The organism is Brenneria alni (assembly GCF_003666245.1).
GTDB classification, from domain to species: domain Bacteria; phylum Pseudomonadota; class Gammaproteobacteria; order Enterobacterales; family Enterobacteriaceae; genus Brenneria; species Brenneria alni.
The window spans coordinates 1-87,136 of sequence record NZ_MJLZ01000012.1 but is presented as its reverse complement, the minus strand read 5'-3'; the positions used below and the strand labels follow the sequence as shown (position 1 = coordinate 87,136).

Genomic DNA, 87,136 nt, shown 5'->3' with positions numbered 1-87,136 from the left:
ATATAATAATTTGATTTTAAACGTAAAAATATTTGTTGTTAATTTGGTTAATGAGATGTTTTTATTTTGATTATTCAGGCATAATGAGTCGCAATACATTTACCCGCCAGAGAAATAAGGAATGATGATGTTAAAAAAAGAAATGATTCAAAAATTAAACGAGCAGCTTAATCTGGAGTTTTATTCCGCCAATTTATACTTACAGATGAGCGCCTGGTGCGGCGATAAAGGTTTTGAAGGCGCTTCCGCGTTTCTGAAAGTTCACTCTCAGGAAGAAATGGAGCATATGCAGCGCCTGTTCAACTATCTGGATGACACCGGCAGTATGCCAATATTGGGCGCCATTGCCGCACCGCCGATAGAGTTTGCGTCGTTGGCTGATGTCTTCAAACTGACGTATGAGCATGAGCAGCTAATTACCGCAAAAATTAATGAACTGGCCCATGCTGCAATGGCTTTGCAGGATTATTCAACCTTCAACTTCCTGCAATGGTACGTGGCAGAGCAGCATGAAGAAGAAAAACTGTTCAGATCCATCCTTGATAAGTTGGCACTGGTTAATACCAGCGAAGGTGGCCTGTTCTTTATCGATCAGGATCTGAAAAAAATGGCGTCAAATGTGGCTGGCAGCACATCTGCATGAAGCGTTGACTAAATCTGTCATGCTCATCGTTCTGACTTATATCCAAAGAAAGTGACGTTGCAGGCAATACACCTGCAATTTCAAGTAAGAAGGGTATATACGGGGGAAGTGGTGATTTTACTGCTTCATCCCGTGGAAACCCGGTAGCCTCTAAATTTGTGATACCCATTTCTCAGGTTTTTCCCTCCAGCTTTCTCTACCCAATCATCCACTCGACATGCCCGGATGCGATACTGGCTTTGCCGCTCGACTTCATCTGACACTATCGTTATGATCGCTTATAGCATCTACTTAGTAACCTTCTGTTTTATATGGTATGAAATCTATCTTTTCTGACTCAGTCAATTATGCAACCGTGACGGGGCATGAGTATCTGAATAATCATGCTTAGGAACATCATGATGAAGAAATTATTGCTATCTCTCGTTCTCGCTTCACTGTCCGTGAATGTTTTTTCCGCAGCAAAACTGGCGAATGTAAGTCGTTTACAGTACGGAGATAAGTGGGCTTTTACGCGGGAAGAGGTTCAGCTTATATGCCGCCCTGGGAATGCACTGTATGCCCTGCATACCGGCACCTTAATGCAGTATCCACTCAACGACATCGCTACCGCACAAATGAAGGCAGGTTTGATCAACGCGCAGCCGGTAGACGCCATCTGGCTGGATGATGCCAACAATCCTGGACAGAAGAAAAGTCTACAGCCTTTTGTTGAGCGTGCCGAACAACTTTGTGATCCCAACAGTAAACCGTAAAGTGATTGATTTTTAATTTAATGTTAATTAAATAATTGTTAGTGGTTACTATGAAGTGTGAAATATGTTCCATTTATGATAATCACAAGGAGATGGAAACTGGAAAATACATGGGAGTTGACTACGCTTAAGTGACAAGGCTGGTTCAGCATGTATAAATGCCAACTTTTAGCGCACGGCTCTCTCCCAAGAGCCATTTCCCTAGACCGGATACAGGAATCGTATTCGGTCTTTTTTTAATCTATTGATTTATAAAGTTTTTATTCTCAAGATCCCGAAAAATCCCGAAATTCCCCCGAAAATCGATATTCGGTCTTTTACAGATAGTTATATTCTTTTCCACATAGATAATCAAAACTAAGATAAATAACACAGAGTCTGCGAGATAATTGTGGGACTAAGCGGGGTGGGCTGGGGAGAAACAAGATGATAATTGTAATTCTCTTACAGTATGTGAAAAAAACAGGCCGGACAAAAAATTAAGAAATTTATCGTTCAGCCTGTTTGGTTTTACTCCACCGGCGCTGGCTCGTCATCAGGTTCACCATTAAATAGCTTACCCTGTATTCTGTCTTGTTCCTCCTTTCTGACACGCTTGACGACGCTGTAAATCCATTGCAGCGAGACGCCAAATTTACGTGCCAGTTCGTGATGGTTCCTGCCGTTGAACTCGTGAAATATCTCCAGATCACGTTGGCTGACTTTCCATGCCATACCCATCGGGAAATAGACGTTCTGACCGCCCCATACCTGCATCATACGGTTGGCCACTGCTTCGCCAATCTGATCGGCGATGGTGGTGTCGATCTCGACCACCTCTTTGATGATGCAGGCGGTATGCTGTGCCAGTTCGACCAGCAGTTCAGGGCCTTTGCTGCGGAAGCTATTGGTATCATTGCTCATGCTGTTATCCTCGTCCGGCGTTGCCACTGTTTCAGCTTTTCAATGATGACGCTGGCTTGTTGTGAACTCAGCCATTGCAGACTATCAATGCCGGTTTCACGCTTTGCCCAACGCGCCAGCGCCGCTTCAGAACGGTCAAGAATGATGCCTGCATCCGCCATTTCCAGCCGCAGATTGCGTTTTGCGATATGGATGAGGGTGATCCACTGAGGTTTATTCATCTTCATCCCCACATCCGTCACGTGAGTCTTCAGTTAACAGGTCAAAATCATCCGCAGGAATAAAGGCGTTGTATTTCTGCCCGCAACATGGGCAGGACAGGATCACGTCGACAAGCCAGCCGCCATCAACCGTATTCCCGGTAATGTCCGACTGTTCCGGGTTTAGATAGTCGATTTCTATTTTGCACGTCATGCAGTTCAGTGACATTTATTCCACCTCTTGTTCAAACGGAATAATGTCGAAATTTTTTTAATTTTCGGGATAGCTTTCACGATTAAACCCCTTTAACCACATCGGCATTCACCACCGGCACACCTATTTCAGCGGCCAGATTCATGGCGGCAATCACCAGATTGGAGACGGCCAGCGGGTATAGCAGGCTGACGACATTTTTACGTCCGCCGGTCTGATTGCTAAGACGGGCGCGGATGGCGTCAATGGCGCTGGCGTCCATCACGTCAGCCAGCTTCTTGCCGGTACGCTCCACTTTGAAGGTCAGGAACGCTTCCAGGCTGTTGTCCAGCGGCGGCAGTTCGACAACCTCACAGCGCTGGACGACTTCACGCACTTCCATATTGCGTTCGCTCAGTTTGACGGCCAACTCTGGCTGGCCAATCAGGACGATGGAAAGCAGCTTCTTAAACCCGCTTTCCAGCTCAAAAAATCGCTTGAGATGCTTGAGCGTGGGGATCGGCAGACTATGGGCTTCTTCAATAATAAGAACGTGGTTATACCCGGCGTTGCTGCTGTCTTTCAGTACCCGGTGCAACTGGCGGTAACGCGCTTCCTGCGAACGCTTGACGCCTTCCAGCGGGGCGATGGTGTTGACGATTGCCTCAGCAATGGATGCTGCTTTCAGCGTTTTGCCTTTTACGTCGTTATCTTCCATTGCAATGATGTAGGGTTCGATAACGATAACCGGCGCGTTTTCGCGGTTGATTCGGTCAATCAGGTCGCGGCGCAGCGTGGATTTACCCGCGCCGGACTCGCCGATGACCGCCATAAACCCGCCGTGTTTCGCCGTCTGGTACAGCGCTTCGCGCACATAGCGGATATCCGGCGTGGTGAACACGTCTTCATTGCCTTGCAGCGCATCGTCGGCAAACGGGTCGCGGAACAGCCCGAATGCCTTTTTTGCGGCGGGAAATAACACCTGCTTTTTAAGTAACATATTCTCCTCCGTATTGAGGTCTGTGGTTTTCGCCGTGCGGGGTGTGCCGTCCCGTACCGTGTCAAAACTCTTTTCTGTTTCAATGCCATGCCCCGCCAGCACGTTTTGCAGGCGCAGGCGGATTTCCCCGGCGTTGGTGCGCGGCCACTGGTTATGGTTAACAATCTGCGCCAGCGTGGCCTCTGACACCGCGATATGTCTGGCAACCGCCGCCTGCGACAGCCGCGCCTGTTTTAACTGTTGTTTCAATACCAGCATGTTCCCTCCTTAATTACCGTTGACGATGTTGATAACCTTGCCGGAAACCGGCGTCAGCAGCGCATCGGCGGCCCCCTCCAGCCCGTCAATAGGAACGCCATCCGGGTACAGCACACTTAACCGGCGGTAGTACTCTGCCGTCCATATCTGGCTACGCGCCGCAAACTGTTCACGTAACGCTTTGGCGGCTTCGACGTGGGTTAACGGACGCTGTTCAACACGTGGGCCGCGTACCTCTGATGCCTGGCCGCGACGCGGCATAAAGGTTGGCAGTGTGCTGTCGTCAATATGTTTATACGGGTCGAGTTTGCCGCCGAACGGCAGGGCTTTCGCTTTACGGGCGGCGGCGGCGTCCGTCGCGTTATCTGTACCTGTCACCAACTGCTCAATCTGTTTCGCAGCAGTTTGTGCGGGCGTGTCGGGCTGTGTTTTGTAGCGTTCTCCAATCACCGCCGCGGAATCGGCAAAGCCCAGTTCATTTTTGATGACCTCATCAACCAGGAAGAACATGTCATGCCCGTCCTCGCCGGTCAGCACTACCTGCGCGGCGTCGGTGCGCCACGGATTGCGGGTAATCAGTAACTTCTCGCCAACCATCACGCCGGGTACGGTGGACACATCGTATTCAATGCCCCGGAACGACACGCGCAGCTTCGGCGTGACCTTGCGTTCTTCCGGCGTCGCCACCGCCAGTTCGCGGCATATCTCGATAGCCGGCGCTTTAACCAACTGTTCGGCGGTAATCTTTAGCCAGACGTCGGTACGGGTTTTACCGTGGCGGCTGTGGATGGCGGTGGCGTTAAAGTGGGCGCGCCATTTCTGCGCCAGGGCATTCAGATCTTCCAGACTGTAAACCGGCTGGAACTTCAGGCCCGGCTCCAGCTTGCGTTCGATAATGTCACGCGCTTTTTCCACGCTGCCGGTAGCGCGGGCGGCATGGGCTTTATGCGCCAGTAGTTCAATACCCAGGGCACGGCATAGATTTTTCGTCATGCCAGCGGTGTTGGCGGAACCGGGATCGAGGTACAACAACTTCGGCACGCCGTGCAGCACATCCGCGCCGCCGCGCTCTTGCATGGCGTTAATCAATACCGAGCACAGGTTTTCGCCCGATTCCGCGCCCAGCACATACTCGACATAGATCCAGCCGGAAGCATGATCGGTGATCTCATAACTCCACACCCGGTCACTGGCGATGCGCGCCAGATTGGCCGGTTTGTTCTTGTAGAAACGGGCGTTGTCCATGACTTGCAGCCCCTTATGACCGTTACTCAGGTAATAAAGGGTGCAGAGCGAGGCGTCGATTTCCCACACATGGTTAGGGTGGCGGCTGGCCAGTTCGGTCACCGGCGCAGGCTGATTTAACTGGTCAGGATGCAGGCCGTAATTGCGCAGGGCGCGGCTGATGGCGGTTTCAGAAAGCGGCAGAAATTCGCCGGTTTCCTCAACCATGCGGCCTGCGGTGATCATGTCATTTGCCCGCAGGGTTTCCACTGCGTCGGCGATGGAATACAGGCGCTTGCCGTTTTTACGGGTGGCTTCCATCAGCGTGGCGGAAATCATTGCCGCCTCATCACGCGTTAAGGCGCTTTGTCCGGCATCGGTGCGTTTTTTACGTTTGTCAGTCACCGCAACCTCCTTTAACTTGCGCAGCAGCGTGGCGCGGGATAAGCCCAGTTCCATACAGGCGGCAGCATAGATAGCGCCGCGTTCACCATGCCCGGCCTGTCGTGCGGCGCGGGCCACGGTAACTAATCTTTCCGTCAGGGCGGCACTCATGGTCATCCCTTACGCGTCAGTGCGCTGAATCTGGGGTTCAGGCGCGTCCAGCCATGCCGGACGTTCGCTGCCGGTAGGCGCGGCCTCAAGGTCAAAAACTTCACGCACACGGTGTAACGCCCGCTCAATCTGGCACACTAACCCGGCCATAAAGTCGTAAGGCGGCTCGACCTCGTTTTCGGAAGTAAACGTGGTGAGTGTTGAAAAGGCAGTGTGCAGCCTGGCGGTGATCGCCGCTTCGGCGTCAAACGCGATAGCGCTGACCTCTTTACGCAGTTTTTCCGCTTCCTGATCGGGCGCGGGCGGTTGGATACGGGATTTTTTCTCCAGCCTGGTGGAGAGATCGTCAATCTTCTGATTCTTGTCGGTCAGCACACGCTGCTGGGCGGCGTTGGTTTCGCGGGCTTCACGCAGGGCGGCTTTCAGTTCGCGGCTGGTCATGCGATCGATATCGTCGAGCGTCATGCCTGCGACTGTGCCGCCTTCGGCCAGTTCGATGAGTTCGTCATCACTTTCGGTCATCAGTTCAAACAGCTTGGTTTTGCCCAAAAGCGCAAGCGCCTGCGCTTTTGGTTCCAATTTGGGTGATAGGTACTTAAGGGAAGCCTGCATCATGACTTGTGCTGTACGCTTCGATAGTGACAGTTGAGATTCAACGATTTCAATAAACTCGCCATGCGGTTCATTCTCTTTGAGAATAACCAACCGCTTACCCGCCTCCAGCATGGCTTCCGCGCTTTGCGCCATATAGAATTTAGTTTCATGCACGATGCGATCGCGCTCATACGGCAGGCCGTCGCCAAATTGATTCATCACCTGCATCCGGTGCTTGGTCAGCGCATTGAGCTTTATATTCAGATCCCCGGCTAACGGCGCATCTTCCATTAATTCAACAGATTGTGATTTTGTACGTGCCATTTTTTATCCTTAGCGACTGCCAGCCAGCAGGCGTTGGTTCATTTCGTTAATCCGGTCTTGCGCACGGGCGATCTCGTTGGCGTGCGCCTGAGCGATTTGCAGGGTTTGCATACTTAGCGCAAAGCGTCCGTTATCTAGTTTCTGCGCCAGCCCTTCTTCAATCAGCGTATTCAGCGCCCGGTTAACATTGGCCGGGGAATCGTTCAGCGCCGCCGCCAGTTCACCGTTGGAAACGCCGTTCAGGGTATGGCCGCGCAACGCCTTGAGAACGCGAAGAATGCGTGCGCCTGAGCTGGAAACATTTGCCTTACTCATGTCACATTCCTCTTTTTGCAATATGTGATAATCTGTTACGTAGGCGGATAATTATCAGGCTGCTTGCGCGGCTGATTTCAGGCCGAGTTTGACGGCGATTTCATGCGCCTGCCCGTATTTGGCTTTGGTGATGCCGTTCAGTACGCGATAGACCGCTTCGCGGGAATAACCATTTTCCCGCGCCCACTGAGTGACGGTGATACCGCGCTGCTGAAAGCGGTTTTTAACTTGCTCGGGTGTCATGTTACGGCCTCCGGTTATGCAATGATCTAAGTAGAATACGCAATGGATTATTGTCCCATTAATGGGACTTGTAAAGGGTTTTGGTGACAAAAATGTCTCTCGGTGAGCGATTAAAACAAGAACGCGAGCGATTGGGGTTCAGTCAGGCTGACTTTGCTGAAATGGTCGGCGCATCAAGAAAATCACAGATAAGATGGGAAAAGGATGAGTCTGCACCAGGCGCCGACGCGATAAGCCTGTGGGCAAAAGCCGGTCTTGATGTGTTATATCTGATCACGGGACAAGCTCCGGTACTGGCGTCTAACATTAGAAAAAACAGTGAAATAGACGAAGAATTACTGGGAAAGATCGTGCACAAGCTGGACTCGCTGGCGCGACAGGCTAATCGTCGGTGGACACCCGGCGAACTCGTTTTGCTATCCTCTAAAATATATAACTTTTTAATTAAAGAGTCAGAGGTTGATGACGATAGGATTGATAGCGTATTGAAACTGGTTGTTAATAATTAATAAAAAAGGGATCTATCATGGATAGAAGAGAAGAAGAGCTACACACATTAGCTGAACAAGTTATTGGTAGTCTTAAACAACTCCCATACGATGGGCAGGAAAGGCAGATAACGATTAGCGTTGGCGGTAATAATCCAGGGTCTATTCATGTCGGTTCCGTTGTTAACATAAACCACGCCCCTAAACGCCCTCCTGAACTTCATGAGATGGATGACCACACATTACAGCAAATTAAAAGGGAGCTTATTTCAAAAAGGAATGAATCAAAACGTCGTAGTTATTTCAACATTCCTTCAGCCTTATTTGTGGGGCTTGCCTTATTGGCGTTTGGTTTTGTTCTCTGGAACATTTTTCTTATGTATAACGGTGAGTCACACTGGCTGGTTCTCAGCGAGAACACGCTGTTCCTTTTTCTCGGTTGGGCATCGCTGGTTATGTTGGCGGGGAAATCAATGGATAAAATAAGAAAAATAGAATCCAGGATTATCAATGAAAATCAGCATACTATCGATTCCATTGATGTTATCTTTCGGCGAAGGGATATTTAGTCAGGCAGATCCGACATTTTCATATATACCCTAAATAATTCGAGTTGCAGGGCAACACGTTGTCGTTCTGAACAACGCAAAGCGCTGGCCCTTTACGAGCAAGGCCCACGGATGGGCTGAGTAACAAAGCCAACATACAAAGCCGCTCTCTTCCCCACCATACTGCCGTGACGCTGCCGCCCCCACTATTAACGCCGTTTAAAATCCCCTCTACGCTATCCTGGTGATGATGTCTCCACTTACTCTTCACAGGAGACAGTTCATGAACCTCAACATTCGTATCAAACGCCTGCTGGGCTGGCAAATTACCGCTGTTTTGCTGCTGGTGGTTATCGCGCTGGTATCGCCGCAACAGCTTCCCGTGGTTATCTACAAAATTTCATTGATCACGCTGGCCGCTGTACTGGGTTACTGGCTGGATCGCTCGTTATTTCCCAAAGCCGGACTGGCGCAGTATCTGGTACATGAGCCGGAATGGATGGAGCAAGGCGAATACCCGGTAAAATCCGGTTATCACCGGGTATTCGCCGCCGCACAGATCCGACGCGCCATCATTGTGGCGGCGGTCTGTCTGGCTGTGGCGACGGGACTGTAAAATGGCTAATCGAATTCGCAACCGCGATTCAGGCCCTGGCCAGTTGCTCTTACTATTGATTCTGTTACTGACAGGTGCGTTTGATAGTGATGCCGCCCAACCACCCGCCGCCTCCCAGCAATACCGCAACGACCTGATCCGCAACGCCCGCCTGGACTGGGGGCTGAATGCGCCGGTAGCGGATTTTGCCGCCCAACTCCATCAGGAATCCGGCTGGAATCCGCGTGCGGTGTCGCCCGTTGGCGCACAGGGGCTGGCGCAGTTTATGCCGTCTACCTCCGAATGGATAAGCCAGCTTATGCCGGAACTGCAAGCCAATCAGCCGTTTAGCCCGGCGTGGTCTATTCGGGCATTGACCAAATATAACCGCTGGATCTGGCAGCGCGTCAACGCGGCTGATGACTGCCAGCGCATGGCGATGACGCTCTCCGGCTATAACGGCGGGCTGGGCTGGGTTCAGCGCGATAAGAAGCTGGCGGCGCAGCGCGGGTTGGACAGTCAGCGCTGGTTTGGTCATGTCGCCGCCGTCAACGCCGGGCGCAGCAAGGCCAACTGGCGCGAGAATCGCCACTATCCGCAGCGCATCCTGCTGGAGTTAGCGCCGCGCTATCTGACCTGGGGAGGCCGTAGCTGTGCTGAACCTGCTTAAAAACCTGCCGTGGAAACCGCTGTTATGGATTGCCGCCGCGCTGTTTACGCTATGGCTGATTCATCAGCACGGCTATCGGCGCGGATTCTCCACGGCGGAATCCGACGGCAACGCCGCGCTGCAACAGCAGCAGGCCGAAAGTAAGGCGGCGCTGGCCTCGCTTCAGGCGGATTTTGCCCGGCAGTCGCAGCAACGCGCCGAGCAGGAAAAGGCCGCTTTGCTGGCAGGGCAGCAGCGCTATCAGCAACAGGTCAATGCCGCTAATCAGGCGGAACAGCGCTATCTCGCTAAAACAACCGACCTGCGCCGGCAGAATGAAAACCTGAAACGGAGAATGGATGATGTCACCCAACGCTGGATTGACCAACAAGGCAAATCTCACCCTGTGCAGTGCGTGTTTACTGCTGGTTTCGTGCAGCAATACAACGCCGCCTACGGATTATCAACCGACTCTGAAACCGGTTCTGCCGCCGCTGTCGGCGGGGCTGGCGCTACGTCCGCAGCCGCTGAGGCCATTAACGCCCGGCTACGCGACTCCGGCGTCACCCAGCGCGACATCCTCGCCCACAGCGCCGACGCCGGTGAGCGCAGCCAACAATTAGCCGCGCAGGTAAACGGCCTGCTGGATTACATCGAAGGATTACAACAATGAAAATGGAAGTGGAATTCTGGCAACTGGTGGGCTTGCTGCTGGGTTTTCTCGGCTTTGTCTTTACCGTCGCCAGGATGTTTTTAGCCCAGTTGGAAAAACGGCAGACCGAACTGGTGGACACGCTGGAAAACAGCCTGCGCGAGTTCAACGGCAGCCTGACCGGGCTGGAGCGTGACTTGATGGCGCTAAAGGCCGACCTGCCGCTCAACTATGTACGGCGCGAAGACTACGTGCGCGGCCAGACGGTGATCGAAGCCAAGCTGGACGCGCTCTACAACAAACTGGAGCTGGTGCAGCAGCGCGGGAGGCAATGATGGTGGATATGTTACGCGTGCGCCGCGAGTCGATGCGCTGGAATTTAATGGCGACGCTCAATAAGGCGCGGCCTTATACCTCGAACGAAGCCTTTTTGCTGGATGTGATGCGGGCGATTTACCCGGATGCCACCGCGCTGGAGCTGCGGCGCGAGCTGGATTATCTGGCCGACCGCAAGATGATTGATCTGATCAAACAGCCCAGCGGCATCTGGTTTGCCGACCTGACCCGCCTCGGCGTCGATCTGGTGGAATACACCGTGGAGTGCGGCCCCGGCATTGCCCGCCCTGAAAAATACTGGAGCGAATGATGGCCAGACGCGGCGCCGGGCCGTGGCGTTCGGAGACAGACGACAATGCCGCGCCATTTTAAGCCTACGGCGCTGTGTTGAACCACAGCGGCACAGTTCAGCCAATGTGCCGCTGGCGCGAAAAAAGCGTCAAATCATCTTTATAAAGGCTTTACAGACCACATCCTTTCCCGCCTCGACCCATGTGCTTTTCTAAACTGAATTAAAAGCCGTTTTTCCCTGTTTCCGCGACACTGTCCGCAGTTTTCAACACCAGGACAGATTGATGAACGTTAGCCCGATTATCGATGCGGTAACAGCCCGCCTGAAAGAAAAGTTTCCCACGATGCAGATTGAGTATTTTCCGGGGAAACCGGCTGATTTTCAGCTCAGAAATCCAGAGGGCGCCATCCTGGTGGGTTATCCCGGCTCCCGCTTCGGCAGGCCAAAAGATACCGGCGCGCTGATGCAGTCACACATCATCACCCTGAATGCCACGGTGGTATTCAGACAATCAAATGGAAACCAGGGCGCAGTGGCGATACTCGATTCAGTACGCCAGGCGTTGTGCGGTTATACCCCCCCGAACTGTCACCGGAAAATCTGGCTGGTGCGGGATACGTTTCTCGGCAATGTCGGCGATCTGTGGCAACACGCGCTGAACTTTGCCACCGAGTCCGTCCTGATTGAGGACATTGAACTACCTGACGGGCCATTACTGGCCGTCGCCAATTATGAGGAAAGCAAATGATGAAATACCGTTATACCGGCCCGGCCAGCGGCGTGACGCTGGCCGACGGCACTGAGGTGCTGTTGTGGCCCGATAGTGTCGTTGAGCTACCGGAGGCGCACGACTATGTCAAAACGCTGGTGGCGCTGAAGCGTTTGCACGCCGAGCCTGACGTCACGGCGGTGGTGACCGAGGATAAAGCGGAGGTGAACAGTGGCAGCTAACTACTTACACGGCGTGGAAACCACCGAGGTGGAAAACGGCGCACGCCCGGTGAAAACCGTCAAATCCGCCGTGATCGGCCTGATCGGCACCGCGCCAATCGGCCCGGTCAATGAGGTTGCCTTGTGCCTGTCTGAGAAGGACGCCGCGCAGTTCGGCAGCCAATACAGCGGCTTTACCATCCCGCAGGCGCTGGATGCGATTTATGACCACGGCGCGGGAACGGTGCTGGTGATCAACGTACTCGACCCGGAAGTACATAAAACCCATGTCGATAGCGCCAGCGTGACGTTTGACGCCGCGACCGGCAAAGCGCAGTTGGCCCATCGTGCGGTGGCTAATCTGGTATTGCGTCAGTCGGCGGAAACCACGCCTTATATTGCCGATACGGATTACCAGCTTGATGCGCAAACCGGGGTGATCACCCGCCTGAACAACAACATCCTTACGGATGAGGCGGTGCTGGCCAGCTACGATTATGCCGACCCGACCAAAGTGACGGCGGCGGATATTATCGGCGCGGTCAACGCGGCGGGCAATCGCACCGGCATGAAGCTGCTGCACGATACCTACAACCAGTTCGGCTTCTTCGCCAAAATCCTGATCGCCCCGGTGTTCTGTACCCAGAACAGCGTCAGCGTGGAACTGATTGCGCTGGCGGACAAACTGGATGCCATCACCTATGTTGATGCGCCGATTGGCACCACCTTCGCACAGGTACTGGCAGGTCGCGGGCCGGACGGCACCATCAACTTCAATACCAGTTCGGATCGCGTGCGACTGTGTTATCCGCACGTCAAGGTGTATGACGCGGAAAGCAACAGCGAACGGCTGGAGCCGCTTAGTCAGCGTGCCGCAGGATTGCGGGCGAAGGTCGACCTGGAAAAAGGCTTCTGGTGGTCGTCTTCCAATCAGGAACTGCTGGGCATCACCGGCGTGGAGCGTCAGCTATCGGCGATGATTGACGACCCGAACAGCGAGGTGAACCTGTTGAACGAGCAAGGCGTCACCACGGTGTTCAACTCCTACGGCTCCGGGTTGCGTCTGTGGGGCAACCGCTGCGCCGCGTGGCCGACCGTCACCCACATGCGCAACTTTGAAAATGTGCGCCGCACCGGTGATGTGATTAACGAATCCATCCGCTACTTCAGCCAGCAGTACATTGATATGCCAATCAGCCAGGCGCTGATTGATGCGCTGACCGAATCGGTCAACAGCTATGGCCGCAAACTGATTGGCGACGGCGCGTTGCTTGGCTTCAAATGCTGGTTTGATCCGGCGCGCAACGAAGAAACCGAGCTGGCGGCGGGCCACCTGCTGTTGAGCTACAAATACACGCCGCCACCGCCGCTGGAGCGGTTGACGTTTGAAACGGAGATCACCTCCGAATATCTGGTTACGTTGGAGGGCAATAGCTGATGGCCGGGAAAATTGAAGTGAACCGTATCACCAACGCCAATATCTATATTGACGGGGTGAGCCTGCTGGGCCGGGCGGAGGAAGTGAAGCTGCCGGACGTCAGCATGATTATGCAAGAACACAAGGCGCTGGGTATGGTGGGCAAGATCGAACTGCCCGCCGGGTTCGACAAACTGGAAGGCGAGATCAAGTGGAACTCGTTCTACCGTGACGCCATGCTGGGCGCGGCCAACCCGTATCAAACGCTGGCGTTGCAGTGCCGCTCCAGCGTTGAGCGCTACAGTTCCCAGGGCCGAATCGACGAGATCCCGCTGGTCACCTATATGACCATCATGTTCAAGAAGAACCCGCTCGGCACCTTCAAACAGCATGAAAACGCCGAGTTCTCCAGTAGCTTTAGCTGCTCCTACATCAAACAGGTGCTGGATAGCGAGGAACTGCTGGAGCTGGATTATCTGGCGAATATCTTCCGCGTCGGCGGTGTCGATCAACTGACCGATTACCGTATCAACATCGGCGGATAAACAACGCATCACCGTTTACTGTCTGAGGGAGAGGCTGTGCTTCTCCCTTTCTTTAAATCCCTTTAATAGCTGCATTCGTCCCCGCTTTTCATACTGTTCCTGAAGCCTTACTTTCCCACACTTATTTTTCCAAAAACAGGAGCACATGATGTCAGAACAATCCTTTCCGCTGTCTATTCCTTTTACCACCGCTGCCGGTGTACGCATTGACTCTCTGAACCTGCGCCGTTTGCAGGTCAAAGACCTGAAAGCGGTGCGCAAAATCAGCGATAACCCCGCCGAATGGGACGATTTACTGATTTCCCGCGCCAGCGTTCTGCCGCCGGAGGATCTGGATAACATGGATCTGGCCGACTATCTGGCATTGCAAAAACGATTTCATCAACTTACAGGCCTGGCTACACCATCCGAAAACCTTGATTCAGGCGCAGGGGCTGCTGGCGAGGTGGTTTCGGTTCCAGCCGAGTGAGTTAAACGATCTGGATCTGGAAGAGTTTGAGTGCTGGCTGGAGACGGCCAGCACGCAGATTAAGCATGAGAACGGCGATAGCGACTAACTAACAGACGCGCCGGTTCCGGCAAGTCAGGTCGCTAACAAATAAATGGCGGGGGGCAGGATAACGACAGCCAACATCAGGGCCTGCGTCAATACCACTGCTTCTCCGCCAATCATCAATGCCCAGACCAACTGCCGTCAGCGACGTTCTCATATTGGTAATCCTGTTTCGTCTGGTCTATCTGGAGTGTAAATCGTGGTCACTGAATCTTCTATCGGCGGGACTGTTTCCGGCGCCTTACGGTCTGCGTTTTCCGGCGTCCCAGGCACGCTGGAGTCAATTAGCGAAACCACCCGCCGCCTGCAACAACGGCAAAACGACCTGACGAAAGCAATGGAGCGCTACGGCCAGGTCGGCTTATACGGCAACCGGCGGTTGAACAGCGAACTGCAACGTGTGGGACGCACAATGGAACAACTGCAACGCCAGCGAAACCGCCTCTCTACCGCAGCGAACGCCGGTGATGCCTTACAGGCCCGCCGCTCGGCATTGCTCGACCAAAAAGAGCAAACCTACGCATCGGCCCAAACGGTGGCCGCGCCGGTGATAGGCGCCGTCGTGAAATATGCAGGCTTTGAAGCCGGGCTGCGGGATATTGCGGTGATGGGCAATCTGGATAGCGCCCAGGAGCAAAAAATCGAGACGTTGATTCGCCAGACCGCGCTGAAAGTCAACCAGACGCAGGAAGCCTTGCTGGGCGGCGTCGGTCAGTTGATTAACGACGGAATAAAGCCGGAAAAAGCGTTACAGCTTACCGGGCTGCTGGGAAAAACCGCGACGGCGACCCAAACCGATATGACCGATCTGGCCAAAATGACCTTCGCTTTCAGCGAGACGTTGAAAATTACGGATACCAAAGAGTTAGAGCAGGCGTTTAATGTGGCGGCGAGCGGGGCGAAGCTGGGTTCGTTTAAACTGAAGGAGATGCCCAAAGCCCTGCCGGGGCTGGCGGAAGCCTTTGCCGCGCAGGGTATTACCGGCCAGCAGGCGGTTACGCAGATAGTCGCCAGCCTGAGCGTGGCGAAAGGCGGCGGCTCAACCGACAGCGCGGTGAGCAACATGACCAGTTGGTTGTCGGTCATGAACAGCAACGATACGCGTATGAAATACGAAGCGTCGGGCATCGACTACGAAAAGTCGATGCAGAACTATATCGCCGGCGGTTTCTCCCAATATGAAGCCTCGCTGATGATCGCGGATAGATTTATCGGGGACAAAGGCGAAGCGTTCCTGCAACCCTTCCAGGCGGCGGGCGCGAAAGGCGATACCGCAGCCCAGCAGAAACTGATGGCGTCATTTGGTCTGTCCGAGGTGTTTACCGACACCCGGAGCGTGAATCATCTGCTGTCGATGCGTCAGAATTGGGGCAAATATCAAAGCAATAAACAGACGATGACTAGCCCGGATGCTCAAAACACCCTCGACACCGATTTCGCCAGTCAAAATGACACCCTGGCAGCACGCTGGCAGCGAATGCAAATCGCGCTCAATGAGGTTGAAATCGGCGTCGGCAAGTCACTGCGCCCGACGTTGATCTCGTTAAGCGACGCAATTATCCCCATTATCGATCAGGCCGGAAGATGGATCGCCGCCAACCCGGAGATCGTCAGCGGGATCGTGCTCACCGTCGTCGGGTTTAAGGCATTTAGCGACGTGGCCGTCACAACCAGGCTGGTGTTGGTCAACTTGTTATCACCGCTGGTGAAGTTGTGGGAGGGCGCGATGTTGCTGCGTTCCAAATGGCTGCTATTGCGTGCGGCGTTTGGCGCAGGAGGCCGCGCCCGCCAGTGGCTGGGGCTGTTTGCCCGGCTGGGCCGAGGTGCGCTGTCGTTGGGACGCTTACTGGGCGGCGTTCTGGTGCGCGGCATCATGCTGGTCGGTCGTGCGGCCATGATAATGGGACGCGCATTGTTGATGACGCCTATCGGCTTGTTTATCACCGCCTTTGCCGTGGGCGCATATCTGGTTTATCGCTACTGGGGGCCGATCGGCAACTGGTTCAAGGCGCGCTGGAACGATATCCGCACCGCCTTCAGCGGCGGTATCGGCGGCGTGTCTCGCTTAATCATCAACTGGTCGCCGCTGGGGCTGTTTTATAAGGTTTTTGCCGGGGTGATGAAATATTTCGGCATCGATATGCCGAACAAATTTACCGAGTTCGGCGGCAATATTATCAGCGGGCTGGTTAACGGTATCCGCAATAAATGGGAGGCGGCGAAAGCCAGCGTTTCCGAATTGGGCGATAATGTCTCCCGCTGGTTTGCCAATAAACTCAAAATTAATTCGCCCAGCCGGGTATTTATCGGCTTTGGCGACAATATCGCGCAGGGCGCCGCTATCGGTATCAGCCGCACCACGCCGCAGGCGGCGCAGGCCGGGCTGCAATTGGCGCAGGCGCTGATCCCCGCCGCGCCTAAAATCAAACCGTTATTACTTTCACTGAACGCCCGCCCGACTGCCAAAGCCTTACCGGAAATCCCGGCGTTGCCCGCTGGGGCGGAGAATACGGTTATTGGCCGTCGCGCTGGCCGTCAGGCGGCTAACGCCAGCGGCGGTATTGCGGTGACGTTTTCACCCAACATCTACATGGAGGGTAAAAAATCCCCGGCCACGCCGGACATCGCCAGCGCACTCAACCTGTCACTGCACGAATTGGAAAAAATGCTGGCGCGCATTATGACGCAACAACAACGTAGGGGGTATGCCTGATGTTTGCCGTTCTTGGCGATATTGAATTTGAGTTGATCACCTATTGGGACGGCTTCGAGTCCACCTTCGGCGTCGATTATGCCGAACATAGCCGCATCGAAGGTAAACCGGGGCTACAGTTCGTCGGCGAACGGCTGGATGAGTTCCGCATTAGCCTGGTCTTCCACAGTATGTACTGCACGCCGGATAGCGAACTGACGCGGTTACGCCGCGCCATGCGCGAACATCAGGCGCTGGCGCTGGTGTTCGGCAACGGCGACTATCGCGGCTGGTTCGTGATTACCGCGGTGACGGCCAGCAACCAGCAGACGGATGCGTCCGGCAATGTGATGGCCATGACGGCGGAAGTGACCTTGCGCGAATATACCGGCGATCCGAAAAACCCGCTGCCGCCACCCGCGATTAAAAGCGCGATCCCCGGCACCGGCGTCGTCATCGGCGCGGTAACCAAACCCAGTGGACTGGCGCAATCGGTGCGTGACGCCGTAAGTTACGCCAAAAAAGCGCAGTCGGCACTGCAAACCGCCGCCAGTACGGTGCGCATAGTGCAAAAGATGGCGTCCGACCCGGCGATAGCATTGGCCCGCGTTCCCGGCCTGTTGACGCAAATCAGCGGCGTCGCCACGCCATTAGCCGCGTCGGTTCCCACGCTGGGCGCCATCACCGAAAACTTTCCCGATGCCATTCGCGTCGCCAGAGCAACCAGTCAGGCCGCCAACGTTGTTAACGAAGCGCGTGATACTCTGGCGAACGCCGACAGCCGCAATATCGCCAGCGCATTAAACAGCGTATCCGGCCAGTTTAATGCTGCCGGCACGTTACTCGCCAACGTTTCACCGGCGTTGAGCCAGATGACGGCGGCAATTACCACGCGGAGGGTATGATGTATATCGAGCATGTGACCAAACTGGGCGAGCGTTGGGATTTACTCGCCTATCATTACTACGGCGAACCGCTGGGGTATGAGCGGATTATCGCCGCCAATCCGCAGGTCGCCATCACGCCGGTGTTGCCTTCCGGCATCGTGCTGTTGATCCCGATGATTGAAGCGGATGAGGCGGTAACCGCCGAGGAGATTGCGCCGTGGCTACGTTAATTCAGCAGGCTACTTCTTCTGGTATTTCCGAGGTGCTTCAGCCGCTCTTTACCCTGTGGTATCTGCAACAGGATATCACCAGCGATATCGCGCCCTATGTCACCCGCGTCAGCTATACCGACAATATCAAGTCGGAATCGGACACCATCGACGTCGAACTGGAGGATACCGACGGTCGCTGGCTGGATAAATGGTATCCGGGCAACGGCGATACGCTGACGCTGAAGCTGGGCTATCGCGGAGAAAAACTGCTGTCCTGCGGCACCTTTTCTATCGATGAGATCGAAGTGGGTGCGCCGCCGTCAACGGTATCGATTCGCGGCGTCGCCACATCGGTCAATACCGCGCTGCGCACCAAATCCAGCCGGGGGTTTGAAAACACCACGCTGGCCGCCATCGCCAGCCGGATAGCCAAAAAGCATGACCTGAAACTGGTCGGCGGTATCGAGCCGGTCAAGATTGATCGCGTCACACAATACGCGGAAACCGATGTCGCCTTTCTGAAGCGACTGGCCAGCGAGTATGGCTATGCGGTGAAGGTCGTCAGCGATCAACTGGTGTTCTCGCATCTGGCCACGCTGCGCCAGCTCGACCCGGTCAGGCAACTGACGCCGCAGGACGTGGCCCGCTATTCGCTGCGCGACACCATCAACCGGGTGTACAAGTCGGCAAAGGTCAAGCATCAGAAAGCCAGCGATAAAAAACTGGTGGCATATGAGGCGGACGGCAGTACGACGACAACGACAAAAAGCAGCGGCAAGCCCACCAGCGCGGATACGCTGAAGGTCACCAGCCGTTCGGCGGACGAAGACAGTGCGCAACTCAAGGCTGATGCGGCGCTGGATGCGCATAACGAGTACCAGCAGACCGGTTCGATAACCCTGATGGGTACGCCGCAACTGACCGCCGGCAACAAAATCGAACTGGTGAATTTCGGTCAATTGTCGGGCCACTGGCTGATTACCTCCGCCCGGCATTCGTTTGACCGCAGCGGCGGTTATGCCACAGAAATTGAAATATCGCGTGGGCCAGTCACCGAGGGCAAATCGACACGCAGTAAGCCGCAGAAGACATTAACGGCGTATAAACCGGATGGCGCCACCGAAATCGTCACCAGAGAAGAAAAACTATGAGCGTATCCCGGCAGATCGGCACCGTCAGTGCCGTTGACCCAAAGAGCGTCCGCGCCCGCGTTCGGTTGCCAGAGTGCGATAACCTGCGCACCAACTGGCTGGACGTGCTGCAACACAATACTCAGAACAACAAGGATTACTGGTTGCCCGACGTCGGCGAACAGGTCGTCATGCTGCTGGACGCCAACGGCGAAGACGGCGTGATCCTGGGCGCGGTCTACTCCAGCGTCGATACGCCGCCGGTCAATAACCCGGACGCACGCGGCGTTACTTATGCGGACAGCGCGGCGTTTTATTACGACCGCCAGACGCACACATTGACGATTAACGGCGGTATCGAGCATATCGTGATTACCTGCGGCGCAGACGTGACGGTGAAAACGCAAAAAGCCACCCTTGACGCGCCGGAAACCGAAATAACCGGCAATCTGCTGGTAAAAGGCAAACTGACCTATCAGGGCGGTATGGCGGGATCTGGCGGCAGCGGTACGGCAGCGGCTATTCAGGGCAACGTCAGCGTGAAAGGTAATATTGATGCCAGCGGCACAGTGATGGATGCCGGCGGCAATTCAAATCATCACTCTCACTGACCCGTCCATCCTTTTTAACTTCCTTTAATATCGGCCAATCCCGCCGGGGGCGATACTGCCCCCATGAATACTAACTCTGTTTTCTGGCAACCGGCCCTGCAACGCCCTGGCGAACTCGTCGAGGGGGTTGCCGATATCACACAGGCCATCCTCATCATTCTGCGCACACCGCGCGGCGGCGATCCCCATCGGCCCGAATTCGGTAGCAATTTGCACCACTATATTGACTACCCCATCGACCGGGCCGTTCCGCATGTGGTGCGTGAAGCGGTTGAGGCTATCAAGCGCTGGGAGCCGCGTTGCAGGCTGCTGGCGGTAAAACCGCTTATCAGCGGCGAACATATGACCCTGCGCGTGAGCTGGGAAACCACCAGCGGCGTGTTGCAGGCCACGGAGGTGTTATGGCGGTAACCGAAGAACCGATCTTTATTGAGCGCGACGCCGAGGCGATCACCGCCGAGATGATCGCCAAATATGAAGCCGACAGCGGAAAAACGCTCTATCCGGCGCAGGCGGAGCGCCTGCTGATCGACCTTATCGCCTACCGGGAAATGCTGCTGCGCAGCGGCATTCAGGAAGCGGCGAAACAGAATCTGGTGCGGTATGCCCGTGCGCCGATGCTCGATTACCTCGGCGAACTGGTCGGCACCTACCGGCTGGCGGCGCAGGCGGCGCAAACCACGCTATTGTTCAGTGTGGATGCCGCACTGCTGACGGATACGCTGATCCCGGCTGGAACGCGTGTCAGCGCGTCAGACAGCATTGTGTTTGTGACAGATAAAGACGCGGTGATGAAAGCGGGCGCGCTGAGTGTGGACGTTAGCGCCACCTGCACGCAAACCGGCACTGCCGGGAATAACTGGCAACCGGCGCAGATCAGCACCCTGCTGGATGATATTGCCGATGTCGATTTCACGGTGATCAACACCGTCGCCAGTGCCGGCGGCGCGGAAGAAGAAAGTGACGATCGGCTACGGGAACGTATTCAACTGGCGCCGGAGTCCTTCAGCACGGCGGGTTCAAAGCTGGCGTACCGTTATCACGCGCTCAGTGCCCACCCGGATATTGTCGATGTGGCGGTGGTCAGGGCCGAACCGGGCGTCGTCCATCTCTATCCGCTGTTGTCCGGCGGGCTGCCCGATGCCGCGCTGCTGGCGCAAGTGGAAAGCGTCTGTTCCGATGAGAAAGTGCGGCCGCTGACCGATACGGTCGCCGCCAAATCGCCCGTTGCGGTGGAGTACGCGCTCCATGCCCGTCTGACGCTTAGACGCAATGTTCAGGCATTGCCGGTCAAACAGGTCGCGGAACGGGTAGCCGCCGACTGGGTGGAAAACCGCCGCGCTACGCTGGGGCAGGATATCGTCCCCAGCCAGATTATCGCCGCATTATCGCTGGACGGCGTCTACAGCGTAGAACTGTTATCCCCCGCATTAACGGTGCTGGATGACTGGCAACTCGCCGTCTGTACCGGCGTCACCATCACCATTGCCGGAGCCGCCGATGAGTGACGTGCTGCTTCCACCGCCGCTGGCCGCCGACGCCAGCTTCCGTGCGCTGGCTTCGCTCATCGACCGTTTCGACGCGCTCAAGCTGGAAGCGTTGATGGTCTATCTGGTCGATATCGTCGACAGCAGCGCACTGGGGGCGTTGGCCGAACAGTTCTCGCTGACCGAAGACGGCTGGCAACTGGCGGAATCCGAAGACGCCCGGCGGGCCACGATTAAATCAGCTATTGAGATGCACCGATTTAAAGGTACGCCGTGGGCGGTGCGTGAGGTGTTCCACAGTCTGGGGTTCGGTGAGGTCGAACTGATTGAGCATATCGGACGGCTTAATTACGACGGCGTGCGCAGTTACAACGGCCATATGGTCTATGGCGATAAAACGAAATGGCCGGTCTACCGGGTGTTGCTTCAACAGCCCATCACCAACGATCAGGCGCAGATGCTGCGCAACACTTTGGAAATGATCGCCCCCGCACGCTGCCAGTTGGCCAGCCTGGAATATTGGGGCGTTCCTATTCGCTACAACGAAACCGCATCGTATGACGGTAACTACAATCACGGGAGTGCATAAGTATGGCGAACTTGCCGGAAAAACAGGAATGGATTGACGGTATCTACCAACTGGAGACGTCAGACCCGGTGGTCGGCGGCCCCGGCGGCGTATCCAACCGACAGGCGGAGCAACTGGCCGACCGCACGGCGTATCTGAAAAAAGAACTGGAAAGCACCGGAGAAGATCTGCAAGCGCATATCGACGCCGCCGATCCACACAAGCAGTACGCGCCGAAAGCCAACCCCGCCTTGACGGGAACGCCGACCGCGCCGACCGCTGCGGCGGGCGTCAATAATGCGCAGATCGCCACCACAGCCTATGTCATGGCCGCGATAGCCGCGCTGGTGAATGGTTCTCCGGGCGCGCTGGATACGCTAAAAGAGCTGGCCGGCGCGTTGGGGGATGATCCGAATTTCAGCACTACCGTGCTGAATAAGCTGGCGCAAAAGCTGGAGAAAGAACAAAACGGTGCGGATATTCCCGACAAGGCCAAATTTATGGCGAATGTCGGGTTAAAATCCGCCGCCACACGCGCCGTGGGTTCAGCGGCCAGCGATATTCCCGATATCACTGTCGGTGATGGACGCTATTTAGGGAAAACGGCCACGGCAGCGGCAGCAACCAAGCTGGCCGCCGCGAGAAAAATCGCCGGCGTAGCATTTGACGGCACCGCAGATATCGCACTCACTCCCGCCAACGTGGGCGCGTTGGCGACGACGGGTGGCACATTGACCGGCCAACTGATTTCGACGGTAGCCGATGCACTGCGCCTTATTAATGTCGGATACGGCGCTATTTTTCGTAATGACGGAAGCGGTTTTTATATCCTGCTGACTAATAAGGATGCAGCCAGCGGTGCCTTCAATAGCTTGCGGCCACTTCGAATTAACCTAGCTACAGGGGATATCGAATTCGGCCATACCGCAAATGCCTCGGTACTTCAGGAAAAAGGCCAGCGCGTCTACAGTCCCAACAACAAACCCACCGCAGCGGATATTGGAGCTTTGGCGACGACGGGCGGGACATTGACCGGCGAAGTCATTTCGTACAGCCCGCGCTCACTGCGTATGATTAACGGCGGCTACGGCGCATTTTTCCTCAATGACGGTGAAAAATTTCTGCTGATGCTGACCGATAAAGGTAACGAAAAGGGAGATTTCAACACCCTACGCCCCTTAAGGGTTTATCTGAACACCGGCAATGTCGAGATCGACCAGAACCTGAAAATAGGCGGCATACTGTATGAAAAAAACCAGAGGGTATACAGCCCGAACAACAAACCCACCGCCGCCGATGTCGGTGCTATTGGCGCAGACGAACTGACAGGCATTCCATTGCCGTATCCATCAGCCACGGCACCTGCAGGCTGGCTGAAATGCAACGGCCAGGCGTTCGACAAAGCCAAATATCCTAAGCTAGCCGCGCTTTACTCATCCGGCAAACTTCCCGACCTGCGCGGCGAGTTTATTCGTGGCTGGGATGACGAGCGAGGCGTGGATGCCAGCCGGGTGATTTTGAGCGCGCAAAGTGATGCGATGCAACCGATAACAGCAGGCTGGACAATTGATGACCAAACGACGGATACAACCTATCCACCTTCAGGCGCTCTATATTTCAATGGCATGGGTACGGTTAATTATGATGCAGGGTCAGACAGGACCAGTAGAGGTGCCAAAGCGCATTTTGATTCATCGCGTGTTACCCGTACGGCAAGTGAAACACGCCCCCGCAATATTGCATTTAACTACATCGTGAGAGCAGCATAATGAGCAACTATTCCACTGAAATTAAAACCGCAGAGTTAAACGAAAACGGTCTGAGTAAAAATGCGGGTTGGGTGACGGTATATCACGTCCACCCGGTTACCCGTGAATATCTGAGCGCCAGCTATGAATATCTGATGGTCGGAGTCGGTTTACCGGCTGATAGTTATATTGACGAGCCAGAACTGCCAGTCGCAGGACTCGCCTTACGCCGCAGCGCTGACGGTAAAGCGTGGGAGCATGTGCCGGATTATCGCGGCCAGACGGTTTATGACACGCAAACCCGACAACAACAGACGGTTGATGCTATCGGCGAATTGCCGGATAACGTCACATTGTCAGCGCCTGCCACTGAATTCGATATTTGGGACGGCGAAGCCTGGGTAACAGATGAAGAAGCCCAACAGCAAGCGGCAGCTATAGCGAAACAGCAGGATGCGCAAAAAGAGCTGAGTACGCGACAGGTAATGGCAAACGAACGTATCCAGACGTTGACTGACGCCATTGATTTAGGTATGGCAACCGAAGAAGAAACCGCCGAGCTTGAACAATGGAAAAAATACCGGGTATTACTGAGCCGCATTGATACTGCCGCATCAGAAATCGTTTGGCCGGAAGCGCCAACGGTTTCATAGCACGGCTATCCTAGCGAAATTCTCAACGAAAAGATCTCAGTTGGCAGTGAAAATATTCACTTTCTCGAACTTCCAGAGATTCCGCTGTTTGAACGTGAGCGGTTGAAACTGGCTACTATAAACCGGCTCCATTAACCGTCAGAATGTTAGTGGAGTCGGGCAGTTAATAGTAGAACGCACATTAGCAGGGCTGGAAGCCGCTCGAAAAAACGGTCGCATAGGCGGAAGACCTCAAGCACTATCATTGAACGATAGAGAAATGATTGGCAAATTATTGAGGGACGGGCATAGCAGACGTCAGTTAGCCATCATCTATGATGTCTGCATATCGACCATCTATAAATATTTCCCAGCCAGCACAACCTGATTGTGTAATTTATTATCAGTATATGAAACTGATCTGGCACTCAATTTACCGCGCAGGATGTGCCGCATTTATCGCGCGGCGCGTCACATTAGCTTTGCCAGCGCAGCGATAATTTAAACGTGCCTGCGAGTTGCACTACAAAATCCTCTGAAAGTTGAATATTACATTCATCGTTGACTGAGCCCCCTGAGCTGCTTTGAATGTGAACTCTTCAACTGACAAAGTGACGTTTGTCACAGTGTTGTCGACAATCGTTATCTTCGATGATGACACATAAATCAGACATTCTCCCCCAACACCCTCCAATTCTCCTGACACGGTCACACGCCAAACCTCCCTGGTATTTGTTACCGTCCCGTCCCCAATTTTTGAAAATGTGCGGATTGATTTTGTCGTACTTTGTACCAGAGATATATAGACCTCTGTTCCATAAATTCTATAGGTTCGCATATACAAATGGCGGTAGGGCGCCATAAATTTTTCATAAAAATCTAATACGTAATTATCTCTATATGCATCACGTAGTGAAAGCGTGGTGCCAGAATGAACCCATTGAGCGCCGTTGATTCCGTTTGTGGTCGCGAGAGTGCTATTCCCGTACTGGAAAATAGTACTATGTAGCAGACCGCCGACGAGACCACCACAATACGGAGAAGCGATGGCACATTTTCCGAATGCGCTACCAGTAAAGTCGTGAATAATGTCTGGATACCAGTTTGAGGAGGCTGGCGTTTTAACCGCGCTAATTGTTGATGACCATGACGAGTTTGAATTCGTTAATGTTGCATCTACAGAAAAATTACTGCCATCGGTAGAGACGTCATGCCCCTCAGACAGCAGCAATTTATACGTCCCAACGGGATGTTGATAAAAGGCGATGATTTCGGCGGTGTTTGTGCCGTTGGTGACTGTATCCCCTCGGGTAAGACCGCTCGTCGTATTAGACGACATTGTCAACTCTGACAGGTATCGACCGTTAAAATCAAACTGCCCGCGGACGTTCGCGTACTGTGCTCCATTGCGAAGCAGGAGTCCTCCGTTTTTAAATCCGCTCACAAAATTGACATCAATAATATAGCCCTCAACAACGGGACTGGTTCCGGTCGTCCCTTTTTGCAGCCATACCGCGACGCCAGCACCTGTATCCCAATAACCGCCAGAAATATGATTGGAAGCACTGGGCCAAGTGACTGATTTTGGGGCTAATCCGTTTATCACATTTGTCAATCTCTCAGCATGAAAATGCGACCCGCCGCACCCTTGACCAATGATATTTATCCAGTCAGCCCGATTATTTCCGTTGACATACTCACAACGAATGTCTAACCCAACCATTGAACCCGTGCCGCCAATTGAAATTAACGGTGCCGCAGTTTTCCAGTCATGATAATCCGGCCAACTATCCAGCGCACGAAGACTGCGCAAATGCATTTCAAAACCATACGCAAATCCGGAGACGCTCAGGGAACTGGATATTACATAATCCCTGTGACCGATAATTGCATATTTTGAACTATCTGTTTTCAGATATTCAATAGCTGACTGGATCGCACTGGTGTCGTCAGTAATACCATCACCTACAGCCCCAAACATTTCAGGAGTTACATAGGTGATGGATTTATCCAGGTATTCGCCGACCGTCCCATCGTAAACATCTGGACGGTGATAGCCAATCAACTCAGCTCCATCACTTAAACCAAGGTTTGCGCGAAGTGCGACGTCGGTAACACTAATCCATGCTCCAGCACCCACACCGCCACTACTCGCAGGTGTCGAGCCTGGTGGGACAATTTTGTTGAAATCACCATTCCAACGGTAGTAGTTGCCATCACTTTCGTAGAAAAGCATGTCATAACTGTAGTTTAGGGTCCCACCTTCTTCGAAACTGCCGTTTATCCCGCTCATAGTTCACCTCATTTATTGATTGCACATAGATAAAGGTAGTAAATGGCTTCCATAAGAACAGGGCGGAGCGATGGAATGTGGCGGGGCATACGGAGTCAATGATGGTCTACATGCATTTTCCTGTTTTGTCGGTTGGTAGGTGGCGGTTATCCGGTTATTGGCGCTAATCAGATATTCACTCTGGCAATCAAGACAACCTGAATAACTTCACCTATTCAGGTGCGGGGGATGCAGCAAACCAGTACGAGGTTGTGGCAGTAAAACAAAGAAAGCCCAGCGCTGGGGCTGGGCTTTGAGCTTGGCAATGGTGAGGTTAGAAACGGTATCCGACACCTACCGCCCATGTCCCCACTTCGACGTTGTCTAATTCGGTGTATTCATAAGAGGCATCGATGGCGAAGTTTGGCGTCACGTTGAATTGCAAGCCAACGCCACCTGTGACATAGGTTTTATCTTCTTCTGCCCATGCACGGATTAAACTGTCTTCATATTCAAACTCAGCCTTTCCGTAGCCAATTCCCAGCAGGGCATATGCGCTGATGTAATCGTTAAAACGATATGTCGGCCCAACTCCGAGGGAGTAGTATTTCAGATCGAGCGAAGAGCGTGAGTCTCCTGATGAATAGTTGCTATCGCTTCCTGTGTAAGTAAAAGAACCAATCACCCCCCAATTATCGTTAATTTCATAACGGTATTTCAGGTTAAATCCGCTTGGGTCATCTTTTGGACTTTCGCTTTCATATTTCACGTCGCTTTGTGCATAACCAATGGAAAGGGTGCTCTCACCTGCAGCAAAAACAGATGAACTAAAAGCCAGCCCGGAAAATACACAAGCGATGATAGATAAGTTTTTCATTCCTTGATCCTTAGATTGCTAACTAATTGATAAAAAGAAACTTAATGTTACCAATTGTTTCGGTGACAATCATCCCCTGGAATGAAAATTTTTTTCTTAATTATTCTGAAACTAGCGGCAGCTTTTTATATAGCCCCGTTACTCCATCTCAATCACTTCATTTTTCTGTTCGTCCTCTAGTTTGCGCAAGACACGGTATACCTGCGCCACGGCCTGTAGGGTTTCACGCGGGATGTAATGATCGACGGGTGTTCGGTAAAGGGTTCGGGCCAGCCAGATAAAACGGATAACCGGGATCTCGGCTTGTTTAGCCTGTTCGATAAGCTCCTGTGCTTGCTGGTTTTCGCCTTTACAGATAATTTTAGGCAGCGGCGTTATGCCGGGCCGGTAGTAGAGCGCCACAGCATAGTGGGTAGGGTTGACCAGCAGCATATCGGCCTCAGCCACGGGTTTTTTGGGCGGTGCGGCGGCTGGCTGGTTAAGTAATTCATGCGCTACCGATTTGCGGTGTCCTTTCATGTGTGGATCCCCTTCGGAATCTTTGTGTTCGTTGCGTAAATCCTGGTGACTCATACGTTGTTGCTTAAGGAAAAAATATTTTTGCAAACCGAAATCTAGCGCTGAGAGTACCAGCAGGGCGGCGAGGGTCGTGCGGGCAATATGCGTCAGTAGTCCTTTTACGCCTTGCCAGAAACCTTGCAAATCACCGTAAGCCAGTTCCACCAACGATTCCAACTCAGGAACGACAACCTTATAAAAAACCGTACCGATGACGACGGCTTTCAGAATGTTGGTTAGCATTTCCGTAAGCTTGCGCATTGAAAACATCTGTTTGAATTGATTAATAGGATTAAGGCGGTTGAAGTCTATCTTTAATGCTTCTGGAGCAAACAGCGGGCCATACTGTACCCAGCCGCCGATAACCCGGAGTAACACCGCGATGCAGACTGCCAGCAGGCAGAAGGTCAGTACCAGCGTCATGGCGTCATGAAACACTTCTTTGGCGGCTTGCCCAAACGGTTGGTTTAGCCGCATCAGGGGCAGTTGTATCAGTGTCTGTAACTTGCCCATGGTACTGTCTGCCAGTGCTAGAATAGATTCCAGCAACCCTATACAGATAAGTAGCTTAGGAACATCCTGGCTTTGCCCCACTTCACCTTTTTTACGGGCATCCCGAAGTTTTTTATCGGTGGGTTTTTCGGTTTTTTCACTCATGGCGACCCCGCGGCCGATACAGGAAAAAGCAACGGGAACAGGTGTTTTAAATCGGACAATGCCTGGAGCCTGCCGTCTCCCAGGTATTGCAACACCGGCAGATAAACGATGAAAAATGACAGACCAACCAAACATTTAGCGGGAATGGATAACACGAATATCTGTAATTGCGGGCTGTAGAGGCTGAGTAATGAAATGCTGAATTCCAACAGCAACAACAGTGCGACCAGTGGGCCTGCATAGATCACCATATGTGTAAATGTTTCAGCGAGCAGCTTCAGGTAAACCTCAAATCCCTGTTCGGTAGGGGCTGGCAGCCACTCAAGGGCAGGCCACAGGCGATAGCTGTCCCATAGGAGTTGAGTGAGCGCGTTAATCCCAATGCCAATAATCAGCAGCAAAATAATCAATTGCTTGAGCAAATGGCCGAGCGGGGTACTGTCGGGGCCGAGCGCAGGATTGAGTTGCCCACCCATCAGCGCCCCGCGCTGGTTATCGAATAATGCGCCTACCGACTCAAACAGCCAGAAAGGCATTGCCAGGATCAGGGCAATCAGCAAACCTACAATTAGCTCTTTAAACAATAGCCCTGGCAGCATCGGCCAGGAGAGCGGCGTCTGTAGCAATTGCTGCTGAATAATCGGTGCGGGCAGTAGCGTCAGCGAGATTACCACCGCATTGCGCAACATACCTTTCAGTACGTTGAGAGAAAATACCGGCACCAGAATAAAACTAGGGTAAATGCGAGCGATGCCCAGGGTGATGGCAATAATAAAGTCATAGACGTGTTGGGTGGTGGAAATCATGGCTCGGTTTCAGACCCCGGTATGTTCGATCATATTGAACGCGGTGATGGCAAGTTGAATCAGCTCGACACCAATCCAGCGGCCAGTGAGCGCCAGCGCCACGCCAACCGAAACCAGCTTGACGGCAAAAGGGAGTGTCTGATCCTGTAGTTGCATTACCGCTTGCAACAATGAGATCAGTACGCCGACGATAACCGCCACCAGCAATGGGGGAGCCGAGAGCAGGACCACCATTATCATGGCCTGCCGGAAGAGCGTGATGATTTCCATAGATCCCTCACAGATAACTGTAAAAAAGTCCGTCCAGCAGGCGTGTCCAGCCGTTGACCAATACGAACAGCAGCAGCTTAAGGGGCAGGGAGAGCGTCATGGGGGCCACCATCTGCATTCCCAGCGCCAGCAGCACGTTGGACACAATCAGATCGATAACGATAAAGGGTATATAGATTAAAAAACCGATTTTGAATCCGGCCTGTAGCTCAGACAGGACAAACGCCGGGATCACCAGCAGCAGGTTCTGGGTATTCACTTTTTCAGACAGGGATGGCGGCCACATGCGCAGGCTGTTTTCTTGCAAGTGGGTAAGAATATCGGGATCGGTATTACGGGACATAAAAGTTTGCAACGGCGCCAGCCCTTGCGTCACGCTTTCCTGTAATACGGAAATGTCGTTCATGTTCAGCGGGTTTTCCTGAAAGCGGGTGGAAATGTCCTGAAACACCGGCGCCATCACGAACAAAGTGGCGGCCAGCGCAATACCGTACAGCGCCATGTTGGGCGGCACTTGCTGTACGCCGATGGCGTTGCGGGTGATCAGCAATACGATGGCGATTTTCAAAAAACAGGTGCAGACAATCATCATCAGTGGGATGAGTGACAGTGCGCCCAGAAAGAGCGCGAACATCAACGGATCAAAGGAACCGTGCGTCATACCCCGAACTCCGGTTCTGCCGGGGCCTCAGGGGAGGAGAGCATCCGGGTAATTTGCAGTCCCAGCTTGCCTTCCACATCAATCAGTTCACCATGCGCCAACGGAATATCTCCGTGGCAAAGCCAGGCCTCCCCCGGCACCACGTCACGTAACGTCAGTACGGCGCCGCTGGTCAGGCGCTGTAGTTCCGGCAGGGTGAAGGTAATCTGCCCACAGCGGATGTTAAGCGTTACTGGCAGCGGTGGCAGGCTGGCGGTGTGCGGTCGGTTGACCGATTCGGATAAGCTGTTGTTAGTGACATTGTCACCTTCTGAATTAACCTCATACTCCTGCATATCGTCAAACGATTCGTTCATTGGGACATTCTCCATGTCAGAGATGACAAAATGGTAAGGGGCCAATCCCTCCAACTGCACTGTGCCCTGGATGCGCCACGGCGGAAGGGTGATCGAACCCAACCCGTCAGGGGAAAAATAGGGGTGAGTCGGCAGAATGAGATCGCCGGTGTGCAGCGGGCGCAACGCCTCTGGCGTCAGAACGGCGTCGGCCAGTATCAAGGGAACAGTAAAAGACAGTGAGTCTGGCAAGGGCAGATAGGTCGCTTGCCAGCCCGACTGACTAAGCAGGGCCAGCCAGACGGTTGTTGATGCCTGTATCAGGCTGCGTGTGCGAAGTCCGTTCCAGCTCACAGCCACCCAGCCTTTAAGCAAGGCTTCCCCGGTATCGGCATCCGGCTGCGGATGGATATGGCCTAAAACCGCGCTGACCGATGGAGCAAGAGACTGGTTGTACAGTGTCCAGTACCATTGTTGTTCTGCTGGCGTTTCGGCCACCGGTAACAGCGGGCAGTCCGACAACAGACCCAAGACCGGGGAAGGCGTGGAGAGCGCGAAAATGCCGCAATCACAGCGCCAGTAGCTTAAGGGGGCGTTATCGCCGTCTGCCGCCAGACTGACGTGTATCTCACCGGGTTGATCCTGGCGGCTGAACGGAAGATACAGGCCAGCGGCCAGCCTATTGCGGACGTTGGCCTCTGCGGTGCGCATGGGCGTCAGCGCCAGCGGCTGTGCATACATCAGCACACCTCCCGGCTTGCAAAACTGAGTCTGACCGGGCAGCCCAGGGCATCGGATAGCGAACGGCGGCACGATTCCCGGCGAGGCCTTAACAACTTATAGGTTTCGCGGCTAAAACGCAGCGAGATATCCCAACCCTGCGGCGCCAGTGCCGCCATCGTGATATCAATATCGCCGAGCTGCGGCAGTTGCAGGCTGAATGAATAAGGCGGGGAGCCAATGTTGTTCACCGATTCAACCAATTCGTGCTGCAAGTGCAACCATTGTGACGATGTCACTTTTTCCGGCGTGGCATCGGTATCGCTAAGATACGGCTGATCAAAGTGGAGCGGGGCTGATAGCACGGGCGCGGTTTCTTCCGCAAGAATAGCCTGTTCAAAACTGTTGAAGTCGCTGAACGGGAGCCAAAAACTATGCTGATCCTTCTCTCCCCGAAGTGGACCTTTGCCTGAATAGGCAGGTGCAGTCACTGAGGCGTTAACCGATTTCGTCACTGAGGTGTTAGCCGGTTTCTGAAACGGGATCGTTGGATTCGTCATACGTCCTCCTGATGTAGCGTCAACAAAAACTCCAGCTTTTCGACGGCTTTTTGACATTGGCGTACTGTCTCGCGAGCTTGTCCGATCTGTTGCTGCTGTAGGTGATGCTGCTGTTGATAGGCATGACCGCGCTGTATCTCCTGCTCGATGTGCGAAAGCGCCTTGCGTTCGTCTTCCAGTTGCATCTTGAGATCGTCCAGTGTCTGGCGTTGGCCCATGGTCTGGGTGTCAAAGGCGTCCCGCTGTTGCTGACATGCCTGACGCAATACCTGTAACTGCTCCTGATGTTGGCGGATTTGCGTGTCGATTGCGCTCAGATCGTGCTCCGCTTCTCTCAACTGCCGTTCGCTGCGGATCAGGCGCTGGCGGCGTATCGGCATCAGCACATTCAGCGTGGCTTGCAATTCCTGTGCGCCGGCATCGTCATGGAGCATGGCGACTGACTCCGGCAAGCTGTTGTTGGATATCGTCGTAAGACATCGGGTCACGCATGGACTGACGCAGGAACTGGGTAATCTCTGGATGCGAATTGACCGCCGAGTCGGTTAACGGGTCGTGGCCCGACTGGTATTCACCAAGCCGGATAAGCATTTCCACCTGTTTATAGGCGGCCATCAGGCGGCGCACCGCACCAGCATGACGATTATGCTCACCGTCCACCACATTGCTCATGGTTCGGCTGAGGCTGGCCAGTACATCGATTGCCGGATAGTGGCCTTGCTCTGCCAGCCGACGCGTCAGGACGATATGGCCGTCAATCAGCGAGCGCACTTCGTCTGCGACTGGATCGTTCATTGAGTCCTGCTCGATAAGTACCGAATAGAGGGCGGTAATGGCGCCCTCCTGTGTCTGCCCGGCGCGTTCCACCAGCCGGGGCAGCAAGGTATATACCGAGGGTGGCAGACCGCCGCGGCCCTGTGGTTCACCGAGGGCAAGGCCGATTTCGCGTTGGGCGCGGGCAAAGCGAGTCAGCGAGTCGATAATCAACAGCACCTGTTTTCCCGCAGCGCGATAGGCTTCGGCAATGGCGGTGGCGGTAAAAGCGGCGCGGGCGCGCTCCATGCTGCTGCGATCGGAGGTGGAGCAAACCAGCACGGTGCGGCTGCGCAGGTCATCATCCAGTTCATGATCAAGAAATTCGCGCAATTCGCGTCCGCGTTCACCAATCAGGCCAAACACAATTGCGTCGCACGGAGTATTACGGGCCAGCTCTGCCAGCAGCGTGGTTTTACCGCAGCCGGCACCGGCGAAAATCCCCACCCGCTGACCTTGCCCCAGCGTCAGCAAACCATCAATGGCCCGCAGGCCGGTGGGCAGGGGCGTGGTGATGCGTGGACGCGTTGTCGGCGGCGGGGCATCACCCAAAACCGGCTGGGCGTGGGTATAGTTGGCGCCGGGTTCGACAAACGCGCTGTTACCGCCGGTTTCAAGCGCACGGCCAAAGCCATCCAGCACGCTGCCAAACAGCTTATCGGAAACCTGGATGCAATGGGGCAGGTAAAGCGGTGTGACGATAGCGCCCTGAGCAATGCCGTCCAGCGCTCCCAGTGCCGACAGAAAAGTGTTTTGTGGGCTGAAACCTACCACTTCCGCCATTACCTGGCTGCCGTCTTTACGCTCTACCAGACAGAGATCGCCAATGCGCGCTTGTGGCAAGCTGCACTCCAGTAAAATGCCGCTAATACCGATGATGCGGCCTTTTAAATCGATCGGCGCGTAATCGGATAACCTTTGCCGCTGTTGTTGAAACCAGTGAGTTATCAGTGGAAATTGTGTCGCTGTTTGCGTGTGCATTTACCAATTCACCTTAATCTGCTGTTGACCACGAAACACGATCTGGTGCTCGTCAATGCTGACCAGCCTAAGCTGTTCCACTTCATCACCGATAAACAGCCGTCTGCCATCGGAGGTGACCACATTCGCTTTCGGCCCACTGGTGACTTGCACAATCTGAAACGGCAATTGTGAAGTCTTCAACTGCGTACGGTTATCCACCGACAACGCGGTGTTATAACGTTGGTGGAATTGAGTCAGCATCCGTTCCAGTTTTTTTTGTTCTTCTGGCGCTAACTGGCCGGTCATCGTAACCCGCGTATGGGTTGAGGCCAGTTTTACCGCATCCGTTAACTCCCGATCCTGCAACATGATGCGCAGTGTGCGTTCCAGCTGCACCACGGTGCTGATCATCCGGCGCGTATCCTGAGGCGGTGGGGCGGGGGGCATGGCGACGCTCACTTGCAGCAGCCAACTGCCGACCATCATCATTAACAACAGACTAAGCAGCAGATAGCAGATTTTGGCCCACAGCGGCAGAGACACTGCCACGTTGGTAGCAAAAGGTGGCGTGATGGCGGTTGCTGGCGCCGGAGAGGTATCCGTCTTTTCCGATGATGCCGTCGCGGTGTTTTCTGGTTCGGCAACAGGTGATGGGATCTCTTCCTCTGTTTCCCAGGGTGTCTCGGCGGCGACCACGCATAGCCAGATGTGATTAAGGGCAAAAGGGATGCCGGCTGCCAGATCGGTTATCTGCGCCACGTTATGTCCTTCTGCATCACACAACTCGCCATCCAGCGCATTGAGTAGCCAGCCCGTAGCCTGTTTTTCCAGCAGACAATGCTGTGCTTTAATACCCGGATCGTAGAGGACGAGGTCGGCACTGTCATCGGCGCCAATCCGCCATGCCGTTCCACTCAGCGGTAGCGCCGCACCCCGATGTAAACCTGTCAGTACGCGCAGCTCAAACATGTTTCTTTCCTATGCACTAAAAGGTGTGTTTTCTTCATACAGATCAAAGCGTCCGACGACGTTGATCGACAGATGCGATTCCAGTTCGGTGAACGACAATACCGGTACGTGATGGAATTCATCTTGCAGTAAGGCGCGCAAAGGACTGCGCAAATCCTGTGCAACCAGTATCTGTCCGTTTGCGGGAGATGAGGACGGAAAGGCGCGTCTTAGCTGTCCAAGCAATGTGGCGGCATACTCCTGGGTCAGCGCAAAGAAAGTTTCGTTCTGGGTCTGACGCAACGAGTCGCGCAGTAACTCTTCCGTTTCCGGCGTTAGCAGCCAGACATACAGGCTGTTTTCCTGACTGTACTGGTGGCAGATTTGTGATTTCAGCGCCAACCGGACATAGTCGGTCAGTACGTGGACATCCCGCTCATGCTGCCCAATCTCAATCAGCGCTTCGGCAATGGGACGAACCGCCCGCAGCGGCACGCGTTCCGACGCCAGCCGTTGAAGAACGCTGGCAAAACGGGACAGCGGCATAATGCGTTGCAGTTCTTGCGCCAGCTCAGGCTGTTCACCTTCCAGCCAGCTCAGAATAGATTTGGTTTCCTGAAGGCCGATAAACTGCGACCCGGTACGGTGGATGGCATTTTCCATCCGCATCAGGATCAACTCTTCCGCCGATCGGTGAGGATAATCTTCCCGTTCGAGGAGCGGGTGAGGGGGGGAAACCCATAGCCAGTCAGCCTCATCCCGCAGCGCAGATCCCACGATATGATTGGACTGTTCCGCCAACTCTACCGACGAAAGGGGAACGGCCAGCCGTTCGGTAGCAAAAGTGGCGCTGACGTAGGGGATTTCGTATACGCAGAATTGGAATTCGTCCTCGCTCAGACGGGGGCTGAATTCAATGTCAAATGATGGCAGCGTTGTGCCAAACTCGTAAACCAGCCGGTTGCGCAAACGGCGGATATTCTGTACCAGTGAAAGTGTGGCGGGTTTTCCCTGCATGGTTGGATGAAATAGCAACAGGTAGGCGCGTGTTGGATTGAATCGCCGCAAGTCCTGATGCCCATTAAGCTCTGCGGGCAGGTTGTCGGCTTCCGACTGGGAGTTGTTTAATATTCCTGCTTGTTTGACCCGCCACAGTTGAAATACCCCGCTGCCCAATGAGGCCAGACTGATCGCGATAAAAACCACGGAGGGCATACCGGGTAATAACGCAAAACCAAACATACCAATGGATGAAATAATCCAGGCTTTGGGCTGACTGGTCAGTTGTTCGGCGATTTCACGGCCAATGTTGGCATCCGTTGGCTGTCCTTCGGCAGAAACACGAGTGATGATCATGCCGGCAGTCAGTGAAATCAGCAGAGCGGGTATCTGGGCGATCAGCCCGTCACCGATGGTCAGCACCGAGTACACATGCATGGCATCGGCGGCGGCCATATCGTGCTGCAACACCCCGATGGCAAACCCGCCAATCATGTTGATAAACACAATGACCAGGCCGGCAATCGCGTCACCCTTGACGAATTTCATCGCCCCGTCCATCGCGCCGAACAGTTGGCTTTCTTTCGCCAGATTGTCACGGCGCTGACGTGCCTGATGAGCTTCGATCAGCCCGGCGCGCAAGTCGCTGTCGATCGACATCTGTTTTCCGGGCATGGCATCCAGCGTAAAACGCGCTGCAACCTCTGCTACGCGCTCTGAGCCTTTGGTGATTACCAGAAAATTTACCACGGTCAAAATCAAAAAGATTACCAGCCCAACCGCCAGATTACCGCCCACCACATAATTGCCAAACGCTTCAACGATGTGGCCGCCATCCTGTTGCAACAGAATCTGGCGAGTGGTGGAAATGGATAGCGCCAGCCGGAACATGGTGGTCAGCAGCAGCACCGCTGGGAATGTCGAAAATGCCAGCGGCTTGGGTAGGTACATCGCCAGCACAATCAGCAACGAAGAGATGCAGATATTAAAAGCGATCAATACGTCAATCAGGCCTGTCGGCAGCGGAATGATCATCATGAACACAATCGACATGACGATGACGGCCCCCACTACCTCTGAGCGCTGCATCGCGCTGAGAGCTATGCGATTAAGCAAGGATATGATGAGACTCATGCAAACTTCCTGTCTGGTGACAGCGTTGCCCTTTTATTCTCGTACTGGACGGTATCGCCAATCAGGCCGCGTATGAGTTGGAGGGCGGTTTGCCGGTTTTTCGGATCCCGCCACAGTGACTGCGGCAGATTATTGACCAGGGGAAGCAATGCATTGAAAAACAGCGTTTGATGCTGCGGTTGTGTGCCTGCCACCTCGCGTCCCAGATTGTGCAGATCGCGGGCATAGGCGCCATTTGCGCTCAGACCGATCAGGCGACGGGTGAGTTCAACTTCATTGAGGGTCGATTTCTGTAATTTCGTGGACAACCTATCAAGGATTTGCTTACTGACCGACAGTGTATGGCTCAGGTTGCAGGAATCTTTCAGGTTACCAAGCATTTTTCTCAATGCGACTTTAGGGAGCGAGGGTGCCAGCGAGGCGATATCCGCCGACAATGCACTTTGCAATGTATGCAGGGCATCTGGAAAATGCTTGGCGCCAAAGCGTTCCAACAAGGCATCCAATAGCGCGCTGGCTGATTGCTGATGCACAATTTTTTGATAATAGAGATCGCGTATTGCCTGTTTATGTTCGGGGTTGGTACTGAATCGATCAATGGCGGAAGCGGTGTTTAATCCAGCCCGAACTTCCGGCCCCTTTTCCTGATGCAACTGCTGCAAAGCCTGCTCTGCCGCTGCTGCCACATTGGGTTCGTCTTGTTGAGTCTGGCTTATGACCTGCCTTAACAGCACGTCACCTCGCGCCGGGTCATTGCCGGCTGCCTGAAGTATGTCCTCGACCGTTGGCGGGGGGGATTTTGTCAACAGGCGTCGCATACGATCCACTTGTTGACCGGGCCGGCTCTCTGCCGGATTTTCCAACAGCCTGGACAGTTCGGTGAGTTTTTCAATCCTTTCGACGTTGGCTAACGCACGAATGTCTGTCTGAGAAATATGGCGACGATTAATCGATTTGCTTCGGCGCTCCGCCTGTTCCCCAAATGCCATGGCTATCTCTTCCATCGAGGTGGCAAGCGGTGGGCGCAGCGCTTCATGATGCGGTGCTTTTAACACGACGGGTGATGTCGCCTGTGTATCGTCAGGAGCATCTATCCGGTGCGGTACAGGCATGGTGGTGGGTGTGATACTGGGAATTTTTATCATCATCCAGTCCGGCGTGAATCAACAAGGTGCTGTTGTGTGGATCAAGCACAACGCCAGTTCCCAAGTCGTTGGCAGGAAGTCAGCGTGATTGAGGTCTTATGTGGCGGCGAATCCCATACCTTTGACGTATTGCAAGATCTTGCAGTTACTTTTTATACGTTCTGGCAATAAATGGCATGAAAAAGCAGTGATTTAAAAATAAATTCATATAAATCAATAAAATAAAAAAACAAGAAGAATGGCACAGGGCTTGCTCTACCGTTGGCACCACAAGTCGTAACAATGGAGAGTAACTAAAAATGGAAACCTTTATCCTTACATCTGCCAACCAGACTGATACTGCGCATACCGTACCGCCCGTCGATTGGGAGCAGGTATTTCGGCAACACGGAAAGAAGTTGCATAATTTCATCCGTAAACGTGTCAACAATCATGACGATGTTGAGGATTTGCAGCAAATGACTTACCTGGAAGTGTTGAAGCATAAGGATAAGTTTCTCGGTGCCTCACGTCCGGAAACCTGGGTGTTCGGTATCGCCCTCAATCTGGTTCGCAACCATTTCAAACAGGTACGTCAGCGATCGTATGAGGTTGGTGACGAAGCATTGGAGCATGTAACGGTTGATGCTGACCCTGGAATTATCACGGAGAGTCAGAAAGCGTTGAATAAAGCATTTGAAGCGATGTCAAAGTTGCCTGATGAAACACATCAAATGTTGATGCTGCTGCTCGATTCTGACGTCAGTTATCAGGATATAGCACTGCAACTGAATATTCCTATCGGAACAGTACGTTCGCGACTCTCCCGTGCGCGCGGGGTTATTCGCCAGGCGGTGGATGCCTGATCCCATCTGTTAATAGAAGTAACTTTCTGTCAGACAGTATGACTATATTGTTGCAGATTTATTCTGAGCGCTGCTCCTGTGATATTTCTGAAACGCCGCATGGCTTCGGCCATGCGTGCGATATTCAATTAACAAGGAGAGATGACTATAATGTTTACGCAACCTTTTGAGTCTGCTTCTGACGCTGATACACCACAACTGGAGTTGGTGGATTTTGCGTTCAGCCGTATAAAAGACGCGATTTATATCATTAATGAAGAAGCGAGTTTCTGCTATGCCAATGAATCGGCATGTCAGATGCTGGGTTACAGCAGCGTCGAGTTTATGCATTTACGTATTACGGATATCGATCCCACCTGGCCGGACAGGTGCAGGTTGGCAATTTGTTGGCAGGAATATGAATCTGATCGGGGCATTACATTTGAAACAGGGCATATCACCCGTTTTGGCATCATTATTCCCGTCGAAGTCAATTTGACTCACTTTCAACATAAAGGACGTTGTTACTGCATGTGTGTAGTAAGAGATATCAGGGAACGTAAACATATTGAGCAACTGGCATATGCACGGGAGCAGGAATTTCGCGCACTGGTGGAAAACTCACCCGACCTGATAACCCGTTTTGATCCTCAGTTGATTTGCCTCTACGCCAATCCGGCCACTCTAAACCACCTGGATTTCACTATTGAGCAATTGCGTGGACGCCTGCTAACGGATTTAAGGCCGGGGGTCGGGTGCGCCATACGCATTCAGCAGTTGGTACAACAAGTTGTCGATACACGCCGTAGTGCGGAAGGTGAACTGTCGGAAGAAACCGGCAAAGGTGATCAACGCCACCGGGCCATCCATCATATTCGTTGTGTTCCCGAGTTCGATCAGCATGGGGAATTGCTGTCTATCCTGGCCGTGGGCCGTGATATCACCGCTATTCGTTATGCAGAAAGAAAACTGGAGGCTTCGCATATGCAACTGCGCCTGCTGGCCCGCCAGCGTGAGATCTCCCGTGAGGAAGAGCGCAAGCATATTGCCCGTGAGATCCATGATGAACTGGGGCAACACCTGACGACAATCCGTATGAGTCTTTCACTGATGCGTATGTGTTTTGCTAAGGGCAACCCAGATATGCTGGAGCAGTTAAAGCGGCTGATGTTGTTATCGGATCAGACCATCCAGGTGGTGCGCAATGTCTCCACCAAGCTGAGGCCAAATGTGCTCAATATGGGGTTGACGCCTGCGCTGGAATGGCTGCGCGATGAATTCAACCGTAATTACAATGGCAGTTGTCTGTTGAAAACGGCGGAGCCGGAAGTGGTGCTCAAAGATGAAAGCGCGACGGCGGCATTCCGTGTCGCACAAGAGTCGCTTACCAACGTAGCGCGCCATGCACAGGCAACAGAGGTTGTGATTACGCTTGAAATCCAGCAAGGCAATGTCGTGCTGTGCATTAAAGATAACGGTAGGGGATTTGACACCGGAATAAAAAAAGAGGATGCCTATGGTCTGATCAGCATGAAAGAACGAGGACGGATGCTGGGAGGCAAGGTGGTCATTGCAAGCGCTCCGGGATGCGGTACCTCGGTACAGTTCACCTTTCCAATGGAGAAAGATGCGTGATGAGTTCATAGCAAGAAAAAGGAAAAAGGAGTATGTGATGGAAAAGCATATCCGCTTAATGATTGCGGATGATCACGTCATTATGCGTGAAGGACTTAAGCAGATTTTTGCTCTGGATGAATCGCTGAATGTCGTGGCGGAAGCGGGTGACGGCGCACAGGTGCTGTCCAAGCTGCGAACCAGTCATATCGACCTGTTATTGCTGGACATGTCTATGCCCGGCATATGTGGCGAGGACTTGATTTTACGCATCGTCGCGCAGTATCCGCAACTGGCAATCCTGGTACTCAGCATGTACAGCGAGGCGCAGATTGCGCAACGTGCGCTGAAAAGCGGGGCCAGGGGCTATATTACTAAAGATAAGGATCCGGAAACGCTGCTTTCGGCTATTCGCCGGGTGGCGCAAGGGGCGCGCTATATTGACCACGCCATTGCTGAACAATTGGTTTTTTTCGATTGTGAAGAAAGGGGAAAGGCGCAGCATGAGGTTCTAAGCCCACGGGAAAATCAAATTATGATGATGTTTGCCCAGGGCATGGGAATCAATGCTATTGCCCGTGCCCTGGCCATCAGTAATAAAACGGTCAGTACCCATAAATCACGGCTGATGGAAAAGATGCAGTTCAACACCAATGCCGACATTGTTAAATATGTGCTGAATAAGCGGCTTATCCTGTAAATTGTTCTCCCGGACATCGGCCTTATTAATTACAACTTCATCAGGACTGAGGTAAGGATTTTCTGACCCTTTTCTCCGTAATTCCTACCCTACGTTCAGCGATAGCTGATTGTTTTACTTTCCATTGATGGTAATGCTTAACCATTCCATCAACGACTAACGGGGCGGCTAATATGCTCCGGCGGCGTAAGGATAAGATGGTTATTCACCATAAGAAAGTCTGGAAGGTATAAAGTCAGCCCGGAGGGGCTCAGGAGCAGGCAGATGTTTGGGAAAAACAGTGACGCCCACTGCTGGGTAGGCTCATGCCCGGAAATAGCGTCAGCGGCTTATGCATCAGATGATATTCACGCAACACTATCCCCGCTTATAAATGTTATTGCACCACTGAGTGTTGATATTGTCCTTGAGGGAGAAACCGGAACCGGTAAAGACACGATGGCGCGTCGTATTCATCAGCTATCGGGATGTAGTGGGCCGCTGGTGGCGGTCAACTGTGCTGCCATTCCGGAAAGTCTGGCCGAGAGCGAACTCTTTGGCGTGGTTTCCGGTGCCTATACCGGGGCCAGCCGTTCTCGGGCGGGCTATCTGGAAACGGCAGACAAAGGGGTTCTTTTTCTGGATGAAATCGACAGTATGCCATTGACGTTACAAGCAAAAATGTTGCGGGTGCTGGAAAATAGAGGGGTTGAGAGGCTTGGCAGTACCCAGTTCAAACCGGTGGATATGCGGGTCATTGTCGCTACGCAAACGCCGCTACACAAGTTAGTGGAAGATGGGCGATTCAGGCGTGATCTGTACTTTCGTCTGGATACGGTGAAAATACAGTTGCCCCCCTTACGTTCCCGTACTGATCTGATCGTCCCACTTTTCCAACGCTTCTGCCATGAAGCGGCGCAGCGCCTGAATGTGTCGCCCCCCTCGATTAACACCAGCCTGCATGAACGCCTGTTGGCGCACGCCTGGCCTGGTAACATTCGTGAATTAAAAGCAGCGGCGGAGCGCTGGGTATTGGGGCTATCACCGTTAGCGCAGTTATCAGAGCAAGTTCACGACCATCTGCCGCTGAAAGCCCGCTTACAGCGAATTGAGAAATTTTTGATTCTGGATGCGCTACGACGGCATGGGCACTGTATTGACGAAGTGGTTAACGAATTGGGGATACCAAAACGCACGCTGTATCACAGGCTAAAAGTCCTTAACGTTACTGAACGTTAAAAAGCGATAGGATAAAAAGTTCAGCAGCATGCGGAACTGCATTTGCCTCCCCCCCACTTAATCGATGAACAGCATGACGGTAGTACAGCATGACGGTTCATCCCTTGTAAATATCAATCACATTGGAGATATATCATGGCATTAGGACTTTCACAGGTTGCTTCACAGACCGCCACTGCAACCCTGGACGGCGCGATGGCGACTTCGCTGACCCAATCTGCAGAGGCACAAGCGGCAAAATTGCTTTTGGATACGCAGAACGCCGTTGCCGACGGTCATATGGATTCTGCATCCAAGGTAATGAACGCAGGCCAGAAAACGTCAAAAGGTATCCAGTTCTGATACTGAAACAGCCTGCCGGGCATTAACCGGCAGGCTACCCTTTTGTTGGTGATGGAAAATACCATGAAAATCAACCGCATCAGTGAGTCAGCTCCGCTGGATACCGAAACATCGGCAGGAGAGTTCGCGCTTAACAGTCAGGATATCGCCTGGTTCAGTGCTGAGTTGGAGCAATCTCCGGCTGCGCCGGTTAACGGCAATAGCGCTTGGCTGAGTAGCCTGGCAGAAAAATCTCAGGGATTAAATACAGAGCTGAAAGATGCTGAACGCGAAGTAGACCGGGTTGTGCGGTCAGGTAATCCAAAAGATGTGCTGGATGCTACCCGGACACTTTCTTCTTTCTATCTGGAAAGTCTGTTCAGCGCCAAATTGGTGGCCAAGAGCGTTCAGAGTCTGGAAAAACTGACCAACCTACAGTAGCGGCATGATGAAAACTGACTTGCGAGCACTATTCTTTTTGTTGGGGCTGCTAATGCTGACCGGTTGCGGCGATCCCATTGAGCTAAACCGTGGGCTATCGGAAAACGATGCCAATGAGGTGATTGCCACGCTTGGCCGCTATCAGATCCCAGCGGAAAAGCGGGTTGAAAAAACGGGCGTAACCCTGATTATCGATGGGAAAAATATGGAAAGAGCGGTCAATATTCTGAATGCCGCCGGATTACCCCGCCAGTCCCGAACCAATCTGGGCGCCGTCTTTCAGAAAAGCGGCGTAATTTCCACGCCCCTGGAAGAACGAGCGCGTTACATTTATGCGCTTTCGCAGGAAGTTGAATCCACGCTGACGCAAATCGATGGTGTGCTGGTAGCCAGAGTCCATGTGGTGTTACCCGAACGTATCGCTCCTGGCGAGCCGGTACAGCCAGCTTCAGCGGCGGTATTTATCAAATACCGGCCTGAATTGGAGCCGGATGGCATAGAGCCACGTATTCGCCGTATGGTGGCCAGCAGTATCCCCGGCCTTGCGGGCAAAAATGATAAGGAGCTATCTATTGTTTTTGTTCCTGCCGAACCTTTTCTGGATAGCATTCCTGTGGTGACGCTCGGGCCTTTTACGCTGACGCCGGAAGAAATGATGCGCTGGCAGTGGAGCGCGGGCTTGTTGGGATTGTTAATTGCCAGCTTGCTGGGGTGGCGAGTGGGTAAACCTTATATACAGCAGTGGCGACAAAAACGCGCTGACGCCCCACAACAGCACTGACGAGGCGAGAGATGAATGACGATCCTTCTGGTCTCGACTGGATTAACTGGTGGATAGGCGACTGTGGACTACAGGCCGATCCGGTATGGGATGAAAAACATTTTTTTACACCGCAGATGCGGCATTTTATTCATGCCAATCCAGCGGTGTTTTGTCGTTATTTTAACCTTCCGGTACAGTTGCCGCCGAAACCGGAACCTTCTCTGATGCGGCTTGGGACGCTCGGCGTAGGCCAGCGGGCGCAAGTCCTGCATCTGATGGCCGTAGTGTGCCAACCGGTTGATCGTCAGCGCAAGGCCACGGCTGACCAAGTGACATGGTGCCAGCGACTGGCCAGGGCCTTGCGGCCCGGTTTGTGGCTACCGGACTGCTGCACCTTTTCGGATGATAGTGACGCGCTAGCCTTATTGCGCGCCCGTTATGGCGAACTGTGCTGGCCGCGCTTACGGCTGCTGTACCCTCGCGACTTAACTGATCGCTGCCCTGACTTCAGGCAATCTTTACCAACCGGGCGGCTTAATGCGCTGTGTGATGCGTTGATCTGGAAGGTCGCCACCCCGGAATACAATGAGACAATCCCATAAGGAGAGTGAGATGCTGACAAAAAAAACCTTTAACACCCTTGATGGCGCCACCCGGCAAGAAGCGGTGGTGATCCCTTTAGAGCGAGTGGCGGAACATTATTACAGCCGCACGCTGCTGGATAATGCCAGCGAGCAGGCGGATAAGCTGCTGGCGCAGGCGCGCAGACAGGCACAGCAGGAAGCCCGGCAGGTTACTGAACAGGCGGAAGCCAGCTTCTGGCAACAGGCGGATGCATTGCTACAGGGATTTCGACAGGATCGAGACAATCTGGAACAGGTTTGGGTAATGCAATCCGGGAAATTACTGCGTGAGGCGTTAAGCCAGTTGTTGGGCGATATTCCTGATGATCAACGTCATGATGCGCTGTTAAAACAGCTACTTAAACAGCAGCAGGGCGAGACGCACGGTACGCTGTATTGCCATCCCGCACAGTTGGCGGAGGTGGAGAGCTGGCTGAAAGCGCATCCGCATCTGGACTGGCGACTGACCAGCGATGAGTCGCTGGAAAATGATGCCCTGAAACTGATAACCGCCTATGGCGTTATGTCGCTGAGTTGGCAACGCGCCACCGCGCATCTTATGCCGCCAACAGAGGTGGTGGAGCTACATTCAAAGCGCTATACCCAATAAATTTCAAGTTGTGCCATCTGCATTCAACGGATGGCATAACACGACGAAAACAGGCAGCCCGGCACGGTGCTGTCGCATTGCGCTTTCTCCCCCTAAGTTCAGATTTTCGTGTAGCGGCATCACCCATCCCTGATGGAACTCCTCTGATTCGGCAACCACTCAATTTCTGTCAATACAAAGATCCGGTTTACACAGGAGAGTTCACTATGTCTTACGACCCAATACAGCGCCGTCTGGATACGCATTTCGTCAACGCACAGCAAAAACTGGATAGTATCGCGCTGGATGTCGCCGATAGCGGCGCCAGTCAGGCCGACAGCTATGCCTTTTTTGAAGCCAGCATGGACTACTCCAATGCCAACTGGGCCGTGGGGCAATTGCTGACCGTAAAACATGGCTTGGCGAAGGCTATTATCAATGACTTCAACTGAGTTGTTTGCCTCGCTGGAGGATTGGCTGAACGGCCAGTCCTCCAGGTTGCGGCTCGAAATAGACGGCGGCGGCGTGGCGCTGATGCGCCAAGCTCAGGGAATAGCCTGTTGTGCGGCTATCCCTTTACCGACAGCGCCGGATGAAAGCGTACTGGAACGTGCGTTGCTGCTAGCCGATGTCGCACGGTGGCAGTATGGCGAGGAAGCGGCGGCGCTGTCGCTATCTGAACAGGATAAGCAACTGTGGCTGTGGATGCGGCCTGAACCCGACGACGTAATGCAACTATGCCAGTGTCTGGAGAGACTGGTGAATCAACGGGATGTCTGGCAAATCATGTTGTTGCCGGCACTCAGAGCCGCAACGCCAGGGCCACGGAATTTGAACTCGCTGGCCTTTTTGCAAGGAGAAAGGTGATGCGTAACACGCTGTGTGCATTTCTATTGACCTTATATCACTGGTTTTGCTGGTCGTTTGTTCTGGTGGGAATGGTGCCTATGGCACAGGCAACCACGCCGGCGGGATGGGGTAAGGGTGCATATGCCTATTCGGCGGAACAGACGCTGTTGTCGACGATTTTAACCGATTTTGCCAATACACATGGCGTAGAACTGATGCTGGGAAACCTGAATGATAAGGAAGTTGATGCCAAAATCCGGGCGGAAACGCCGGTCGCCTTTCTGGATCGTTTGGCGCTGGAACATCGTTTTCAGTGGTTTGTTTACAATAATACCCTTTATGTCAGCCCGAAGGATGAGCAGGTGTCGGTTCGACTGGAGATTTCGCCGGATGCCGCGCCTGATCTTAAACAGGCGCTTAGTGGCATCGGGTTGCTCGATCCGCGTTTCGGCTGGGGAGAGCTTCCAGATGAAGGCGTAGTGTTGGTGACCGGGCCGCAGACCTATATTGATTTGATCCGTAGTTTCAGTCAGCAGCGGGAAAAGCAGGATGAACGCCGTAAAGTGATGATATTCCCGTTGCGTTTTGCATCAGTGTCCGACAGAACGATGCAATATCGCGATCAGCGTGTTGTTATCCCCGGCGTGGCGACGATCCTTAGTGAGCTGATGGACGGCCAGCGTATTGCACCGTTAGGTGCTTCCGGCTCATCGAACGCGATTCCTGATACCGGTATGGAAGCCATGCGTGAAAATTCACGAGCCTTGATGATGAGGCTGGCAGGGCGTAACAGCCCGGAACGCCGCACCGATGAGCAAGGGAATCTGATTCTAAATGGCAAGATTTCCGCTGATGTGCGTAATAACGCGCTGTTGATCCGCGACGATGAAAAGCGACGAGAGGAATACCAGCAATTGGTCGAGCAGATCGATGTTCCGCAAAATCTGGTTAATATCGATGCCATCATTCTGGATGTGGATCGCACCGCTCTGTCGCGTCTGGAGGCGAACTGGCAGGGGACGTTGGGGAGCGTCAGCGCGGGAAGTACCATGATGATGGGGCGCAGTACCCTGTTTGTCAGCGATTTTAAGCGTTTTTTTGCCGATATTCAGGCGTTGGAAGGTGAGGGAACCGCTTCTATCGTCGCCAACCCCTCGGTACTGACGCTGGAGAATCAGCCCGCGATTGTGGACTTCAGCCGCACCGCATTCATTACCGCCACGGGGGAGAGGGTGGCGAATATTCAGTCCGTTACCGCCGGAACCAGCCTGCAAGTCACGCCGCGTGTGGTGGGGCTGGATGGGAAGCGCAGTATTCAACTGATCATTGATATCGAGGACGGGAAGGTTGAAACCGGACGCGAAGGAGAAGCCACCGGGGTGAAACGGGGTACTGTCAGCACCCAGGTACTGATTGGTGAAAATCGCGCTCTGGTGCTGGGCGGCTTTCATGTTGAAGAGAGCGGCGAACGTGATCATCGCATTCCCTTGTTAGGTGATATTCCTATAATGGGTAAACTGTTTACCTCCACCCGGCATGAGGTATCGCGCCGGGAGCGTTTATTCATCCTGACGCCGCATTTAATTGGCGATCAAACGGACCCAACCCGCTATGTCTCTACTGAAAACCGCCATCAACTGAACGATGCCATGAATCGCGTCGCCCGGCGTAATGATAAAAGCGATCAATACAGTCTGGTGGAAAATGCTCTGCGTGATCTGGCCAGCAAACAGTTTCCGGCGGGATTTGAGAACCAAGAAAAAGGCTCTCGTTTGAGCGAAGTGTGTCGTTCGCATCGCGGCCTGGTGTATGACAGTAACCGTAATCAATGGTATGGCAATGGCAGTATATGGATAACCGTCGGTGTGGTGCGCAATCGCGGCTCGCAGGTTCAGCGTTTTGACGAAGCGGACTGTGGTGGTAATCGTACGTTGGCGGTTGCCGTCTGGCCTAAAACCACACTGGCGCCAGGGGAGTCCACCGAAGTCTTTGTCGCCCTCCAGCCTTTATCTACCACCGTGCCTGTCCGGCGTTCACTGCTGACGTCTTATTAACTCGGGAAAATTGTTATGTGTCATAAACCCTACTTGCTTATCGCGGCTGTGCTGCTTTTGGGCGCATGTTCGTCATCACGACAAATAGTTAATTGCACCTCGGTCACTTGCCGGCCTCAGCCCGATGGGCGACAGCTTATTATCTGGTGGCACCCTGATTTACGTACCGGCCCGGCGGATTACAGCAGGATAAGCATAAATGATTGATACGCCAGTTTTGTTTACCACCCAGCGTGACTTTCTTGCCGCAATAAACTATGTGCCGGAAGGCCGTTGGGAACCTCGGCCGGGGGTTACGCTGCTGTTCCAGCAACGGGGCCAGGAAAAAGTTCTCCAGCTAACGCTGGCCTCAAGTGTGCGCCACCCCGGCATGTTGCATCAATTACTGCAACGACGTTTTCTTGAGGCCGAAACATGCGCTGATTGTTACCTGAGCATGAATGAGCAGCGTGATTTGCTCGTGTGCTGCCAGCTTCCTGTAGAGGAAGAGAACCGTGTCAACGCCTTGGACAGACTATGGCGGCTGACAGGCCTGCCGCCGTTGTAACTACCCGAAATAAATCGATTTTTACCACCTGGACTGCGGGAACTGAAAACAACAGAGCATCACTAAATTGGTGCGCCCATCAAATAAGTCGGGATATCCCCTGACGGTAAAGGATAGCGGTGCTTTGACCAACTCATTCAATTACGAGGAAACATTATGCTTAATTCTCTTGGCGGCGGTACTACCGTGCAAATCACTATCAAAACAGAGGGAACGAATCAGTCGACTCGCTCTACGGATTCATCTCAGTCTTCATCTTCCTATGATGGCCAGCAGGGGGATGTGGCGGAACTGTTGGCAAACCTGTTGACGTCCCTGTTGTTTGGCTCTGAGAGCGATGGCAGCAAGAGTTACGATAGTCAAAATTCTGGTAGCCAAAATTACGGTATTCAAAATAAGGATGGTGGAGCGTTATTTGATCAAAACGGTCAACTGACCGATACCGGCAGTATGCTGGGAGCAAGCCTGAATGCATTAGATCCCTCCGCACAGTTGGGTAATCTGCTGCTCAGTGCGTTGTCCAATCTGCTGGATACTGATGAAGATCAACTTGATACGAGCAATCTGTTTGGCCAAAAACAACCGAACGATGAGGAAGTCTCCGCTTATAATCAGGGCGTTCAGGATGTACTGAATTTACTTTTGAATGGCGGTCTGAAAGAAGCATCCAGCAACCAGACGCCGCTGCAATTAGATGATAAGGGCCTGGAGGGGTTAAACGGCGCCAGTGACTTCAATCAGCTTGGTACTCAGATCGGGCTGGAAGTCGGGCAGAAAGCGGGCTTAGAGGCGCTGAACAATATCGGCTACGATAAAAAAGACAATAACAACCAATATAACCGTTATGTTATTGATAAAGAAGACCGTGAGCTGGCTGCTCAGATCGGTCAGTTTATGGATCAATATCCTGAAAAATTTGGGGTGCCTCAGTATCAGAAAAAAGACTGGGATGCGCCTCAGGATGATAATAAAACCTGGGCGCAAACCCTGGGTAATCCCGGTAAGGATGGGATGACAAAAGAGAGCCTGAATAAGTTTCTGGAAGCCGTGGGCATGGTTAAAAGTGCGGTGGCCGGCGACACGGGCAACGCCAACCTGTATGAGCGTGGCAATGGCGGCAACTCGATAGGTATCGACCTGTCGATGCTCGGCGACAGTATCATCAGTAATGAATTGAAAAAACTGGCCGATTGATTGAGATAAACTCCATAGTAGCCAAAGCAGGGTATCGTCCCTGCTTTTTTGCGTTGGTTATCGGCCAGGTAAAGCCCGTGGGGGTAAAATCAGAACGTTTGTCAGCAGAATGAGAATGAAGCCAGCTTGCGCTGGCTTCGCGGGTTTATCTATGAGGAAAGGTTGGCGGGTTGCCGCACTTTAATGAGTTGATCGGCCATCTGTCGTGCTATCCAATAAGCGGTTTGTGCCACATCACTGTGCAGCCCATTTGCCGCTTGGACGTTGATCTGATGCAGAAAATCCTGCTCAAGTGAATCCACAAAAGCGTCAAACTCAAACTGGCCGCTACGTTGTGGGCTGGTCTGTGACAAAATCTGGTGCAAACATTCAGTGACCAGATTTATCGCACGCTCAAAGGCTTCACGCTGAACCGGCGTCAGATAGCCGCCTTGTTTTACCAGGTCGGCCCAGCGTGAAGGCGTGCTGGTGGCGGGAATCATTGATGCAGGCATCTTAGTTCACCTGTATGTTAGCGGACTGAGGAACTTTGTAGTGATTGTCGACGTTGGTCAGGTTGATGTTACCGCCTGTTACGTTCAAATTATCACTGTCGCTTTTCACAAACGAGAACTTGCCGTTTTCTGCGTCTATGTTACTCAGGTTAATATTCCAGTCGCCTTGCTGGCCACCATTGGTGCGAATAAAGGTGCCGAAATCTTTCGCTTTGAAGTTATCAATGGTCAGATTGGCATCGGCATTAAGCTGGAATATTTTGTCGGATGCACCCTGAGCGCTGCTGTTGGTGATTTCAACGTTGGCAGGCTTACCGTTGTTGGATTTCACGGTCAGCGCATCTTCACCGACATTAGTCCAGTGGACGTTATCAATTTTGGCATCGCCCTTGACGTGAACACCATCTGCGGCATTATCCCCAAAGACCACATTTTTCAGGGTGGCGCCATCAGCCAGTTCAAAAATAGGCTTTTGTCCTTCTTTCTGGGTTCCGTCGCCTAATTTGTCGCTGGCGACAAAGGTTTTACCCCCGCCGTCAAAAACTTCGCCCGGACCGACTTTTATCGTTTCATCAACCGTAGTTACATCACCACTGGCACTAGGAAATTCAACCGGGCCGGCCTGGCTGGTATTGTTGGTGGATCCGCTCCCGCTTGGCGCCGCGCCTTTGCTGCCTTCAGTTGACGGCGTGGTAGGGTTGCCGCTTCCAGAGGTGGTGGAGGGAGGGTTGCCAGCAGGAGAGGAAGAACTATTCGGGTTGCTGGTGGACATCGGATTAGACGCGTTTGATGCTGGCGTTGATTTGGAGTCCTCTGGCTGACCGAACTCATCTTTTTGCGTGTCCATCAGATTGGCGATTAGCTCCATCAGTAGTTTTATCAACGTATTCTCACTGATCTGCCCGCCGCCATCTTCTGTTGGGTTGATGGCATTTTTCATCGCTCCGCTTGAGGTGTCATCCAGCAGGGAACGGCTGAGGTTTTCCGGATTCTGCGTGTCACCGCTGCCGGAGGTGCCCGATAATGGGGATGAACCGGGAGTTGCATTATTTGACTGCGATAATGGGTTTTGTGCATTTTGTCCATTTTTTGCGTCATCGCCAGGTAGCAGTTGCTCAAGCAGTTTCATCAATGACTCGCTCAACGCCTGCTTGTCCGTGTTGTTGCCAAGTGAATCAGCCGAGCGGTTCAATGGATCGTCGCCCTGCTGTGAGTTGTTATTCCCCTGAGTATTATTGGGCATAAGTGCGTTGAGTAGAACAGCCAACGCCTCCAGCATCTGATCCTCCTGTTGTTGAGAGCGTTCCGGTGATGATCCAGTCTTTTGCTGATCAAGATTGGTCTGTGACAATCCTGACGAGGGGACTGTCATGGTTAGCGTAATATCTGTCATTATTGACCTCATGAAAAAAGTGGGATGGGTGTCTTTGTTGCATCATGGCGAACGGACGGACGCATTTAGCACGTCCGTCCATTCGTTATAAAATGAGTGAGGAAAGGCCTTGCGGGGTTCCCATAAGGGAAAATGGTTTTAACGTTGATAAATTAAGCAGTAGGATAAATGAAGACAGATAACATTCGGTTGATATGGCCTACTATTGCATAAGGCACATAATAACCGGAGTGACGGAATAAATGCGGGGACTACTGGTTGTAATAGTGATTCTGGCTGCCTTGATTGCGTTGGCGCCCTGGATCCAACGACATCTCCCACCGGGATATGATCCTTTTACCCCGCTGTCGGTTGACGACCCGCCCACGTTGGTGACTCGCTTTAAGCTTAGGCAGTTGGCGGACGATCCCGAAACCTGTCTGGCGGTATTAAGACAGGCACAGGATAAAGGGCGCATTGCCTTCGTTCTGCCGGGCAGTATTGATGGGCAGTGTCCGTTGCTTTCTCCTGTTCGCGTTCAGCGTTTTGGCGCCGTGACCCTCAGTTCAAGTTTTTTGGCCAGTTGTCCGCTGGCGTTAAGCAGCGCGATGTTTGTTACGCAATCGGCGATACCGCAGGCGCAGCGGCTGGGAACCACTCTGTCGCATATTGATCATGTCGGCAGCTATGCCTGTCGAAATATTTATCACCGGCCTGAAGGGCGGCTGAGTGAACATGCCACTGCGCAAGCCTGGGACGTTACCGGCTTCAAGCTGGCCGACGGGCGGAGTATCAACGTGTTGAACCAGTGGACGGCAGCGGATGAAAGCGGCGATTACTTGCGCACCACGTTTGAGCAAAGCTGTGATTTCTTTGGCAATTCGCTGGGGCCGGAATACAACGCGGCCCATGCCAATCATTTTCATCTGGGAATGCGTGGCTTCGGCGTGTGCCGGTAACGGCATGTCGGGCAGACATAATGCACAGAGGCTGGCGCAGATTAAAAATCGGCATATTCCTGTGCGGGCAGCCAGAAACCATCAATAAACTCTTCGATAGGATAACACCCGGCGCGGCGTAAGCGCTGTTCATTCATGGCCTTGATGCACTGGGATTCCGTATTGTACGCGTCCACCACCAGTTCATCACAGCCATTGCCGAGATAACAAACGAATATCACCAGTGCAAACATGACGCCCTCAATTCCTGGTTAACAGCATGGTTTTTTCCATCGCTTCTGTAGGCAATTGTAGATGAGAATCACAGAGAAGTGAGGCCGGATCTGTTTATCAGTTGGTTTTGTCTCCATCTGATTGTCGCCGTGCAGAATCCTGACGGCTATCCTGTGCGGCGGAACAGGCGCCGTCGCGCACCAACTCGCGTGGCAAATTGTTTTTTATCCGGCTGCCGATGCGTTTGGCCAGCCCCACCGGGCAGTGCTGATAAGTCAGCAGCAGTTCATTCGCTGAGGGTGCAGGCTCCGGGTAGCTGTCCTTCCCCTGAAACCATTCGCAGGCCTGCCGAACGTTGAGTGCGTAGGCGTGGTCGGCATCCGCGTTCGCCAGCGCAATGATGGCTTCGTGCTGCCAGCGATAGCCTTTGGGAAACTGCTCCGCCAGCTTGATACCAATACGTGAGAAGCGGATTTTCCCAAAAGCGGAGGCCAACGCGGCGGGGAAAAGCCAGATTTCGTTGTCGCGCCGCCATAATTGTAGCCGATCGTTTTCCCACGTCAGCCCCTGTTGTTGCGCTGCCTGTATGATCGGCGCGCCATCTTTGGCACTCAGCGCAGAGAAAGGGAATTTACCTATTTTGTAACCGGGTGCAGGGAGCGGCGGGACGCTGGCCGTTTTACGCAGACGCGCCACGAAAAAGCCCTCGCTGTCATAAATCTGTGGAAAAACGTGTAAGAAACCCTCTTCCGTTGCGGCAAGCGCGGCGTCAGGGAACAGATCGGTCAAGGGTTCGAATGTGCAGGCATCGGGAAAAGTTTGTTGCAACCAGTGGCACACCTGCTGATTTTCCTGCGTGTTCAGCGTACAGGTAGAGTAGATCATCACTCCACCGGGTTTTAAGGCGTGAAACGCGCTCAGGATTAGCTCTTGCTGGGTGGCGGCAATGCTGGCGATACTTTCCGGCGACCAGTGATTCATTGCAGCGGGATCTTTACGCACCACGCCTTCGCCGGAACAAGGGGCATCAAGCAGGATCGCATCGAAATAGTCGGGCAACGCCGCGCCGAACACCCGTCCGTCAAAGTGGGTCAGTGCCGTATTGCTGACGCCGCAGCGACTGAGGTTGGCGTGCAGGACTTTCACCCGACTGGCGGCGTATTCATTGGCAATGATGGCTCCCTGATTTTCCATTCTGGCGGCAATTTGCGTGGTTTTGGAACCGGGAGCCGCCGCCACGTCCAATACGTGACACGGGGCGGTATCATGATGAAAAAGGGCGCTGACCGGCAGCATGGAGCTGGCTTCCTGGATGTAGAACAGGCCGCTCAGGTGTTCCAGCGTATTTCCCAATCGCACTATTTCATCATCGGCGTTCAGCAGCCAAAAACCGTCGCTGCACCAGGGAATAGGCTCAAGCTGCCACTGATAAGGTTCCACCCGTTTTAAAAACTCATCGGTGCCGATTTTTAACGTATTCACCCGGATGCTACGGCGTAAAGGCCGTTGACAGGCGGAAATGAAGTCATCCATAGAGAGATGGCCGGGCATGATGGCCTGGATGGCAGCGAGAAACTCCGGGGGTAAATGGGCTGGCGTCTGTTTAGCCACGTTAGGCGGTTCCATTACGGCAGTGAAGATTAAGCGGCGGAGCTTACCACAAAATGCTATCAGGTAGTCTATCAACCTCGGGCGGGTTTACCGCCCGGATTTTAGTTGGTCGGAATCGCCGTACCCCATTGCCGCCACTCTTTTGGCTCTTCGTTGTACAGCAGGAAATGTTTCCCTTCCTGAGCTTTGGGGGCGAGCGGGGTGGTCGCCGGAGTGGCAAAGGCGATCCCGCCGCGGATAAACTGCTGGAACGTCCCGCTTTTTATCACCCCGCCGGTCAAGCCAAATTCCAGGTTATAGCCGGAAGCCAACCAAAAGACCGAGTTGTTTCTCACCAAATGCTGGTAGCGCTTACTGATGCGCAGGGCGACGGAAATACGGTCAGACAACGTACCCAGCGACAGGCCAGTAACGGTTCCCACTTCTATTCCCCGGAACAGCACGGGCGTGCCTACCTGTAATGCACCGGCTTCCGGCGCGTCCACGCTGATGTTTAAACCATCCTGATAACGGGAATCTGAGATGGTTGCCGGTTGCAGCTCAAAACTGCGGGATACGCCACCACCGCCGGGTTCAACATTGATATAGGGCTGGAACAGGGTTTCCAGATGATTAACCCCTGCCGCTGAAATTTCCGGGGTGACAACCGAAAAGCGAGTTCCCGCACGGGCAAATCCGCGGACATATTCGGGATAAAGCACCGCCTGCACCAACACTTCATTATGCTGTTCAGACAGCTTGAGTGAGTCAAGTTGCCCAATATCAATCCCCAGATAGCGGATTGGCATACCGGGCGCCAGTTTACCGGCATCAAAAGTTCGCAGGGTAATGCGGCTGCCGACTGCGCGTGCTGCGGTTTCATTGCTGTAAAGAACCCGCTTGCCGCCTTTGATTTCCGGCGCTCCCTCCAGATTATCAAAGCTGATGGCGCCTTTAAGGGCGCGGTTAAGCGGCGAGGCCTGTACGGTTAGTCCGGAGGTGTTTAACTGGATGCGGGCGCCGCCTTCGGCCCAGAAAACGCTGCTATCCGTCAACAGTTTGCGGTGTTCCGGGCGGATATAGACATCCACCTCGAAATAATCCGCTTTTGGCCGGATCTGCATGATTTCACCGACCTGAAACTTGCGGTACAGCACAATCGAACCATCCTGAATATCGGGCAGACGATCGGTTACCAGCGTCAATGTCGGGGATGGCGTGGCGCCCCGGATACCTTCTTCCGCCTTTTCGAGATCGCTATAGAGGGGATAATGTTGCAGCACGTCGCCTTTGCTGCCGGGTAATACCTGAATGCCGCCGCTAAACCACTCCTGTGCGCTGGCCCCCAGCATCTGTATGCCATCCAGTCCCATTTTGACATTCAGGCGGCTATTGACGACAAATTTACTGTCACGATGCAGAAGCTGCCGATACTGTGGCTCAATCGCCACGGTAAAACCGACCCCTTCTTCATCCAGTGTCCGTTTCACCACCTGACCAATTTGTACGCCGTGCAACAACACCGGTTGGCCGTTATCGATACCGTAGCTTTGCGCGGCATTAAGCCGGATGGACAGAACGCCGGGTTGAGTTAACTGTTGCAGCCCGCTGTCCACCACGGTGAAGTGCTGACGCGGTTCGCCTTCGCCGGGAATGAGCGTCAGCGTGGGGCCACTGAGCAGGCGGGGAATATTCAGATCGCTCAGGGATAACCGCGGTTTGGTCAGCTCGATACGCGTTCCTTCCCGCATTAACGCCACCACCGCCGGATCGATAATCAGTTCACCGCTCACTTTACTGCTGTCGGGGATGAGGGTTATTTTTTTCAGCGTCCCGACTTCCAGTCCCTGATACATCAGCGGCGTGCGTCCTTCCGATAGACCGTCCCCGGACGGTAAATCAAGCGTAATCACCACGCCACGCTGGCTTTGCGCCAGATCGGGATAGAGACGATAGGATTGCTCCGCGCTGGCTTTTTCGCTGTCGTCGGGTGAATCAAACGCCACCGCGCCGTTGACCAGTGCCGCCAGATTTTCCATTTCCACCCTGGCGCCGCGCAAGCCCACGTCGGCATTAAAGCCGGATACGTTCCAGAAACGGCTGTTCTTCTTAACCAGATGGGTAAATCGCCGTTCGATCAGCACATCAATCATTACGCCATGCTGATCCGCTGAGACGGTGTAATCGTAGACTTTTCCGACCGGAATTTTGCGATAATAGACCAATGAGCCATTGCTCAGGGAACCTAAATCATCGGCGTGCAGATGGATCAGCAACTCACCGGTATTGACCCGGTATTTGGGCTGGGTATCCAGTGCGGAAAAATGCGCCTGCGGTTCGCCCTCGCCGGGCATCATGCCAATGTAGTTACCGCCGACCAGCGCATCCAGACCGGAAACGCCAGCCAGCGACGCTTTCGGCGTCACCAGCCAGAACTGGGTTCCGGTACGTAACGCGTCTTCCATGTCGCTTTTTATACTGGCTTCAACCTGTATGGTGCGCAAATCATCACTGAGCTTGATATCTTGCACCGTTCCGACTTCCACTCCCTGATAACGCACTGGCGTGCGACCGGCAACGATGCCATCAGCCGACACAAAATCAATGGTGACGGTGGCTCCCCGCTCCTGCTGATTGGTGTATACCAGCCAACCGGCAATCATCAGGGCAATCAGCGGCAGCAGCCAAAAGGGCGACAGGCGGCGTTTATTCTTCACAGTGGCTGCGGTTGGCGCTTCGGGTATTTTCTCTTGCATCGTTATCCCACATAAGTCGGCTATCCAGCCATTCGACTGCCAGAATAGTTAAAATCACTGCGGTGCCAAAATAGAAAGCCGCAGGCCCCATAGTAAAAGCGAGTAATTGATCGCGGTTGACCAGCGACATCATCAGTGCAATGACAAATAAGTCCAGCATTGACCAGCGTCCGATCCAGCGAATAATACGCAGCATCTTCATCCGGGCAATGAGACCGTCCTCAATCCGCAGATGAATACTTAACAGTAATGCGGACAGTACAATAACCTTAGTAAAAGGCACCAGAATACTGGCAATAAACACCACCAGCGCCACAGGAATGTTGCCCGATGCCAAAGACAGAATACCGGAAAAAATGGTGTCTTCGGTGCGAACGCCATTCACATAAATGATGGAGATAGGCAACAGGTTGGCGGGCAACAGGAAGATAATTGAGGCAATCAGCGCCGCCCAGGATTTTTGCAGGCTATACCTACGCCGCAAGCGTAACGGAATATGACAGCGAGGGCAGCGCCCACGGTTATCAGGTGAACTGGTAAAATGGCAGAAGATGCATATCCGGTAACGTTCGGGTGAGATAACCGGTCGCATTCGCGGGTAGAAGCGCTGCCACAGTTGGTCGCTATTAAGGTGGATAAGCGTCAGCACGCTCAATATCATTAATGCCAGATAGGCAATCAGGCCGCCGCCTGGCTGAACATCAGCGAATTCCCGAACTTTGATGGCGGCAACCGCCATGCCAACCAGGTAAATATCCAGCATCATCCATTCTTTCAGCCTGTCCAGCATCAATAGAATCGGGCGCAGATTCATGCCCATGCGCGGCGCGAAAAACAGATACAAAAGCGAAAATACCAGCGTCAGCGGCACACCGACAGTACAAAAAGCGACCATGCTGGCCGTTATCGGGTGTCCCTGCCGGGTAATTTGCCAGATCCCTTCAAACAGACTGGCATTAATGGATACGCCAAGCAGGCGGATGCTGATTAACGGTTCGGTATAAGCAAACGGCATCAGCACCAGCATGGCAACGGCCATGGCCGCCAGCCGGGAGATGGACCAGTCACGCCCTGAGCTTACTCTTGCATCGCAACGCGGGCAGTTTGCCGTTTGGTTACGCTTAACAATGGGTAACATGAAAAAAGCATCACATTCAGGGCAACGGTGATAACGTGCTGTTGGCCGTGCGGGCGCTACAGCGCCGTCGACATAGGGCGGCCTTGATGACGGATAGGGTGCAGGACTCATTATGTTATATATTTTCATATTACCTGCGGTTAACGATCCATGAGCCAGATGAGTGTAGTCGATAAAAAACGGCGTAACGCACGACGATATAGCCTAACGGAATGATGAGCGACATAAAATGAGACTACACTCTGTAGACGATATAATTAATAGGTAAATAGCACGATATGCATGGTTCCGATATTTCGACAAGGATGATTCTTCGCGCTAATGAATAAATCTTATGGCATCCTGTAGCGGATATTTGCGGATGGTTATTTTGGCGTATGTGGCTGGGTAGACTCAAAAAGACAGAATAATATTTTATGAAAAAACAACAATTTTATCGGGATCTGGTGGGTGATATATCCTCGCTGATTGCGGGAGAAAATCGTTTTATCACCATCCTGGCAAACAGCAGCGCATTACTGTTTGAACGTTTGGATGGGGTTAACTGGGTTGGTTTTTATCTGCTGGAACAGGACTCGCTGTTTCTTGGGCCGTTTCAGGGACGGGTGGCTTGTGTCCGTATTCCGGTAGGTAAAGGTGTATGTGGTCGGGCGATCGCTGAAAATCAGATTCAACGCGTAGGTGATGTACATGCGTTTCCCGGCCATATTGCCTGCGATGCTGCGAGTAACGCCGAAATTGTACTGCCGCTGACGGTTAGCGGTCAGTTGGTCGGCGTTTTAGATATTGACAGCACGGTTTATCAACGGTTTGACGCAGACGATGAAGAGGGGCTTAAGGCCGCGGTGACAGCACTTTGTGTACAACTTGAAGAAAGCGATGTGCTGACTTTTGTCAATTCTCTCACGTTGAAACAAGGATAACGTAGCAATTGCTGATGGCGTCATTATAATGACGCCTGTTCATGCCTGCGCCGGTTGGCACACCCGTTGTAATCAGGAAATTTCATGGAAAATCAACCTAAGTTGAACAGTAGTAAAGAAGTCATTGCTCTATTGGCAGAGCGGTTTCCGCTTTGTTTCACCACTGAAGGTGAAACTCGACCGTTAAAGATCGGTATTTTTCAAGATCTTGTTGAACGCATTCCCGAAACAGATCACGTCAGCAAAACGCAATTGCGTTCTGCGCTGAGGCTCTATACTTCAAGCTGGCGTTATCTGTACGGCGTTAAACTGGGCGCTCAACGAGTGGATTTGGATGGAAATCCCTGCGGCGAGCTGGAACAGCAGCATGTCGACCACGCCCGTAAGCAACTGGAAGAAGCGAAAGCCAGGGTTCAGGCCCAACGCGCCGAGCAACAAGCGAAAAAACGTGAAGCGGGAGAAACCGCCGAACCAGTGCGTCATCGTCCGGCAAATGGTAAAAATGCGCCACGCCGTGAGCGTGATGCCGCTAATACCGCGCCGCGTAAACCGCGCAAGCCTGCTTTCCGGCCGTCGTCATCTCCTTCTCAGCAGCCTGCTAACGCCCAGTCCCGTCAGCTAAAATCTGCCAGCAGTGAGCCTCAGCAGCCGCGGGTGGCGGTTACGGATGTTTCCAAACTGCAAATCGGTCAGGAAATCAAAGTCAGAGCCGGCAAAGATGCTATGGCTGCCACTGTGCTTGAGATTGCCAAAGGTGAAGTCAGGGTGCAGTTGGCTTCAGGCATGGCAATGATTGTGCGCGCAGAACATTTGCAGTTCTGATACGGAGGCCAACCTGGGCATGAACAATTTAGCCAGAATGACCGCTATCGCAGGTTTGCTGCTGGCGAGTGTTAGTTTTGCGAATGAAAATATTACGCGTGTTGAACAAATTCCTCAGTTACAGCAGGAACCTCAACATGCCACGGTAAGTGACAGAGTCGCGTCGCGCTTTCTGCGTTCCCACTATCGCCAGTTTATGCTGGATGACGCTTTCTCCGAAAAAATTTTTTCCCGTTATCTCAATATGCTGGACTACAGCCATAATGTGTTGTTGGCTTCGGATATTGCACGGTTTTCCGGTAAGAAAACGCAGTTGGGGGATGAGCTGAAATCCGGTAAGTTGGATCTTCCCTATGCGTTGTATAATCTGGCGCAGAAACGGCGTTTTGAACGTTATCAATATGCGCTGTCGTTGTTGGAAAAACCGATGGACTTTACCGGCAACGACACGATCGAGCTGGATCGCGAAAAAGCGCCCTGGCCGCAAAATGCGAGTGAACTGAACCGCCTATGGGACGCCAAAGTCAAATACGACTGGTTAAGCCTGAAGCTGACCGGCAAAGAAGACAAAGACATCAAGGAAACGCTGACCAAGCGATATCAGTTTGCGATTCGCCGTCTGGCGCAGAGCAACAGCGAAGATGTCTTCCAACTGATTATGAACGCCTTTGCGCGGGAAATTGATCCGCACACCAGCTATTTGTCGCCCAGAAATACCGAACAGTTCAATACCGAAATGAGCCTGTCGCTCGAAGGGATTGGCGCGGTATTACAGATGGATGACGATTACACCGTGATTAACTCTATGGTGCCCGGCGGCCCGGCGGCGAAAAGTAAAAACATTACGGTGGGCGATCGCGTGGTGGGGGTCGGTCAGAGCGGGAAACCGATGGTTGATGTTATCGGTTGGCGTCTTGATGATGTGGTTGCGCTGATTAAAGGGCCGAAAGGCAGCAAGGTTCGGCTGGAAATTCTGCCTGCGGGCAAAGGCACCAAAACCCGTATCGTTACGCTGACTCGTGAGCGCATACGTCTTGAGGATCGTGCGGTTAAGATGTCGGTCAAGAATGTCGGCAAAGAGAAAGTTGGGGTATTGGATATTCCAGGATTCTACGTAGGCCTGACGGATGACGTAAAAGTTCAGCTCCAGAAGCTGGAAAAACAGCACGTCGGCAGCGTGGTGATTGACTTGAGGAGTAACGGCGGCGGCGCACTGACCGAAGCGGTAGGGTTATCCGGGCTGTTTATTCCCAGCGGGCCAGTGGTGCAAATCCGTGATAATAACGGCAAAATCCGCGCAGACAGCGATACAGACGGCACGGTTTACTACAAAGGGCCGCTGGTGGTGCTGGTAGACCGTTTCAGTGCCTCTGCTTCTGAAATCTTTGCCGCTGCGATGCAGGATTATGGCCGGGCCTTGATTGTGGGCGAACCGACCTTTGGTAAAGGTACGGTACAGCAATATCGTTCCCTGAATCGAATTTACGATCAGATGTTGCGCCCTGACTGGCCGTCATTAGGCTCTGTTCAGTATACGATTCAGAAGTTTTATCGCATTAATGGCGGCAGTACTCAAATGAAGGGGGTGACGCCTGATGTGATGATGCCTACCGGAACCGAAACGGTTGATACCGGCGAAAAATTCGAGGACAACGCACTGCCGTGGGATAGCATCAAAGCGGCTGACTACACGAAAAGCGGCGACTTGAAGCCGGTTATCAGTACGCTGAATGAGCATCATCAGGAGCGTATTGCTAAAGATCCAGAGTTTCAATATATCGCAGAGGATATTGCCCGGTATAACGCGCTGAAAGATAAGCGTAATACGGTATCCCTCAATCTTGCCCAGCGTGAGAAAGAGAGTGACGATGATGAAGCGATGCGTCTGAACCGGATTAACGATCGCCTGGTCAGAGAAGGGAAGAAACCGCTGAAATCACTGGACGATTTGCCAAAAGATTATCAGGCTCCAGACCCCTATCTGGATGAAACGGTAAAGATTGCGCAGGATCTGGCGCAGGCAGAAAAATAGTAAGTTATCGATTGTCCCTTTCCTAAACCAAACCCCGGCGCGTCCGGGGTTTTTCTTGATGGCCGACTGGGCTTTTTTCTATCCGCTCACCGGCAGATCAGCCAGCCGATCAGGTTTCAATAACGATTAGCGGCCTGCTTTTAACTGCTGGAAATAGGTTTCGTACACAGTGCCGGTACTACCAACATCATTCTGCCATTCACCGTTGTTAATTATCTCTTCATCCGGGTACAGTGTTTTATCACCTGAAACCTCTGGCGGCAGCAGCTTCTTTGCCGCCAGATTAGGCGTCGGGTAGCCGATTGTTTCGGCAACCTGCGCGGCGATTTCCGGTCGCAGCAGGAAGTTAATCATTTTCATGGCGCCGTCAACGTTTTTGGCGTTAGCCGGGATAGCCAGGCTATCCATCCAGAAAATACCGCCTTCTGTCGGCCAGATAATTTCCAGCGGCGTGCCAGCCTGCCGGGCCACATAAGCAGAGCCATTCCACACCATGCCCAGGTTCACTTCGCCTTCCATAAACGGGTTACCCGGATTGTCCGAATTGAACGTCAACACGTTGGGCATGAGTTTCTGTAGTTCTTTATAGGCCGCTTCTATCTGCTGCGGATCGGTGGTATTGGCGGAATAGCCGAGTTTACGCAGGGCGATTTGGAACACCTCGCGCGCGTCGTCCGTCAGCAGCAGGCTACTTTTGTATTGCTTGTCCCATAGATCGGCCCAGCTTTTGATGCTGGCAGGATCAATGGCGTCGCGGTTGACGCCAATGGCCGTCGCGCCCCAGATATAAGGGACGGAGTAATCGTTATTGGGGTCAAACGATTTGTGCAGTAAATTTGGGTCAAGATGATGAAAGTTGCTGAGTTTACCGGTATCGATTTTTTGCAGCATACCCTCCTTACTCATTTTGGAAATAAAGTAGGTAGAAGGTACAATCAGATCGTAGGCGCTGTCCTGATAGGTTTTCAGCTTGGCGTACATGCTTTCGTTGGATTCATAGGTAGAGTAAATCACCTTGATTCCGGTTTCTTTGGTGAACTGCTCAAGCAAACCGGGGGGAACATATTCAGTCCAGTTATAAAAGTACAGTGTTTTCCCATCGTTGGCATTGGCCGCGTTGAGGCCGAAAACCAGGGCGCAGGCTGCCAGCAGATGTGACCATTTTTTCATGTTGTTTGTCTCCTTTCCCAAAGGGTAAATATTATTTTTTGGTGCGATCTCGCAGGATAAGCTGACTGCACAGCACCAGTAGTAATGACAGTATGAGTAGAATAGTGGCTAACGCATTCACTTCCGGCGATACACCGACTTTAACCATAGAATAAATTTTCAACGGCAGGATTTCATAGGCTGGCCCGGTGACGAATGATGACACCACCACGTCGTCCATCGAGAGCGTAAAGCTCAACAACCAACCTGCCGCCACCGCAGGCATTGCCAGCGGCAAAATGATTTTTCGCAAAATGATCGCCTCGCTGGCCCCCAAATCACGGGCGGCTTCCAGCATCCGTACATCAAACCCTTTCAGGCGTGAATAGACGGTGACCACCACAAAAGGCAGACAAAAGGTAATGTGGGAAAACAGCAGCGACCAGAACCCCAGCGATATCCCCAGCAGCATAAACAGCACAAGTAGAGAGATCGCCATAACGATATCCGGTGACATCATCACCACGAACAGCATACCGCTGACAAAAGGTTTACCGCGAAAACGGTAGCGGTAGAGCGCAACAGCGGTCAGGGAACCGATCAGCGTGGCAAAACTGGCCGAAAAGACGGCCATGGTCAGCGAGTGCTGTGCGGCTTGTAGCAGGCTGTCGTTATTCAGCAGCCGCCGGTACCAGTCAAGGGTAAAGCCTTGCCAGTTGATGCCAAAGCGGGCCTGATTGAAAGAATTCACGATCAGAATGATGATGGGGATATATAAATAGGCGTAAATGACGGACATAAATCCGCCGCGCAGCAGGCGACCTATCATTCTAGCTCCCCTTTTTTGTGCAGCAGCCGGGCGGCGCGATAGTAAACAAACAGCAACAGCCCCATGATCAGGGTCAGACAGATACTGGTGGCGGCGCCAAACGGCCAGTCACGGATATTAAGAAACTGGCTTTTAATCACGTTGCCGATAAGCAGGTTTTTGGCGCCGCCCATCAGGTCAGCAACAAAAAACAGGCCCATTGCCGGCAGCAGAACCAACAGACAACCGGCAATGATACCGGGCATCGTCAGTGGAATAACGATGCGCACAAACGTCTGCCATTTGTTGGCGCCTAAGTCGCGGGCGGCCTCAAGGTAGGATCTGTCAAGCTTTTCGATACTCGAGTAGAGCGGTAAAACCATAAACGGCAGCAGGATGTAGATAAGGCCGAGAATAACCGCCTCAGAGGTGTACATAATGCGCAGGGGCGACTCAATAAGACCGATCCACAGCAGAAATTCGTTCAGATAGCCACGGGTGCTCAGGAACAGCTTCAGCCCGTAAATGCGGATCAGTGAGTTCGTCCAGAAGGGGACGATCAATAAAAACATCAGTAATGGCCGTATCTTTTCCGGTAACCGCGCCAGAATAAAGGCAAAAGGGTAGCCAAGCAGCAGGCAGCACAGCGTTGCAATTGCCGCCATGTTCAACGAATGCAGCAAGACTGAGGCATACAACGGATCGGCCAGGCGCGTGTAGTTATCCAGCGTAAAAACCAGACTGATGAAATTCGTATCGTCACGGGTTAAAAAGCTGGCGCCGATAATCATCAGATTGGGCATGAAAACGAACAGGACCAGCCAGGCCACAATGATGGTGATAATGGTATTTTGAAAGCGTTTACGCGGCTTCTTCATCGTGCAGAACGACCTCCCAGCTCTCAACCCAGGTGATCGCCACTTTTTGATTCAGCGAATGGTCTACATCGGGATCATCCTCGTTAAAAAATTCGCTGACCATGACCATTTTGCCGTTTTCCAGCTCAATACTGGACTCCAGCGTCATCCCTTTATAGTTACGTTCGCGCACATATCCGATGATCCCGGCGGTTGTGGCGCTGTCGTTAATCTCTTTTACCCGCAGATCCTCCGGTCGCAACAGGACGTTGAGATGTTGTCCGACGCTTACCGGAAAACCAACGGTGATGATGCACTCGCGGCCTTCAACACGGGCGCACACGCGCTGCTCATCAACTTGCGCAATGACGGTGGCATCGAATATGTTGATCTCGCCGATAAAGCTGGCCACGAACAGGTTGCACGGCTCTTCGTAGATCTCACGCGGCGTACCGTCCTGCTCGATGCGGCCATTGCGCATGACCACGATACGGTCGGACATGGTGAGCGCTTCTTCCTGATCGTGGGTGACGAAAATGAAGGTGATGCCCAGTGTACGTTGCAGCGCCTTCAGCTCATTTTGCATCTGCCTACGCAGTTTGTAGTCCAGTGCCGAGAGCGATTCATCCAGCAACAGCACCTTTGGCTTATTCACCACGGCCCTGGCAATGGCCACGCGCTGTTGCTGCCCGCCAGAGAGTTGGTGCGGTCGGCGCGGGGCCAATTCGTCCAGTTGCACCATTTTCAGCGCTTCCTGTACCCGGGGGATAATTTCCGCTTCAGGGGTTTTTTGCATCCGTAACCCAAATGCGACATTGTCAAAAACACTGAGATGCGGAAATAACGCATAGCTTTGGAAGACGGTATTAATATGCCGGTGTTCGGCAGGCTGGTGGGTAATATCCTGTTTTTCTAATATGACATTGCCGCTGTCCACCGTTTCCAGACCGGCAATCAGGCGCAGCACGGTGGTTTTACCACAGCCGGAAGGCCCAAGAATAGTGAGAAACTCACCGTTATTGATGGTGAGATTAAAGTGAGAAATGATGTCTTTGCCATCAAAACGTTTATGGACGTCGAGCAGTTCAACGACCGGAGTAGCAGGACGATTATCTTTCATTTAGGGTTATCGCTCTGTTCCAGGTATGGTGAGTCCACGAGGTGTCGGGACGGGACATGCCAAGGGTTATCACCTTTCAGCCTACAAGCTTAGTTGAGGGTCGGCATTCTACGGGAAACCATGCTGAACGCCAACTTGTGCGGCTATACTTAGTGATGACAGCCCCAAATCATTGGCCGAACGGGTAACGCGCTATATCCTGATGCTATGTGGTTGTTATTTTATTTGGTACATTTTGTAATGCGCAGTTGGATATCAACCGAGTTTATTGCCTTATAGTGACGATAATCCGTGATTTGAGCCGCGCAGGAGACATAGAACGATGTTTCGATTCTGCGTGTTAACACGGTAAAAACTGACCTGACGCAATATCTGCCGTAGGCGCCATCCTCATAATGCAATGCAGGGTTCAAGAGGCAATAGAGATGGATAAATTACTCGATCGATTTTTAAATTACGTTTCTTTTGATACTCAATCAAAAGTCGGTGTCCGGCAGGTGCCAAGCACCGAAGGCCAACTGACGTTTGCCCGTGCATTACAGCAGGAACTGCTGGATCTGGGGTTTGAGCAGGTCACGTTAAGTAAACATGGGTGTGTCATGGCGACGCTGCCGGGAAATGTGGCCTGGTCAGTGCCAACCATCGGTTTTATTTCTCATATGGATACGTCTCCTGAGTACTCCGGGAAGAACGTTAACCCCCAGATTGTGGAAAACTATCGTGGTGGCGATATTGCCCTGGGCATTGGCGATGAAGTGCTTTCGCCAGTGATGTTCCCTGTGTTGCATCAACTGCTGGGGCACACGCTGATTACCACAGACGGCAAAACCCTGCTGGGCGCGGATGATAAAGCCGGAATCGCTGAAATTATTACCGCGCTGATGCGTTTGAAAAAAAACCAGGTGCCGCATGGCGAGATCCGGCTGGCGTTTACGCCGGATGAGGAAATTGGTAAAGGCGCTCAGTTTTTTGACCTTAAGGCATTTAATGCGCAATGGGCCTATACCGTGGATGGCGGTGGCGTGGGTGAGCTTGAATATGAAAACTTTAATGCCGCCTCCGTTACGGTGAAGATTGTGGGTAATAACGTGCACCCCGGCAGCGCCAAAGGGGTGATGGTCAATGCGCTTACGCTGGCATCACGCTACCATCATGAGGTGCCTGCGGATGAGTCTCCTGAAAAAACCGACGGCTACCAGGGCTTTTATCATCTGCATAGCATCAAAGGGGGGGTTGAACGTGCGGAGTTGCACTATATCGTGCGTGACTTTGACCGTAACGGATTTGAACAACGTAAGAAAAAGATGCTGGAGATTGCGGAAACCGTGGGGAAAGGTCTGCATCCCGATTGCTATATTGAGGTGACGATCGTTGACAGCTACTACAACATGCGAGAGCAGGTTGAGCAGCATCCGCATATTATTGCGCTGGCGCAACAAGCCATGCGGGATTGCGATATTGAACCGCTGCTTAAGCCGATCCGTGGCGGTACTGACGGCGCTTTTCTGTCGTTTCAGGGGTTGCCTTGCCCGAATCTGTTTACCGGCGGCTACAACTATCACGGCAAACATGAGTTCGTTACGCTGGAAGGCATGGAGCAGTCGGTGTCGGTTATTATGCGAATTGCCGAGCTAACCGCATTACGCGCCAAAGCCCAGTGAGGCGAGGATTCCGTCACTCGCCGGTTCGGATTGAGGTTACGAACGCTTTAATCGGAAAAGTACCAATAGCCACTGTTAATCAATACGGTTAGCTGCGCCAGAAACGACGGATCTTCCAGCGCTTCCGCCATCATTGCGGCATCAATAGCGTGATGTTGAGCCAATGCCGACAGTGCCTGTTTATGGGGGCTGCTAATCACTTCACCGTTTACATAGCAGTTTTCTCCGACGCACAGCACCCGTAACCCCCCCAAACGACGTAATTGCTCCCCCTGTTGCAGAAAATCATAGACTTCAACGGCCTGATAAGGCGGCTCTGGTGGCGCGAGATCCAGTTCATGGCGGGATTGAGAAATAAACTCGCCGAACCAATTCTGGAAATGCTCTGGCTGCTGAACCAATTCCAACATAATTTGCTGCAAATTGTTCAGTTCCTGCGGCAGCACGGTGGCCGGGTGATCACGGGTAGGGATTGCCGGATCGCTGTAACGGTAACTACCGAGTTCGTGGGATAGCACATAATCAGCGAATCCGCTGATCAACTCGCGTGCGTTAGGGGCGCGGAAACCCACGGAATAGTTGAGTGAGTTTTCCAGCGAGTAGCCGTCATGCGGAAATCCGGGGGGAATATACAGAATGTCGCCTGGCTCCATCTCCTCATCAATAATGGCGTCAAAAGGATCGACCTGAAGCAGATCAGGGTGAGGACAATGCTGTTTCATCGGCACCTTTTCACCCACACGCCAGCGGCGACGGCCTGTTCCCTGAATGATGAATACGTCATACTGATCCAGATGCGGGCCAACGCCGCCGCCGGGAACAGAAAAAGAGATCATCAGATCATCAAGACGCCAGTCAGGTAACTGTCGGAAAGGGCGCATTAGCGAAATGGATGGCTCGTGCCAATGGTCGACCGCCTGCACCAACAGCGACCAATTATTCTCGCCCAGATGGTCGAAACCTTCAAATGGCCCGTGGCTAACCTGCCAGCGACCGTTATTATGGCTGACCAACCGGCTGTCGACCTCGTTTTCCAATGCCAGACCGGCCAGCTCGTCTGGCGAGATAGGATCGATAAAATGATTAAAACCATGTTTGATAATTACCGGATACTTTTGCCAGTAGCGTGCTAAAAAATCCGGCCAGTCGAGATTGAGTTGATAGTCCATACCATATCTTCCTGAAAACGTGAGAGCTGTAGCAATTATAGCGGATGCGCCGTTGGCTGTACTGACTTTCATACCTCATTATGGCCAAGATTCTGGCGGGAAAATATGGCCTCTACCCTGGCCCCTCCCAACGCACTGTCACTGATAATGATCTCACCCTGATATTGTTCAATAATCTCAGAAGCAACCGACAGGCCGATACCTTGACCGGGGCGTAATCTGTCGGCGCGTTGTCCACGCTGGAAAATAAGCTTCCGCTTGTTTTCAGGGATGCCGGGGCCGTCATCATCAATGATCAAATGAAGTTTATGGTCGGAATGCTGTGCGCTGATTTCCACAAATTCCAGGCAGTATTTACAGGCGTTATCCAGCACATTTCCCATAACCTCCATAAAGTCGTTCTTTTCACCGACGAAGGTCAGTTCGGGAGAGATATCCAGCGTCAGAACTACCCCTTTGCGCTGATAAACTTTATTCAGCGCCGAGCACAGACCATCCAGTAATGCGGGTACTGAATTTACCTCACGCATCAGCATAGGGTGCTCAGAACGCACACTGGCCCGATGCAGATAATAACCAATCTGTTGCGATATTCTGCTTATTTGCGCCAGCATAATGGGTTCCGCCTGATCGATATTGATTTCTTTACCCGTACGCAAAGCCCGCAGCGTGGTTTGTAAAACCGCCAGCGGTGTTTTAAGACTGTGGGTGAGATCGGTCAGAGTCGTGCGGTATTTGTGATAACGCTGGCGCTCGTTATTCAATAAAATGTTCAGATTTCTCACCAGGCTGAACAATTCCTGGGGAGGGTTTTCATCTAACTGCTCACGGGTGCCGTTTTCCAGTTCAGCAATTTGCTTAACCAGGTTTTTGATCGGACGCAGGCTCCAGTGCGCCGCCAGCCAGAGTAAGGGAAGAACCAGAATAAGATTGGCGATAAAAACGTAGCTGAACCACTCCCAGACAATATCTTCCTGCTGCAACTCCTGCGGGATTCTGTCGACCACCACGATTGTTAATGGCGGCAGATGTTCCGTTTGTGGATAGAAATTAACGGCGATAGAGTGTGTCAGCGTATCAGAATTGCTACCGTTGAGCGCTCTGAGGCTATTCAGTACCCGTGTATTTCCTCTCAGCACGGCACTGCTGGTATCGGCATCGGTATCCAATTCATGATAAGCCGTTTTTTTCAGCCAGTCAGGGCTGATCAGCGCTTCCAGCTCAGGCACTTCTTTTTCACGCCAGAGTATTTTCCCCTGTTGGTCATAAATTAAAACCAACGTGGGGAAATTGATATCGATATCCGGTGGCGAGGCGATGGTTAACTGGTTATCGCGCCACTGCGCCAGACTGTAAAACAGATTGCTTTCGCCACGCAGCAGCCGGAAAGAGGTTTTATCAAAGTTGACGCTGTAGCCGATAATCGCCACCACGCCGTAAGACAGAGATAGCGCCAGCACAATGGCGACCGTCGCTAATAAAAAGCGGACACGTAGTGAGAAGGGGGAACTTTTGTGGAGATTTTCCTGCCCGTCACCCTTTGGGCCGTCGCCAGCGACGTTAAAAATCGCTCCCGGCGATTTTTTATTCCGGGCGTCCTGCCCGTCCCCCTTCGGGCCGTCGCCAGCGACGTTAAAAATCGCTCCCGGCAATTTTTTATCACTCATTTTGTTTTTGTGCCTGGCCGATATCAAGGTCGAAACGATAACCCTGACCACGAACCGTAGTGATAACATCCGGTGAATCAGCATTCTGTATTTTTTTGCGCAATCGGCCCATTAATACATCAATGGTATGGCTCTCCCGTAGCTCTGCATCCGGGTATAGCTGTAACATCAGTGATTCCTTGCTGACCACTTTGCCATTGTTGCGGATCAGCGTTTCGATGATCGTGTATTCAAATGCCGTCAGCTTAACCGCCGCCCCTTTAATCATCACTTCACGTCGTGACAGGTCAATTTCAAACGGCGGTATGCTGATAATTTGCGATGCCAGTCCGCTATTGCGGCGCATCAGGGCTTGCAGCCGGGCGACAACCTCTTCCATATGAAAAGGTTTCGTGACGTAATCATCCGCGCCTGCTTCCAATACGGCGACTTTGTCCTGCCAGCCTTCCCGTGCCGTCAGCACTAAAATGGGTAATTTAAGCTGTTGTGAACGCCAGCGGCGAATCAAACTCATCCCGTCTTCATCAGGCAATCCGAGGTCGACAATAGCAATATCCGGTGAGTGTTCGTGTAAGAAATAATCGGCTTCTTTGGCGTCTGCGGCGGCATCAATCTGATGTCCCATTTCATTCATTTGAACGGTAAGGTGATGGCGTAATAAAATATTATCTTCGACGACCAGAATGCGCATGGCTATGTCCTCTTCCAAACAGGCAAACTCTGTTTGCGCATCATCGCCATACGCAATCGGAATTCATCGTATTATTCAGTTTTAATCTAGCAAATTATCCATATGGATAATAAACGGAGGATAAACGGACGGGCAAGGCGCGGCGGGCGCACGGCCCGCCTGTCGAGAGAGTGTGATTATTTCAGGTCATCGACCATTTTAATGGCTCGACCGAGATAATTTGCCGGCGTCAGGGTTTTCAGCCGTGTTTTTTCTGCTTCTGGCAGCGCCAGTCCGTCGATGAATGCCTGAATACCTGCTGCATCAACGCGTTTGCCGCGAGTCAGTTCCTTCAGTTTTTCGTAAGGCTTCTCAATGCCGTAACGACGCATCACGGTTTGTATCGGCTCTGCCAGCACTTCCCAATTATGGTCCAGTTCTTCACTCAGGCGATCGCGGTTAACTTCCAGTTTGCTGATGCCTTTTAGCGTCGCCTGATAAGCGATTAGCGCATAACCAACGCCCACACCCAGATTACGCAATACCGTTGAGTCGGTCAGGTCGCGCTGCCAACGGGAAACCGGCAGTTTGCTGGCCAAATGCCCCAAAACGGCATTCGCCAATCCCAAATTGCCTTCCGAGTTTTCGAAATCGATTGGATTCACTTTATGCGGCATGGTGGAAGAACCGATTTCACCAGCAATGGTTTTCTGCTTGAAGTGGTTCAGGGCAATATAACCCCAGATGTCACGGTCGAAGTCGATCAAAATGGTGTTAAAGCGGGCAATGCAGTCAAATAATTCCGCGATATAGTCATGCGGTTCGATCTGGGTGGTGTATGGGTTCCAGGTGATCCCCAGTGAGGTGACAAAATGCTCACTGAACTGATGCCAGTCAACTTCAGGATATGCCGCAATGTGTGCGTTATAGTTACCCACGGCGCCATTGATTTTACCCAGAATTTCGACCTGTTGAAGCTGGCGATACTGACGCTCCATACGGTAGGTGACGTTGGCAAATTCTTTACCAATTGTTGATGGTGTAGCAGGTTGGCCGTGGGTACGCGATAGCAGCGGAATATCACGATATTGCCGGGACAAGGCGGCCAGTGCATCAATGATTTTACGCCAGTTGGGCAGAATGACTTCGCGGCGTGCTGTATCCAGCATCAGCGCATGAGACAGGTTGTTGATGTCTTCCGAAGTACAGGCAAAATGAATAAATTCATTGACGGCATGCAGTGCCGGAACGGCAGCGACTTTTTCTTTCAGAAAATACTCAACGGCTTTAACGTCATGATTGGTGGTGCGCTCAATGGTTTTAATGCGTGCGGCATCCTGCTCATTAAAATCGGCGACAATCTGGTCAAGGAAAGCGTTTGCGTCAGCATCAAAGGCAGGAACTTCCTGAATCTCTGCGCAGGCCGCCAACTTTTGCAGCCAACGCACTTCAACCTGTACGCGAAACTTCAGCAAACCGAATTCGCTGAAAATGGCGCGTAACGTGCTGACTTTATCGCCGTAGCGGCCATCGACCGGGGAAACGGCGGTCAGTGAGGATAATTCCATCGCAAGCTACTCCTGGGATTGGTTTTAATAAAATAAAGATAAGTGCAGCGGACCGTTGCTGATAGCGATGTCCGCCATCTGTCACGTTGCAGAGCCGCAGGCTTTCTGCAACGTGAAATTTATCGGGTGGATCAGCAACGCGCCAATATCTGTTTTGCTTCTTTCATCAGTTGACTGCGTGAGAACATCAGTTGCAGGCGCCCGCCGCCAATCTGTTGCCACAGTACCGCAGAACGAATACCGGCTAATAGCGTCGCACGCACTTTGGCCTGGATCTGGCTGTTTTTCAGGATCTCTGGCGAGCCTGAAACCTGAATTCGTGGCCCCAGCGTGCTGATCACATCAACGTAAATGCCAGCCAGTGCGCTGATGATCGTATCAGAGAGCAGTTCAAAATGCTCCAACTGACGCGCCAACTGCCCGATGCGTTTACCTAATTCGTCGAGCGCCGAGGTGTTGGCGTGCAACTTGCGCTCCAGGGCAATCAGACTGAAGGCATAGCGTGATAGTTCAGCGCCTGGGCCTTTGCTGCTGGTATTTAATATCCCCAGCAGGGTTTCCAGCCCGGTTTTCAGGTTGCTTTCCGTATCACCATAGACAGACAAGGTTGATGGCGGGTTCACCACCAGGATGCTGTTGAGTGAAGTGTGCAAAATGTTATTGTCGCCGTTACCGGTATGGGCTAACTGTTGCACCAGATAGGCAGACTGGCAGATGCCTGCCAGCGCCAGGGTAATGTCATGATAATTTTTAGCCACTATCACTCCTGTAAACGTTCTTCAATGATGCCGCCGCCCAGGCAAACGTCACCCAGATAGAACACGGCGGATTGCCCTGGCGTCACTGCCGCCACTGGTTCATCAAAACGCACGGTGATACGGTCTTCGCCCAGCGGAATGACGGAGCAGGGGATATCGGCCTGACGATAACGGGTTTTGGCCACACAGCGTAACGCCGTGGTTAGTGGTTGACGATCAACCCAATGCAGTTGCTGGGCGACTAACCCGTAAGACATCAGGCGAGGGTGCTCATGCCCTTGTGCGACGTACAGGATGTTATTTTCTACGTCCTTATCCACCACGTACCAGGGATCTTCGCCGCCATCTTTGACGCCGCCGATACCCAGTCCTTTACGCTGCCCCAATGTGTGATACATCAATCCCTGATGCTGCCCCATAGGTCTACCGTCATCAACGGACAGAATCGGGCCGGGTTGCGCGGGCAGATAGCGTGACAGGAAATCGGTGAATTTTCGTTCACCGATAAAGCAAATACCCGTGGAGTCTTTTTTCCTGGCGGTGGCTAAATCCAACTGCGCGGCGATTTTTCGTACCAGCGGTTTTTCCAGCTCCCCCACCGGGAATAAACTTTGCGCAATCTGCTCATGGCTGAGTGTATAAAGGAAGTAACTCTGATCTTTGTTACCGTCCATCCCACGCAGCAAACGGCTTTTCCCATCGATATCCTGACGGCGGACATAGTGACCGGTGGCGATGTAATCCGCGCCTAAATCCTCGGCGGCGAATTCAAGAAAAGCTTTAAATTTAATCTCTTTATTGCACAGAATGTCAGGATTCGGCGTGCGGCCCGCTTTATACTCCGCCAGGAACAGTTCAAAGACGTTATCCCAATATTCGGCGGCGAAATTAACGGTATGCAATGTAATACCGAGCTTGTCACACACGGCCTGGGCGTCAGCAAGATCGGTTGCCGCAGAGCAATACTCTGTGTCGTCGTCCTCTTCCCAGTTTTTCATAAACAGGCCTTCAACATGATAGCCTTGCTGCTGCAACAGGTAAGCGGAAACGGATGAATCAACACCGCCGGACATGCCGACAATCACTTTTTTCTGGCTGTTATCTGACATGGAAGTCTCATGAGTCTCACGAACTGAAATACTTACGCACTAAGGCGAAAAACAAGCGGCGTATTTTATCATGTTGCGACTGGGACTGCACCGCTATTCCTGACGTGTTATCCGCTAAAATGGCCAGTTAAAGGCGCCAAGTATGGTTAAAGGATAGCGTTCCGGCTGAAGATAGCGGCGAAGACTCTCCGCGACTAACGGTGAGCGTAGCTGGCTGGAGTGAAGAATTTCTTCTGCCGTCAGCCAGCGGCAGCATTCAATATCGCTGTCATGCGGTTGGGTTGCCAGCCGATGAGGTAAGTCGAGGGCAAAGCAAAAGCGCAGAAACGGCGTCTGGTCAGGCGCGATCCACTGATGCAGTTGCAGAAAACTCTGCGGCGCAGCCTGAATACCGGTTTCTTCCCATAGCTCCCGGCTGGCCGCCTGAATCAGGGTTTCATCGGCTTCCAGATGCCCGGCAGGTTGATTCCATAATAATTTATGGTTAATTAATTCTTCGACCACCAGAAAATGGTTCTCCGCCTGGACAACGCAGGCAACGGTAACGTGCGGCTTAAACATCAGCAATCTCCCTCCATTCTCCGGGTAACAGTTTTTCCACGCTTTGATCCGCCATGCCATAGCGGATTAAACGCAGCGTGGGGTAACCTATATTTGCCGTCATACGGCGAACCTGACGGTTACGTCCTTCATGCAGTGTGATTTTCAGCCAGCAGACGGGAATGTTTTTTCGCTGCCGAATAGGTGGAACCCGCTGCCACAGCCATTCAGGTTCGGGCACGATTTCAGCCCCTGCCGGCAACGTTTTTCCGTCGTTAAGCTCAAGGCCTGCTCGAAACCGTATGAGTGCGGCTTCATCAGGAATGCCTTCAACCTGGGCATAATAGATTTTTGCTGTTTTTCGAGCGGGCTGAGTGAGTCTGGCCTGAAGTTTACCATCATTGGTGAGGATCATCAGCCCTTCACTATCGCGGTCTAAACGCCCGGCAGCGTAGATATCGGCAACCGGGATATAGTCTTTCAGGGTCGAGCGCCCGGCCTCATCAGTGAATTGCGGCAACACGTCAAAGGGTTTATTGAACAAGACGATACGCCGCGGTCTTACATCGCTGCGCTTCTTTGTCACTCTGGAGCTGAATCGTTTAACTTGGTGATTTTTAACAGGGAATTTATTCATCATCTTTATAGCCGCGGATAACAAAAGCATTATACTCGAAATGGTTTGCGATTGGCGCGGGCTAAATATTCAAGTAGTATCGTCACACATCTTACAAGTCATTAACAAAATTGCGCTCGAAGGAGAGGTTAATGGAAAGCAAAGTAGTGGTACCGACAGAGGGTCAAAAGATCACGGTTGACGCTCAAGGCAAACTGGTCGTTCCCAATAATCCGGTTATTCCTTTTATTGAAGGGGACGGCATTGGTGTGGATGTGACGCCCGCCATGATCAATGTCGTTAATGCCGCAGTAAAAAAAGCTTATCAGGGCCAGCGCGCTATTTCCTGGATGGAAATTTACACCGGCGAAAAATCAACGCAGGTTTATGGTAAAGACGTTTGGTTACCGGAAGAAACGCTGGATCTGATTCGTGAATATCGCGTGGCGATCAAAGGCCCGCTGACGACGCCAGTGGGCGGTGGGATCCGTTCTCTGAACGTCGCACTGCGTCAGCAACTGGATCTGTATGTCTGTCTGCGTCCGGTGCGCTACTACGAAGGCACGCCAAGCCCGGTAAAACACCCGGAATTGACTGACATGGTGATCTTCCGTGAAAACGCCGAAGATATTTATGCGGGCATTGAGTGGAAAGCCGGCTCAACGGAAGCAGATAAACTCATTAAGTTTCTGCGCGAAGAGATGGGTGTAAACAAAATCCGTTTCCCGGAACAGTGTGGTATTGGCATCAAACCTTGTTCCGAACAGGGGACAAAACGTCTGGTGCGTGCGGCGATTGAATATGCGATCACCAATGATCGCGACTCAGTCACGCTGGTCCACAAAGGCAATATCATGAAATTCACCGAGGGCGCTTTTAAAGACTGGGGATATCAACTGGCGCGCGAAGCGTTCGGGGGGGAACTGATTGATGGTGGGCCGTGGGTTAAAATCAACAATCCGAACACCGGTAAAGAGATTGTGGTTAAAGATGTAATTGCGGACGCGTTTTTACAACAGATCCTGCTGCGTCCCGCGGAATATGATGTCATTGCTTGTATGAACCTGAACGGTGACTACATTTCTGATGCTCTGGCCGCGCAGGTTGGCGGTATTGGTATTGCTCCGGGCGCAAACATCGGTGACGAATGCGCACTGTTTGAAGCTACCCACGGTACTGCCCCGAAATACGCAGGTCAGGACAAAGTGAACCCCGGTTCCGTTATCCTGTCTGCTGAAATGATGCTGCGTCACATGCAATGGTTCGAAGCTGCGGATTTAATAGTTAAAGGTGTTGAAGGCGCTATCCGCAATAAGACCGTGACCTACGATTTCGAACGTCTGATGGACGGCGCTAAACTACGGAAATGTAGTGAGTTTGCGCAGGATATTATTGATAATATGTAAGTGATGAGTTTGTCCAATATATTACGGGAACGCAATGTTCCCGTTTATTATTAATAGCGATCGGTTGTTATTATTTTGTAAGGTTAAGAGATGATTGTAAGGACCTGGCATGGCTGTGTACCGTTAATGAAAGCCGATGGCTTTGAACACCACTTGCAAATAACGGGTATTGAGCATTCTCAGCGGATTCCCGGTAATTTAGGCGCTTTTTTTCGTCGAGAGTCTCAGGGAGAGTTCGAGCATTTCTTTCTTGCAACCTACTGGGAAGATATTGAGTCAATCCGGCAATTTGCAGGTGACGACTATCATGTCGCTGTAACCTATCCCGATGATGAAAAATTTGGGCTAATTTCAGATCCATATGTTTTTCAGCATGAGATTAGCTCGATTCAGAATATTGAATAATAAAGAGATATATTACACAGGGTGCCTTAGCGTGGTTCTCTTATTCGAAAGAATCATTCTAAAATGAGCTGAGAGGCCGTCTGAAATCAGCGGGTTCAGGCGATATGGCAACCGTTCGCAGGTGTCTGTTGCAGATGAACCACACCTCATCCCTATCGTTGGAAAAAATGTAATAGGCGTCTGATGTTTCGGATGGATTGAACACGCCAATCGCCCTGTAGGCTGTTTCACAGTTAAATCCGCTGTTAAGCGGCAATGGGGTCGGTCCGTTTTCCAACTGTTTTATTCTTAGGTATAAACCCTCTTCAAACCAAAGCATAGGTACCTCTGAAATTTCACTCATATCTGAAGTATAGACAGAGGATCGCCATGTGATATGTCATCTATGATGAGTCCGGTATCATAATTGATAAAAAATATTCTTCCCTGACTTTTGCCATATTTTATTCTGCAAAATTACGATTTTTCATTGTTTATTAGGTGGTAAGGAGACTTTTTAGCAGTATTAAAGAGCCTAATAAAACCATGCTCCCCATACTTTCATCTTATTCCAGCGGCAATTTGCAAAAAAACGTGAGATTAAGTTGATCTAAATCACAATCTGCCGGTATACATTTTGTTCTTATGAAAATCCCATTGTGGGAAATGAACCATAGAATTGTTTCATAGAGGCATATTTATAGTGGTGTGCCGCGGAGGATGTATGTCTGTAATTCGCACGTGTTTGAGTCTTTTTGGCGGTGATACGGTAATTGTTCGATGCCCTAACACATTTGAGCTTCAGATGGTTAATGGCTCACAGAAGACCAACTCTGAGAATAAAACCGTTATACAAGGCACTATTAGCGTAAGCGCTGAGGATGAGGTTTATTTAACGGTTCCTTATACCGGTGATTGGGATTTAATCATCAATGCCAAAAATGATACGCCTGAGCATTCGATTACCTATTTCCCGGCTTAATATTTATAAATGGTCAGTATAGTTAACTGGCGTCACAGATATGGCAGATGCTAACCATTTATCTTGTTTTTAAGGTGGTGGAGCCACAATTATGCTTTATTGATGGTGTTCGTCAATGCTGACATTTGCTGTGATATTAACTCTTTGATTTTTCCGTCAATAAGATTACCGTCGGCATCAAAACTTATAAAAATATGCTGTTAAATAAAGACCTGTATTTTGAGTTTTCGCAAAGGAAAAATCGCCTACAGGTCATTATGTCAGGAAACCAAGTGATCAGAATTCAGCGTCAATATCAACAATGTTAACCAGTTTGTGGTTAACAAATTCTTTGATACCTAATCCAATTAATTCACGTCCATACCCTGAGCGGCGGATACCGCCAAAGGGGAGGTCGGCTTTAACCATTGTCGGGTGGTTAACAAACACCATACCGGTTGATACTTTTTTCGCCACTTCCGCTCCACGCTTGGTATCCTGTGTGAAGACGGAACCGCCTAAGCCGAAAGGCGAGTCATTGGCAATGCGGATCGCATCGGCCTCATCTTTAGCCCGGAAAAGCATGGATACCGGCCCGAAAAACTCCATTGAATAGGCTGGGTTGTCCGGTGAAATGTTGGTAAGAATGGTCGGCTGTACAAATGCCCCTTTTTCAGGGACTTTGGGGCCAACTTCCGTCGCGGTGGCGCCATGAGCCACGGCAAACTTAATTTTCTCTTTCACTTCATCCGCTGCTTTCTGTGAAGAAAGCGGGGCAAGCGTAGTATCCGGGTACATCGGGTCGCCTGCGCGTAATGCCGCTACACCATCGGTATACCGTTTGAGGAAGTCATCGTAAACTTCATCGACAATGATCATTCGTTTAGATGAAACACACACTTGCCCGCCGTTCCAGTGACGTCCGAATACTGCCCATTTGGCAGTTTTTTCCATCTCGGCATCGGCCAGTACAATAAATGCATCTGCTCCGCCAAGTTCAAGTGTGGATTTTTTGAGTGCCTTAGCAGCTTGCTGGGCAACGAGCGCTCCGGCATCTTCAGAACCTGTAAGCGCAACGCCGTGAACGCGAGGATCATTCAGGATGAGTTCAATCTGAGATCGTGTGGCGTACAGGTTTTTAAAAGCACCTTCCGGCAGACCGGCTTCACGCATCAGACGTTCAAACAGTGCGGCACTCTGCGGAACGTTTGAGGCATGTTTCAGAAGGATAGTATTACCGGCGGACAACTGCGGGGCGATAATACGGGCAATTTGATAATAAGGAAAATTCCACGGTTCAATAGCCAACAGAACGCCAAGTGGATCATGGTATATCACCGCTTCACCTTCCGCAGGATCGGCAACCGGAAGTTTTTCCGGTGCAAGTAGTGATTCTGCGTATTTTGCATAATATTCAAAAATCTGGGCGGATAATTCTACTTCCGCTTTCGCTTCGCCAACCAGTTTACCCATTTCCAGCGTTAATAGCTTTGCATGGCTGTCACTGTTTTTACGCAGCAAATCGGCAGCACGCTGCATAATGATGCTTCGGTCGGCAAACGATGTGTTTTTCCATGTGAGGAAGGTTGCATGAGCGTGTTCTATAGCTGATGACACTTCAGCGTTCGTTGCATCAGGAAAGGTTTTTATCAATTCCCCTGTATAAGGGTTTGTCGTGGCGTATGCCATGCTCTTTCTCCTGCGTAGGTGGAAACACACCGGGACTTCTTGAGGTAAAATATTTCCACATGGTGATGATGTAAGACGCTGTTTCCCGGTTGAACTGATACCCGAATCAGCAGTGCTTTTTCTTTTTCGTAAACGAAAATTAATGTCACACTAACGAAATTTTAACATTGCCAGCATACATCTTTTGACAAGACAGTGCATTATTGTTTGTGAAATCAATATGGAATGTTAATAATTTCTTTTGTCACTATTTCGCATGCTGAAGGATGATGGACTCAAGATCCTTTGCCATAATAGTTTATAGAACCTCGTTACTTCGGTATTGAATGTACAACTCACTTCTTGTACGTCTTAACATTGGCTTACTGAACGTATCTATCCCGTACCGTTATAATTAATTAGATTTATGCCTAAAAGCTTACGTTTTAATCTGAAAACTAAAACGACGGATATTGAAGGGGGACCTATGAGCCGTGCTCCGATAGGTAAAGATGAAGTCAAGCGTCTTGCTGCACTCCATGAGTATGGCATTAAGAACGCACTATTTGATCCTGGTCTTAATAATCTGGTTAATCTGGCGGCAAATGTTTTTAATGTACCTATTGTGTTGGTATCAATATTGGAATCGGAACGACAGTTACTTGCGGCGAGTATTGGCGTTTCCTTTAGTGAGACGCCAATCGATATGGCTTTCTGTACCCATGCGATTCTGAAAAAGAGAATTATGGTCGTTTCCGACGCACGTAAAGATCCAAATTTTAAAGATAACCCATTGGTGACGGGTGCGCCTTATCTCCGTTTTTATGCAGGCATTCCATTAAGAGCGCCATCTGGCCATGCTATTGGTGCGCTTTGCATTATCGATCTTAAGCCCCGGCCTGCTCTCAGCATCAGAGACAAACAAAATCTGCATGATCTGGCCGTGCTGGTTATGGATAAACTGGAAATTCGGCGCCTTAATTTGGCGCGAAACGCGAGCCAGTCGCGTTTTGAAAATATTGCTAATACCTCGCCCGATACCATCATGTGTTTTGATAACGAAGGCATTATTACTTTCTTTAATGCCTCGGCACAGAAGATGCTGGAATACGCGGGTCACGAAATTCTCGGGCAGAGTATCATTACCCTCGTTCCTGACTCTTTTATTCCTCAGCTAAATAATTTAATTGCAGATAGAGACGCGCTGGTTAAAGGCGTAACGCTGGAATTAAGTGTTCGAAACAAAAGTGGTAGTTTGATCCCTGTCGAGTTATCCATATCGATGTGGGGGGATAACGAAAATGTGAGTTATGGCGCTATCCTGCGTGATATTACTGAGCGCCGCCGTAATGAAGAGCGGTTATTTTTATTGGCGCACATGGATCCGCTTACTGGTCTGGCTAACCGTACATTAATGACGTCAAATCTGGTGCTGGCGTTGAAGAATGAAGCGGCGGTTTGCGTAATGATGGTCGATCTGGATGGTTTTAAGGATGTTAACGACAGCCTGGGACACGCCAGCGGTGATGATATTCTGGTTAACGTAGCAAAAAAATTGCAGGCTAACGTACGTTCTGGCGATCTGGTAGCCCGCATGGGCGGAGATGAGTTCGCATTATTATTCCCAGGACTGGATGACCCGAAAGTGGCCACCAACATTGCCGAGCAGATTATCCATGAAATTTCTCAGACCATGATTATTGACGATCACCAGGTCAATATCAGCGCCAGCGCTGGTACGGTGATTTACCCCGCCCACGGCATTACCGCACAGGAGCTGTTGACCAGCGCAGATCTTGCGCTGTATCAGGCAAAGGCTGAAGGCCGCAATTGCCATCGCTTTTTTACTCAAGAGCTACGAGAGGTTTTTCAGGCAAAACATGCCTTTCAGCTAGAGTTTGCACGTGCTTATGAGCAACATGAGTTTGAAGTGTTTTATCAACCCCAGGTCAACCTGTCGAATAACGAGATCGTTGGGGCGGAAGCGCTGCTTCGTTGGCGCCATCCCCAAAAAGGTTTGCTCGGCCCGGCTGCCTTTCTTGCTGCGCTGGAATATGGCACGTGGTCTGAATGTATCGGTGACTGGATTGTACAAACAGCCTGTGAGCAGGCGGCTAAATGGTGTCATTCCGGTGCTGAAAACTTCCGTATCAGCATTAATCTGTTTAGTGCCCAGTTTCGCTCAGGTATGCTGGCGCAGAAGATAGCGGAAGTACTGGCGCAGACCGGTTTGCAGCCAAGTTCGCTGGAGTTGGAAATTACTGAAAATATTATCCTGCGCTATGACGAAAATATGTTGCAGCCGCTAAATGAACTGCGGGATGCAGGTATTGGTATTGCGTTTGATGATTACGGTACCGGTTATGCCTCGCTCAGTATGCTAAAAAACTATCCGGTAACGCGCCTTAAGATTGATCAAACTTTTGTTCGCACCATGTGTGAGTCACTTTCGGATGCGGCTATTGTCCGGGCAATACTCTATCTTGGGAAAAGTTTTGGGTTAGAGGTTATTGCAGAAGGTGTCGAAACAGTGGCTCAGTGTGAACTGCTGAGAAGTGAAGGCTGTGAAGAGGCTCAGGGATATTTATTTGGACATCCCATGCCAGCTAAGAATTTCACGCAACTGCTAAAATTAAGAAAATTTTCTGTTAAACAATAACACATTGATCTGCTTATACAGTGTCCAATCTCTCGCCTGGGTATTTCGACTCTGACACGGCTTATGCGGGTACGATCACTTTTTATTTTAGTGACAACATCGCCGTGTTTCCAGTAAAAACCCGACCGTTTGCCCCCATTAATAATTAATCTTTCTCCTTATAAAATGTAAAGTTATGTGGATTTAGTAACTGAAAAGTTAAGAATACTTGAAAATGCTACCGCAGCCCATACGATGTGAGTGTTGCAAACTTTATTTTTCTGCGAGAGGAAATCAGACTTCTATGATGCGTATTGCGCTTTTCCTAATCACCAACCTGGCGGTGATGTTGGTTTTCGGGTTGGTACTCAGCTTGACCGGAATCCAATCCAGCAGTGTCCAGGGTTTAATGATTATGGCTGGGCTGTTTGGCTTTGGTGGTGCGTTTGTTTCACTGCTGATGTCTAAATGGATGGCATTACGATCTGTCGGTGGTGAAGTGATTGAACAACCACGTAATGAAACAGAACGTTGGTTGCTGGACACTGTCCGTTCGCAGTCTCAGCAGGCGGGTATCGCAATGCCTCAGGTTGCGATTTACCATGCCCCTGATATTAACGCGTTTGCGACCGGAGCACGGCGTGATGCGTCGTTGGTCGCCGTCAGTACCGGGCTGTTGCAAAACATGAGTCGTGATGAAGCAGAAGCGGTTATCGCTCATGAAATCACCCATGTTGCTAATGGTGATATGGTCACCATGACGTTGATCCAGGGTATTGTGAATACCTTTGTTATCTTCATTTCCCGCTTAATTGCACAGGTCGCTTCTGGTTTTCTATCCGGTAATCGGGATGAGGGAGAGGGAAGCAGCGGTAATCCGTTAGTCTATTTTGCCGTTGCAACGGTACTGGAGCTGGTGTTTGGTATTCTTGCCAGTATTATTACCATGTGGTTCTCCCGCTATCGTGAATTTCATGCGGATGCCGGTTCAGCGAAACTGGTGGGGCGTGAAAAAATGATTGCTGCGCTACAACGGCTGAAAACCAGTTATGAACCACAGGAAGAGAGCAGTATGCTGGCGTTTTGTATCAATGGTAAATCCAAGTCGTTCAGCGAGCTGTTTATGTCGCACCCGCCGTTAGATAAACGAATTGAAGCCCTGCGCTCAGGTACTTACCTGAAATAACCGTTTCGATCGTTTTCCAACAAAGGCCCGCAAATGGGCCTTTGTTGTTTCTGTGCTCGCCACAAGTATCCCTTTGCCGCTTTTCACCACCGTAAAAATCTTATTCAATCTGAAACGTTTGATCAAAACGCAGGGAATGTTTCCTAAAATAAAACCGCGATCACGTAAAAATGAAACAATGTTTCTATAATAATGATGTAATCGACGTTATCATGTGAGATGGGATCGTCGCAGTTCCAGGCGATCGCCGGTTATAGTGGTCGCAATGATAAGTGTCATTGTCTCTGTTCGCGTGGCGTCAAACTTTTCATGATAAATTCTAAGGAATTACGGATGGCTAAAGGCAACACGTTTCCCCTGACGTTTCATACCTACCAGGATTCAGCAACCGGCACCGAAGTTGTGCGTTTAACCCCGCCCGATATCATCTGCCACCGCAATTACTTTTATCAGAAATGCTTCAGTAATGATGGAAGTAAGTTGCTGTTTGGTGGGGCTTTTGATGGCTCATGGAACTATTATCTGCTGGATCTGACAACTCAGGCGGCCATGCAGTTAACCGAAAGAGAGGGCGATAATACCTTTGGCGGTTTCTTGTCTCCAAATGACGATGCGCTGTATTACGTGAAAAATGTACGTAACCTGATGCGTGTCGATCTGGAAACGCTGGAAGAAAAAACGATTTATCAGGTTCCTGATGACTGGGTGGGCTATGGCACCTGGGTGGCGAACTCCGACTGCACTAAAATTTAAGAAAGAAGATTGGAAACCCTTGACTGACTGGAAAAATTCCAGGCGTTTTACTTCACTAATCCTTGTTGCCGCTTGATCCGTGTCGATCTGGCAACCGGCAAAGCGGGAATTATCCTTCAGGAAAATCAATGGCTGGGGCACCCAATTTATCTTATGCAATAAACCGTGGGGCTATCCATATCGCGGTTTATTGCGATAAATTTACTTACATATTCATTAGTAAAATTTCCAGCCTGATATTGACCAACATTACTTAATTATCATCGTTGTTCCATTGCCATAATTAAAGTGTTCCCTTTATACTAAAACCATTGTTCTATTTTTTTTAAAACAAGAAAACTGAGTAGGGTAACCACAAAAATGGCTATTGCAGATTTAGATAAACAGCCCGATTCCGTATCGTCCGTTTTAAAGGTTTTTGGTATTTTGCAGGCATTAGGTGAAGAGCGTGAAATCGGTATTACCGAACTCTCTCAGCGTGTGATGATGTCTAAGAGTACCGTGTACCGTTTTTTGCAGACGATGAAATCCCTGGGCTATGTGGCGCAGGAAGGTGAATCAGAGAAATATTCACTGACGCTGAAATTATTTGAACTCGGTGCGAAAGCATTGCAAAACGTCGATTTAATCCGTAGCGCAGATATACAAATGCGGGAACTTTCTTCCCTCACGCGGGAAACCATACACCTCGGCGCACTGGATGAAGACAGCATCGTTTACATCCACAAGATCGATTCGATGTATAACCTGCGTATGTATTCTCGTATTGGCCGGCGTAACCCATTGTATAGTACGGCTATTGGCAAAGTGCTGCTGGCATGGCGCGATAGCGCGGAAGTAAAAGACATCCTCTCTGGCGTTGAATTTACGCGTAGCACCCTGAATACTCTTTGTACCCCTGAAGATCTGCTGACACAGTTGGATTTGGTGCGTGAACAAGGATACGGCGAAGATAATGAAGAACAGGAAGAGGGGTTACGTTGTATCGCTGTTCCGGTTTTTGATCGTTTTGGGGTGGTGATTGCCGGTTTAAGCATTTCATTCCCAACCGTTCGCTTTTCTGAGGAAAACAAACTCGGCTATGTTCGAATGTTACATACCGCAGCCAGAAACATCTCTGAGCAAATGGGCTATCACGCTTACCCATTTTGATCTGAGAATATTTTTATAAACCAGTCCTTGTGACAGGCCAGACTGTTGACAAAGCTCATTATTAGGGAGAGCGTGCTGAGGGGTCGTAGCGGCGTAAGCCGCCGACAAATTTGCCGGGAGCAAAATTTGAACAGCATTTATGCTGACCCGCAGGGTGGGACACAAGGATGTGTCCCATAATGGCCCCTCGGTACGCCAGGCCCGTGTATCTCAGGCTTACAGGCTACTTTGTCAGCAACCTCAGGCTTTTTTATGGCGGGCTGTCATATTGTCTACGCAAACATGCAGAAAGATGGTGAGGCCGGGTTTCGGGTATCAATACAGAGTATCGAACTTACCGTTGGCTTGGTGCTAAGATGGAGATCCGTGGGTTGTTGTCTGGCAGATGGTTATGAGTGGAATAGGTGTGGACAGAGTAGAAATGATTTTTGTCGTCGTCGTTACGCTTCTGGTTGCACTGGTCTGGTTTTTTATCAACCGGGCGAGCGTCAGAGCGAATGAGCAAATCAAATTGTTGCAGGAGATTGTCGAACAACAACGGCGACAGTTGGATCTGCTGAAAATGTTAGTACCACAACATGCAAATGAAAATGCCGATGATTTACAGGTGCGGGATGTTGCACTTGACTTCAAAAACGTCATTCCTGAGCGTTAATGACGGTCAAAAAATAACAAGTAAAGCAGATTATCCTGTACCCCGGTACTGTACAGGATAATTGCATGTTGCCGCTGCTTTGCACGACAAGATTTATTCGATTTTTGCTGTCTCTGTATTACCTGCTTTTGCATTTTCCATTGCCGCACTGGCAAGTATTTTAAAGTCATCCGTTGAGTGTGTTGCGCCCGTTACGCCATCGATACCCTCGATGGTTTGTTTTTCCAACAGACTCTGAGACAGTTTTACCGTATAGATATCTGGCGAGGTGCCTGCCACGGCGGCCATTTTTTTACCGTATTCTTCGTCTGATGTTTTCAGATGGCCGTCTTTCTCGCTAGTATAATCAAATTTTACGGCGGTAATTTTCCCCTCTTTATACGTCAGCTCTAAGAAAGGTTTCCATCCATGATCATCAAAATTGATGGTTTCCGCCTTATAGGTGCCATCTTTAATTACACCGTCTGCGGCAAAAACAGTCACAGTGTAGTCCCTCCGATTTTTAGTACCACCGCCAATGAGGATCTCCGGCCAGTTTTTGCCGCGCATAGATAACGGGTGGCATATCACCCAGTGAGCTATGCGGACGTTCTTCGTTGTATTCTGCGCGCCAGTCTTCTGTTAGCACACGGACTTCTGACAGTGTTCTGAACAGATACATGTCAAGTATTTCTGTTCGTAGTGTTTTATTAAATCGCTCAATAAATC

Annotated in this window: 94 protein-coding genes and 3 pseudogenes; 54 read left to right on the top strand and 43 right to left on the bottom strand. The window is 51.8% G+C overall.

What is annotated here, in order from left to right; genetic code table 11:
* The first annotated feature begins 127 nt into the window (after window positions 1-127).
* Window positions 128-643, top strand: a complete 516-nt coding sequence (gene ftnA / locus BIY29_RS07755) for a non-heme ferritin (protein WP_121574567.1) — start codon at window positions 128-130, stop codon at window positions 641-643.
* Window positions 644-1,041: 398 nt separating this feature from the next.
* Window positions 1,042-1,398, top strand: coding sequence for a YebY family protein (locus tag BIY29_RS07750; RefSeq protein ID WP_205680316.1), 357 nt, complete (start codon window positions 1,042-1,044; stop codon window positions 1,396-1,398).
* A gap of 510 nt (window positions 1,399-1,908) precedes the next feature.
* Here the strand turns inward: BIY29_RS07750 and BIY29_RS07745 are convergent.
* From BIY29_RS07745 to BIY29_RS07710, 8 genes and pseudogenes are all read right to left on the bottom strand, one after another.
* Entirely contained in the window at window positions 1,909-2,301 is a 393-nt protein-coding gene (locus BIY29_RS07745; RefSeq protein ID WP_121574565.1) for a Mor transcription activator family protein, read from the bottom strand.
* Window positions 2,298-2,480: pseudogene (locus tag BIY29_RS07740) on the bottom strand (phage protein GemA/Gp16 family protein); the annotation flags it as partial. The pseudogene BIY29_RS07740 and the gene BIY29_RS07745, both read right to left, overlap by 4 nt.
* 34 nt (window positions 2,481-2,514) lie before the next feature.
* Window positions 2,515-2,730 (bottom strand): hypothetical protein, encoded by a 216-nt coding sequence (locus BIY29_RS07735; RefSeq protein ID WP_121574563.1) that lies wholly within the window; start codon window positions 2,728-2,730, stop codon window positions 2,515-2,517.
* Between the two features lie 67 nt (window positions 2,731-2,797).
* Window positions 2,798-3,952, bottom strand: a complete 1,155-nt coding sequence (locus tag BIY29_RS07730; RefSeq protein ID WP_121574562.1) for an ExeA family protein — start codon at window positions 3,950-3,952, stop codon at window positions 2,798-2,800.
* Window positions 3,953-3,961: 9 nt separating this feature from the next.
* A complete protein-coding gene (locus BIY29_RS07725; RefSeq protein ID WP_121574561.1) occupies window positions 3,962-5,731 on the bottom strand; it encodes a DDE-type integrase/transposase/recombinase in 1,770 nt (589 codons plus the stop codon).
* A 9-nt stretch (window positions 5,732-5,740) separates the two neighbouring features.
* Window positions 5,741-6,649: a DUF3102 domain-containing protein gene (locus tag BIY29_RS07720; RefSeq protein ID WP_121574560.1), complete on the bottom strand. Its 909-nt coding sequence runs from the start codon at window positions 6,647-6,649 to the stop codon at window positions 5,741-5,743.
* 9 nt (window positions 6,650-6,658) lie between these two features.
* A complete protein-coding gene (locus BIY29_RS07715) occupies window positions 6,659-6,964 on the bottom strand; it encodes a helix-turn-helix domain-containing protein (protein ID WP_121574559.1) in 306 nt (101 codons plus the stop codon).
* Between the two features lie 54 nt (window positions 6,965-7,018).
* The gene (locus BIY29_RS07710) at window positions 7,019-7,207 is read right to left on the bottom strand and encodes a DNA-binding protein (RefSeq protein WP_121574558.1); all 189 of its coding nucleotides are present in this window, start codon (window positions 7,205-7,207) and stop codon (window positions 7,019-7,021) included.
* Between the two features lie 92 nt (window positions 7,208-7,299).
* Between BIY29_RS07710 and BIY29_RS07705 the strand changes: the two genes are divergently transcribed.
* The 23 genes and pseudogenes from BIY29_RS07705 to BIY29_RS07585 all read left to right on the top strand — a co-directional run.
* Window positions 7,300-7,716, top strand: coding sequence for a helix-turn-helix domain-containing protein (locus BIY29_RS07705; protein ID WP_121574557.1), 417 nt, complete (start codon window positions 7,300-7,302; stop codon window positions 7,714-7,716).
* A 17-nt stretch (window positions 7,717-7,733) separates the two neighbouring features.
* Complete coding sequence (locus BIY29_RS07700; protein ID WP_121574556.1) at window positions 7,734-8,264, top strand: hypothetical protein; 531 nt, start codon at window positions 7,734-7,736, stop codon at window positions 8,262-8,264.
* Window positions 8,265-8,526: 262 nt separating this feature from the next.
* Entirely contained in the window at window positions 8,527-8,859 is a 333-nt protein-coding gene (locus tag BIY29_RS07695) for a putative holin (protein ID WP_121574555.1), read from the top strand.
* A gap of 1 nt (window position 8,860) precedes the next feature.
* Window positions 8,861-9,508, top strand: coding sequence for a transglycosylase SLT domain-containing protein (locus tag BIY29_RS07690; protein WP_121574554.1), 648 nt, complete (start codon window positions 8,861-8,863; stop codon window positions 9,506-9,508).
* Window positions 9,492-10,160, top strand: a complete 669-nt coding sequence (locus BIY29_RS07685) for an efflux RND transporter periplasmic adaptor subunit (protein WP_121574553.1) — start codon at window positions 9,492-9,494, stop codon at window positions 10,158-10,160. Before BIY29_RS07690 ends, BIY29_RS07685 begins: the two co-directional genes overlap by 17 nt.
* The gene (locus BIY29_RS07680; RefSeq protein ID WP_121574552.1) at window positions 10,157-10,474 is read left to right on the top strand and encodes a hypothetical protein; all 318 of its coding nucleotides are present in this window, start codon (window positions 10,157-10,159) and stop codon (window positions 10,472-10,474) included. The genes BIY29_RS07685 and BIY29_RS07680 overlap by 4 nt, the downstream gene beginning before the upstream one ends.
* A complete protein-coding gene (locus BIY29_RS07675; RefSeq protein ID WP_121574573.1) occupies window positions 10,474-10,785 on the top strand; it encodes a hypothetical protein in 312 nt (103 codons plus the stop codon). Before BIY29_RS07680 ends, BIY29_RS07675 begins: the two co-directional genes overlap by 1 nt.
* A gap of 265 nt (window positions 10,786-11,050) precedes the next feature.
* Window positions 11,051-11,515: a Gp37 family protein gene (locus BIY29_RS07670; RefSeq protein WP_121574551.1), complete on the top strand. Its 465-nt coding sequence runs from the start codon at window positions 11,051-11,053 to the stop codon at window positions 11,513-11,515.
* The gene (locus tag BIY29_RS07665; RefSeq protein ID WP_121574550.1) at window positions 11,512-11,718 is read left to right on the top strand and encodes a hypothetical protein; all 207 of its coding nucleotides are present in this window, start codon (window positions 11,512-11,514) and stop codon (window positions 11,716-11,718) included. The genes BIY29_RS07670 and BIY29_RS07665 overlap by 4 nt, the downstream gene beginning before the upstream one ends.
* Window positions 11,708-13,135, top strand: a complete 1,428-nt coding sequence (locus tag BIY29_RS07660) for a phage tail sheath subtilisin-like domain-containing protein (RefSeq protein ID WP_121574549.1) — start codon at window positions 11,708-11,710, stop codon at window positions 13,133-13,135. The genes BIY29_RS07665 and BIY29_RS07660 overlap by 11 nt, the downstream gene beginning before the upstream one ends.
* The gene (locus BIY29_RS07655) at window positions 13,135-13,659 is read left to right on the top strand and encodes a phage major tail tube protein (protein WP_121574548.1); all 525 of its coding nucleotides are present in this window, start codon (window positions 13,135-13,137) and stop codon (window positions 13,657-13,659) included. Before BIY29_RS07660 ends, BIY29_RS07655 begins: the two co-directional genes overlap by 1 nt.
* A gap of 148 nt (window positions 13,660-13,807) precedes the next feature.
* Window positions 13,808-14,128 (top strand): phage tail assembly protein, encoded by a 321-nt coding sequence (locus tag BIY29_RS07650; RefSeq protein WP_121574547.1) that lies wholly within the window; start codon window positions 13,808-13,810, stop codon window positions 14,126-14,128.
* Window positions 14,129-14,411: 283 nt separating this feature from the next.
* Window positions 14,412-16,925 (top strand): phage tail tape measure protein, encoded by a 2,514-nt coding sequence (locus BIY29_RS07640; RefSeq protein ID WP_240630026.1) that lies wholly within the window; start codon window positions 14,412-14,414, stop codon window positions 16,923-16,925.
* Entirely contained in the window at window positions 16,925-17,809 is an 885-nt protein-coding gene (locus BIY29_RS07635) for a phage tail protein (RefSeq protein WP_121574545.1), read from the top strand. The genes BIY29_RS07640 and BIY29_RS07635 overlap by 1 nt, the downstream gene beginning before the upstream one ends.
* Entirely contained in the window at window positions 17,806-18,021 is a 216-nt protein-coding gene (locus BIY29_RS07630) for a tail protein X (RefSeq protein WP_121574544.1), read from the top strand. The genes BIY29_RS07635 and BIY29_RS07630 overlap by 4 nt, the downstream gene beginning before the upstream one ends.
* The gene (locus BIY29_RS07625; protein ID WP_121574543.1) at window positions 18,009-19,154 is read left to right on the top strand and encodes a phage late control D family protein; all 1,146 of its coding nucleotides are present in this window, start codon (window positions 18,009-18,011) and stop codon (window positions 19,152-19,154) included. The genes BIY29_RS07630 and BIY29_RS07625 overlap by 13 nt, the downstream gene beginning before the upstream one ends.
* The gene (locus tag BIY29_RS07620) at window positions 19,151-19,744 is read left to right on the top strand and encodes a phage baseplate assembly protein V (protein ID WP_121574542.1); all 594 of its coding nucleotides are present in this window, start codon (window positions 19,151-19,153) and stop codon (window positions 19,742-19,744) included. The genes BIY29_RS07625 and BIY29_RS07620 overlap by 4 nt, the downstream gene beginning before the upstream one ends.
* Before the next feature lie 63 nt (window positions 19,745-19,807).
* Window positions 19,808-20,155, top strand: coding sequence for a GPW/gp25 family protein (locus BIY29_RS07615; protein ID WP_121574541.1), 348 nt, complete (start codon window positions 19,808-19,810; stop codon window positions 20,153-20,155).
* Window positions 20,146-21,252, top strand: coding sequence for a baseplate assembly protein (locus BIY29_RS07610; protein WP_121574540.1), 1,107 nt, complete (start codon window positions 20,146-20,148; stop codon window positions 21,250-21,252). Before BIY29_RS07615 ends, BIY29_RS07610 begins: the two co-directional genes overlap by 10 nt.
* Complete coding sequence (locus BIY29_RS07605; RefSeq protein ID WP_121574539.1) at window positions 21,245-21,820, top strand: phage tail protein; 576 nt, start codon at window positions 21,245-21,247, stop codon at window positions 21,818-21,820. The genes BIY29_RS07610 and BIY29_RS07605 overlap by 8 nt, the downstream gene beginning before the upstream one ends.
* A gap of 2 nt (window positions 21,821-21,822) precedes the next feature.
* Window positions 21,823-23,568: a phage tail protein gene (locus BIY29_RS07595; protein ID WP_240630023.1), complete on the top strand. Its 1,746-nt coding sequence runs from the start codon at window positions 21,823-21,825 to the stop codon at window positions 23,566-23,568.
* Entirely contained in the window at window positions 23,568-24,200 is a 633-nt protein-coding gene (locus BIY29_RS07590; RefSeq protein ID WP_121574538.1) for a tail fiber assembly protein, read from the top strand. Before BIY29_RS07595 ends, BIY29_RS07590 begins: the two co-directional genes overlap by 1 nt.
* A gap of 160 nt (window positions 24,201-24,360) precedes the next feature.
* Window positions 24,361-24,567: pseudogene (locus BIY29_RS07585) on the top strand (helix-turn-helix domain-containing protein); the annotation flags it as partial.
* A gap of 135 nt (window positions 24,568-24,702) precedes the next feature.
* Here the strand turns inward: BIY29_RS07585 and BIY29_RS07580 are convergent.
* The 13 genes from BIY29_RS07580 to sctW all read right to left on the bottom strand — a co-directional run bounded on the left by BIY29_RS07580 (window position 24,703) and on the right by sctW (window position 37,897).
* Window positions 24,703-26,472 carry a tail fiber/spike domain-containing protein gene (locus BIY29_RS07580; RefSeq protein ID WP_121574536.1) on the bottom strand — a complete coding sequence of 590 codons (1,770 nt, stop codon included), beginning with the start codon at window positions 26,470-26,472 and terminating at the stop codon, window positions 24,703-24,705.
* A gap of 313 nt (window positions 26,473-26,785) precedes the next feature.
* Entirely contained in the window at window positions 26,786-27,328 is a 543-nt protein-coding gene (locus tag BIY29_RS07575) for an Ail/Lom family outer membrane beta-barrel protein (RefSeq protein ID WP_121574535.1), read from the bottom strand.
* A gap of 138 nt (window positions 27,329-27,466) precedes the next feature.
* Window positions 27,467-28,543, bottom strand: a complete 1,077-nt coding sequence (gene sctU / locus BIY29_RS07570) for a type III secretion system export apparatus subunit SctU (protein WP_121574534.1) — start codon at window positions 28,541-28,543, stop codon at window positions 27,467-27,469.
* A complete protein-coding gene (gene sctT / locus BIY29_RS07565; RefSeq protein ID WP_121574533.1) occupies window positions 28,540-29,349 on the bottom strand; it encodes a type III secretion system export apparatus subunit SctT in 810 nt (269 codons plus the stop codon). The genes sctU and sctT overlap by 4 nt, the downstream gene beginning before the upstream one ends.
* A gap of 9 nt (window positions 29,350-29,358) precedes the next feature.
* Entirely contained in the window at window positions 29,359-29,619 is a 261-nt protein-coding gene (gene sctS, locus BIY29_RS07560) for a type III secretion system export apparatus subunit SctS (RefSeq protein ID WP_121574532.1), read from the bottom strand.
* A gap of 7 nt (window positions 29,620-29,626) precedes the next feature.
* On the bottom strand, window positions 29,627-30,280 hold the full coding sequence (gene sctR / locus BIY29_RS07555; RefSeq protein ID WP_121574531.1) for a type III secretion system export apparatus subunit SctR: 654 nt from the start codon (window positions 30,278-30,280) through the stop codon (window positions 29,627-29,629).
* Window positions 30,277-31,356, bottom strand: coding sequence for a type III secretion system cytoplasmic ring protein SctQ (gene sctQ / locus BIY29_RS07550; protein ID WP_170158897.1), 1,080 nt, complete (start codon window positions 31,354-31,356; stop codon window positions 30,277-30,279). The genes sctR and sctQ overlap by 4 nt, the downstream gene beginning before the upstream one ends.
* Window positions 31,356-31,895 carry a type III secretion system HrpP C-terminal domain-containing protein gene (locus BIY29_RS07545; RefSeq protein ID WP_121574530.1) on the bottom strand — a complete coding sequence of 180 codons (540 nt, stop codon included), beginning with the start codon at window positions 31,893-31,895 and terminating at the stop codon, window positions 31,356-31,358. Before BIY29_RS07545 ends, sctQ begins: the two co-directional genes overlap by 1 nt.
* Entirely contained in the window at window positions 31,892-32,329 is a 438-nt protein-coding gene (locus tag BIY29_RS07540; RefSeq protein WP_121574529.1) for a type III secretion protein, read from the bottom strand. The genes BIY29_RS07545 and BIY29_RS07540 overlap by 4 nt, the downstream gene beginning before the upstream one ends.
* The gene (gene sctN / locus BIY29_RS07535; protein ID WP_121574528.1) at window positions 32,319-33,689 is read right to left on the bottom strand and encodes a type III secretion system ATPase SctN; all 1,371 of its coding nucleotides are present in this window, start codon (window positions 33,687-33,689) and stop codon (window positions 32,319-32,321) included. Before sctN ends, BIY29_RS07540 begins: the two co-directional genes overlap by 11 nt.
* Window positions 33,690-34,640 (bottom strand): FHA domain-containing protein, encoded by a 951-nt coding sequence (locus tag BIY29_RS07530; protein WP_121574527.1) that lies wholly within the window; start codon window positions 34,638-34,640, stop codon window positions 33,690-33,692.
* A 9-nt stretch (window positions 34,641-34,649) separates the two neighbouring features.
* A complete protein-coding gene (gene sctV / locus BIY29_RS07525; protein ID WP_121574526.1) occupies window positions 34,650-36,752 on the bottom strand; it encodes a type III secretion system export apparatus subunit SctV in 2,103 nt (700 codons plus the stop codon).
* Window positions 36,749-37,897, bottom strand: a complete 1,149-nt coding sequence (sctW, locus tag BIY29_RS07520) for a type III secretion system gatekeeper subunit SctW (RefSeq protein ID WP_121574525.1) — start codon at window positions 37,895-37,897, stop codon at window positions 36,749-36,751. Before sctW ends, sctV begins: the two co-directional genes overlap by 4 nt.
* Window positions 37,898-37,933: 36 nt before the next feature.
* On the opposite strand from sctW, the gene BIY29_RS20825 reads away from it, so the two are divergent.
* From BIY29_RS20825 to BIY29_RS07445, 16 genes are all read left to right on the top strand, one after another.
* On the top strand, window positions 37,934-38,068 hold the full coding sequence (locus tag BIY29_RS20825) for a hypothetical protein (protein ID WP_276310285.1): 135 nt from the start codon (window positions 37,934-37,936) through the stop codon (window positions 38,066-38,068).
* A gap of 128 nt (window positions 38,069-38,196) precedes the next feature.
* Complete coding sequence (locus BIY29_RS07515) at window positions 38,197-38,742, top strand: RNA polymerase sigma factor (RefSeq protein WP_121574524.1); 546 nt, start codon at window positions 38,197-38,199, stop codon at window positions 38,740-38,742.
* 150 nt (window positions 38,743-38,892) lie between these two features.
* Window positions 38,893-40,356: a PAS domain-containing sensor histidine kinase gene (locus tag BIY29_RS07510; protein WP_420808410.1), complete on the top strand. Its 1,464-nt coding sequence runs from the start codon at window positions 38,893-38,895 to the stop codon at window positions 40,354-40,356.
* A 37-nt stretch (window positions 40,357-40,393) separates the two neighbouring features.
* The gene (locus tag BIY29_RS07505; protein WP_121574522.1) at window positions 40,394-41,035 is read left to right on the top strand and encodes a response regulator; all 642 of its coding nucleotides are present in this window, start codon (window positions 40,394-40,396) and stop codon (window positions 41,033-41,035) included.
* 264 nt (window positions 41,036-41,299) lie between these two features.
* Window positions 41,300-42,253, top strand: coding sequence for a sigma 54-interacting transcriptional regulator (locus BIY29_RS07500; RefSeq protein ID WP_121574521.1), 954 nt, complete (start codon window positions 41,300-41,302; stop codon window positions 42,251-42,253).
* Window positions 42,254-42,388: 135 nt separating this feature from the next.
* Entirely contained in the window at window positions 42,389-42,595 is a 207-nt protein-coding gene (locus tag BIY29_RS07495; RefSeq protein ID WP_121574520.1) for a type III secretion system major pilin HrpA, read from the top strand.
* 63 nt (window positions 42,596-42,658) lie between these two features.
* Window positions 42,659-43,015: an EscI/YscI/HrpB family type III secretion system inner rod protein gene (locus tag BIY29_RS07490; protein WP_121574519.1), complete on the top strand. Its 357-nt coding sequence runs from the start codon at window positions 42,659-42,661 to the stop codon at window positions 43,013-43,015.
* Between the two features lie 4 nt (window positions 43,016-43,019).
* The gene (sctJ, locus tag BIY29_RS07485; RefSeq protein WP_121574518.1) at window positions 43,020-43,796 is read left to right on the top strand and encodes a type III secretion system inner membrane ring lipoprotein SctJ; all 777 of its coding nucleotides are present in this window, start codon (window positions 43,020-43,022) and stop codon (window positions 43,794-43,796) included.
* Between the two features lie 11 nt (window positions 43,797-43,807).
* Window positions 43,808-44,380, top strand: coding sequence for a type III secretion protein (locus BIY29_RS07480; RefSeq protein ID WP_121574517.1), 573 nt, complete (start codon window positions 43,808-43,810; stop codon window positions 44,378-44,380).
* Between the two features lie 10 nt (window positions 44,381-44,390).
* Window positions 44,391-45,011 (top strand): type III secretion system stator protein SctL, encoded by a 621-nt coding sequence (sctL, locus tag BIY29_RS07475; RefSeq protein WP_121574516.1) that lies wholly within the window; start codon window positions 44,391-44,393, stop codon window positions 45,009-45,011.
* Window positions 45,012-45,217: 206 nt separating this feature from the next.
* On the top strand, window positions 45,218-45,442 hold the full coding sequence (locus tag BIY29_RS07470; RefSeq protein ID WP_121574515.1) for a type III secretion protein HrpF: 225 nt from the start codon (window positions 45,218-45,220) through the stop codon (window positions 45,440-45,442).
* Entirely contained in the window at window positions 45,429-45,857 is a 429-nt protein-coding gene (locus BIY29_RS07465) for a type III secretion system chaperone (protein ID WP_121574514.1), read from the top strand. The genes BIY29_RS07470 and BIY29_RS07465 overlap by 14 nt, the downstream gene beginning before the upstream one ends.
* A complete protein-coding gene (gene sctC, locus BIY29_RS07460) occupies window positions 45,857-47,893 on the top strand; it encodes a type III secretion system outer membrane ring subunit SctC (protein WP_121574513.1) in 2,037 nt (678 codons plus the stop codon). Before BIY29_RS07465 ends, sctC begins: the two co-directional genes overlap by 1 nt.
* A 15-nt stretch (window positions 47,894-47,908) precedes the next feature.
* Window positions 47,909-48,100, top strand: coding sequence for an HrpT family type III secretion system protein (gene hrpT, locus BIY29_RS20820; protein WP_121574512.1), 192 nt, complete (start codon window positions 47,909-47,911; stop codon window positions 48,098-48,100).
* Window positions 48,093-48,440 (top strand): type III secretion protein, encoded by a 348-nt coding sequence (locus BIY29_RS07450; RefSeq protein ID WP_121574511.1) that lies wholly within the window; start codon window positions 48,093-48,095, stop codon window positions 48,438-48,440. Before hrpT ends, BIY29_RS07450 begins: the two co-directional genes overlap by 8 nt.
* Before the next feature lie 156 nt (window positions 48,441-48,596).
* The gene (locus BIY29_RS07445; RefSeq protein WP_121574510.1) at window positions 48,597-49,634 is read left to right on the top strand and encodes a type III secretion protein HrpN; all 1,038 of its coding nucleotides are present in this window, start codon (window positions 48,597-48,599) and stop codon (window positions 49,632-49,634) included.
* A gap of 149 nt (window positions 49,635-49,783) precedes the next feature.
* On the opposite strand, the gene BIY29_RS07440 is transcribed toward BIY29_RS07445, so the two are convergent.
* Together BIY29_RS07440 and BIY29_RS07435 are read right to left on the bottom strand one after the other, a co-directional pair.
* On the bottom strand, window positions 49,784-50,128 hold the full coding sequence (locus BIY29_RS07440) for a DNA-binding protein (RefSeq protein WP_121574509.1): 345 nt from the start codon (window positions 50,126-50,128) through the stop codon (window positions 49,784-49,786).
* A gap of 1 nt (window position 50,129) precedes the next feature.
* Window positions 50,130-51,521, bottom strand: coding sequence for a pectate lyase (locus tag BIY29_RS07435; RefSeq protein ID WP_121574508.1), 1,392 nt, complete (start codon window positions 51,519-51,521; stop codon window positions 50,130-50,132).
* 242 nt (window positions 51,522-51,763) lie between these two features.
* Between BIY29_RS07435 and BIY29_RS07430 the strand changes: the two genes are divergently transcribed.
* Complete coding sequence (locus BIY29_RS07430; RefSeq protein WP_121574507.1) at window positions 51,764-52,459, top strand: extensin-like domain-containing protein; 696 nt, start codon at window positions 51,764-51,766, stop codon at window positions 52,457-52,459.
* A gap of 41 nt (window positions 52,460-52,500) precedes the next feature.
* Here the strand turns inward: BIY29_RS07430 and BIY29_RS07425 are convergent, their stop codons facing one another.
* From BIY29_RS07425 to yebS, 4 genes are all read right to left on the bottom strand, one after another.
* Window positions 52,501-52,692: a YdfD/YebW family protein gene (locus BIY29_RS07425; protein ID WP_121574506.1), complete on the bottom strand. Its 192-nt coding sequence runs from the start codon at window positions 52,690-52,692 to the stop codon at window positions 52,501-52,503.
* A 97-nt stretch (window positions 52,693-52,789) separates the two neighbouring features.
* Window positions 52,790-54,283, bottom strand: coding sequence for a 16S rRNA (cytosine(1407)-C(5))-methyltransferase RsmF (gene rsmF / locus BIY29_RS07420; protein WP_121574569.1), 1,494 nt, complete (start codon window positions 54,281-54,283; stop codon window positions 52,790-52,792).
* 101 nt (window positions 54,284-54,384) lie between these two features.
* Window positions 54,385-57,018, bottom strand: coding sequence for a PqiB family protein (locus BIY29_RS07415; protein ID WP_121574505.1), 2,634 nt, complete (start codon window positions 57,016-57,018; stop codon window positions 54,385-54,387).
* Window positions 56,969-58,285, bottom strand: a complete 1,317-nt coding sequence (gene yebS, locus BIY29_RS07410; RefSeq protein ID WP_121574504.1) for a membrane integrity lipid transport subunit YebS — start codon at window positions 58,283-58,285, stop codon at window positions 56,969-56,971. The genes BIY29_RS07415 and yebS overlap by 50 nt, the downstream gene beginning before the upstream one ends.
* Before the next feature lie 287 nt (window positions 58,286-58,572).
* Between yebS and BIY29_RS07405 the strand changes: the two genes are divergently transcribed.
* The 3 genes from BIY29_RS07405 to prc all read left to right on the top strand — a co-directional run bounded on the left by BIY29_RS07405 (window position 58,573) and on the right by prc (window position 61,933).
* The gene (locus BIY29_RS07405) at window positions 58,573-59,079 is read left to right on the top strand and encodes a GAF domain-containing protein (RefSeq protein ID WP_121574503.1); all 507 of its coding nucleotides are present in this window, start codon (window positions 58,573-58,575) and stop codon (window positions 59,077-59,079) included.
* A gap of 84 nt (window positions 59,080-59,163) precedes the next feature.
* The gene (gene proQ, locus BIY29_RS07400) at window positions 59,164-59,901 is read left to right on the top strand and encodes an RNA chaperone ProQ (RefSeq protein ID WP_121574502.1); all 738 of its coding nucleotides are present in this window, start codon (window positions 59,164-59,166) and stop codon (window positions 59,899-59,901) included.
* 19 nt (window positions 59,902-59,920) lie between these two features.
* Entirely contained in the window at window positions 59,921-61,933 is a 2,013-nt protein-coding gene (prc, locus tag BIY29_RS07395; RefSeq protein ID WP_121574501.1) for a carboxy terminal-processing peptidase, read from the top strand.
* A 126-nt stretch (window positions 61,934-62,059) separates the two neighbouring features.
* On the opposite strand, the gene potD is transcribed toward prc, so the two are convergent.
* Genes potD through potA form a run of 4 tightly spaced genes read right to left on the bottom strand, consistent with a single transcriptional unit; the run spans window position 62,060 to window position 65,867 of the window.
* A complete protein-coding gene (gene potD / locus BIY29_RS07390) occupies window positions 62,060-63,103 on the bottom strand; it encodes a spermidine/putrescine ABC transporter substrate-binding protein PotD (RefSeq protein ID WP_121574500.1) in 1,044 nt (347 codons plus the stop codon).
* Between the two features lie 31 nt (window positions 63,104-63,134).
* Window positions 63,135-63,911 (bottom strand): spermidine/putrescine ABC transporter permease PotC, encoded by a 777-nt coding sequence (potC, locus tag BIY29_RS07385; protein WP_121574499.1) that lies wholly within the window; start codon window positions 63,909-63,911, stop codon window positions 63,135-63,137.
* Window positions 63,908-64,768 (bottom strand): spermidine/putrescine ABC transporter permease PotB, encoded by an 861-nt coding sequence (gene potB / locus BIY29_RS07380; protein WP_121574498.1) that lies wholly within the window; start codon window positions 64,766-64,768, stop codon window positions 63,908-63,910. Before potB ends, potC begins: the two co-directional genes overlap by 4 nt.
* Window positions 64,752-65,867, bottom strand: a complete 1,116-nt coding sequence (potA, locus tag BIY29_RS07375) for a spermidine/putrescine ABC transporter ATP-binding protein PotA (RefSeq protein ID WP_121574497.1) — start codon at window positions 65,865-65,867, stop codon at window positions 64,752-64,754. Before potA ends, potB begins: the two co-directional genes overlap by 17 nt.
* Before the next feature lie 425 nt (window positions 65,868-66,292).
* On the opposite strand from potA, the gene pepT reads away from it, so the two are divergent.
* On the top strand, window positions 66,293-67,528 hold the full coding sequence (gene pepT, locus BIY29_RS07370) for a peptidase T (protein ID WP_121574496.1): 1,236 nt from the start codon (window positions 66,293-66,295) through the stop codon (window positions 67,526-67,528).
* A 47-nt stretch (window positions 67,529-67,575) separates the two neighbouring features.
* Here the strand turns inward: pepT and BIY29_RS07365 are convergent, their stop codons facing one another.
* From BIY29_RS07365 to rluE, 8 genes are all read right to left on the bottom strand, one after another.
* Window positions 67,576-68,697, bottom strand: coding sequence for a ribosomal protein uL16 3-hydroxylase (locus BIY29_RS07365; RefSeq protein ID WP_121574495.1), 1,122 nt, complete (start codon window positions 68,695-68,697; stop codon window positions 67,576-67,578).
* Window positions 68,698-68,765: 68 nt separating this feature from the next.
* A complete protein-coding gene (gene phoQ / locus BIY29_RS07360) occupies window positions 68,766-70,364 on the bottom strand; it encodes a two-component system sensor histidine kinase PhoQ (protein WP_240630017.1) in 1,599 nt (532 codons plus the stop codon).
* Window positions 70,357-71,055 carry a two-component system response regulator PhoP gene (gene phoP, locus BIY29_RS07355; RefSeq protein ID WP_121574494.1) on the bottom strand — a complete coding sequence of 233 codons (699 nt, stop codon included), beginning with the start codon at window positions 71,053-71,055 and terminating at the stop codon, window positions 70,357-70,359. Before phoP ends, phoQ begins: the two co-directional genes overlap by 8 nt.
* Window positions 71,056-71,231: 176 nt before the next feature.
* Window positions 71,232-72,602: an adenylosuccinate lyase gene (gene purB / locus BIY29_RS07350; RefSeq protein ID WP_121574493.1), complete on the bottom strand. Its 1,371-nt coding sequence runs from the start codon at window positions 72,600-72,602 to the stop codon at window positions 71,232-71,234.
* Between the two features lie 131 nt (window positions 72,603-72,733).
* Window positions 72,734-73,360 (bottom strand): high frequency lysogenization protein HflD, encoded by a 627-nt coding sequence (gene hflD / locus BIY29_RS07345; protein WP_121574492.1) that lies wholly within the window; start codon window positions 73,358-73,360, stop codon window positions 72,734-72,736.
* A gap of 2 nt (window positions 73,361-73,362) precedes the next feature.
* On the bottom strand, window positions 73,363-74,469 hold the full coding sequence (gene mnmA / locus BIY29_RS07340; protein ID WP_121574491.1) for a tRNA 2-thiouridine(34) synthase MnmA: 1,107 nt from the start codon (window positions 74,467-74,469) through the stop codon (window positions 73,363-73,365).
* 114 nt (window positions 74,470-74,583) lie between these two features.
* A complete protein-coding gene (locus tag BIY29_RS07335) occupies window positions 74,584-75,030 on the bottom strand; it encodes an NUDIX domain-containing protein (protein WP_121574490.1) in 447 nt (148 codons plus the stop codon).
* Window positions 75,023-75,676 (bottom strand): 23S rRNA pseudouridine(2457) synthase RluE, encoded by a 654-nt coding sequence (gene rluE, locus BIY29_RS07330; protein ID WP_121574489.1) that lies wholly within the window; start codon window positions 75,674-75,676, stop codon window positions 75,023-75,025. The genes BIY29_RS07335 and rluE overlap by 8 nt, the downstream gene beginning before the upstream one ends.
* Before the next feature lie 101 nt (window positions 75,677-75,777).
* Here rluE and icd point away from each other — a divergent pair, with 101 nt between their 5' ends.
* Together icd and BIY29_RS07320 are read left to right on the top strand one after the other, a co-directional pair.
* Window positions 75,778-77,031 carry an NADP-dependent isocitrate dehydrogenase gene (icd, locus tag BIY29_RS07325; RefSeq protein ID WP_121574488.1) on the top strand — a complete coding sequence of 418 codons (1,254 nt, stop codon included), beginning with the start codon at window positions 75,778-75,780 and terminating at the stop codon, window positions 77,029-77,031.
* Between the two features lie 90 nt (window positions 77,032-77,121).
* A complete protein-coding gene (locus tag BIY29_RS07320) occupies window positions 77,122-77,436 on the top strand; it encodes a hypothetical protein (RefSeq protein ID WP_121574487.1) in 315 nt (104 codons plus the stop codon).
* 58 nt (window positions 77,437-77,494) lie between these two features.
* On the opposite strand, the gene BIY29_RS20560 is transcribed toward BIY29_RS07320, so the two are convergent.
* Window positions 77,495-77,755, bottom strand: a complete 261-nt coding sequence (locus tag BIY29_RS20560; RefSeq protein WP_121574486.1) for a hypothetical protein — start codon at window positions 77,753-77,755, stop codon at window positions 77,495-77,497.
* Window positions 77,756-78,139: 384 nt separating this feature from the next.
* Here BIY29_RS20560 and BIY29_RS07310 point away from each other — a divergent pair, with 384 nt between their 5' ends.
* Complete coding sequence (locus BIY29_RS07310; protein ID WP_121574485.1) at window positions 78,140-78,397, top strand: hypothetical protein; 258 nt, start codon at window positions 78,140-78,142, stop codon at window positions 78,395-78,397.
* Between the two features lie 276 nt (window positions 78,398-78,673).
* Here the strand turns inward: BIY29_RS07310 and BIY29_RS07305 are convergent, their stop codons facing one another.
* Window positions 78,674-80,065, bottom strand: a complete 1,392-nt coding sequence (locus BIY29_RS07305) for an NAD-dependent succinate-semialdehyde dehydrogenase (protein WP_121574484.1) — start codon at window positions 80,063-80,065, stop codon at window positions 78,674-78,676.
* A gap of 466 nt (window positions 80,066-80,531) precedes the next feature.
* Here BIY29_RS07305 and BIY29_RS07300 point away from each other — a divergent pair, with 466 nt between their 5' ends.
* From BIY29_RS07300 to BIY29_RS07275, 5 genes and pseudogenes are all read left to right on the top strand, one after another.
* Entirely contained in the window at window positions 80,532-82,703 is a 2,172-nt protein-coding gene (locus BIY29_RS07300; protein WP_121574483.1) for a sensor domain-containing phosphodiesterase, read from the top strand.
* A gap of 283 nt (window positions 82,704-82,986) precedes the next feature.
* Window positions 82,987-83,868, top strand: a complete 882-nt coding sequence (htpX, locus tag BIY29_RS07295; RefSeq protein ID WP_121574482.1) for a protease HtpX — start codon at window positions 82,987-82,989, stop codon at window positions 83,866-83,868.
* Window positions 83,869-84,087: 219 nt separating this feature from the next.
* Window positions 84,088-84,783, top strand: a pseudogene (locus tag BIY29_RS07290) (oligogalacturonate lyase family protein).
* Window positions 84,784-84,981: 198 nt separating this feature from the next.
* Entirely contained in the window at window positions 84,982-85,773 is a 792-nt protein-coding gene (kdgR, locus tag BIY29_RS07285) for a DNA-binding transcriptional regulator KdgR (protein WP_121574481.1), read from the top strand.
* Window positions 85,774-86,164: 391 nt separating this feature from the next.
* Window positions 86,165-86,428, top strand: coding sequence for a YebO family protein (locus tag BIY29_RS07275; RefSeq protein WP_121574480.1), 264 nt, complete (start codon window positions 86,165-86,167; stop codon window positions 86,426-86,428).
* A 93-nt stretch (window positions 86,429-86,521) separates the two neighbouring features.
* Here the strand turns inward: BIY29_RS07275 and BIY29_RS07270 are convergent, their stop codons facing one another.
* A complete protein-coding gene (locus BIY29_RS07270) occupies window positions 86,522-86,911 on the bottom strand; it encodes an FMN-binding protein (protein ID WP_170158896.1) in 390 nt (129 codons plus the stop codon).
* Between the two features lie 19 nt (window positions 86,912-86,930).
* A partial coding sequence (locus BIY29_RS07265) for an integrase core domain-containing protein (protein ID WP_147437148.1) occupies window positions 86,931-87,136 on the bottom strand: 206 nt, incomplete at its 5' end.

What these genes read in the sequence shown, in the direction of transcription:
- ftnA (WP_121574567.1), top strand. Translation starts at nt 128, where the DNA reads ATGTTAAAAAAAGAAATGATTCAAAAATTAAACGAGCAGCTTAATCTG.
- BIY29_RS07750 (WP_205680316.1), top strand. Translation starts at nt 1,042, where the DNA reads ATGATGAAGAAATTATTGCTATCTCTCGTTCTCGCTTCACTGTCCGTG.
- BIY29_RS07745 (WP_121574565.1), bottom strand. Translation starts at nt 2,301, where the DNA reads ATGAGCAATGATACCAATAGCTTCCGCAGCAAAGGCCCTGAACTGCTG.
- BIY29_RS07735 (WP_121574563.1), bottom strand. Translation starts at nt 2,730, where the DNA reads ATGTCACTGAACTGCATGACGTGCAAAATAGAAATCGACTATCTAAAC.
- BIY29_RS07730 (WP_121574562.1), bottom strand. Translation starts at nt 3,952, where the DNA reads ATGCTGGTATTGAAACAACAGTTAAAACAGGCGCGGCTGTCGCAGGCG.
- BIY29_RS07725 (WP_121574561.1), bottom strand. Translation starts at nt 5,731, where the DNA reads ATGAGTGCCGCCCTGACGGAAAGATTAGTTACCGTGGCCCGCGCCGCA.
- BIY29_RS07720 (WP_121574560.1), bottom strand. Translation starts at nt 6,649, where the DNA reads ATGGCACGTACAAAATCACAATCTGTTGAATTAATGGAAGATGCGCCG.
- BIY29_RS07715 (WP_121574559.1), bottom strand. Translation starts at nt 6,964, where the DNA reads ATGAGTAAGGCAAATGTTTCCAGCTCAGGCGCACGCATTCTTCGCGTT.
- BIY29_RS07710 (WP_121574558.1), bottom strand. Translation starts at nt 7,207, where the DNA reads ATGACACCCGAGCAAGTTAAAAACCGCTTTCAGCAGCGCGGTATCACC.
- BIY29_RS07705 (WP_121574557.1), top strand. Translation starts at nt 7,300, where the DNA reads ATGTCTCTCGGTGAGCGATTAAAACAAGAACGCGAGCGATTGGGGTTC.
- BIY29_RS07700 (WP_121574556.1), top strand. Translation starts at nt 7,734, where the DNA reads ATGGATAGAAGAGAAGAAGAGCTACACACATTAGCTGAACAAGTTATT.
- BIY29_RS07695 (WP_121574555.1), top strand. Translation starts at nt 8,527, where the DNA reads ATGAACCTCAACATTCGTATCAAACGCCTGCTGGGCTGGCAAATTACC.
- BIY29_RS07690 (WP_121574554.1), top strand. Translation starts at nt 8,861, where the DNA reads ATGGCTAATCGAATTCGCAACCGCGATTCAGGCCCTGGCCAGTTGCTC.
- BIY29_RS07680 (WP_121574552.1), top strand. Translation starts at nt 10,157, where the DNA reads ATGAAAATGGAAGTGGAATTCTGGCAACTGGTGGGCTTGCTGCTGGGT.
- BIY29_RS07675 (WP_121574573.1), top strand. Translation starts at nt 10,474, where the DNA reads ATGGTGGATATGTTACGCGTGCGCCGCGAGTCGATGCGCTGGAATTTA.
- BIY29_RS07670 (WP_121574551.1), top strand. Translation starts at nt 11,051, where the DNA reads ATGAACGTTAGCCCGATTATCGATGCGGTAACAGCCCGCCTGAAAGAA.
- BIY29_RS07665 (WP_121574550.1), top strand. Translation starts at nt 11,512, where the DNA reads ATGATGAAATACCGTTATACCGGCCCGGCCAGCGGCGTGACGCTGGCC.
- BIY29_RS07655 (WP_121574548.1), top strand. Translation starts at nt 13,135, where the DNA reads ATGGCCGGGAAAATTGAAGTGAACCGTATCACCAACGCCAATATCTAT.
- BIY29_RS07650 (WP_121574547.1), top strand. Translation starts at nt 13,808, where the DNA reads ATGTCAGAACAATCCTTTCCGCTGTCTATTCCTTTTACCACCGCTGCC.
- BIY29_RS07635 (WP_121574545.1), top strand. Translation starts at nt 16,925, where the DNA reads ATGTTTGCCGTTCTTGGCGATATTGAATTTGAGTTGATCACCTATTGG.
- BIY29_RS07630 (WP_121574544.1), top strand. Translation starts at nt 17,806, where the DNA reads ATGATGTATATCGAGCATGTGACCAAACTGGGCGAGCGTTGGGATTTA.
- BIY29_RS07620 (WP_121574542.1), top strand. Translation starts at nt 19,151, where the DNA reads ATGAGCGTATCCCGGCAGATCGGCACCGTCAGTGCCGTTGACCCAAAG.
- BIY29_RS07615 (WP_121574541.1), top strand. Translation starts at nt 19,808, where the DNA reads ATGAATACTAACTCTGTTTTCTGGCAACCGGCCCTGCAACGCCCTGGC.
- BIY29_RS07610 (WP_121574540.1), top strand. Translation starts at nt 20,146, where the DNA reads ATGGCGGTAACCGAAGAACCGATCTTTATTGAGCGCGACGCCGAGGCG.
- BIY29_RS07605 (WP_121574539.1), top strand. Translation starts at nt 21,245, where the DNA reads ATGAGTGACGTGCTGCTTCCACCGCCGCTGGCCGCCGACGCCAGCTTC.
- BIY29_RS07595 (WP_240630023.1), top strand. Translation starts at nt 21,823, where the DNA reads ATGGCGAACTTGCCGGAAAAACAGGAATGGATTGACGGTATCTACCAA.
- BIY29_RS07590 (WP_121574538.1), top strand. Translation starts at nt 23,568, where the DNA reads ATGAGCAACTATTCCACTGAAATTAAAACCGCAGAGTTAAACGAAAAC.
- BIY29_RS07580 (WP_121574536.1), bottom strand. Translation starts at nt 26,472, where the DNA reads ATGAGCGGGATAAACGGCAGTTTCGAAGAAGGTGGGACCCTAAACTAC.
- BIY29_RS07575 (WP_121574535.1), bottom strand. Translation starts at nt 27,328, where the DNA reads ATGAAAAACTTATCTATCATCGCTTGTGTATTTTCCGGGCTGGCTTTT.
- sctU (WP_121574534.1), bottom strand. Translation starts at nt 28,543, where the DNA reads ATGAGTGAAAAAACCGAAAAACCCACCGATAAAAAACTTCGGGATGCC.
- sctT (WP_121574533.1), bottom strand. Translation starts at nt 29,349, where the DNA reads ATGATTTCCACCACCCAACACGTCTATGACTTTATTATTGCCATCACC.
- sctS (WP_121574532.1), bottom strand. Translation starts at nt 29,619, where the DNA reads ATGGAAATCATCACGCTCTTCCGGCAGGCCATGATAATGGTGGTCCTG.
- sctR (WP_121574531.1), bottom strand. Translation starts at nt 30,280, where the DNA reads ATGACGCACGGTTCCTTTGATCCGTTGATGTTCGCGCTCTTTCTGGGC.
- sctQ (WP_170158897.1), bottom strand. Translation starts at nt 31,356, where the DNA reads ATGTATGCACAGCCGCTGGCGCTGACGCCCATGCGCACCGCAGAGGCC.
- BIY29_RS07545 (WP_121574530.1), bottom strand. Translation starts at nt 31,895, where the DNA reads ATGACGAATCCAACGATCCCGTTTCAGAAACCGGCTAACACCTCAGTG.
- BIY29_RS07540 (WP_121574529.1), bottom strand. Translation starts at nt 32,329, where the DNA reads ATGCTCCATGACGATGCCGGCGCACAGGAATTGCAAGCCACGCTGAAT.
- sctN (WP_121574528.1), bottom strand. Translation starts at nt 33,689, where the DNA reads ATGCACACGCAAACAGCGACACAATTTCCACTGATAACTCACTGGTTT.
- BIY29_RS07530 (WP_121574527.1), bottom strand. Translation starts at nt 34,640, where the DNA reads ATGTTTGAGCTGCGCGTACTGACAGGTTTACATCGGGGTGCGGCGCTA.
- sctV (WP_121574526.1), bottom strand. Translation starts at nt 36,752, where the DNA reads ATGAGTCTCATCATATCCTTGCTTAATCGCATAGCTCTCAGCGCGATG.
- sctW (WP_121574525.1), bottom strand. Translation starts at nt 37,897, where the DNA reads ATGATAAAAATTCCCAGTATCACACCCACCACCATGCCTGTACCGCAC.
- BIY29_RS07515 (WP_121574524.1), top strand. Translation starts at nt 38,197, where the DNA reads ATGGAAACCTTTATCCTTACATCTGCCAACCAGACTGATACTGCGCAT.
- BIY29_RS07510 (WP_420808410.1), top strand. Translation starts at nt 38,893, where the DNA reads ATGTTTACGCAACCTTTTGAGTCTGCTTCTGACGCTGATACACCACAA.
- BIY29_RS07505 (WP_121574522.1), top strand. Translation starts at nt 40,394, where the DNA reads ATGGAAAAGCATATCCGCTTAATGATTGCGGATGATCACGTCATTATG.
- BIY29_RS07500 (WP_121574521.1), top strand. Translation starts at nt 41,300, where the DNA reads ATGTTTGGGAAAAACAGTGACGCCCACTGCTGGGTAGGCTCATGCCCG.
- BIY29_RS07495 (WP_121574520.1), top strand. Translation starts at nt 42,389, where the DNA reads ATGGCATTAGGACTTTCACAGGTTGCTTCACAGACCGCCACTGCAACC.
- BIY29_RS07490 (WP_121574519.1), top strand. Translation starts at nt 42,659, where the DNA reads ATGAAAATCAACCGCATCAGTGAGTCAGCTCCGCTGGATACCGAAACA.
- sctJ (WP_121574518.1), top strand. Translation starts at nt 43,020, where the DNA reads ATGATGAAAACTGACTTGCGAGCACTATTCTTTTTGTTGGGGCTGCTA.
- BIY29_RS07480 (WP_121574517.1), top strand. Translation starts at nt 43,808, where the DNA reads ATGAATGACGATCCTTCTGGTCTCGACTGGATTAACTGGTGGATAGGC.
- sctL (WP_121574516.1), top strand. Translation starts at nt 44,391, where the DNA reads ATGCTGACAAAAAAAACCTTTAACACCCTTGATGGCGCCACCCGGCAA.
- BIY29_RS07470 (WP_121574515.1), top strand. Translation starts at nt 45,218, where the DNA reads ATGTCTTACGACCCAATACAGCGCCGTCTGGATACGCATTTCGTCAAC.
- BIY29_RS07465 (WP_121574514.1), top strand. Translation starts at nt 45,429, where the DNA reads ATGACTTCAACTGAGTTGTTTGCCTCGCTGGAGGATTGGCTGAACGGC.
- sctC (WP_121574513.1), top strand. Translation starts at nt 45,857, where the DNA reads ATGCGTAACACGCTGTGTGCATTTCTATTGACCTTATATCACTGGTTT.
- hrpT (WP_121574512.1), top strand. Translation starts at nt 47,909, where the DNA reads ATGTGTCATAAACCCTACTTGCTTATCGCGGCTGTGCTGCTTTTGGGC.
- BIY29_RS07450 (WP_121574511.1), top strand. Translation starts at nt 48,093, where the DNA reads ATGATTGATACGCCAGTTTTGTTTACCACCCAGCGTGACTTTCTTGCC.
- BIY29_RS07445 (WP_121574510.1), top strand. Translation starts at nt 48,597, where the DNA reads ATGCTTAATTCTCTTGGCGGCGGTACTACCGTGCAAATCACTATCAAA.
- BIY29_RS07440 (WP_121574509.1), bottom strand. Translation starts at nt 50,128, where the DNA reads ATGCCTGCATCAATGATTCCCGCCACCAGCACGCCTTCACGCTGGGCC.
- BIY29_RS07435 (WP_121574508.1), bottom strand. Translation starts at nt 51,521, where the DNA reads ATGACAGATATTACGCTAACCATGACAGTCCCCTCGTCAGGATTGTCA.
- BIY29_RS07430 (WP_121574507.1), top strand. Translation starts at nt 51,764, where the DNA reads ATGCGGGGACTACTGGTTGTAATAGTGATTCTGGCTGCCTTGATTGCG.
- BIY29_RS07425 (WP_121574506.1), bottom strand. Translation starts at nt 52,692, where the DNA reads ATGTTTGCACTGGTGATATTCGTTTGTTATCTCGGCAATGGCTGTGAT.
- BIY29_RS07415 (WP_121574505.1), bottom strand. Translation starts at nt 57,018, where the DNA reads ATGCAAGAGAAAATACCCGAAGCGCCAACCGCAGCCACTGTGAAGAAT.
- yebS (WP_121574504.1), bottom strand. Translation starts at nt 58,285, where the DNA reads ATGAAAATATATAACATAATGAGTCCTGCACCCTATCCGTCATCAAGG.
- BIY29_RS07405 (WP_121574503.1), top strand. Translation starts at nt 58,573, where the DNA reads ATGAAAAAACAACAATTTTATCGGGATCTGGTGGGTGATATATCCTCG.
- proQ (WP_121574502.1), top strand. Translation starts at nt 59,164, where the DNA reads ATGGAAAATCAACCTAAGTTGAACAGTAGTAAAGAAGTCATTGCTCTA.
- prc (WP_121574501.1), top strand. Translation starts at nt 59,921, where the DNA reads ATGAACAATTTAGCCAGAATGACCGCTATCGCAGGTTTGCTGCTGGCG.
- potD (WP_121574500.1), bottom strand. Translation starts at nt 63,103, where the DNA reads ATGAAAAAATGGTCACATCTGCTGGCAGCCTGCGCCCTGGTTTTCGGC.
- potC (WP_121574499.1), bottom strand. Translation starts at nt 63,911, where the DNA reads ATGATAGGTCGCCTGCTGCGCGGCGGATTTATGTCCGTCATTTACGCC.
- potB (WP_121574498.1), bottom strand. Translation starts at nt 64,768, where the DNA reads ATGAAGAAGCCGCGTAAACGCTTTCAAAATACCATTATCACCATCATT.
- potA (WP_121574497.1), bottom strand. Translation starts at nt 65,867, where the DNA reads ATGAAAGATAATCGTCCTGCTACTCCGGTCGTTGAACTGCTCGACGTC.
- pepT (WP_121574496.1), top strand. Translation starts at nt 66,293, where the DNA reads ATGGATAAATTACTCGATCGATTTTTAAATTACGTTTCTTTTGATACT.
- BIY29_RS07365 (WP_121574495.1), bottom strand. Translation starts at nt 68,697, where the DNA reads ATGGACTATCAACTCAATCTCGACTGGCCGGATTTTTTAGCACGCTAC.
- phoQ (WP_240630017.1), bottom strand. Translation starts at nt 70,364, where the DNA reads ATGAGTGATAAAAAATTGCCGGGAGCGATTTTTAACGTCGCTGGCGAC.
- phoP (WP_121574494.1), bottom strand. Translation starts at nt 71,055, where the DNA reads ATGCGCATTCTGGTCGTCGAAGATAATATTTTATTACGCCATCACCTT.
- purB (WP_121574493.1), bottom strand. Translation starts at nt 72,602, where the DNA reads ATGGAATTATCCTCACTGACCGCCGTTTCCCCGGTCGATGGCCGCTAC.
- mnmA (WP_121574491.1), bottom strand. Translation starts at nt 74,469, where the DNA reads ATGTCAGATAACAGCCAGAAAAAAGTGATTGTCGGCATGTCCGGCGGT.
- BIY29_RS07335 (WP_121574490.1), bottom strand. Translation starts at nt 75,030, where the DNA reads ATGTTTAAGCCGCACGTTACCGTTGCCTGCGTTGTCCAGGCGGAGAAC.
- rluE (WP_121574489.1), bottom strand. Translation starts at nt 75,676, where the DNA reads ATGCTTTTGTTATCCGCGGCTATAAAGATGATGAATAAATTCCCTGTT.
- icd (WP_121574488.1), top strand. Translation starts at nt 75,778, where the DNA reads ATGGAAAGCAAAGTAGTGGTACCGACAGAGGGTCAAAAGATCACGGTT.
- BIY29_RS07320 (WP_121574487.1), top strand. Translation starts at nt 77,122, where the DNA reads ATGATTGTAAGGACCTGGCATGGCTGTGTACCGTTAATGAAAGCCGAT.
- BIY29_RS20560 (WP_121574486.1), bottom strand. Translation starts at nt 77,755, where the DNA reads ATGCTTTGGTTTGAAGAGGGTTTATACCTAAGAATAAAACAGTTGGAA.
- BIY29_RS07310 (WP_121574485.1), top strand. Translation starts at nt 78,140, where the DNA reads ATGTCTGTAATTCGCACGTGTTTGAGTCTTTTTGGCGGTGATACGGTA.
- BIY29_RS07305 (WP_121574484.1), bottom strand. Translation starts at nt 80,065, where the DNA reads ATGGCATACGCCACGACAAACCCTTATACAGGGGAATTGATAAAAACC.
- BIY29_RS07300 (WP_121574483.1), top strand. Translation starts at nt 80,532, where the DNA reads ATGAGCCGTGCTCCGATAGGTAAAGATGAAGTCAAGCGTCTTGCTGCA.
- htpX (WP_121574482.1), top strand. Translation starts at nt 82,987, where the DNA reads ATGATGCGTATTGCGCTTTTCCTAATCACCAACCTGGCGGTGATGTTG.
- kdgR (WP_121574481.1), top strand. Translation starts at nt 84,982, where the DNA reads ATGGCTATTGCAGATTTAGATAAACAGCCCGATTCCGTATCGTCCGTT.
- BIY29_RS07275 (WP_121574480.1), top strand. Translation starts at nt 86,165, where the DNA reads ATGAGTGGAATAGGTGTGGACAGAGTAGAAATGATTTTTGTCGTCGTC.